Below are 115,343 nucleotides of genomic sequence, written 5' to 3' on the forward strand. Positions count from 1 at the left end.
AGAATGGCGCCCGGTGATCACGGCGACTTCAAAACCGCTGTTAATCAGGGCTTTGATACCAAATCCGTCTTTGGTGTTAAATGCTTTGAGTTCTTCACCTTGGTTTCCAAGGTAAATACGGCCATCAGAAAATACACCATCAATATCACAAATTAATAGCTTTACTTTTTTTGCGCGCGCCTTTGCATCATCACTTAGCGGTTGATAGAGATCTTCAAATTGCATTTATAGCACTCCCGCTTTAAGTAAGTCTTGCATATTTAGTGCGCCAATCGGTTGATTATGCTCATTAATTACAATTAAGCCATTAATACGTTTTTGTTCCATAATATTTAACGCTTCAGCCGCGAGCATCTCTTGGGTGGCTGTAGTACACGACTTGGTCATCACAACATTAATTTCAGTGCTATGAATGTCAATACGTTGCTCTAAAATACGGCGTAAATCGCCATCGGTAAACAGGCCTGATAATTGCTGGTCACTATCAACAATAGCGGTCATGCCGAGTCCTTTGGCCGACATTTCAATCAAGGCATCTTTAATCGTTTGCGTCTCGTTTATGATAGGCGTATCAGCACCACTGTGCATAACATCTTTAAGAGTTAAGAGTAATCGCTTGCCTAAGCTACCACCAGGGTGCGATAGTGCAAAATCATCAGCAGTAAAGCCGCGTGCTTCTAATAATGCCACCGCCATGGCATCACCCATAGCGAGTGTGGCAGTGGTACTTGCAGTAGGTGCTAAGCCCAATGAGCAGGCTTCTTGTTCAACTTTAATACACACATGCACATTTGCCAATGTTGCCATGGTTGAGCCTTGGTTGCCTGTCATGGCAATCATTTTGGCACCAATGCGCTTTAATACTGGAATAATATTAAGTACTTCGCTGGTTTCACCAGAGTTTGAAATGAGGATAACCACGTCATTTGCTGTGATCATTCCTAAATCACCATGGCTTGCTTCACCCGGGTGAACAAAAAATGCGGGGCTGCCGGTACTGGCAAGAGTGGCGGCTATTTTGTTACCAATATGGCCTGATTTACCCATGCCAATAACAATAATACGACCTGAGCAGTCATACATTAATTGACAGGCTTGGTTAAAGCTTTCATTAACGTATTGTGTAATATCGCTGAGTGCTTGGCGTTCAATCTCTAGAACACGTAACCCTTGTTGAATAAAGTTTAGCGTTGCCATGGGCTATCCTACTTGACTAAAAATATAACCTTGGTAAATCATAAATGCGACGATGAGCAAGCCACCTTCTATTCTATTGATACGTCTTTGACCTCTAAAGTTCAATGACATAGCAATTAGCGCCAAGGTTGCGCCAATCATAATAATAACATCACGGTTAGCAACCGAAGTATCGATAACCGATGGATTAATTAATCCTGCCAGCGGTAATACCGCTAAAATATTAAAAATATTCGAACCAACTATGTTACCCAGCGCTAAGTCATCTTCATTTTTAAGTACACCTGCAATTGAAGCTGCAAGTTCAGGTAAGCTGGTGCCTATAGCAATAATGGTCAAACCAATCACTAAGTCACTTAAGCCAAAATATTTTGCGATATCAACGGCTGAGCCAACTAAAAAGTGTGAACTAACCGGCAGTAAAATCATACCCACTACCAGCCAAAAAACAGCTTTTTTGGTTGGTACGTTGTCAGGTACTTCGTCACAGGCTTCGCTCACAAACGGATCGTCTTGGTTTTTAGCTCGCAGTGAGACAAAAATAAGTCCGCCAATAAAAACAACAAAGCCAGATAATAAGGCTGCACCTTCAAAAAATGAAAAATAGTTATCTGAAAAAATATACCAAGTTGCAATGGAGACCAGCAGTACCAGTGGAATTTCACGTTTTAACGTACTTGAAGATACTGATAAGGGTCTTAAAAGGGCGGTAATACCTAAAACTAATAAGATGTTAGTGATGTTTGAACCAACTGCATTACCCACGGCAGTATCGGTTTTATTTGCCAAAGCTGCTGAAGCCGATACCATCATTTCAGGCGCTGAAGAGCCCATAGCTACCACGGTTAAACCTACAATTAGCGTTGGCACGCCAAAGTTTTTAGCCAGTGCTGCTGCACCATAAACAAACCTGTCTGCACTCCATACGAGAGCCGCAAAACCAAGAATTAAAATGACAAACGAGGTAACCATTGTGATAAGCCAATTAATGTAAATTCAGATAGCGCGAATAGTAACAAAAGCCACCATAAAAGTATAAATAAAAGAATAAGGTGTAATACATTAGGCGGTTATTTTAAGTATTCTTTGGCGCTTTTTATATGAAATTTTAAGCCAAAGTTAAGGCTGCTTGAATCAATCTTATAACTGTTTTTGCGACACTATTACAAAATCTTACGAATTGTTTTTTCCATATTGGTTAAAAAACCCTTAAAATAGAAATATGAGAGAGTATTGTTATGGAGAGCGACTTGTCGCAATCAATAGTAGAAGTCAAGGATGTTACCTTTTCTAGAGGCGATAGGGTCATATATAAAAATATGAGCTTTGACGTACCTGAGGGTAAAATTACTGCCATTATGGGGCCAAGCGGAATTGGCAAAACCACGATGCTACGCCTAATAGGTGGCCAGCTTAAACCAGACTCCGGTGATATTTTATTTAAAAACGACAGCATTGTCGCTATGTCGCGCAAAGAACTCTACGCGGCACGTAAACGCATGAGTATGTTATTTCAAAGCGGTGCCTTATTTACTGATATGTCGGTGTTCGATAACATTGCATTCCCCATTCGAGAGCACACGCAACTCAGTGAAGATTTAATCCGTTTAGTGGTATTAATGAAATTACAAGCTGTTGGCTTACGTGGTGCTAAAGATTTAATGCCTTCAGAGTTATCTGGCGGTATGGCACGTCGTGCAGCTTTGGCTCGCTCTATAGCGCTTGATCCTGAACTTATTATGTATGATGAGCCTTTTGCAGGACAAGACCCTATTTCAATGGGGGTTTTAGTTAAGCTGATCAAATCTTTAAACGAAGTACTTGGCTTATCTTCTTTAATTGTCACGCACGATGTGACTGAAGTAATGAGTATTGCCGACCACGTTATTATTATTGCTGATCAAGGCGTTATTGGCAGTGGTACACCAGAGCAGATGCGAGAGCACGAATCACCACTTGTTCAACAGTTTTTAAAAGGGTTATCAGATGGTCCAGTGCCATTTCATTATCCAGCACAAACCTATGCAGATGAACTGTTAGGAGAGCAGCAGTAATGTTGGATTTACTACAAAAAATAGGCCACAAAACGCTGGGCCGATTTGCTGCACTGGGGCGTTCAACCCAAATGCTGGCAAGTGCGTTATGGCATGTACCCAATTTTAAAAAAGGCACACCTTTACTCGTGCGCCAACTTTACATGGTTGGTTCACAATCGCTGTTGATTATTGTTGTGTCGGGATTATTTATCGGCATGGTTCTAGCGCTGCAAGGTTATACCGTTTTAGTTGATTATGGCGCTGAAGACAGCCTAGGCCCTTTAGTGGCACTTAGCTTGTTACGTGAGCTTGGACCGGTAGTTACTGCGTTATTATTTGCAGGCAGGGCTGGTAGTGCGTTGACTGCTGAAATCGGCTTAATGAAAGCCACCGAGCAATTATCGTCGCTTGAGATGATGGCCATTGACCCGCTTAGACGAATTATAGCGCCGCGGTTTTGGGCTGGTTTGATTAGTATGCCAATGTTGGCACTTATTTTTTCTGCTGTAGCTATTATTGGTGCTCATTTAGTGGGGGTTGATTGGCTAGGCGTTGATACGGGAAGTTTCTGGTCAATTATGCAATCTCAGGTGTCGTTTGAAAAAGACATACTAAACGGTTTAATTAAAAGTATCGTATTTGCGATTGTTGTTACCTGGATTGCGCTTTACAAAGGGTATGACTGTGTTCCCACATCAGAGGGGATCAGCAAGGCAACAACAGAGACAGTGGTGCACTCATCACTAGCGGTATTAGGTTTTGACTTTATTTTGACAGCGGTAATGTTTACCAGCTAATAGGGTATTAAATAATGAATTCACGGAAATTAGAAATTTTAGTTGGTTTTTTTGTAGCATTGGGCATTTTGGCATTTTCAATGCTGGCGCTCAAAGTGGCTAATTCGGGTATTAGCGGCTCAGGTGAAACCTACACATTGAACGCCAAGTTTGAAAATATAGGATCATTAAAAACACGTGCACCCATTAAGGTGGGCGGCGTTGTTATTGGTCGTGTAGAGTCAATTTATGTGCATCCACAAGAGTTTTTACCAGTAGTAAATATGAGCATTGATGCGCAGTATTTGTGTCGTTTTTCAGACACTAGTTCTATCTCAATTTTAACCTCGGGTATTTTAGGTGAACAATATTTAGGAATTAACCCCGTTATCGCATCAGATTCAGCTAAACAGCGATGTTTAGGCGAAGATGTAGCGAACAGCGAACAAGATCAAGCCATTGACGATTTATTTGGTGTTCAAAGTAAAGCATTAGCCAACGGCGATTCTATTACAGATACCAAGTCAGCATTGGTACTAGAAGAATTAATAGGCCAGTTTTTATTCAACCAAGGTAGTGAGTAATTATTATGTTGAAAACATTTTTAGCAAGTATCGCATTAGTAACTGTCACGCTAGTACAAAGTGTACATGCCGGTGAAGTGAAATTGACTGATCCTAATAAAATGGTACGTCAGGTTGCTGATAATACCTTTGAGCGTATTACCAAAGACCAGCCGTTAATAACCACTAACAAAGAGCATTTACGGGTCATCGTTGAAGAAGAACTGATGCCCTACATTGACTACAAATATGCTGCACTGAGAGTGTTAGGTAGCGAAGTATCTAAGGTACGCGCCATTACCAACAAAGCAGAAAAAGCAAAAGCAATTGAAGATATTCAGCGTTTTATTGGCGCGTTTAGAGAGTACCTTGTTGCCACTTATGCTGGCGTTTTTACCCAGTATACTAATCAACAAGTTGAATTTGCTGCCGAGCAGCCTTTTAAAGGCAAAGATGTGGTGGTGGTAAAAACCAAAATTGTAGAAGCCGGTAAGCCTGATATTAAAATTGATTTTAAAGTACGTGAAGATAGAAGTGGCGAATGGCGCGCTTACGATATGATTGCTGAAGGCATTAGCTTACTTGATGCAAAACAAAGTGAGCTTCAGGGCATTTTACGCCAACAAGGTATTGACCACGTTAGCGACCTGTTAGAGCAAAAAAGTAAGTTACCGGTTCAGTTTAGAGGCAGTGACACAAATGACTAAATTGGCAATCAGCCAAGTCGATGAACAGCATCTACGAGTCAGTGGTGAATTGACTCATAATTCAATTGGCAATGAACGGCTTCTGAACACTAAGCGACAAACTGGGCATAAAACCCTTTATTTTGACCTAAGTGAGGTGACAAGGGTTGACACAGCCGGCTTAGCTTGGTTAATTCACTCTTTTACAGAATTTAAGCAACAAGGCATTCGCCTTGAATTGCAAAACCCACCTGAACAACTGCAAAACCTTATGCAGTTAGGCCAGGTTACAACCCTATTTGAGTGAGAGTTATGGAAACGAGTCAAGTCGAAACATTATTACGCGACGAACTTCAGTTAGCTGAAGTACATGTAAAAGCCAATGGCAGTCATTATGAAGTAATCGCTGTCGGTGAATGCTTTGACGGATTAAGTCGTGTTAAAAAGCAACAGCTAGTATATGGGCCATTAATGAACACTATTTCAGACGGTACCATTCATGCTGTTTCTATCCGCGCTTTTACTCCGACAGAGTGGAAACGTGAGCAAAAATTCATTTTACCGCAATAAATAAGGCCCCTTAGATGGATCAATTTGTAATTCAAGGTGGCACTTCACTGGCTGGTGAAGTAACTATTTCTGGCGCTAAAAACGCAGCTCTTCCGATTCTATTTGCAGCTTTATTAGCTGATGGCAAAAGTACTTTTACTAACGTACCACATCTTCGCGATATCATTACAACCGAAGCCTTATTAAAAACGTTAGGCGCTGATGTTCAGTGGCAGGGCGATTCACTCATTATTGATGGTGCAACGGTAAATAGCACGTTAGCGCCTTATGACTTAGTAAAGCAAATGCGTGCGTCAGTGCTTGCACTTGGCCCTTTAGTCGCTCGATTTGGTGAGGCACAAGTATCCTTACCTGGTGGCTGTGCTATTGGTGCGCGCCCGGTTGATATTCATATTCAAGGCTTAGAGCGTATGGGCGCTCAAATAACCGTTGAAAACGGTTATATTAATGCCAAAGTAGATGGTCGCTTAAAAGGCGCTGAAGTTTTCATGGAAATGATCAGCGTAGGTGCCACTGAAAACTTACTCATGGCGGCAACGCTCGCCGAGGGTAAAACAGTATTAGAAAATGCTGCGCGCGAGCCAGAAATTATCGATTTAGCCAATTGCTTAATTGCTATGGGTGCTAAAATCACTGGTGCGGGCTCAAGCCGTATTGAGATTGAAGGGGTTGAGCGTTTATCAGGTTGTGAACACCGCATATTACCGGATCGCATTGAAACGGGTACCTTTTTAGTGGCTGCAGCGATGGCTGGCGGTGAAGTTCTGTGTAAAATGACCGACTTCCATTCGTTAGAGCCAGTAATAGAAAAACTACGTGCAACCAATGCATTATTAGAAGTGCACGATGACAGTATTTACCTAGACATGCGAGGCCGAGAGCTTAAAGCGGTGAATATTAAAACTATGCCTCATCCTGGTTTTCCGACCGATATGCAAGCGCAGTTTACCGCATTAAATGTGGTGGCTAATGGTAGTGCGACGATTACCGAAACTATTTTTGAAAATCGTTTTATGCATGTGCCTGAGCTTCAACGTATGGGCGCTAATATTCGCTTAGAAGGCAATACGGCCTTTTGTGGTGAAACAAAAAGCTTATCGGGTGCGCAGGTTATGGCAACCGATTTACGCGCATCGGCAAGTCTTATTCTAACGGGGATTGTGGCTCAAGGCGAAACGGTTGTTGATCGTATTTATCATGTAGATAGAGGCTATCAGCGTATTGAAGATAAACTCAGTGCGCTAGGTGCTAACATCAAACGCAAAAGCAATTAGTTATACTAATACGTAACCTGAACTCTGGATAATAAATCTATCTCAAGCAGCTATTTTCAGCGCTAACTGCGTTGAATTTACTTGCAATAGGCTAGCTATTGACGCGTAATTTCGCCTTGTTTTCACTGGAAATCTCTGGCTAGAGAAAAATAAACATAAATATCATTTTTTGATTCAATACGTTAGTAAATCTCTTAACCAGAGTTCAGGTTACATAAAAAACGCGATGATCTATCGCGTTTTTTATGTCTAATGCCAAAGTATAAATAAGCGCTTTATAGCTTGGTTTCGAGCTCTGCTACTTTCACCATTATTTTTTGTATTTCACCGTTACGGTAAAGCTCAAATTCAATTTCTTTCCCCGGTTCGGTACTGCCTATTTTTTTCAATACATTTTGTGGATTAGCCACTGAAAGCCCAGCAATTTTAATCACAATATCTTGCTCTTCTATACCCGCCTGCCATGCAGGACCTAAAGGGTCTAGGTTGGTAATACGCATGCCTGCAACAGGCGTTAAGCTATCATTGACCTCTTTGCCTGTACTGTCTACCGCTGTGCCTTCAAAGCCCAAATAGCCGCGTACAACACGACCATGGCGTATAAGCTTACCCATTACCTCTTTTGCCAAGGTGTAAGGCACCGCAAAAAAGATCCCTTGTATATTTAAGTTTTCACGGGTTTTAAACTGGGCAGAGGTGATCCCTACTAAATCGCCATTAGAATTTACCAGTGCACCACCAGAGTTACCTACGTTAATAGCAGCGTCCATTTGCAGTAAGTTATTGTAAGGACTGTCGGTAATTTTTTGCTTACCGGTGGCGCTAATGATCCCCTGAGTAATGGTTTGCCCTAAGTTAAGTGGGTTTCCGATGGCTAATACTAAATCGCCTACACTCGAACTGTAGTTATCGTTAACGGGTATAACAGGCAGGTGATTGGCATTTATTTTTAATAATGCTAAGTCGGTAATAGTATCAAAGCCAATGAGTTGCACATCAAAAAAACGTCTGCCGTCAGTAAGAATAACTAGTATTTGATCGGCATTATTGATCACATGGTAATTAGTCAAAATATAACCGTCAGGTGACATGATCACCCCAGAACCAAGCTCTTGCACCGTATTTTGGCGTTTATAGCGTGGCTCTTTAGAAATGCTTTCTGAAAAAATGGTGACAACCGATGGCGCTGCGCGCTTAACTGCGTCAGAAAAGCTCAAATGACTTGCAGTCATTGCACTGGGTAGCGGTACGTTAGGTAGCAATGCAGTGCGCATGTTAGGGCTAAAAAAAACCACTAAAAAAGCAATGCCTAAACCGGCAAATAGAGGAGGAAGTACAAATTTTAGAAGTTTTAGCACGGTATTCTTATTGTTAGTGAGCAATCCCTTTATGATGGCACAAAAAAAATAACAGCGGCAAGTGCCGCTGTTACTTTTATTGTATTATTACTGAATTAATACAAAAATAGATTCACGTCCGCGTTTCACACCTAACACAATATTACCTTGAATATCTTCGATAATTTTGTTCATGTCGCGAATGCTTTCTACTCGTTGACGGTTTACTTGCACAATAACATCGCCTTCTTCAAGGCCAACCCGTGCTGATGGCGAACGAGGGTCTACAGAGGTCACCTCAATCCCTTTCATTTTGTTCTTCTTCACGTTTTCAAGCGTTGCACCTTGGAATGCTGGGTGTAACTCTTCGCCCGCAGCGGTAATGCCTGATGCACCATCTAGGGTTACTTCCACATTTTTAACTTTACCGTCACGGTAAATCCCCAACTGTACTTCACGACCCTCACCTAAGGTGGCAATTTTACTGCGTAGTTCATGGAAGCCACTAATTTCACTACCATTAATACTAATAATCACATCGCCTGCTTTAATACCGGCTTTGCTGGCTGCGGTGTCATCCATTACCTGCATAACATAAGCCCCTTGTTTAACATCAAGCTGCTGTGCTTTAGCAAGGCCTGCATCAAGAGGGCGGCCTGAAATACCTAACGAACCACGGCGTACTTCACCATGCTCTACAATTTGATCAATTAGGTTTTTCATCATATTTGACGGAATAGCAAAGCCAATCCCCACATTTCCGCCTGATGCACCTAAAATAGCGGTATTAATACCAATCAGCTCACCGTTTAAATTAACTAAAGCCCCACCTGAGTTACCTTGGTTTATCGCGGCATCGGTTTGAATGAAATCTTCGTAACCCTCAATATTTAAGCCACTGCGGCCTAATGCGCTAACAATACCTGAGGTAACCGTGTGGCTTAAACCAAAAGGGTTACCAATTGCGACGGCAAAATCACCGACACGTAAGTCATCTGAGTTAGCTAGCTTTACTGCGGTTAATTCATCTGCGTCTATTTGTAGTAGCGCAATATCAGACTCTTTATCGCTACCAATTTTTGTTGCTTCATATTCGCGGCCATCTTCAAGGGTGACCACCATTTTTTCAGCGTCTTGCACTACATGGTTGTTAGTAACGACATAACCTTTGTCAGCATCAATAATAACTCCTGAGCCTAAACCACTAAACTGGCGCTTTTGGCTACGTGGCTGCGGGTTGCCAAAAAAGAAATCGAGCGGGTCACCGCGTCGGCGAACCTCTTTAGAGCCTGAAACCTGAATACTCACTACACCTGGGGTAATTTGCTCAAGCATAGGGGCAAGTGTTGGTAATTGTTGACCATTAACGGCAACCGGCAATTTAGCAAACGAAGCGGCTGGACTTAGTAATAAGCTAGTAGATAAAATAGCAGCACTGATAAGTGATAATTTCATTTTCATAGTCAGGGTTTACTCCACTTAAAAAGCAAAAGGCTGCAATAAGCAGCCTCAAAAAAGTATATCAATAAGATAAAACAACAAAGCTGTTATATCTAAAGACTATGGGGTCAAAAAAAAGTTCATCAAGATGCTTTAGAAGTATTCACATCACCAGCAAATAATCCTGATTTACCCGACACATAATCAGCTGGTTGAGCATCGGCGTTTGAGCGATCCGAACTACGCTCTTTTAATGACGCTTGTAATTGCTCTGTGGTTTCTTTAGAGAAAAACGGTTCAGCAGGGGCTTTATTTCTGTCTTCAAGTAATAGTTGATTGGTTTCTTCAACATGGCTTAATAACTGGTCGTAGTTTTCTTTCATTTTGTTTACTAACTTACCAGTGTTCGCTAAATGGTCGGCAACATCTTGACGATACTGCTCAAGCGAATGCTTAGCTTGCTCTGCTTGTTGCTCTAACTCATCTTGTTTAAATTGTTTTTTAGTGACAAAGGCACCAACGAAAAATGCAGCAATAGCAACCACTATCACTAAACCTACCCATGTAAATGTACCCATAAATTCACCTCTATGCGAAAATAACTAAAAAAATTTAGTTCAATAATAATTCATACTAAGTCTAATATACCCTGAGTATTGATGCGTGTTAATATGCTTTACAAATTAAACTGTGTTTTAACTGTAAATAGATATGACTCCTTGGCAAACATACCAGCAAGACCTTCAACGCGATGACTTTGTACATGACGCAGCACAAGAAAATGCAGTTCGTCATTTACAGCGTTTATACGACGATTTAACACAAGCAAAACCACAATCTAAAGGCTTTTTTGCAAAGCTTTTTAATAAAGCTGAACCCGCACCTATAAAAGGATTGTACTTTTGGGGTGGCGTAGGCCGAGGTAAAACTTACCTAGTTGATACTTTTTACGAAGCTTTGCCGGGCGATAGAAAAATGCGAGTGCATTTTCACCGTTTTATGCACCGAGTACACGACGAGCTTAAAAAGTTAAACAACACAGCAAACCCATTAGAAACAGTTGCCGATATTTTTAAAGCAGAAACAGACATAATTTGTTTTGATGAGTTTTTTGTACAAGACATTACCGATGCCATGCTGCTCGGTGGTTTAATGGAAGCGCTATTTGCACGTGGTATTGTGTTAGTTGCAACCTCTAATATTATACCTGATGATTTATACCGTAATGGCTTACAACGCGCTCGTTTTTTACCGGCTATTGCCTTAGTGAATAAGCATACTGAAATAGTTAATGTAGATTCCGGTGTTGATTACCGGTTACGTACACTGGAACAAGCAGAAATTTTTCACAGCCCGCTTGATGATCAAGCTGATAAAAACCTATTTGAATACTTTGATAAGCTCTCCCCTGAGGCCGGTAAAGTAGACACCCCAATTGAAATAGAAGGGCGGATGATCAAAACCCGCAAGGTGTCTGATTGCATCGTTATGTTTGAATTTAGCGAACTGTGTGAAACCGCGCGTAGCCAAGTGGATTACATGGAAATAAGCCGATTATATAACACGGTGATTTTATCAAACGTAAAACAGCTTGGACAAAATAATGATGATGCAGCAAGGCGTTTTATTGCGTTGGTAGATGAGTTTTATGAGCGTAACGTTACCTTAATTATCTCTGCAGAAAAACCCATTACTGAGCTGTACACACAAGGCAATTTAAACTTTGAATTTAAACGCTGTATTAGTCGCCTGCAAGAAATGCAATCGTTAGAATATTTAGCCCGAGAGCATTTAGCTTAAAATACGAAGGTTAGCGGGCGACGGGCTACGAGCAACGGGCTACGGGCTACGAGTTGAAATTACCTAGCAGCGGGTTTACCCCGCGTAAAGTTGGTCATTTAAAATAAAAAAACCTTGCGATGTTAACCGCAAGGTTTTTTTATTTTCTCGAACCTCGAGCTTATCTCATGGTAACAAACTCTTCCGAACCCGTCGGGTGAAGTGCTACAACCGCATCAAAATCGGCTTTAGTCGCGCCCATTTTCATGGCGACAGCAAAGCCCTGAATCATTTCATCAACGGTGAAACCGATACCGTGTAAGCCCACAACTTTTTCATCATCGCCTGCACACACAAGCATCATGTTACATGCTTGGCGATGCTGAGTAACTGCGGTGTACATAGCCGCAAAGCTTGATTTATATACTTTTACATTTTCTTCGCCGTACTGAGAAATCGCCTCTTGTTCAGTTAAGCCAATGGTGCCGATAGGTGGATGGCTAAATACCACGGTTGGTACTAGGCTGTAGTCCATTTTTAAATCGTTCGGCAATTCTTTATTAAATAAACGCTCCGATAGAGTACGACCCGCTTTTACAGCAACTGGTGTAAGCTCAATGCCGCCTTCGATAATATCACCCACAGCGTATACATTCTTAGCCGTGGTATTTTGGTATTCATCTACTTTTACATAGCCGCTTTCGTTTACTTCAACGCCTGCTGCAGCAAGGTTAATTTTATCGGTTGTAGGTGTACGACCAATCGCCCAAATAACCTGATCAACATTTTCGCTGTAACCGTTTTCAAAATGAATAGTTAAGCTGCCATCAGCCTCTTTTACCACCTCTTTTGGCGAACACTCAGTGTGCAGAGTAGGGCCTTCTTTTGCCATAATATCAACCAGTGTGTCGATAATGTATGGGTCAAAGGTGCGCAGCGGCTTGCTCTTACGAACAAATAAATGGGTTTGTGTCCCTAGGCTGTGCAGCACACCTGCAATTTCTACGGCAATGTAACCGGCACCAACAACGGCAACACGCTTAGGTTGTTCGTTCAGCTCAAAAAAGCCGTTTGAATCAATACCGTGTTCAGCACCTGGAATGTTAGGAATAGTAGGGCGTCCGCCTACGGCAACTAAAATGTGATCAGCAGTGTAATGCTCACCATTTACTTCAACGGTTTTACTATCCACAAATTTTGCAAAGCCTTTGATCACAGTTACGCCATTTTTAGCTAAACCATTATCATAGCCTTTGTGAATGCGGCCAATATAGGCTTCACGGCTTTCTACTAGCTTTGACCAGTCAAAGCCATTAACTTCAACATCAAAACCGTAATCAGGAGCATAAAGATTAATTGCTTCAGCAACTTGAGCGCCATGCCACATTACTTTTTTAGGAACACACCCTACATTTACGCAGGTGCCACCCATGTGTTTAGCTTCAATTAATGCTACTTTTGCGCCACGCATTGCTGCACGGTTAGCTGATGCAATACCACCACTACCGCCACCAATTGCAATGTAATCAAAATGCTGAGCCATGTTTAATCCTCTAAATATTAATTTAACTTTTCTGTGCCGATGATAGCATATGCGATGAGCAAGTCACTTGTTCGGGGCTGCTAAAATCTATCAAACATCTTTCATCAAACGAAAGATATGCTATTTCAGATCAAGCTGCTAGGTGATCATTTACAGATACACACTCGTTAACTAGTAAAGCAGGTTTGCCCTTGTATTTACGTATTTTGCCCCAACTTAAATTTTTATATTTTGCATAAACCGAGAATCACTATGACCAATGCACATACTAATCCCCTAATCGGGCTTGAAGGTTTACCGCCTTTTTCAAAAATAAAGCCAGAGCATGTTGTCCCGGCACTAAAAAAAGGTATTGAGCACTGTCGCAGTGCAATTAATGATGTATTAGCAAAGCAATCATACACATGGGAAGATTTAGTATTACCCCTTGAAGAAGCTGACGATAAACTATCGCGATTGTTTTCACCGGTATCGCATTTGAACTCAGTAATGAACAATGATGAACTTCGCGAAGCCTACGAGCAATGTTTACCGCTTATTTCTGAATACTCTACTTTTGTTGGTCAGCACCAAGGTTTGTATGAGGCTTACAACGCACTTTATAACAGTGACGAATTTAAAACACTCACTACTGCCCAGCAAAAAACCATTACTAACGCATTACGTGACTTTAAGCTTTCAGGTATTGCGTTAAATCCTGAGCAACAAAAACGCTACGGTGAAATTAGTGCGCGTTTATCAGAGCTTGCCTCAAAATTTGGTAATAATGTGATGGATGCCACGCTTGCATGGCATAAGCATATTACCGATGAAAGCCAATTGGCTGGTTTACCAGAATCAGCGCTTGCATTAGCGGCCGATACGGCAAAAAGTAAAGACTTAGACGGCTGGGTATTTACCCTAGATTTCCCTTCATATTTGCCGATTATGACCTATGCAGATAATCGTGAACTTCGCAAAGAAACATACACCGCGTTTTCTACCCGTGCATCCGATCAAGGCCCTAATGCGGGAGAGTTTGATAACTCTGCGATCATGAGTGAAGAGATGGCACTGCGTCATGAGTTAGCACAATTACTTGGCTTTAATAACTACGCTGAAAAATCGTTGGCTACAAAAATGGCAGAATCACCCGCGCAGGTATTCTCATTTTTAGAAGACTTAGCCGCTAAGTCTAAACCACAAGCAGAGCAAGAACTTAAAGAGCTGCAACAATATGCAGAGCAAAAGCATGGTATTAGTGAAATGCAGGCGTGGGATTTTGGTTATTACAGTGAAAAACTAAAGCAAGAAAAGTACGCGATTTCAGATGAAGTTCTTCGCCCGTACTTCCCAGCAAATAAAGTGCTCAGTGGCTTATTTGAAACGGTTAATCGCCTATTTGGTATTACTGTAAAAGAAGTCGCTGATTTTGATAGCTACCATAAAGATGTACGCTTTTTTGAAATTTACGATAGCAATAACACTTTACGTGGTCGTTTTTACTTAGATTTGTATGCGCGCGATCACAAGCGTGGTGGTGCGTGGATGGATGACTGTATGGGTCGTAAAGTGCGCGCAAATGGCGAGCTACAAACACCGGTTGCTTACCTAGTCTGTAACTTTAATAAAGCGATTGGCGATAAGCCGGCGTTATTTACCCATAATGAAGTAACCACACTGTTTCATGAGTTTGGTCACGGTATTCATCATATGCTTACCCAAGTAGATGCAGCCCCCGTTGCTGGTATTAATGGGGTAGCGTGGGATGCTGTTGAGTTGCCAAGCCAGTTTTTAGAAAACTGGTGTTACGAGGAAGAAGCGCTTAGCTTTATCTCAGGTCACTTCGAAACCGGTGAGCCACTACCAAAAGAGTTGCTTGATAAACTACTTGCGGCTAAAAATTATAACTCAGGTATGCAAATGTTAAGACAACTTGAGTTCTCGTTATTTGATTTTAAAATCCACCACGATTACGTGGCAGACAAACCATGTAACATTCAAGCTGTGCTTGATGATGTACGCAGTCGTACCTCAGTCATTAAGCCGCCAGCGTTTAATCGTTTTCAGCATGGCTTTAGTCATATTTTTGCGGGCGGTTATAGTGCAGGTTATTACTCGTACAAATGGGCTGAAGTACTTTCGGCAGATGCCTATTCTAAATTTGAAGAAGAGGGGATTTTTAATCCACAAACAGGCCAAGCGTTTATGCAGCACATTCTTGAAAAAGGCGGCAGCGAAGAGCCGATGACATTGTTTAAAAACTTCCGTGGTCGTGAGCCAAGTGTAGACGCACTACTACGCCACAGTGGCATTGCCGCTTAGGGTCTATTGACCTTTGCGGATTAAAATATAATTACAAAAGCGCCCCAATGGCGCTTTTTTATTGCCTAAAACACAGTGTTGTTAAAGAATATTTTGAATAAATTTTAGTAGTTTCAACATAGCGTACTATGCTTTGAACAAAGTACTAAAAGGGACTAACGCATGGCAAAGTTAATACTGGCAATTGATGACGATAAATTAATGCACCATATTATTGAAGAGTCTTTAGCTGGGTTTTGTAAAGTGCTCCATGCCAAAAATGGTGAAGATGGCATAAGACAAGCAAATAAATACAACCCTGATATTATTTTGCTTGATGTTGAAATGCCGGGTATGTCTGGTTATGAGGTCTGCCAAAGTATTAAACAAAATAAAGCCACAACAGACATTCCGGTAATGTTTTTATCATCCAAAGTGGGGCAGGCCGAACGTATTAAAGGGTTTAGTGTTGGCGGGGCTGACTACATTTTAAAGCCTTTTAACGCACAGGAGCTGATGGCACGCATTAAAATTCTTTACCAGTACCGCAAGCAATGCGCAGCACTGCAGTATGATATAGCAAAGGCCAATAAAACAGCTGAAATGGCGATGATTGAAACCGGTGACATGGGACGCATTATGCGCTTTGTTTGTCAAAGCTACCATGCTGATAATTTAGAACTATTAAGTGAATACTTTTTAGGCTTTTTTACGCCATTACATCTCAATGTCGTGGTTGTTTTTTGGCAAAATAACCAGGGAGTGTTTTATAGCCAAGAGACGGGCGTATGCCCATTAGAGCAAGAGCTACTCATGCAGCATAAAAATGCAGAGCGCTTTGTTGATATTGGTCATAGTACTATTATTAATTACCCTAATATTTCACTGTTAATTAAAAATATGCCAATAGATACGCCATCACTGTATGGTCGCTATAAAGATTTATTTCCGCATATTTTAGAAGTAACTAACGAAAAAGTAGTTACTATACAGCAGCACCAATATCGACTAATGCGCGACAATGAGCTCACCCTTGCTTTTAAAGATATTGTTGCCCAGCTTAAAAATCAAAACGCCATGCAAACGAATGCGATTAGCCAGCTTACAGAGCAGCTCGAGCAACTCCAATCGTTAATGCAAACACAAAATGACTTACCAGCTTCGCAGCTCAATGAGCAAATAACTCAGCTTAGCCATACATCACAGCAGCTGGTTGCAATCACGAATGATTTAGCGTTTATTAAGCACCAACTAAAAACAACTACTCAACAGCGTGATGACTTAATTACTCAAACACAACTAAGTAAACAACAAGCGCAGCCAGAATCTGAGAGTGAAAATAACGATATTGAGTTGTTTTAAACTATACACCTTGCGAACTTCGTATATTGCTGCTGTTTGGGTATAATAGCGGTGAAATTTATCATCGGAGTGTGAAGTGGTTATACAGTGTGCGTTTAAAGAGTGTCGACCTTATTTAAATGAGTTAGAAGCACGCTTTGGGCTTGCTCAATGGGCGGAGCAAAGCAGTGGCTTTAGTTTGCATTACGATGATAAAGGGCTAAGCCTATATAAAACTGATGAGCCTAAACTAGGTGCAATCAACGTAGACTTTGTAACTGGTGCCGTTGCACATAGGCGTAAATTTGGTGGTGGTAAAGGGCAATCAATTGCTAAAGCAGTTGGTCTTAATAAGGGCGCAACGCCAGTGGTACTCGATGCAACCGCAGGGCTTGGACGTGATGGTTTTGTTTTAGCTTCGCTAGGCTGTAAAGTGATTTTGCATGAGCGCCACCCCGTGGTTGCCGCACTGTTATATGACGGTTTACAACGTGCTTATAACGATAGTGAAATTGGCCTATGGATGCAGCAAAATATGAGCTTAATATTTGGCTCAAGCCACACCTTACTTACTCAATGTGACAGCATGCCAGATGTGGTGTATTTAGATCCAATGTTTCCGCACCGTGAAAAATCAGCATTGGTTAAAAAAGAAATGCGCGTATTCCAAGAATTAGTAGGTGGCGATACCGACGCCGATGATTTACTCGAGTTTGCCTACCCCCTTGCCAGCAAACGTGTTGTAGTTAAACGCCCCGATTATGCGCCATTTTTAAATGATAAAACTCCAAGCATGCAAATCAAAACTAAAAAGAACCGCTTTGATGTATATGTAAAAGCCGCGATGGTTTAGGTCAAAGGTTAAAGTGTCGCTGCAACCATAGTTTGACATAATTAAAGCTCAAGTAGAGCTACTCATCATTAATGAGTTTCAGGAGTTAATAGAGTTTAAAAGCGTACAAGAACGACAACAAATTGCAAATGGGTTAAAGTTTATTAGTGAAGAAGCCAAAGTGCCAATAGTACTGGTTGGTATGCCTTGGGCTGCAAAAATAGCTGAAGAACCTCAATGGGCTTCTCGCTTAGTTAGAAAAAGAAAACTTGAATACTTTAGCCTAAAAAATGACAGCAAGTACTTTCGCCAATATTTGATGGGGTTAGCTAAGAAAATGCCATTTGATGTACCTCCTAAGCTTGAAAGTAAAAATACCACAATAGCGTTGTTTGCTGCATGTCGAGGTGAGAATCGAGCTCTTAAACATCTACTGTTGGAGGCTTTAAAATTAGCACTAAGTTGTAATGAGTATCTTGAAAATAAACATTTTATTACTGCTTATGACAAGTTTGATTTTTTTAATGATAAGGAAAAACTAAAATCAAAAAATCCTTTTAAACAAGACATTAAAGATATTGAAATTTATGGGGTAATCAAAAGCTCATCATACAACCCAAATGCATTAGATCCTGAACATATGCTCACAGGTCGAAAGTTCGAAATAGTAAAATAAACTGTATAACCTAAGTTCTGGTTAGGTGGAATAAAAGAGCAAGTCTTAATTTACACTATCTACGGTAAATAGGGATCCTACAAAATATATTAGTCCGTCGTCTGATCATCTCTACTTTCCTATGGACCCTATTTAATTAATGCAAGTAAGGACTCAACTAGCGCCAATTAAGTCTTAGACACCAAATTGGGGAGCTGTATGATCGCCTTACTTCTTAGTAATAAATTAGGTTTAAGTATGAAAAGTAAATTGTTAGAAAATCAAAAGTTAGGTTTTGGAACTGCTCCTTTAGGCAATATGTTTAGAAATATACCGGAGGAAGAGGCATTAGCCACTATAACAGAAGCTTGGAATCAGGGTATCCGTTATTTCGATACAGCACCATTTTATGGCGCTGGTTTAGCAGAAATAAGATTGGGACAAGTGCTTAAAAACTATAATCGTGATGAATATACATTAAGTTCAAAGGTTGGTCGTATTATCCTCGATGAGGAGGTTGAGTCTCAAGAGTTCGGTGAAAAAGGCGCTTTATTTGAGCATGGAAGGAAGAATAGAGTTGTTAATGATTATACTGCTAGTGCAACTTTAAGATCTATTGAAGATAGCTTAAAACGATTAGACACAGATAGCTTAGATATTGTCTATGTACATGATATTGCACAAGACTTTTATGGCGACAATTGGTTAGCTAAATTTGAAGAGGCCAGAAATGGGGCATTTAAAGTATTAGCTGATTTAAAAAAAGAAGGTGTTATTAAATCTTGGGGTTTAGGTGTAAATAAAGTTGAACCAATTGAACTTGCTTTAAATCTTGAAGAAGATAAACCTGATGCATTTTTACTAGCAGGAAGGTATACACTGTTAGATCATGAATTGGCACTACAACGTCTGATGCCTAAAGCCGCAGCACAAAAAGTTGATATTATTGTCGGAGGTCCATATAGCTCCGGCATTTTAGCAGGGGGGTCTAATTTCGAATATCAAAAAGCTCCTACTCATATTGTTAACAAAGTAGCTAAAATAAAAGCAGTTTGCGAGAAATTTTCGGTCAGTATTAAAGCTGTAGCACTCCAGTTTGTATTAGCCAATGATGCGGTTAGCTCAGTTATTCCTGGTGCAAGTAAACCTTCTAGAATTGCTGAAGATATCTCAGCCTTAGAAGAAAAAGTGCCTCATGAACTATGGCTTGAATTAAAGCGTGAGGGTGTTATTTCTGAACTCGCTCCAACACCAACTAAGTAGGGAAAACGACATGCTAAAAGCTCAAGCTCAAACTGTAATAATAGCTCCCTCTAACGATGTATGGGAGCTAATTGGTGGATTTAATAGCCTGCCAGATTGGTTACCGTTCATTCGGGAAAGTAAGCTTTCTGAAGGTGGTAGAGTTCGAACATTGCAAAGCCATAAAGGTGATAAAATCATTGAAAGGTTAGAAGGCTTTAGCGAAGATAAAACGTTTTACAGCTATTCAATTATTAACGCGCCATTTCCAGTGAGTAGCTACCTTTCAACTATAAGTGTAAAAGCTATAGATGATAAAAGCTGCCAAGTAACGTGGTTTGGTTCATTCATGGCTGACGACAGCGTAAAAGATTCTGATGTGATTGAACTGTTTACTACTATATATTCAGACGGTCTAAAGGAGTTAAGCAATAATTTCGTCTAAGAAATCACTAACCCCAGTACATTCATCTTGTATTGGGGTTTTTAATGTTTCAATAGTTGAAGGCTAAGGTTGTACGGTATAGCTAACTCATTAGTTGCTCTCTAAATTCTCTTACTATCGGTCTCAGTATTTCAGCATGCCAAGCGACCCATAGAGTAATAGAGAAATTTAGTGCATTGAGTTTAATAGTTACTACATTCTTTGGTAGTTGTTGTTTCAAGCTCTCCTGAATCATTGTAATCCCATTGCCAGCAGCAACCAAGCCAAGGGCACTGACAGGATCATCTACTTCGATCAAGATATTAGGAGAAAACCCTTTCTTAGCGCACTCATTGATAAAGCCTTTTTTGTACGGACCTTTTACTGTCAGCCAAAGCTCCTCGCTTAGATCTACCTCGGTAATAGTTTCTTTTTTGGTAAAATGATGGTCGTCAGCAACAACAAGTACCATTGGATCTTCATAAATTTTTGAAAATTTAATAGTGGTATGTTTTTCTAACAGCTCATCTACAATTGCAATATCAAGACTTCTTTGAATCAACCCTTCGAATTGCTTGTCACTTTTCAAGTGGTATAAAGCTGTATGAATTTTCGGTTTCGTTTTTCTTAACTCTCGAAGCTTAGACGGCAATATATTTGAGAACATTGCGCTATTAACGTACCCGATACATAGTCCACCCTCTTCACCTTTTCCCAACCGTTTTCCTAGTGACTCTAAACGAGTAGCATGTGTTAAAAGAGCTTTTGCCTCTTTAAGGAAAGTATGTCCGTCTGTTGTCAGAATTATTCGCTTTGCTTTTCTTTCGAATAATATTAAGCCAAGTCTATCTTCTAATTGAGATATTTGTCTGCTTAATGGGGACTGAGATATGAACAGCACTTCTGCGGCTTTGCCGACATGTTCTAATTCTGCCACAGTTATAAAATAATGAAGTTGCTTTAGATCTAGCATTGTAATGGCACCGTTTAATATAGAATTTAGCTTTTATAGCTACTGGTACGCTAGCACGTATACTTTTAACTACATATCTCAAATTTAAGATAGAGATTCCTTAAAGAAAATAATTGTCATTGTTTTTAATCTAGCCATAGTTAGCAATTGATGACATACATTTTAGGGTTAAAAGTTTAATGAATGGAAGCTATAGCTAGCCATCTAGGTTAAAGTAAATATAAAAAATATTAATAAACAGCCACATCAATAGATGTGGCTGTTTATTTAGCTTCGGTAAAATCATAGTATCTAAATAGAATATGTGTCCTTATCGAGCTTAGCTCGATAAGCCATTATCTTTCACTACGAGTGTACCTTTAAGCCTATAAAACTCATTATTAGCCGTTGAGAAAAAAGTCATTGATGTACCCTTTTTAAAGTCATCTAAATGAACCACTGTGGCTCCCGAATCTTCTTGCCACGAGATTAAATATACGCCTTCAGATACCTCGTTCCACTCACATGAAGATTTTCCCTTTGAGCCCTTACCTGGTCCTTCAATAATCTCATATTCAACTTGAGAGGCATCAGTATTATATTTATTTGTAGCAACTAAACCGTCATATGAGACAGTAACGAACTTTTCTGCAAAGAATTTTGACATATATTTCACCTTATAGCGATTGGGTTTATATTAACTTGGGTCGATCCTTTATATAGAGGATGACCAAGTACGAATAAAAATTCGAAAATACCGTCTTTTAGTAGCTCTCTTGTATCTATCAATTCAAGGTTATAAATCCCTTTCTTAGCTAACATGAACTGATTGACAGGAAATTCTAGCCCCTTAGGGTTAGGGTAAACCTCAGAAGCCCAAGTATCACCACCAAACGCTACAATCTTCTTATTAGCTAGCCAAGCAGCTGCTTCCATATCGATACCAGGCTCAGTCTCTAAAAATTTTTTATTATCTTTGCCAATAAGGTTTAACCATCCGGTATTAAATAAAACAACATCGCCTTCATTGATAGTTATCTTCTGCTTGGCTAGTACCGCTTTAATATCTTTAACTGTAATGACAGTACCTCCATCAACCACCGGGGTATTAAAGTGAGATGTCATATCTAAAACGACTCCTCGCGTTACTATAGGTGGTACTTTTTCTATACCTAATTTAGTTACACCTTCAACAGTGACAAAATCTTCAGCTTTATTACCATTATAGTAAACATTATCAATACCTATATGGCCAATACCGTTTAGCTGAGTCCCAATTCCAGTCCATCCATTTACAAGCTCATCATTAAATGTAAATTTATTTACACCCAATGTTTTACCTGCTTGACCTTCAGGTTGTACATTGTAAAGATTGAAAGATCTATGTCTAAAAGCGGGTAAATCTTTACTAACGGGAACAGCTAAAGAGTAAACTTTACCAGTGCTAACGAGATCTACCGCTTGCTTTACTAAACTTGAAGTTAATAAATTAGCAGCTCCAATTTCATCGTTCTGGCCAAATTCTGAGGAAGTCCAATCATTAGCCAAAGCATTAAAACTGACTAAAATTGATAATGAAAGAGTTTTAATTTTTTGCATCTTATATATCCCACTCTGGTGCTAGCCCTTCTGGGTTAACTAGTCGGCCATCTCTTTCCAAGTTATCAATGAGCTGAACCGTTTTCTCATCCAAAACAATTTTCAGCGCCTGCAAGTTACTCGCTAAATTCTCTCGTTTTGTGGAAGATGGAATAACGGCATAACCCTTATGTAATGCCCAAGCTAATGTAAGCTGAGCGGGGGTGATTTGTAACTCTGATGCTAAGTCATTAATAGTAGAGTCATTTAATACACTGCCATATGCCAGTGTCATGTATGAAGTAACCTTTATACCTAAAGTTTTCATATGATCTACGAGCTTATTATTCTGTAAGTAAGGGCTTAGTTCTATTTGGTTTGTAGCAATATTTTCTGCGCCCAAAATATCAACAGCTTTATCGATAAGTTCAATAGTAAAATTTGATACGCCAATTTCTTTTGTTAATCCTAAACGTTTAGCTTCAGCTAAGGCTAAGAGGTACTCTTCAATTGCAACGTTGCTTGTAGGTGCTGGCCAATGAATAAGAACAAGATCCAGATATTCAACCCCGAGTTTTGTAATGCTCTCTTTGACACTTTGAATCAGCTTATCTCTTTCGTAATTGTCTACCCACACTTTAGTAGTTATATATAAGTCACTCCTATTTATATCTGCACGTTTTAGTGCTTTACCAATATCACTTTCATTCTGATATATTTGGGCGGTGTCAATAGCCCTGTAGCCAAGCTCTATCGCATTGCTTACTGATTCAATAACAACATCACCTGTTAACCTAAATGTACCCACTCCGAAAGATGGTACTGCCATAATCATTACCTCGTATAGTTATTTAGTATAAATAAGACATACATATTAGCTGGTAATTTTATTTACATTAAGGCACAGTAAGTAAAATTATATTTGAATTATTATCAACAATGAAAGCTACTTTAGACGAATTAAATACCTTTGTTGCGGTAATTGATTGTGGAACCATTAGTCACGCCGCTGATAAGTTAGACTTAACAGTTTCTGCAGTAAGCCGGAGTTTATCTAGGCTTGAAGAAAAGTTAGGTACAACATTGATAAGTAGAACAACACGCAAAATGGAGCTAACGATTGAAGGACAAGCCTATCTAGAAAAAGTTAGAAAAATCCTCGATGATATCAATGAGGCTGAAGAAATGTTGGCTTTAAAAAAAGGGATGCCTTCAGGTAGGTTACGTGTAGATGCAGCAACACCATTTATGCTAAATGTTATCGCACCTCTAATTAAAGAGTTCGTTCACAAATATCCCCACATACAATTAGAGCTCAACAATAATGATCAAGTAATAGATCTTTTAGAAAAGCGCACTGATGTCGCAATTCGTATTGGTGAGTTACAAGATTCGACACTGCACGCTGCGCTTATAGCCAAAAGTCAAATACGCATTTTAGCAAGCCCAAATTACCTTAGCCGGCATGGTGTACCAACCTCAATCCAGGATTTAAAAAACCATTCTCTAATTGGTTTCAGCAATCTAGAAAAATTAAACTACTGGCCTATATTAGATTCCGAAAAAAAGCTATTTCATGTGAACACTAATATAAAAGCCTCAAGCGGAGAAACAGTAAAAAAACTTGCACTAGATGGAGTTGGTATTGCTTGTTTGTCAGATTTTATGACAGCAACAGAAAGACAAAACTCAGAATTAGTTCAACTTTTTGCTGATGTGACAATTGAGTCTATGCAATCAATTAACGCTGTATATTACAAGAATTCCGTAGTGTCTAGTCGTGTTAGCTCTTTCATTAACTTTCTTAAAGAGAGGCTTAATACTCAGTTGTTTTTGTAAAGCAGCTTTAAACTTAATAGAAAGCATGGTTGATATGATTTACAGCGTACGCGACGAAATGAACGCCGGCGATGAGCTAGGTATTGATATTGAAGAAAAAGGCTTTTACGACGCCCTAAAAATGTTAGCGGTTAAGTACGACTTTGACTACCCCGAAGATAAGCTCATTGAGCTTGCCCAAGCGGTAAAAGTAATTGTAGACGACAAGGTAAAATTTGTAGATTGGAACCACCGCGACGATATTAAATCAGCTTTAAAAGTAGAGCTGATTTTAATACTCGCTAAATTTAAATACCCACCAATGAGCCGCGATGAAGTGTACAAAGAAATATTTGAGCAAGCGCAAAATGTGAAAGCGAATAAAAAAGTTTAAATTACTAGGCTTAGTTTGGATGTGATTTATGGAGTTCGCGATTTAAAGCGAGCTCCATAAACAAGCGTTATAACGCACTTTGGCTAACTACGGTTTTAGCGTTTGATTGTTCACTAAAAATAAGTGCCTCATTAAGTTTTTCAAATGGAAATACTTTCGGTGTATCAGTGATTAGGCCTTGGTTATCTAACTGGTTTATTAATGCCTCACCCTCTTTTATGAGTTCAGCCCAGTCTTGCTCATCGCCATAGTTGTGCAACGCGCCAAGAGCAACTTCATGATAAGAGATTGAGTTGGTAAATGCAGGAAACAGCGGTTCCTCAATTCTATCCTGAATACAGACTAAGTGGCCGTTAGCTTTAAGGTAGCATGCAAGTTTAGTAGCACTTTGTTGGCCTTTAGCATCAAATACGGCGTGGTATTGTTGCTGGCATTGGCTTTGCTCCCTTAGTACTTTATTTACACCAAGTGATAAGGCCTCTGTTTTATTCGCACTTGGGCTGAGTAAATCGATTTTAACGCCATTTTTATGAAGCAGCTGTATAAGGATTTTGGTGACTGCACCAAAACCAGAGACCAACACCTTTTTATTTTGCATGCTTGGCAATTTATTAAATGCCTGTATTGCAGTGAGCATGGGGCACGGTAAGCTTGCAGCTTTAGATAAAGAAAAGCTTTGCGGGAGTCTCATTACTCGTTGAAATTTTAACACTGTGTATGTTGCAAAACTGCCAGGTAAAAGCAGCGATTGATGATAACAAACCGAGCTGCCTATAAACTCTTTAGGTACGCTTGCGCCTGTTTCAATAACAATTCCAGCGCCATCCACACCGGGTGTAAAACCGGGCGGCCAAGCTAGTGGATTGGCTTTTATAAATTTCCAATCAACAGGGTTTATACCCATTGCTTTATTTAAAACAACAATTTCATTTTCGTTTATGTTTAAAGGTGGCGCAATTGAAGATAGAAGCAGGGGTGAGCCTGCCTCTTCAAACTGCCACGCTAAATCGCAGCTGTTCATTTTAGTTATCCCACTGTGGAGAAAAGTCAGGTGATGCTTGGCGATCGTTTTTATTTAATTGATCAATTGCGGTTATTTCTTTAGCACTAAGTGTTAAATCAGGGCCAGCTAAATTTGTAATCAGATTACTTCTTTTAGTTGATGAAGGAATCGTTGTTAATCCATTCGCAAGTGCCCACGCAATAACAACCTCAGAAGGCGCCTTATTATGACTATTGGCAATCTCAATAATGGTTTTATCTTTGAGAACTTTACCAACAGCAAATGGCATATAACCTGTCACATGAATGTTATTTTCACTGCAAAATCCGCGTAATGACTCGTTTGTTAAGTAAGGGTGTACTTCTACTTGGTTAGTAAAAATTTCACCGTTAGGCAAAATAGTCATAGCCTGTTTAAGCAAATCAATAGTGAAATTTGATACGCCAATATTTTTAGCAAGGCCTAGCTCTTTAGCTTTAACTAGCTCACCTAAATATTCTTCCATCGGTTCATCGTTCTCTGGAGATGGCCAGTGTATCAATAACAAATCTACATAATCAGTTTGCAGTTTACTTAGGCTTTCTTTAACACTATCAATGAATGATGCTTTGTTTAAGTTAGCATTCCATACTTTTGTAGTAATAAAAATATCGGCTCTAGGTATGCCGCTGTCGCTAATAGCTTGGCCTACTTGCGCTTCGTTGCCATAAATTTGTGCAGTATCTATATGCTTATACCCAACTTCTAACGCCATTTTTACAGAGTTGTAAGCCACTTCGTCTTCTAAGCGAAAAGTACCCATACCTAATTTTGGCATAGTGTTTAAATTTATGTTCATTAGTTATCCTTTATTTATGAAAAACGGGTAAGACATTTTTTGCTATGTCTTCCATGCTTTGTTCGATATTTATTTCATTGCGTCTAAAATGAAGGCCAATATGATCTACGCCAGCAGCCTTCATGCTGTTTAGCTCTTTTATTAAGCCATTGACTCCGGTTCTAACCCCAAAGTGGTGTCTCTCAATGGGTGCGTCTGGGTTGTCTACAAAATCTAAATGAATAAAGCTTACATAAGGTTTGTCACCTGCAACGCTTCGCCATAGAGCTACACGTTTTACATGATCGTCAGGTGTACCTGGATACGCTAACCATCCATCGAGGTTTTCACCTATAAATTGCGGCGATTGTTGTGCAAGGCCTGCGGCGTAAATAGGGTATTGCGCTACTTGAGGGTATATTTTTTGCCCTGGTTGTAATTTAGAGTCAGACTCATCCCTTAACACCTCAATAGCTTCTCTAAAAAGCTGGCCACGAGCGGCGTAATCAACATTAAATAAAGGATATTCTGAGGGTCTATCACCACTTGCTACACCTAAAATTAAGCGGTTGTTGCTTAGCTCAGCCATTGTGTTCGCTGATTTTTTCACAAGCCAAGGCTGTCTTAATGGCAGAACAATAGCCGCAGTACCTAGTAAAATATTGTTTGTAATACCCGCTAGGTAGCCTAAGTATGTAAACGCTTCAAATACTTGTGCAGCATCGCCAAAGTTAGGGTCGTACAGTGGCACGTCTCTTACCCATGCAGTACTAAAGCCAAGCTCATCGGCTAATATAATGCGCTCTTTATGCTGTGACATATCAGGCACACCAAAAGGCTTGCCTTCTTTAATTCGTTTTTGTTGGCCATCTCTTGACCAGTCATTGTCTAGTGGCAGTTCAACACCAATTGAAAAGCCCAAGTTTTTTAATTTATCAATAGTCATAATCAGCCTCTTTCGAAGAAAAAATTCGGGATTAAATTTAAATAGCTTTCACTTGTTCGCGTGAATCTAGAAAACCCGATAGTCGTGTTAATACAATGGCAAATATAACAATTGATGCGCCCACCCAAGGGGTGTCCATTAACTCCATGTCTTCTACAACAACACCGCCAATGATTGAGCCAATTGCAATACCGACATTAAAGGCCGCTATATTTAAACCTGATGCAACATCTACAGCATTAGGCGTATGTTTTTGTGCTAGCTGCACAACATAGACTTGCAGACCTGGTACGTTACCAAAAGCGAAGGCGCCCCAGATAAGTAGTGTTAAAACAGCGCCAATTTGATTACCAGCTGTAAATGTAAATACAAAAAGAATGATAGCGAGTGCGCTAAAAATACCTGTTAACGCTTTTACTGGCCCCATGCTGTCAGCTAGTTTTCCACCCCAAATATTGCCTATTGCTACTGAAACTCCATAAACAAGCATAATTAAGCCAATTGAACTGGATTCGAAACCAGAAACCTGCTCTAAAATTGGGGCTAAATAGGTAAAGGCCACAAACGTGCCGCCATAGCCGACAGCTGTAATGGCGTACACTAAAAGTAATCTAGGCTGTGTTAGTACTTTTAGTTGCTCTGAAATTTTTGCGGGTACCGCTTTTTTTAAGTTTGATGGTACAAGTATTGCGCTACCAATGAGTGCGATTAAGCCCAATATAGAAACGATTAAAAATGTTGCTCTCCAGCCCAGCTCTTGCCCAATCCACGTACCTAAAGGTACACCTGTCACTAAGGCTACGGTTAAGCCCGTAAACATGATTGCGATTGCGCTGGCTTCTTTTTCTTTAGCAACTAAGCTCGTTGCAATGGTTGAACCAATAGAGAAAAACACGCCATGAGCCAACCCTGTTAGGATCCGGGCCACGATCAAGGTTTCATAACTTGGGGCTTGCCAAGCAAGTAGGTTTCCTGCGACAAATAAAGCCATTAAAACCAATAAAACAGATTTACGATTCCAACGACCGGTTAATGCTGTTAGCACTGGCGCACCAATAGCTACACCGAGTGCGTATAAGCTGACTAATAAGCCTGCTGATGGTAGTGAAACACCCAAGTCTGCTGCAATAGTTGGTACTAAGCCAACAATTACAAACTCAGTTGTTCCTATAGCGAATGCGCTGAGTGTAAGCGCCAATAATGCTAAAGGCATTTGTAGTTCCTCAATAATTAATGTGGGGTAATTTTCATCTAATTTAAGGAGAAGAAACACAGCGTATTTCTCAAAACAATTTTGTTAAAAATGCAAAAGTAAAAATGTTGGCTTGTTATTTTCAATAAAATAAGGGGCCCAGTAGTAGGTTTAATAAAGCTGTTAAAACGGCAGGTTTTATGCGGGTTCAGAGTATGGGGTATTGGCTAGTATAAATGGGGGAGGGAAGCCACAAAAAAACGGCAAACAGGGTGCGGTTGCATCTCGTTTGCCGTTAAAAAACTATGTCTAAATGGGTGTTACAAAATAGCGACAGGGTTAATTTGCACCTGAGTAGAGCCTTCGTATAGAGGGTGGCCAAGTACGAACATAAATTCCCAGGCTTGATCTTTTGCTAGGTCGTCACACAAAATGTTTTCAAGCACGTGTACGCCGTAATTAGTGGCCATCATTTGGTTTACAGGAAATGAAAGACTAGGATCTTCATGCGGAACGGCTTCAGATGACCAGTTATCGGCACCTACTGCAATAACGCCTTTTTCGGCAAGGTACTTACCACCTTCAACGCCAATACCTGGGCCGCCCGCAAGGTAACGTTCGTTATCTTTACCCATTAAGTCAGACCAACCGGTACAAAATAAAACAACATCGCCTTTTTGAATATCTACGCCTTGTTGTTTGGCTACTGCGTCAATTTCTTTTTTATTAAAGGTGGTGCCCTCGCTCACTATATCTTGGTTAAAATAAGGACGCATGTCTAATAATACACCACGAGAAACCATTGGTGGGACTTTCTCTAGACCGAGTTTTTTAACGCCTGTTACAGTCATAAAATCAGATACTTTATGGCCGTTATAATGAACGTTGTCGCGGCCATAGTGCGCTAGGCCATTAATTTGAGAGCCTACACCAGTCCAGCCAATAATTTGGTCATCGACATAAGTAAATTTATTTGTACCAAATGTTTTAGGTTCAGGCTGCGACGTATGAACTTCAAAGTAACGGTGACGAAACGCTGGGGTATCTTTATTTACCGCCATGCCTAAACCGTACACTTTACCTTGTTTTATTAATTTTGATGCTGTTAATACAGAGCTTGGAGTAATGTAATTCATTGCGCCAATTTCATCATCGGCCCCCCACTTTGAAGTAGGTACTTGATCGGCCGCGTTAACACCAGCAGAAAGTGTAAGTACTGCACTTAGAGCAGTGGCTATTTTTAATTTTTTATGTGCTTTCATATTGCTATTTCCTTGTATTTAATTTTAGAGGTGCAAAGCATATTTGCTATGACGTGGCCTACTATATTTAAAACAACGTGAATAATTGATAGTTGAAAACACAAAACTCTTTTTCACTTTTTGCAATTAACGAGCATATTAAATAATAGTGAATACACCTAATTAAAGCTTATGTAATCACTGTAAATAAGAATTAGTTTAATTTTATTATTTCATTTTTAACAAAATAGATTTAACAACAATAGCGTTTTTAACATTTGGAAACCCTTACATAATCTCCTTGCTTTAAAAAAGAGGGCTCACTATAGAGCTTTCTAAATAATTAATTTAGGAGATACACAATGAAAATGAAAAAACACGTACTTGCTATTGCTGCAATCGTTTCAGCCTCACTCAGCTCTGCATCTGTAATGGCAGCAGATTTTGTTCTGCACAACTAAATCAGGACACCTTTTTTAAGGAACTTTGCTCATACTCTACTGGCGATAGATCACCATGAGCAGTATGAAGTCGCTCTAAGTTGTAATAGCGCATATACGCTGCCACATCATTTCTCATATGCTCACGAGTTGGTTGCGGAACTTTCAACAGCCAATCATGTTTTAAGCTGCCGAAGAATCGTTCAACAACCGCATTATCCCAACACGCACCGACATCGCCCATACTGGCTCTGACGCCATAACTCCATAGTAATTGTCGATATTGTTTACTGGTGTACTGTGAACCTCTATCACTGTGAAACACCAAGCTTTTTGGTGGCTGCCGTAAGTTATAAGCTTTCATCATCGCCTTGCTAACAAAGTCAGTCGTCATGCGTTTATCAATATGCCAACCAACAATACGACGTGAATATAAGTCCATGACGATAGCCAGATACATCCAACCTTCGCCAGTTCTTAGATAAGTCACATCACCAGCCCACACCTGATTTGGCGCAACAGGATTAAAGTTCTGATTCAAAAGATTATCAGCAACGGCATCACTGTGTTTACGCTTGGTTGTTACCTTGTATGCCACTCGTTGAGTAACGACTAAACCAAGTGTTGCCATTAATTTCTGAACGCCATAATCACTGACGCTAAAGCCCTCACTGCGTAACTTCTTTCTAAGCTCTCGGTAGCCTAAGCTATTTCTGCTTTTCTTGAAGAAATACTTGGCCTTTCGATATAAATTAAGCTGCTCTACAGTAATTACTTTTGCTGGCCGCTTAAGCCAAGCATAATAAGCACTGCGGCTTACTTTCATCACTTTGCAGAGCTTAACCACGGGAAACACCGAGGATAACTGCTTAATCGTTTTAAACGTTACTTGGTTTCTTTTAGCAGGAGGGCGCTGGCCTTTTTTAAAATTTCTTTTTCCATCCTTAGCTCTTTATTTTCCTTGCGAAGCCTTAACAGCTCAGCCCGCTCATCAGCATTCAAACTGGCACCAGATTGTTCTGCTTCAACTTTAGCTTTCCAGTTATAAAGTAATTTATCTGTGATACCTAAAGACGCTGCTGCCTTGGGTACGCTGTAACCTTGCTCGGTTACCAATGCCACAGCTTCTTGTTTAAATTCTGCTGTGTAACTTCTGTTTGTTCGTTTTGTCATTTAACACCTCAATAATTGGATTATATTCCATTATTAAAGTGTCCTGTTTGATTAAAGCAGATCAGGGTTAGGTGATGAATAAATAAATGACGAATTGCTTTTTAATTAATCCCAAACACAATCCTGCCGAACCCCGAACCCCGAACCCCGAACCCCGAACCCCGAACCCCGAACCCCGAACCCCGAACCCCGAACCCCGAACCCCGAACCCCGAACCCCGAACCCCGAACCCCGAACCCCGAACCCCGAACCCCGAACTGATCTTTTAGATCTCGACTATTGAATATAGGATCTCAGCGCGTTTTCATGCTAGAATTTGCGCAATTTTTTTGTACTCGATAAGTAGCACTGTAATGATCTTAGATGATATTCGCATCGTTTTAGTAAACACATCACACTCTGGTAACATTGGTTCAGCGGCGCGCGCCATGAAAACCATGGGATTATCAAAGTTATACCTTGTTGATCCAGCCTGTGAAATAGACAGTCATGCAAGTGCGCTTGCTGCAGGTGCGACTGATGTACTAGGTAATGCTGTTATTGTTGATAGCGTTGCAGATGCGATTGCTGATTGTGCATTAACGATTGGTACTAGCGCCCGCTCGCGTACATTGTCGTGGCCTATGGTAGAGCCGAGAGAATGTGGTGAAAAGCTTGTTGGCGAAGCCGTAAACGGCCCTGTAGCGCTTGTGTTTGGCCGTGAAAACAGTGGCTTAACTAATGAAGAATTACAACTGTGTAATTACCATGTGTGTATTCCTGCTAACCCAGAATACAGCTCACTTAATTTAGCCATGGCTGTGCAAACCTTATGTTATGAAACGCGTATGGCGTTTTTAAATCAGCAACCTAAGGCTGTTCAAGAAGAAGACGACACCCTATATCCATCGTCTAAACAAACAGAATTGTTTTACGAACATCTTGAAGACACTTTGTTTAAAACAGGCTTCATTATTAAGCAGCACCCAGGCATGGTAATGACTAAGCTACGTCGTTTGTTTAATCGTGCTCGCCCTGAAGATGCAGAAATGAACATATTACGAGGTATTCTTACCTCAATTAATAAGTCTATAAAATAGCAATTAGTTATAAATAGCGCCCTTTATTGCTCTACTAATACTTGACTAAATTACTCAGGTAATTACAATAGACCCAATACTTGACCAAAACAGTCGGGTATTGCAAGTTTATCGGCTGGCATCCGAGGCTAGCCAATCAGGATAATACTTGACTAATCTACTCTGGTAATTAAAATTTGCACTCTTTTGTGCGGGGGGCGTTATGAAGTTAACATCAAAAGGCAGATACGCCGTTACAGCCATGCTGGATGTTGCACTACATGCAAATATAGGCCCTGTAGCGCTTGCAGATATTTCGCAGCGCCAAGAAATTTCTTTGTCTTATCTTGAGCAATTATTTGCCCGTTTACGTAAAAATGGGCTAGTGAGTTCTGTTCGAGGTCCTGGTGGGGGCTATTTACTAGGACGTGAGGCTGACGTAATTTCAGTTGGCGATGTTATCAATGCGGTAGATGAATCTGTTGACGCTACACGGTGTCAGCGAAGCAATACTGGTTGTCAAAGTGGTATGCGTTGTTTAACCCATACATTGTGGTCAGACTTAAGCGCACGAATTGAAGAATTTTTAAATAATATTACCTTAGCTGAACTGGTTGAAAAGTCGGACGTTAAAGCGGTCGCTCTTCGCCAAGAAAACAGCGTTAATGATGCAATTAAGCAGTTGGAAAATATTCAAGTAAGCTGTCAACTTTAAGGTTGACCTGCAGCGGAGAGAGAAATGAAGTTACCGATTTATTTAGATTACGCAGCAACTACGCCTGTTGACGAACGAGTTGCCAAAGAAATGATGCAGTGCCTGACTATGGACGGTAATTTTGGTAATCCAGCATCGCGTTCACACCGTTTTGGTTGGCAAGCTGAAGAAGTCGTTGACCAAGCACGTACTGACATTGCTGATTTAATTAATGCAGACCCACGTGAAATTGTATTCACATCGGGTGCAACAGAATCAAATAACCTTGCTATTAAAGGTGCAGCTCAGTTTTACAAGAAAAAAGGTAAGCATGTTATTACCGCTAAAACTGAACACAAAGCGGTTATCGACACATGTCGTGAACTTGAGCGTCAAGGGTTTGAAGTAACCTACATGGACGTTGAAGAAAACGGCCTACTTGATCTGCAAAAATTAGCAGACACCATGCGTGACGACACCGTGCTTGTAAGTATCATGCATGTAAATAACGAGCTAGGTGTAATCCAAGACATCAATACTATTGGTGAAATGTGTCGCGAACGTAAAATTATGTTCCACGTAGATGCGGCACAAAGCGCGGGTAAAGTTTTAATCGATGTGCAACAAACCAAAGTAGATTTTATGTCATTCTCGGCGCACAAAGTATACGGCCCTAAAGGCGTAGGTGCTTTGTATGTTCGTCGTAAACCACGTGCACGTTTAGAAGCACAAATGCACGGTGGCGGCCATGAGCGTGGCATGCGTTCTGGTACATTAGCAACTCATCAATTAGTGGGTATGGGTGCAGCATTTAGAATTGCAAAACAAGATTTTGAAAAAGATCACGCACACATCAGTGCGTTGCGTAAACGCCTAATCGACGGCATTTTAACGGATATGGACGAAGTGTACTTTAACGGCACGCAAGACCAATCAGTACCTGGTATTGTCAACATTAGCTTTAACTTTGTTGAAGGTGAGTCGTTATTAATGGCTGTTAAAGATATTGCGGTATCGTCAGGTTCAGCCTGTACATCTGCAAGTTTAGAGCCTTCTTACGTATTACGTGCATTAGGTCGCAACGACGAGCTAGCGCACAGCTCGATTCGTTTTAGTATTGGCCGTTTTACCACCGAAGAAGAGATTGATTACACCGTTGAGTTAATGAAAAACTCGATTGGCCGTTTACGTGAAATGTCTCCTCTTTGGGAAATGCACCAAGAAGGTGTTGATTTAGATTCAGTTGAATGGGCGCACCACTAATTAGTGGAGCCCATACCTAGCAGGTAGTGAGGATAGAATTATGGCTTACAGTGATAAAGTAATCGACCACGTAGAAAACCCACGTAACGTAGGTGCTCTAGACAAAAATGATCCGTCAGTGGCAACGGGTATGGTAGGCGCACCAGCATGTGGTGACGTAATGAAATTGCAAATTAAAGTATCGGCGGAAGGCGTTATTGAAGATGCAAAATTCAAAACGTACGGCTGTGGTAGCGCAATTGCTTCATCTTCGCTGGTAACAGAGTGGGTTAAAGGCAAAACATTAGACGAAGCTGCGACTATCAAAAATACCGATATCAGCGCAGAGCTAGAATTACCACCAGTGAAAATTCACTGCTCAATTTTAGCCGAAGATGCAATTCAAGCAGCAATTGCAGATTACAAAAGCAAACATACAAACTAAGAGATATTCATGGCAGTGACATTGACAGATGCGGCAGCAAACCGTGTACAATCATTTTTAGCAAACCGTGGTAAAGGCATTGGCCTGCGAGTTGGCATTAAAACGACGGGCTGTTCAGGTCTTGCTTATGTTCTAGAGTTTGTTGATGAGCTAAACGATGACGATGAAACATTTGCGGCCAAAGGCGTTACCTTAATTGTTGACGCTAAAAGCTTAGTTTATATCGACGGCACCGAGCTCGACTACACTAAAGAAGGTTTAAATGAAGGGTTTAAATTTAATAACCCTAACCAAGCTGATGAGTGTGGCTGTGGCGAAAGCTTTACAGTTTAAGCTCAAACTTGTTTTAAGATATAAATAAGCCCTGCCAGTTAATGTAGGGCTTTGTCATTTGTGAGAAGTTATGCGTTATTTTGAGTTATTTGCAATACCGGTTGACTACAATATTGACTTAGCAATGATCAACAAGCACTACTTAGAACTTCAACGTGCTGTACACCCTGATCGTCATGCTAATGCCAGCAGTCGTGATAAATTAATGGCCGTACAAAGTACCGCTGAAATTAACGACGCATTACAAACACTTAAGCATCCGGTTAAACGTGCTGAATATATGTTGAGTGAGCTGGGCGTTGATATTCGCGCTGAGCAGCAAACACTGCAAGATCCCATGTTCTTGATGCAACAAATGGAACTGCGCGAAGAGCTTGAAGAACTTCCCTCTGCAAGTGATCCAGATATCGCTATTGCTAATTTTGAGTCGCAAATAAAGCAATTAAAAGCCCAGTATAGCAACGAATTGGCTGAGCAACTTGCAAGCAACGATGAGCAACAATATCAACACGCTGCTGACAACATTCGCAAATTAAAATTTGTATATAAGTTACAAGACGAACTTGAACGCATTGAAGACAGTTTATTTGACGATTAATTACTTGCTGCAAAGCGAGCAACACGAGTTTAAAGAGCATTATGGCATTATTGCAAATTGCTGAGCCGGGGCAGAGCGCGGCACCACATGAACACAAATTAGCCATTGGAATTGATTTAGGCACTACAAATTCATTAGTGGCAACCGTACAAAGCGGCGAAGCACGCACTATTACTGATGAGTCAGGCGAAGCGATGTTACCCTCAGTGGTTCGTTATCAAGCTGGCGGCATTACCGTGGGTAATGATGCAATGCAAGCAGCTACACTCGATCCGGTTAATACGCTTATTTCAGTGAAGCGCTTTTTAGGTAAAACGCAAACCGAAATAGAACAAAGCTATGGCCAACTGCCTTATCAGTTTTGCGATGATGATGGTGCATTGGCTATCGAAACGGCTGCGGGAAAAATCAGCCCAGTTAAAGCCTCAAGTCATATTTTAAATGCTTTAAAAGTACGCGCTGAGCAAAGCTTTGGTAATCAAGATATTTTAGGGGCAGTGATTACGGTACCAGCTTATTTTGATGATGCACAGCGTCAAAGCACCAAAGATGCGGCTGAGCTTGCCGGTATTAATGTACTGCGCTTACTAAACGAGCCTACTGCCGCTGCCGTTGCTTACGGTTTAGATTCAGGGCAAGAAGGTATTATCGCCGTTTATGATTTAGGGGGCGGTACTTTTGATATCTCTATTCTGCGTCTTAATAAAGGCGTGTTTGAAGTGCTGGCCACCGGTGGCGATTCTAGCCTAGGCGGCGACGACTTTGACTCATTATTAGTTGATTACCTAAAACAAGAAACCGGCGTGACAGGCTTATCTCCTTCGGTATTACGCTTATTCATTAATAAAGCCAAAGCCTGTAAAGAAGCACTCAGCCAATACGAAAAAGTGAATGTCGGCCTTGAGTTTGACGATGAAAAATACATGGTTGAAGTAACGCGAGAAAAATTTAATGAGCTCGCTATGCCACTGGTCAAAAAAACGCTCCGCTCATGTCGTCGTGCAGTAAAAGATGCCGGTATTGAAAACCAAGAAGTATTACAAGTTGTAATGGTTGGTGGTTCAACCCGTATGCCATTAGTGCGTACTCAAGTCGGTGAATTTTTTGATAAACAGCCGCTGACTTCAATTGACCCTGATCGCGTTGTTGCACTGGGTGCAGCATTACAAGCTGACGTATTAATTGGTAACAAGCCAGATTCAGACATGTTATTACTTGATGTGTTACCGTTGTCGTTAGGCCTTGAAACAATGGGTGGCTTGGTTGAAAAAATCATTCCACGCAATACCACTATTCCGGTTGCGCGTGCGCAAGAATTTACTACGTTTAAAGATGGTCAAACGGCCATGTCGTTGCATGTATTACAAGGTGAACGTGAACTGGTTGACGATTGTCGATCGCTGGCAAAGTTCAGCTTAAAAGGTATTCCTCCTATGGCGGCGGGGGCGGCGCATATTCGCGTTACCTTTAAAGTAGACGCTGATGGTTTACTAAGCGTATCAGCCATGGAAAAATCAACGGGAGTTCAAGCAGAAATACAAGTAAAACCGTCGTTTGGTTTGTCTGACGACCAAGTTGCTAATATGCTTAAAGAGTCGATGAGTAACGCTAAAGGCGATATGCAAGCGCGTATGCTTAAAGAGCAACAAGTTGAAGCGCTTCGTGTAATAGAAGCGATGGAAGCCTCATTAGCTGCTGATGGCGATTTACTTGAGCCTGAGCAATTAGCGACGCTAAAAGTGGAAATAAGCGAACTTGCGAAAGTACGCGAGAGTGCGCAAGAGCCAAGCGAAATTAAAGCGGCCATTGAAAAAATGGATAATGCGAGCAGTGATTTTGCCGCGCGCAGAATGGACGCGTCAATTAAAAAAGCCTTAACGGGTCAGTCAGTAGACAATATATAAGAGAGATTAGAATGCCACAAATTGTTTTTCTTCCCCATCCGGAGTTGTGTCCTGACGGTGCAGCAATAGAAGCGCCCGCTGGCGAAACGGTACTTGATATCGCGCTTAAAAATGGCATTAGCATTCCTCATGCCTGTGAAAAATCATGTGCATGTACAACGTGTCATTTAGTGATCCGTGAAGGTTTTGACTCATTAGATGAAAGTGATGATCTAGAAGATGACATGCTAGATAAAGCATGGGGTTTAGAGCCTGAATCTCGCTTAGGTTGCCAAGCAATTATTAGAGATGAAGACTTAGTGGTTGAAATACCTAAGTACAATCTCAATATCGTTAATGAAGAACACTAGTTTTTAATTAATGACTATCATATTAAAAGCCGCTGTTTGATACAGCGGCTTTTTTGTTTGTATTTGGTAGCAGCGGGTTTACCCCGCGTCTTTTTAAAGGTTAAAGGTTAAAGGCGAAAGGCAAAAGGTTACGAGCGGCGGGCTGCGAGACGCGGGTAAATTAAAATAGCCTGTAGGCGGGGCTTTACGCCGCGCAAATGTGGTTAAAGGTAATAAAATTATGCACAAAGAGGTTAAGAGACGCTGCGCTTTTAGAGGAAGTGACAAAACAATTAATCACTCAGGCTAATGGTTAGTGCTTTCTCATTTTCTTCTCATTCACTTCTCTTTGTGCATATGCTTTTTAAAGCGGTTTTATTCCGCGTTTGTTAGTAATTTTATTTACCACAGAGATTACAGAGTGCGCAGAGGAAGTGAATAAATACAAAGCTTGAAGGTAAAGGGTTACGGGCGGCGGGTAAATTAAAATTAAAAAGTCTTGTAGCGTTAACCACAAGGCTTTTTTAATTTATCGAAGCCCGAAGCCCGAAGCCCGAAGCCCGAAGCCCAAAACCCGAAGCCCAAAACCCATTTTGGAGGTATATTTTGAGTGATCTTATTTTTTCAGACTCGTTTATTAACGGTGAATTTTATCAAACTAGCTCACGCTTTAGCGTTGATGATCCGGCCACCGAACAAAGTATTGTTGATGTAAGTGATATTGATGAGCAAGGCGTAAAAAATGCCATAACAGCAGCGCAAGGCGCTTTTGTAAAATTAAAAGCCACCAATGCGACCGAGCGAAGTGACACCTTGATGCGTTGGTATGATCTAGTGATCAAGCACAAACAAACCCTTGCTACACTTATGACTAAAGAGCAGGGAAAACCGCTTAAAGAATCTCTTGGTGAAATAGATTATGGCGCCGGTTTTATTAAATGGTTTGCAGAGGAAGCTAAACGCAGCTACGGCGATGTGATCCCCGCCACCGATAACAGTCATCGTTTAACTAGCTTCAAGCAACCTATTGGCGTGGTAGCAGGTATTACGCCTTGGAACTTTCCTGTTGCTATGGTGACTCGAAAAGTCGCGCCGGCTTATGCTGCGGGCTGTAGTTTTATACTCAAGCCTTCTGAGCACACACCATTATGTGCTATCGCTTTAGCTTATTTAGCTGATCAGGCTGGCTTTGTTAAAGGTGCATTTAATGTGCTTGTGTCACAAGATGCCAAAAAGGTTGGCAAAATGCTGACAGACTCAGAGGTGGTGCGTAAGTTTACTTTTACTGGTTCTACTGGTGTAGGTAAGCAGTTACTCTCTCAATGTGCGTCTACAATAAAGCGTACTTCAATGGAATTGGGGGGAAATGCCCCGTTTATAATATTTGATAATGCTGATATTGACGATGCGATTGATGGATTGATGGCGGCCAAATTTAGAAACTCAGGACAAGCTTGTGTTGCAGCAAATCGTATTTTTATTCAGCGTAATATATTAAATGACGTGCTTGAAAAAATTACACCCAAAGTCGCTGCGCTCAAAGTTGCGAACGGTTTTGATGAAAATGCCGACATAGGGCCGCTTATTTACCCCAAAGCAAAAGAGAAAGTGCAACAACTGATTAAAGACGCTCTTGATAAAGGCGCTACGCTAATTGGAGATAACAGCAATTTAGGTGGCAGTTTTCAAAACCCATTAATAGTCACCAATGTCACTACACAAATGGATATTTATCACGAAGAAGTGTTTGGTCCTGTATTAACGGTGATCCCATTTGATGAAGAAAGCGAAGTACTTGCGCTTGCTAATGACGTCCCTTATGGGTTAGCTGCGTACTTTTATAGCCAAAACATTAAACAAATCTATCGTATAAGCGAAGGGCTAGAGTTTGGCATGGTAGGTGTAAATGAGGGCGTTATATCAAACCCAGTTGCGCCGTTTGGTGGTGTAAAGCAATCAGGTCTTGGTCGTGAAGGCGGGCATCAGGGTTTAGATGAGTACTTAGAAGAAAAATACGTATGTATTAAGGTGTAATGATTAAGACTGTTCCGATGAGTTAATGGTTGTAAGATAAAACCCGGTTAAATGTTGCTAGATAATGGGCTAAATGTTACCTTTTTAATATATATTTTTCGTAACAAAATAGTAAAAAAATTTCTATAAGTAGAAATACCCCCGTGTGTAAATGCCACCATTTGGTGGCATTTTTTTTAGCCACTTTTGTGGCGAACCTTATCGCTTCGGTCTAAAATTACTCTATAAGCAGTGATTGGTGTTTAAACTTTGTATATAAGCTTAAAATAAAGTAATAACTATTCTCGTTTGTTTTTGTGAGTTTTTGTAACCTTATGTTTTTAAATGTATATTTTTACTAAGCTGAGGTGTAATATGAAGTTTCAGGCTCTTTTGAACTGTTAGAATATAGTAATAATGTATAATTGTGTTTTATACATTTATAAATTAACATCCCGCAAATTCACCCATTAAAAAATAATGAAGCACCCACTATGAGTAGAAGAAATCAAGCAACGGTAGACCAGGAAGTTTCGTTTGGCATTGACGAAGAATTAGTTTCTACAACAGATTTACGAGGGGTTATCACCTATGCAAATGATAGCTTTTGTAAAGTTTCAGGGTATACCATCAATGAGTTAAAAGGGAAAAATCATAATATGGTTCGTCACCCAGATATGCCACCTGCGGCATTTGGTGATATGTGGTCTAATTTAAAAAGCGATACCGCATGGCGAGGAGCTGTAAAAAATAGATGTAAAGATGGGCGTTATTACTGGGTTGATGCATTTGTTACCCCTATTTACGAAAACGGTAAAAAAGTAGGTTATCAATCAGTTCGTCAACAACTCCTTCCAGAATATAAACACCGCGCAGAAAAGCTTTACCAACGTTTAAACAACGGCCAATCAATTACGCCTTTAAGTGAAAAATTAGCTGCATTTAAATTGCCTCTATTTATTGGGTGTGCCGCTTTAATTGCTTGGTTAACAAGTTACATGTTCTGGTTATGTTTGCTGTTTGTTCCTCTGCCTTTTGTTATTTTTTATGAAGAGTTAATTCGCTCGCAAAGCAAAATCAAAAAAACCAAGGCAGGCCCAGATAGCGTATCTCGGCATATTTATTCTGGTAGCGATAGCCTCAGCTATAGTGATTTTCGGATTAAATTACTTGAGGGTAAAGTAACGACCATTGTTGGGCGTATTATTGATGGCACTTTAAGCCTTAGCAAAGGAGCTGATTCGCTTAAAGTTTGTGCTGAAGCTGCGCAGGCTGGCGTTGAAAAAGAAGCATCTGAATTACATCAGGTATCGTCTGCGGTCGAAGAAATGGTGCATTCAATTGACGAGGTAGCAAAAAACACCTTAGTCACTAATCAACGAGTGCAACAAGCTCACCAAGATTGTGAGTCAGCAACGCAAGCCATGTCTGGGACAATGCGAGAGGTGTCGTTACTTGCAACTGAAGTTGATAACTCAGCAAGCTCTGCGAGTGAGTTAGCAACAGAGGCTGAAAAAATTGGTGGTATAATGCAAGAGATACAAGGGATTGCCGATCAAACAAATTTACTTGCACTCAATGCCGCTATTGAGGCTGCGCGTGCTGGTGAACATGGCCGAGGCTTCTCGGTTGTTGCTGATGAGGTACGTGCACTCTCAAGCAGAACGCATACCGCCACAGAGCAAATTCAAGTCTCAATATCTGAAATGCAATCTACGCTACTCAACTGGTCCAAAACAATGGAAGCGGGTAAACACGCTGCTGAAACATGTGTTAAAGAAACCCGTAATAGCCAAGATATCGTCTCAAAAGTCTATGCGGCAATTACAGATATTTCCGATTTAGCAACGCAAATATCAACCGCTGCGGAAGAGCAAAGTATGGTATCGCAAGAAATTAGCCGCAATATTTCCAATATTAGTAGTGCGTCTTCAGAAAATTTAGCCCAAGCGCATTGTGTAGGGGCAGAGTCTGATGCGATTGAAAAGCACTCTAAAGCATTAGCGTCATTAGGTCTTTCTTTCAAAGTAGGTTAGTAAAGTGAGCAAGGATAGCAAGCAGTTAGATATAGGTGCAGCCTATGATGTATCGTATTCTCAATGTGCAAATTTAAGTGCACAATTGAGAGTACTGCAGCACGAAATTAAAGCCGATTACTTATTTATTGCCTCTGTAAATGAAGATAAATTAGCAACTACGCAGTTGGTTTTACATAACGCAGAGGTCGTTGATAACTTTTCTTATTCGCTAGAAGGCTCGCCTTGTGAACAGCTGCCTTCAAAAAGTGCGTGTTTTATAACGGATGAATTACAACAACACTATCCTGAAAATAAGCTACTAAAAACTATAAATGCGCAAGCTTACATTGGCGTCTCTATAAGCAATGATGAAGGCCAATTAAGCGGCGTACTGGTTGGTCTTTATTTAAATAGTGATCCAACAATTAAGCACCACCTACCAAGGCTAATTAGCTTTGCGAGTTATACAGCAGTGTTCTTGCAAAAGTGTTTTTTAGAAGATAAATCAAGCTCACAGCAATCACTATTTAGTGCTGTTGAAGCTATGTCGAAGGTAGGCACGTGGGAATACACAATTTCAACCGGCGAGCTAAATTATTCACCCGAGGTTTATAATATTTATGGCCTTGATAAGCACAAACCGCTCACGACCACACAAGCGATTGCGCATTATGCTGGTGAAAAAGAGCAAGCGCGTATTCGTGATTTTTTTAATCGTTTGCAAACACATGGTCTTCCTTATTGTGAAGACTTTGAGTTTGTAGATGCTCATGGCAATAAAAAGTGGGTACGGACGAGTGGTCACCCTGTTTTTAATGATGATCATCAGGTTATTAAAGTGCATGGTGCTTTTGAAGATGTCACTTTAGAGTATGAATTAAAGGCCAAGGTTGATGATAAAAATAATCGCCTTGAAGCTATTTTAAATAACTTAAATGATGCAGTGATCACTATTAATCAGCAAGGCGTTATTGTTCACTGTAACTCAACCGCATTAACTATGTTTGGCTATAAGCAAAATGAAATGCTTGGCTTGTCGATTAACAACTTAATGCCTGAGCCTTATGCATCTAAGCATCACTCGTATATGCGAAATTATGAGCAAACAGGTGAGGCTAAAATTATTGGTGTTGGTAGGCAACTACCTGCAAGAAAAAAAGACGGCACTATTTTTCAAATAGAATTGTCACTTACCAAAGCCGTTAATGAGCAAAGCGTTGAATATATTGGTGTAGTTAGAGATATTAGTGAAAAACTCAAAGCGCAAGATACCATTTATAATTTAGCTTATTCAGATCCCATAACAGGATTAAAAAATAAGCGGTGGTTTGAGCGCGAATGCAGAAGTTTACTTCAAAGTGCCAGCATTAATAATGGCTATATATATGCTGCATTATTAGATATGGATAAGTTAGCGCAATTTAACTTTAAGTATGGTATTGAGGCGGGCAACGAAGCACTCATTTTAACGGCTAAAAAACTATCAAATGCGGTACAGGGCGAGTACAAGCTATACAAAAGCGGAGTCGATTCTTTTTTAATTATAAGCGCCAATATAAGTAATGACTTATCCTACCTAGAGCAACAACAACCAAGTATAGACTCTAAAATATTAGCGCTAGATAACTTCTCACATAAGATCAGTGATCTTGATGTGGTACTAAGCGCCTCGTTGGGCAGTACAATTATTAATGCGAGTAGAGACTCCTATAGCTCTATGTTTGATAAGTTGGAATACGCACTAAAACAAGCCAAAAAGTTGTCTCCTTTTGGTTATTACTTTGCAGATTTAGATGCATTAAAACGTTACGAACGTACCAATAAAATTCGTTACTTACTAATAAATGTTGATAAAAGTGATGAATTAACACTGGTACTACAGCCACAATTTATTAATGAAAATACCTTTAATTCAGCCGAAGCATTATTACGTTGGGATTCTGAGGAATTAGGCGTAATAAGCCCTGGGGAATTTATACCCCTAGCAGAAGAGAGTGAAGCCATTATTAAAATTGGCGATTGGGTGGTTGATCAAGTATGTAAGTTGCTGCATGAAGTCAGCCGAGCAGGAAAAAACACCTGTATTGCCGTTAACATTAGCGCTAAACAAATTGTAGCCCCCGATTTTAAGGAAAAATTGCTCGCCAGTGTTCATAAGTGGCAAGTGTCACCACGTAACTTAGTGATAGAGCTGACCGAAACGACTTTAGTGTCAGACATCGAACTAGTAAAAGAGACTATGCTTGAACTTAATAAAAAGGGCTTTAGGTTTTCAATTGATGACTTTGGAACGGGTTATTCAAGCCTGAGTTATTTGAAAGAGTTGCCAATTTCTGAGCTTAAAATAGATAAATACTTTGTCGATGGCATTATGGATACTGACGATAATTCAAGTAAAACTATTGTGAATATGATCATCGACATGGCCAGTGCTTTAGGCGTAAACAGCGTTGCTGAAGGCGTTGAGGAACCTGCGCAATTTAATTATTTAAAGCAGCGCGGTTGCAACTTATTTCAAGGCTATTTATTTTCAAAGCCACTGCCTATTGCACAGTGGAAAGAACGCCTTAAATAATATGTAGCAGCGACTTTATTTTGCGTTTATTAAGTTTACATGTTCAAAGCTTCAAATGCGGGCATCGGTCTTCGAGACGCAGGGTAAATCCACTGCTACGTGTGTAGTTTTTAAATCTATGGTAGCAGCGACGTTATGTCGCGTCAGGTTTAAGATCTAATAAATGCGTAAGGTAAACTCATGCCTACAGACAAGTTGGCGCAGTTTCTTTGTTTCTGACTTGGCTTTGTATCGGGTAAATATAATTTAGAGATTAACTTTAGATATTACTGAGGAGACTTAGAAAATAGTGGGGCGATTGACGGGGCTCGAACCCGCGACAACCGGAATCACAATCCGGGGCTCTACCAACTGAGCTACAACCGCCACTACATACACCTTGTTTGGTGTGGCGCGCATAATACATAATATCCCCATGCTTGTGAAGCAAAAAATCAAAAAAAATTAAACTTATTACCAACGTATAAAAATTGCTCTATAATATGACGCTTATTTTTCGTGGTTGCCGTTAAACCTTGTAGCTTTAACCCTTAATAAGGTCGTTGCAAACACCTATTAAAGATTTACAATACAATACAATAAACAACACCGCTAAACTGCTTAATAACACTATCAGGAGTTAATATGGATTCAATACTCAATTGGCTGAATGAAAATTCAGGCTTAATCTTACACTACGGTATTCAAGCAGTCATAGCGCTTGTTATATTTTTACTGGGTGGACGAATTGCTAAATTTTGTGCAAAGTTAACCGAAAAAGCATTCGACAAGAAAAAAGTAGATAAAGCGGTTTCATCGTTTGTCTCTAGTATTGTATATGCCATTGTATTTGCAGCCACTATTTTAATGGCGCTGTCACAAATTGGTATCGAAACTACGTCATTTATTGCTATTTTAGGTGCGGCAGGTTTAGCCGTTGGCTTAGCACTGCAAGGGTCGTTATCTAACTTTGCGTCAGGCGTATTAATTATTCTACTTCGCCCATTTAAATCAGGTGACTATGTTGAAGCGGGCGGTAAAGCCGGTACGATTAAAAAAATCGAAATATTCTCAACTGAAATGCGCACACCCGATAACAAAGTTATTGTAATGCCTAATTCAAAAATCATGTCAGATGCAATTATTAACTACTCGCGCGAATCAACACGCCGCGTTGACCTTGTGATTGGTGTTGGCTACGACGCCGACTTACGAAAAGCAAAAGAAGTACTTAAATCAGTGCTTGATAACGAATCGCGTATTTTAAAAGATCCTGCATACAATGTATCAGTTTCTGAACTTGCCGATTCAAGCGTTAACTTTATAGTGCGCCCGTGGGTTAACTCAGAAGATTACTGGCCAACATACTGGTCGTTAATGGAAAACATTAAAATAGCGTTAGACGACGCAGACATTACCATTCCATTCCCGCAAATGGATGTACATTTACACAAGCAAGACTAATTTTTTAAAATACTTATTTATTAAGGCTGCGCTCAAATTCGATTTATTAATATGCGCGCTGCCTTTTTAATAGGTATTAATACATTTTTTACAGGGTTATTTTTTAATGAAACTTAAGCTTTTATCAATATTAGTAGCAGCCTCAGCTACAACCAATGCATTTGCATCAGAAGATGAGCAAAAAACCTGGGAAGTTACCAGCGAAGTAGGCGCTATTATTACCAGCGGTAATACCGAAACAACGACCTTAAAAGGCGGTATTAAAGTATTACATAACTTAGAAAGCTGGAATAACGAGTATAAGTTAGACGGCATCTACAAAGAAGATGAAGTAGAGAACGAAAATGGCATAAAAGAAAAACAGCGTACTAACGAAAAGTACTCTATTTCAGCACAAGGTAATTACAAGTTAAATGAAAAGCACGCCCACTTATTTATTTATGGGTCACACGTATCTGACTACTTTGGTGCATACCGAAGTGAGTCGGTTATTTCAGCAGGTTATGGTTTACGTTTACTAAACGAGTCAAACATGAAACTAAATGCTGAAATTGGTCCAGGTTATAAGTACTTTAAATACCCAGATGTAAGCGAAGAGGTTGATGAAAACGGCAACTCACTAGCGGGTGAATACGAAGGCGAAGTAATTGCTTTAGGTAAATTAGACTTTAGCTGGAAAATTTCAGACAACGCGCGTTTTACCCAGTTAGTATCGGTAGAATATGGTGATACCAATACCAAAACTCGCTCAGAAACTGCGCTACTTACTAAAATTAATGGCTCGCTACAAATGAAAGTAGCCTACAATATCACCAATAACTCAGATGTGGCTGATGACAAAGAAGCAACCGACACTGAGACCTCATTAACATTGGTTTACAGCTTTTAACATCAAGTAGTAAATTAATTGTAATAAAACTATGAAAGGGGCTAAAGTCCCTTTTTTATTTGCTCATAAATAATGTATGATACCCAACAATTTTGGTTGTAGACCTAGGGAAATACCTACTCGTGAACGTTATTAAACATTTATTAAGTGCTTTTGTACTTATATGTAGCTTTAGCACATTAGCATTTGCGCCAACAGCCGCTCAACTTGAGCAGTTTCAAAAGTTGCCTAAGTCTCAACAGCAGGCACTTGCAAAGCAATATGGCGTAGATATTTCAAGCCTTGGAGGTGCAGGCAATGCCAGTGGCAAAAATAACGAACAAGATAAACCCACAGTAGGTGAGCGTAATACCGCCGACGAACAAGCTTTTACAGATGAAGAACGCTTTAAGCCCGAAGATAACACGGTAAAACCATTTGGTTACGACTTATTTGCCGGCGAACCCACCACATTTATGCCCAACGAAAACGCCGCAGTACCCGATACGTATTTAGTGGGGCGTGGCGATCAGCTATTAATCAACTTTTACGGTAAAGAAAGCGCAAGCTACGAAGTCATCGTTGATAGGGAAGGACGTATTAACATTCCCGACTTAAGTCCTGTTCAGGTAGCTGGCTTAACCTTTGCTGAAGTTAAAGAGTTAATAAAAGTAAAAGTTGAACAAGAGATTATAGGTGTTAAAGCGTTTGTATCGCTTGGTAAACTTCGCAGTATTCGTATTTTGGTTTTAGGTGAGGCCTACAAGCCAGGTAGTTATAGTGTGTCGTCATTGACTACAGTGTCGCATGCATTATTTGTAAGTGGTGGCGTGTCGGATATAGCCTCACTGCGTAATATTCAAGTAAAGCGCGGTGGTAAGGTTGTTACTAACTTTGATTTATACGATTTACTTATTCGCGGTGATAGCAGTAACGATATTATTTTAAAGCCGGGTGACGTGGTATTTATACCTTCGGTTGGCGAGCAAGTAACCGTTGATGGTTTAGTAAAACGCCCTGCTATTTTTGAGCTTAAAAAAGGCGAAACGGCAGAACAATTATTAAAAATGGCGGGCGGCATCAAGCCAAATGCTTACGCTAAAAGTGTGATAGTTGAACGTTTTAATAACCAACATAAAGAAGTGCTTTCGGTAGATTTTAGCAAAGAGCAAGTTAACTACATTCCACAAGATGGCGATCGTATTCGTTTTAGCGCGATTGGTGAGCAATACCAAACTTCAATTAGTTTAATTGGTGCTGTAGTACGCCCAGGTAATTACCAGTGGTACAAGGGTAAGCGTATTTCAGACATATTAGGCTCAGTACGTGGTGACTTACTACCACAGGCCGATTTAGATTATGCATTAGTAGTGCGCGAAACCAACGTAAATGGTGATATTGAAATTCATCAGTTTGATTTAGCAAAAGCCATTACAAAAAATACTGAGAACAACTTACAACTTAACCCTAACGATAAAATTATTGTATTCAGTCGTTTTGAAGAAAAAACTTTAGAAGATATAGCGCTTGCAAATTTAGCGTTAACTAAAGAGCAGCAAGATCAACAGCGCAAAGCAGAGCTTTGGCATGAATACCAACAAAAAGAGTTTGAAAAATACGTTGGTGTGGCGGTTAAAAAGTCAGAGTTTGAAGAGGTAAATCCAAATTTAAGCATGGCGGAAATGCTTGAGAAAAAGCTTAAAGAGCAAGAAGAAAATGCGCAAAGTTATGCGTTGTTTAGCCGCCATAATTTACTTAAACCCGTAATTGCTAAGTTAGAGCAGCAGGCCGGTGTAATGCAGGCGATGCAAATAGTGGAAATTAGCGGCAGTGTAATGTACCCAGGCATTTACCCGTTAATGGAAGGCGGTGAAGTAAAAGACCTAATTACTGCGGCGGGCGGCCTGTTAGAATCGGCTTACACACAACAAGCTGAAGTAACAAGAATTGCCAATAACGATGTATCAAACATTGAGCATATTAAGTTTGATTTAAAAAGTGCTATGCAAGGTAAAGCGGCATCTAATATTTCATTACAAAGTAAAGACAGCGTAAATATATTTGCTATACCAAATTGGCAAGAAAACTTAAAAGTAGAGCTAAAGGGTGAACTTAAATTTCCGGGCACCTATACTATTCGCCGCGGTGAAACTTTAAGTAACTTACTAGAACGCGCAGGTGGTTTTTCACAGTTTGCAGCAACTAATGCCGCTGTATTTACTCGCAAGTCAATTAAAGAGCAAGAGCAACAACAGCTAGCGCGTTTATCTACCGAGCTTCGCCGTGATATAGCATCAAAAAGCTTTCAAAGTTCAGTAAGTAGCAACACACTTACTTACGATGAAATGAATAAGCTTTTGAAGGACCTGGCTAACGTTGATGCCGTAGGCCGTTTAGTTATAGATTTACCGCTTATTGTTAACAATGAGCAAAACCTAGTACTGCAAGATGGCGATGTACTTTATGTGCCTAGTGAACGTGACTCAATCAGTGTAATAGGTGAGGTTAATTACTCTACATCGCACCTATATAAAGCAGGTATCAGCGTAGACGAATATATAGACCTAAGCGGTGGCTTAAAAGAGCGCGCTGCTGATGACCGTATTTACATTATAAAAGCCAACGGCTCAGTAAAAATACCAAATACCGGCAACTGGTTTGCAGTTAATAACTCAAACCAACTTGAACCTGGCGATACCATTGTTGTCCCACTAGATGCAGGCCATATGGATAAGTTAACGCTTTGGAGCACCGCAACACAGATTCTATATCAACTAGGTGTAGCAGTAGCAGCCATAAGCGGTATTTAATATAATGTAGCGCGGGTTTATCCCGCGCTTATGTAGCAGCGACTTTATGTCGCGTCTGTTAGTGATTTTATTCACCACAGAGGGTAAAGAGAACACAGAGGAAGAGATCAAAGTTAAAGGCTTTTATCAATATAAGCTTTTCTTCTCTGTGTAGCGCGCAGCGCCTCGGTGTACTCTGTGGTTCAAAATGGTTTTGTAAACGGGGCTTTATGCCGCGCAAATGTAGTAGCAGGTTTGGTGTTACGAGGGACGAGCTAAAGTTCCTAAAACCTAAAACAATAACTTGACCTAATGTTCTAGTTATTCAATTTTTGATAGCTGATAGCTGATAGCTGATAGCTGATAGCTGATAGCTGATAGCTGATAGCTGATAGCTGATAGCTGATAGCTGATAGCTGATAGCTGATAGCTGATAGCTGATAGCTGATAGCTGATAGCTGATAGCTGAACTTATGAGATTTAAATGGAAAACAACTCAAACAACCTAAATCAAGCAAATACACCAGTGCAAAACAACATTGCCGATGACGAAATAGACCTACGCGAACTATTTACCGCTATTTGGCAAGGGAAATGGATAATAGTAATTATTACAGCCTTGTTTGCTTCTGCGTCAGTCTACTATGCAGTAAATCTGCCTAATATTTATAAATCTGAAGCGTTATTAGCGCCTGCAGAGCAAGATAAGACAAGTGGCTTGGTAGGTCAGTTTGGTGGCTTGGCCAGCTTAGCAGGAGTGAACTTAGGAGCAAATGGTAATGTTGATAAAACGCAGTTAGCAATTGAAATCCTAAGATCACGTAAATTTAGTCGTGAATTTATAAATAAATATGACATATTACCTGATTTAATGGCGGCTAAAACGTGGAATAGTGAAACAAATACAGTTCTTTATGACGAAAAGTTTTATGATGTAGAGCAAAATAAATGGGTGCGAGAAGTAAAAGCTCCTTATAAACCTGAACCTTCAATGCAAGAGGCTTATAAAAAGTTTATAAAAATTATAAGTGCAAATAAGAACGAAGAAACTGGAATGGTCACTATATCAGTTGAACATGTTTCGCCTGTAGTTGCTCAGCAATGGGTTAATTGGCTAATAGATGATATAAACCAAACAATGAAGGCAAGAGACGTTATTGAAGCTAACGAGAGTACCGATTTCCTGACTCAGCAGTTAGAGCAAACTAAGATTGCTGATATTAGAGCTGTTCTTTATAAGTTAGTTGAAGAGCAGGCAAAGACCATAATGTTTGCAAATGTACGCGATGAGTATGTATTTAAAATAATAGATCCGGCAATTATTCCTGAGCAGAAAGCAAAGCCCGCAAGAGCACTTATCTGCGTTTTAGGTACCTTTTTAGGTGGAATGATCAGTTTCATTATCATTCTTTTTAGATACTTTTTAAAAAAATAATTCGTTGCGATTTTTATTTCATAACCTGCAAATTTAGGAGTGCTTTATATGCTCAACAAGAAAGTACTAGTGGTATTTGGTACACGGCCAGAGGCTATAAAAATGGCTCCTGTTGTACGTGCTCTTTCTAATGATAACCGTTTTGAATCTAAAGTATGTGTTACTGCACAGCATAGAGAAATGTTAGATCAAGTCTTAGATTTATTTGAAATAACTCCTGACTATGATTTAAATTTAATGAAAGCAGGTCAAACATTGCCGGAAGTCACAAGTGGAATTTTATTAGAATTAACTCCTGTACTTAAAGACTTTAAACCTGATGTAGTGCTTGTTCATGGAGATACTGCGACTACATTTTCCGCAAGTTTGGCGGCTTATTATGAGCAAATAGCTGTTGGACATGTTGAAGCTGGCTTACGTACTGGAAATATATATTCACCGTGGCCTGAAGAAGGAAACCGCAAATTAACTGGGGCACTTACAAAGTATCACTTTGCGCCAACGGATACTTCTAAAGCGAACTTACTAAAAGAAGATTATGCAGAAAAAAGTATTTTCATAACTGGTAATACAGTGATAGACGCCTTGTTAATGGTTAAGCAGCAAATAGAAGACAACACCGAATTAAGTAGCACCTTGGCTGAGCAGTTCTCAATGCTTGATGAAAGTAAAAAGCTTATTTTAGTAACAGGGCATCGTCGTGAAAGTTTTGGTGGTGGTTTTGAGCGAATATGCGAAGCATTAGCGCAAACAGCTAAAAATCATCCAGATTGTCAAATACTCTATCCTGTTCACTTAAACCCTAATGTTCAAGAACCAGTCAATCGTATTTTAAAGAGTATAAATAATATACATCTAGTCGAGCCTCAACAGTATTTGCCTTTTGTTTACTTAATGAATCGTGCGAACATTATTTTAACTGATTCTGGTGGCATTCAAGAGGAGGCACCTAGCCTAGGTAAGCCTGTACTTGTTATGCGCGATACTACGGAGCGCCCAGAGGCTGTAGATGCAGGTACAGTAAAATTAGTTGGTACTGATGTGGTTAAAATAACTACAGCATTGAATGAACTATTAGAAAATGACATAGCATATAAGGAAATGAGCCGTGCCCATAATCCTTATGGAGATGGTAAAGCGTGCCAACGCATTTGCGATATTTTAGCAAAAGATTAATTGGTAGTATTGATTTTATATCGCGTCACAATATTAAAAAGAATATATTCACAAGCTATAAAACATATAAACAATGCTTGTATCAAAAAATTTAAAATTAGAATTTTGTAGAACCTAGAACCTAGAACCTAGAACCTAGAACCTAGAACCTAGAACCTAGAACCTAGAACCTACATACACAAGGATTATCATGTCATTTAATACTATTTCAGTTGTTGGTTTGGGCTATATTGGCTTGCCAACTGCAGCCATGTTTGCATCACGTAAAAAAATCGTAATTGGTGTTGATGTAAATCAACATGCGGTAGATACTATAAATCGTGGTGAGATCCATATAGTAGAACCCGATCTAGATATGATAGTTCATGCCGCTGTTACTGAAGGGTATTTAAAAGCGGTAACAAAACCTGAGCCAGCAGATGCATTTTTAATTGCAGTGCCAACCCCGTTCAAAAATAACGATTCAGCAATACCTGAGCCTGATTTAAGTTATATCAAAGAAGCTAGTGAGGCTATTGCACCGGTTCTTAAGAAAGGGGACTTAGTAATATTGGAGTCAACATCTCCTGTTGGGGCGACTGAACAAATGGCTGATTGGTTAGCTGCTGCCCGCCCAGATTTAACATTCCCTAGTGCTGAAAGTAGCTATACAGATGCAAATATAGATGTGAATTTAGCACACTGCCCTGAACGTGTACTACCTGGGCATGTAGTTCGCGAACTGGTGGAAAATGACCGCGTAATAGGTGGTATGACTTCAAAGTGTTCAGAGCTTGCCGTAGAGCTCTATAAAACCTTCGTAAAAGGCGAATGCGTAATTACTAATGCTCGTACTGCTGAAATGGCTAAATTGACAGAAAACTCATGTAGAGATGTACAAATTGCGTTTGCTAATGAGTTATCAATAATCTGTGACAAGCTAAACATAGACGTTTGGGAGTTAATATCACTTGCCAATCGTCATCCTCGAATCAACATTCTACAACCAGGTCCAGGTGTTGGCGGACATTGTATTGCTGTAGATCCATGGTTTATTGTTAGTAAAACACCAGAACAGGCGAAAATAATACATACAGCGCGTAAGGTTAATGATGCAAAGCCACAGTGGGTAATTAATAAAGTAAAACTAGCTATAGCTGATTTTTTACAAGAAAACCCTAATAAAACTGCCAAAGATGTGACTATTGCTTGTTATGGTCTAGCTTTTAAGCCTGATATTGACGATTTACGAGAAAGCCCTGCATTAAATATAACTAAACAAGTTGTAAATATACACTCAGGAAACGTTATTGCAGTTGAGCCTAATATTAAATCCTTACCAAATAATATGACGGCCATTGAGTTATGCACTTTAGAGTATGCAATTGAAAATGCAGATATTCATTTATTGTTAGTTGATCACATACAATTTAGAGAAAAGAAAGTATCAAGTAACTTTTTGATTGATACAAAAGGAATTTGGTAATGAATTTTGAAAACATAAATATTGGTATTATCGGTCTTGGATATGTGGGACTGCCTTTAGCGGTCGAGTTTGGTAAAAAATACTCTGTATTGGGGTTTGATATTAATCAAAGTCGAATAGAGCAATTACAAAAAGGGTATGACTCTACACTAGAAGTTTCTGATAATGAGCTTAAAGAGTCGATTTATTTGAAATACTCAAGTGCAGTGACTGAGCTAAAGAATTGTAATGTTTATATTGTTACAGTTCCAACACCCATTGATGAGCATAAACAACCTGACTTAACCCCTTTAGTGAAAGCTAGTGAAATGCTTGGTAAGGTTGTTAAAAAAAACGATATAATTATTTATGAGTCAACAGTATACCCAGGCGCAACAGAAGAAGCTTGCTTACCTGTAGTTGAGAGAATTTCTGGGCTTAAGTTCAATGAGGATTTCTACGCAGGTTACTCTCCTGAGAGAATAAATCCCGGTGACAAAGAGCACCGTGTTACAAATATTTTAAAGGTAACCTCAGGCTCAACACCTGAGATTGCTGAAATAGTTGATCAACTTTATAAATCAATAATTACAGCGGGAACGCATAAAGCAAGTTCTATTAAAGTTGCTGAAGCGGCAAAAGTGATTGAAAACACACAGCGTGACGTAAATATTGCTTTGATCAATGAGCTGTCTATTATTTTTAACAAACTTAATATTGATACTCTAGAAGTTTTGGAGGCTGCAGGCACAAAATGGAATTTTTTACCATTTCGACCAGGCTTAGTGGGAGGGCATTGTATAGGTGTTGATCCATATTATTTAACTCATAAAGCTCAAAGCGTAGGTTATCACCCAGAAATGATTCTAGCGGGACGAAGATTAAACGATGGTATGGGCAAGCATGTAGTTTCTGAACTTGTAAAAAAAATGCTTAAAAAGCGTATTCAGATAAATGGCGCAAATATACTGCTAATGGGATTAACATTTAAAGAAAACTGTCCTGATTTACGTAATACTAAAGTTGTCGATATCGTTAGTGAGCTCAAAGAATACAATATTAATGTGGATATAGTGGACCCTTGGTGTTCAAACGATGAAGCTCAACATGAATATGGTTTGAATCTAACTACAGAGTATAAAGAGAATAACTATGATGCAATTATACTTGCAGTCGGACATAACGAATTTAAAGAAATGGGTGCTGATAAAATTCGTGGGCTAGGCAAAGTTGATCATGTACTTTACGACTTAAAATACGTACTACCGAAACAAAGTGTAGATATGAGGCTGTAAACAATTTTGATTAAAGGGTAAAGGCAAAAGATTCAAGTTTTTATTTACCCTTTGTTTTGTTAAATCTAGATTTTATTATTAAAAGCTCGAAGCTCGAAGCTCGAAGCTCGAAGCTCGAATCAAGGAATACCATGACTCGTTACGAACAAATTAAAGCTGAATTATTGGCCTCCCCTAAAACTTGGTTAGTAACAGGTGTCGCTGGCTTTATAGGCTCAAATCTTTTAGAGCACTTGTTAAAATTAAATCAAGTTGTTGTCGGACTAGACAATTTTGCAACTGGTCATCAGTATAATTTAGATGAAGTGAAAGGCTTGGTTTCAAGTGAACAATGGAGTCGTTTTACATTTATCAAAGGTGATATTTGTAATTATCAAGATTGCGAAGTAGCCATAAATAACAAAATAGATTATGTATTACATCAAGCAGCATTAGGCTCTGTACCACGTTCAATTGCTGATCCGATTACAACTAATGCAGCTAACATTACTGGTTTTTTAAATATGTTACAAGCAGCAAAAGAGGCTAACGTTAAAAGCTTTACTTATGCTGCAAGTAGCTCTACTTATGGTGACCACCCTGCATTACCAAAGGTTGAAGAAAATATTGGTAACCCGCTTTCTCCTTACGCGGTAACTAAATATGTTAATGAATTATATGCAGGTGTTTATGCAAAAACATATGGCTTTAAAACAATCGGTTTACGTTACTTTAATGTTTTTGGACAGCGACAGGATCCAAATGGAGCATACGCTGCAGTAATTCCAAAATGGACCGCTGATATGATAAAAGGCGAAAAGGTTTTTATAAACGGTGATGGCGAAACCAGCAGAGACTTTTGCTTTATTGAAAATACAGTTCAGATGAATATTTTAGCAGCTACAGCTTCAGATGATGTCAAAGATAATGTTTATAATGTAGCAGTAGGCGATCGAACTACATTAAATGATTTATACAAAGCTATTCAAGCAGCCCTGAGTGAGAGCTCAATTTTTGTTAAAAAAGATCCTACTTACAGAGATTTTAGAGCTGGTGATGTACGCCATTCTCAAGCAGATGTGAGTAAGGCTAAGAACAATTTAGGCTACGAGCCAGAATTCAAAATATCGCAAGGTATAAGTAAAGCAATGCCTTGGTATAAAGAGTTTTTAGGTAAAAAATAATATGAAAATACTTGTAACTGGTGGTGCAGGATTTATTGGTTCTGCTGTTATCCGTCATATCATTGAGAATACAAGTGATCTGGTTATCAACCTAGATAAGCTTACTTATGCCGGTAATTTAGAATCACTCAGGCCTATAGATAACAATCCTCGTTATACATTTGAGCAGGCTGACATTTGTAACCGTGAAGAATTAGATCGTATTTTAAAAAAGTATCAGCCTGACGCCGTTATGCACTTAGCTGCTGAGAGTCATGTCGACCGCTCAATTACTGGACCTGCGGAATTTATTCAAACCAATATTGTAGGCACGTATAATTTATTAGAAGCCGCTCGCGAATATTGGAATACATTAACTGATACAGCTAAAAATGTATTTAGGTTCCACCATATATCTACCGATGAAGTATATGGTGATTTACCGCATCCTGATGAACAAGAAAATAATGCGCAGAGTAAAACGCTACCTTTGTTTACCGAAAAAACAGCTTACGCACCGAGTAGCCCATATTCCGCGAGCAAAGCGTCAAGCGATCATTTAGTGCGTGCTTGGCTGCGTACTTATGGTTTACCTACCATAATTACAAATTGCTCAAATAATTATGGCCCTTACCATTTCCCTGAAAAACTAATTCCTCTGGTTATTCTTAATGCACTTGAGGGGAAAGAGCTGCCAATTTATGGTAAAGGCGACCAAATTCGTGATTGGCTTTATGTAGAAGATCATGCACGTGCACTATATAAAGTAGTAACTGAAGGTAAAGTTGGCGAAACATATAATATTGGCGGACATAACGAAAAGCAAAATATTGAAGTAGTAAAAACCATTTGCAGTATTCTAGATGAGTTGGTGCCAAAAAAGTCGAGTTATGCCGAACAAATAACATTTGTTAATGATAGGCCAGGGCACGATCGCCGATACGCTATAGATGCATCAAAGATGAGTGAAGAGCTTAACTGGCAGCCTGTTGAAACTTTCGAAACAGGGCTTCGCAAAACGGTTCAGTGGTATTTAGATAACCAAACATGGTGTAAAAATGTGCAAGATGGTTCATACAAGCGCGAGCGCTTAGGTGAACTAAACACACGTGTAGAAGGAGAGTAGTATGAAAGGGATTATCCTCGCGGGCGGCTCGGGCACTCGTCTTTACCCTATTACAATGGGGGTATCAAAGCAGTTATTACCAATTTATGATAAGCCAATGATTTATTATCCACTGTCGGTATTAATGCTAGCTGGAATTAGAGAAGTGCTTATTATTACTACTCCAGAAGATAGCGACTCATTTAAGCGTTTACTGGGTGATGGTTCACAATTTGGTATTGAGCTTAGCTATACAATACAGCCAAGCCCCGATGGCTTAGCGCAGGCTTTTATTTTAGGCGAAGACTTTATTGGAAATGACGATGTATGTTTAGTATTGGGTGATAATATTTTTTATGGCCAAGGTTTTACACCTAAATTAAAACAGGCTGTAGAGAATGCTAAAAGTGGAAAAGATGCAACAGTATTTGGTTACCAAGTTAAAGATCCTGAGCGATTTGGTGTAGTCGAATTTAATGAGCAACAAAAAGCAATTTCAATTGAAGAGAAGCCAGTTAAGCCAAAGTCACACTTTGCAGTAACAGGCCTTTATTTTTATGATAATTCCGTAGTTGAACTAGCGAAACAAGTTGAGCCTTCAGCGCGTGGTGAGCTTGAAATTACCTGCCTTAACGAAATTTATTTAGAGCAAGGTAAACTAAATGTTGAGATACTTGGTCGTGGGTTTGCTTGGTTAGATACAGGCACGCACGAAAGCTTGCTTGAAGCCGCACAATTTGTAGAAACTATAGAAAAACGCCAAGGCTATAAAATCGCATGCTTGGAAGAAATTGCATTTAATTATGGCTGGTTAAGTAAGCAAGAGCTTGAAGTACTAGCAAAACCATTTTTAAAAAATAGTTATGGCCAATACCTAATGCAATTGATAAAAGATTAAATAATGATAGCACTTAATAAACCACTAACCCCAGACTTAACTAAGTTGACTGCTTATTTAGCGCAAGTCAATGAGAGTGGCTGGTACACTAATTTTGGTCCATTACATGAGCAACTCACGAAGCGTCTAGAGGCGTATCTAGGTGTTGAAAACTTATTGCTAGTCTCTAATGGTACTATCGCAATTCAAGTCGCTTGTAAAGCATTAAATATTAATTCAGCTATTACAACTCCTTTTACTTTTGTAGCAACGACTAGCTCATTATTGTGGCAAGGCATTGACACAGCATTCAGTGATATTGATATGCACAGCTATAACTTATGCCCAATAGCACTTGATAAAGCGCTCGCAAAAGATAATAACTACGATGGCGTAGTTGCAACTCATGTCTATGGTAACCCATGTAATGTTCACGATATAGCTGACGTCGCCAATAAGTATAATAAAAAAGTAATTTACGATGCGGCACATGCTTTTGATGTGAAAATAGCTGGGCAATCAGTGCTTAATTATGGTGATGCAAGCACGTTAAGTTTTCATGCTACTAAGGTTTTCCATACGGTTGAAGGTGGCGCTATTATTTTCAAATGTAAGGCTGATTTTGATAAAGCTAAGCAACTGATCAATTTTGGTATACAAGCTGATGGAACACTTGGCGCGGCAGGTATCAATGCCAAACTTAACGAATACCAATGTGCTGTAGGTTTAACATTACTTGATGATATTGAAAGTGTTATAAAGCATCGAACAGCACTATTTGATAACTACACAAATCAGTTGAAAAATGTGGTTGAATTACCACAATGGCATTCGCAAGCAAGCCTCAATGGTGCTTATATGCCTATATACATCGCGGATGCACAAAAGCAGAAAGATGTAATGCAAGCTCTGGCTAAAAATGATATTCAATGCCGTCGCTATTTTACACCCTCACTTGATCTAGCCTATAGCAAACAAAAAAGCTTTGGTTGCGGCAACAGTCAAAAGGTAGCAGGCGGGATCATTTGTTTACCATTGCATAACTCTATGAGCGCTGAAGATGTGTTAACCGTCACTAACGTTATTAAGGAAATACTATGAGCTTTGCTGTAATGCAGCCTTATTTATTCCCTTATTTAGGTTATTATCAATTGGTCAATGCTGTAGATAAATTTGTTTTTTATGACGATGTAACCTTTATAAAAGGAGGCTATATAAATCGGAATAACATTCTATCAAATGGTAAAGCTCAGCGTTTTACTATCCCGGTGCCTGGCATGTCATCAAATACATTAATTAATGAACTAAGCTTTGATAAAAATATAAAAAAAATACTTAAAACAATTGAACAAAGTTATAAAAAAGCCCCTTACTTTGAGCATGTTTTTCCACTTATTAAATCCGTATTGAATAATGAAAACAGACGTGTGGATCATCTTTGTGCGAAGAGTATTTCAGTCGTGTTTGATTATTTAGGTATTAGTAAAGACTTTTATTATTCAAGTGAACTCGAGTATAACCGTGATTTATCTGCTGCCGATAAGTTGATAGCTATGGCTGGTATTTTAAAATCAAATGATTACATAAATAGCCCTGGTGGAAAATCGCTTTATGATAAAGAGTATTTTCTTGAAAAAGAAATATGTTTATCGTTTATCGAAACTGAAAAATATGAATACTCACAGAATAATGACGAATTTATTCCTCATTTATCGATTATAGATGTATTGATGTGGAATAACAAAATACAAGTCGTTGAGCTATTAGATAAATTTAAGTTGGTCTAACTGATGGCTATTGGTGGGTATAATCAATTACCATTAATCAGTTTAGATACACAATTAGGGGCTGATGCCTATCAATTTCAATCAGCTCGAGCAGCTTTATACGCGTACTTAAATGCCGCGAAAATTAAAACGCTGTATGTACCAAATTATATTTGCGATAGCATTTTTCCAGCACTTAAGTCATTAACTATTGAGGTTAAGTTTTATTCGGTTAATGAGCAGTTACTTCCTGAAAGTTGTCCAAAGCAAATAAATAAAAGCAACAGTAGAATACTTTTAGTGAATTATTTTGGTTTGTTGAATGAGCAAATCAAAACGTTAACTGCAGTATCTCCTGAGTTATTTATTGTTGATAATTCACAAGCTTTGTTTAGTGAGCACATAGAAGGTACAACAAGTATTTACTCGCCTCGTAAATTTTTAGGCATCCCCGATGGTGGGCTGCTGAGAACAGAGATAAAAATTAATATGCCAGAAGCTCTATATGATGCTAGCGAAAATGTTGGGCATTTGTTACTCCGTGCTGCAGGTGATGTGCAAGCAGGGTACGTGCGGTTTTTAGCCGCGGAGCAGGCGCTTGAATGCTTTATACCAAAAAAGATATCAGTAATATCGGCTCACCTAATTAAATGCGCAGACATAAACGCAATTAAAGAGAAACGACGACGTAACTATAAAATTTTATATAATGAATTTAAATCAATAAATCAGTTAAATCTTCCTGTAGATGAGCATGTACCACTTTGTTACCCACTAAAAATTAGTTTCAATGTTGCTAGTATTTGTAAAGAACTTGTTAGTAGTGCTGTTTATTTACCTAGATACTGGTGTAGTTATCATAGCGGTAGTGTAGGGAAAGATATGTTTGAAAACACTTTATTTTTACCTGTTGACGAACGTATTAGCACAACTAAATTACTGCAGCTGGTTAAATTAATTAGAAACAAGCTATAAGTTTAAAATGCTTATTAAAAGAGATATATGATGAAAGAGATTTTTTTAAGAGAATTATCTATAGCAGATATAGAAATTTTAAATGAATGGCGAAATACAAAAAAAACTGTTGATTACTTAGGTGCAAATTTTCGCTATGTGGATATGGCTATAGATAAAAAGTGGTTTGAAAATTATCAGAATAATAGGGCAAATAACGTTCGGTTAGCTATCTGCTGCCAAGAAACTAATCAGTTATTAGGTGCTGTTTATTTGCTTAATATAGATTGGCTTAACCGTAATACGGAGTTTGCAATTTGGTTAGGTGATGAAAGTATTAGAGGACAAGGGGTTGGAGAGCGTGCTACGACACTTGCTTTAGAGCATGCATTTTTAGATTTAAATTTACATAGGGTATATCTAACTGTATTAGAAAAAAATCTAGCAGCAATAGGGTTATATAATAAGATAGGCTTCAAAAAAGAAGGCACTTTAGTGGACGCAGTTTACAAAAATGGGAAATATATCAACATGACGTCAATGGCTATAATTAAGAAAAGTAATTAAGCGATACTATGTCATTGAAGAAAAATATAATAGCAAATTATGTCAGTCAAATATATGTAACTGCTATAGGAATATTAATACTACCTTACTATATAGAGTACATGGGAGCGGAGGCCTATGGATTAGTTGGCTTTTTTGTACTGTTGCAAGCTTGGTTTAACTTGCTTGACTTAGGTTTAACACCCACAATTAGCAGAGAAACAGCTCGTTTTAAATCAGGAGCTACAACACCTTTAGGATTTCGTCAAATATATAGAGCGTTGAATGTTATATTTTTTATTATTGCGCTAGTTGGGGGGCTTTCTTTATATTTGTTATCAGAAGTAGTTGCCAGAAGGTGGTTGAATTTCGATAGCCTAGACATGAATAATGTAATTTTCTCCGTAAAGATAATGGCACTTACAGTAGCATTTAGGTGGCTTTGTGGTCTTTACAGAGGGGTGATAACTGGGAGTGAGAGCCTTGTATGGCTTAGCTACTTTAATATAGTTATGGCTACATTAAGATCTTTAGGTGTATTTGTTGTAATGTTTGAATTTGGATTTACAATTTTTACCTTTTTTGTCTATCAGTTAATAATAGCGTTTGTAGAAACCTCAGTGCTTTTTAACAAGTCGCGTACGTTATTACCCCCTATAAACTCTAACCTAGAAGCAATTGGCTGGTCTTTAAAGCCACTATTACCTGTATTAAAATTTTCAATGACTATCGCTTTTACTGCTTCTATCTGGGTATTGGTTACTCAAACAGATAAGTTGGTGCTTTCAAATGTATTGCCATTAGCTGAGTATGGTTATTTCACTTTAGCGGTTTTGGTTGCTGGCGGCATTATGATAATAAGCGGTCCAATTAGTAATGCTGTATTACCTAGAATGACATCATTATTTGCTCAGAACAAAAATATTGAAATGCTAAACGTGTATCACAGCGCAACTCAATTGGTTGCAATCATTGGTGGTGCCGCAGCAATCACTATCTTCTTTAGTGCTGAAAGCTTGCTATTTGCATGGACTGGAGATAAACATTTGTCTGAAGCAGTAGCTCCTATATTACGTCTGTATGTTATAGGGAACAGCTTTTTAATAATTACTTCGTTTCCTTATTATCTTCAATATGCAAAGGGTAATTTGAAATATCATTTATATGGTAACTTTATATTTGCGGGTATTTTACTTCCAGCTATAGTACTAGCCGCTAAGTATTATGGGGCAGTGGGGGCAGGCTATACTTGGGTTATTATAAACCTTTTATTTTTAACGTTTTGGGTGGGATTTATTCATTATAAAATTGAACCTGGTTTACATCTCAAGTGGCTATTTAATAATGTTATACTTGTGTGTATTCCAGCAGTATGTGTAGGTTATATTACTCATCATATAGTATTTGAACCTGTGACTAGATTAGATAACTTTTATGTAGTTATAAGTACTGGTATGCCTGTTTTTTTAACTTCTTTATTCTTTTCTCCTATAGCAAGAAAGATTTTAGGTGAAAAATATTTCAATAAGGTAATGTCTTGACCCAAAATCGTAAAATAAAAGTTTCTGTTTGTGTTGTCACTTATAACCAAGAAAAATATATCCGTGATTGCCTAGAAAGCATAGTGAATCAAAGTACTAATTTTAATTTTGAAGTAATTGTCAGTGATGACTGTTCTACTGATCGTACGGCTGAAATCATTCAAGAGTATGCTGATAAATATGCGTTTGTTAGACCTGTTTTACGAAGAGTAAATGTAGGGGCGGGCGCCAACTACTTTGATGCACATAATTTAGCTATTGGTGAATATGTTAGTCATTGTGATGGTGATGATCTGTTTTTGCCAGGCAAACTCCAAAAACAAGCTGATCTACTTGATGAAAAACCCTTTATTTCGATGACAACTCATGCTGTTAAAGTTATAGATAGTCAAGAAGTGATTGGGGCAGATCCCAAGTTACCTATAATAGCGAGCGTTGAGCAATTAGTATCTCTTGGGACATACTTTGTGCATAGTAGTGTTATGTATCGATACAAATGTAGAAAAAAATACCCTGAAGGATTTGAGGCTGTAGATTTCTATGTTTATATTGATACAGCAATTAATGGTCCTATTTATTTAGATAAATCAGTGCTTGGTTGTTATCGTAAACATGGTGGTGGTGTATCATCAAATCCTGTTTATAGATCAGCGATAGAAGACTTTTATCTTGATGCCTATAATTTAGCCCTTAGCTTGGGGGTAAATAAAGCAATAGTAAAAAAAGCGCAAGTACACAAAAAGCTAACTACATCTCTAAATTGTTGTTTTATTGGTGAATATTTCGGTTTCAAAAAGTGGATTGAACTTTCGGCTGAAGAATATAAATATGCAACTTGGTCACACAAATTCTTGCATTTTACGAGGCATTTTCCTTTAATTTTTTGTGTTTTATATTTAATAAAAAAAATAAAAAAATAATTTAGTAGAGACTTTTACATGTGTGGTTTTGCCGGTTTTATAAGTATAAAGAAGACTATAGATTTTGGAGCGGAATCTGTAGTTAGGGATATGTTAAGTAAAATTAATCATCGTGGTCCAGATGACTCTGGTACTTGGATTGAGGATGGCGTTGTTTTTGGGCATCAACGTTTGTCTATTCATGATCTATCTCCGCTAGGTCATCAGCCTATGCACTCCTATTCGAATCGGTTTGTTGTTGTATTTAATGGCGAGATTTATAATTTCTTAGAGCTTAAAGAAGAGCTTGTAGCATTGGGAAGTGTGTTTAAAAGTGAATCTGATACGGAAGTATTACTAGCATGTATTGAAAAGTGGGGAGTAGAAGCCTCTCTTAAGAAGTTTACAGGCATGTTTGCTTTTGCTTTATGGGATAAAGAAAATAAACAATTATATTTAGCTCGCGATCGCATGGGTGAAAAGCCTCTTTATTATTCGATTCTACCGAGTGGTATTGTTTTTGGTTCGCAATTAGGCAGCTTAACCCAGCACCCTCTTTTTGATAAAGAACTAGATAGGAATGCCATTGGGTTATATTTAAGACATGGTTATATTCCTGCACCATTTAGTGTTTATAAAAATACTAAAAAATTAATGCCAGGTAACTTTTTAGTTATTGATATTAGAGGTAATGAAGTAATAACTAGTCCAACAGCCGCATATTGGTCATTTAAAAACGTGTGTGAAACATATAAAAATAAAGACAGAATAAATGATCCAAAATTAGCATTAAGTGAACTAGATGTATTAATCAATAAAAGTATAAAACAACAATCTCAAGCAGATGTGCCTTTAGGGGCGTTTTTATCTGGCGGAATCGACTCGTCTTTAATTACTTCTTATATGCAAGCTCAGTCCTCTAAACCAATTAATACTTTCACAATAGGTTTCAAAGATCCTAAGTATAATGAAGCTAAATTTGCTAAAGAAATAGCAAACCATTTAGGTACAAATCATACAGAGCATTATATAGACCAGTCTGATTTGTTATCAGTAGTTCCCAAACTCCCACTTGTTTATGATGAACCCTTCGCAGATTCATCGCAGTTACCTACATATATAGTAGGAGCTTTAGCAAAACAAAAAGTAACAGTGGCGTTATCTGGTGATGGTGGTGATGAATTATTTTGTGGTTATAGCCGCTATGAAAGAACTTACCAGCGCTGGAATAAGGTTAGCAAAATTCCAGAGCCAGTCCGTGGCTTAATAAATAGTACAAGTAAACATATTAATGTTTTAAATAATGTTCATAACTTTAAAGCTATGGGTAAAAGCACCCATGAATTAATAAGAAGTTTGGACTATTTAGGTTGTGCTGATTTTAATTCTTTCTATAAGCGCTCTGTATCCACTCTTATGAATGTAGAATCTCTTGTAAAAGGTGCTTCACCTATTTTATCTGCCTATGATGAGCAAGCTGGGTATGATTTATATAATCACATGATGAATGCTGATTCTATGCAATATTTACCAGATGATATTTTAGTAAAAGTTGATCGAGCTTTTATGGGCTCAAGCCTAGAAGGACGCATTCCTTTACTTGATCATAATATTGTTGAATTTTCAAAAAAAATCCCTGTAGATATTCATAGGTTTGATGGAAAGGGTAAATACTTATTGAGAGAACTTCTCTACAAAAAAGTACCTAAAAAATTGATTGAGCGTCCTAAAATGGGGTTTGCTATTCCGCTTGATGATTGGCTAAGAGGTAGTTTGAATGACTGGGCTAACAATTTACTTTGCCCATCAAGATTAAAGCGAGATGATATTTTTGATGTCAATTTTGTTACTAAAATGTGGGAACAGCATCAAAGTAAAGTCAATAACTGGGGAACGTTACTTTGGTCAATTTTAATGTTTAATGCTTGGTTAGATGAACAATGAAACTACCAAAGCTAACAATTAAAACATCTCAAGAAGGCTTTTTGTTTCGGTCTTTATTGCTAGTTTTAACATTTTCCTATTTATTTCAATTAAAGTTTTTAAAATTTGAGTGGATGCCAGCTACACGTTTCGTTTTTTTACTATGTACTTTAGCTATTGGCATAAAATTACTTTATTTTTTTAAAAAAGATATTGAAAAAAATATAATTTTTTATTTTTTTCAATTCTCAGTTTTCTTGTATGTTATTTTTCAAGCTATTCTTTTACCTACAGATTTTGGGATGTTGAGTAAAATAATAGTGTTTTTAGTTTTTACTCTTTATATGGCAGCCGCAGCATCATTTTTTTTTAATGATGTACGGCACTTCTTAAAAGTAATTATGATTTGCTGTTGTATACAATCGGTAATGATATTTATTTCTTTTATATTTCCTGCATACAGAGATTGGCTTTCAACTATTATGGTTGAGGGCGGCAACATCCCCTTCACTGATCCATTTAGGGTGCCAGGTTTTTCTACAGGATCTGGTGCAAGTTTAGCGTTAACCATATCAGCGGGCGTTTTTGCTTCTATGGCACTTTATTGGCGTTCAACAATGTTAAGGCGAAAAATATTATACTTGTTTGTATCTTTAATTATGAGTGCATCTTGCATTTTGGTAGGTAAATTAGGTTTATTTCTTAGTTTTTTTTATATTTTTATTTTCTTTATAATATCTTCGAGTAATTTCAAACACACACTCTTTATAGTCTTTATATTTTTAATTAGTTTATTTACTTTATATCTTGGCTCAGAGGTTGATTGGGAGGCGATAGCATATCCATTAGAGCGTTCTTTTTCGATCTTCTTAAAGGGTGAAGATGCAACCGCTGGGGCATTAGCTAAAATGCCTATTCCTGCTCTTGAAATAAAAACCATTATAGGCACAGGTTTGGCAGCTAAAGCTAATGGCCTAAATGCCTCTGGCAGTGATATAGGCTATGTTCAAACTTATTATGGTTTTGGGTTAGTCATTTCTATATTATTTTACGGTAGTTTCTTTTTTTACTTAGTACGTAATATTTTAAAGTTAGATAACTCTGGCAACAAACTGTTGTGTATCGTTTTTTTTATGCCCTTATTTATAATCGAGTTCAAAGAACCATTTATCACTAAAATTATTTATCCAATAATGTTACTAATTTTAATCTTCTTATCACAAAAAGAAATGGGAATGAAAAATGCTCAAAGATGACTTGCGACGTACTTATGAGTTAGTTCAAGGCGGTCGATTGAAGAAAATAATAGGCTGCTATAGGACTCCTGGTTGTCACGCAATCGTAACGTATCGATATGGACAATGGGTTGCTAAGCAAAATATATTAATTCGTATCTTTTTAGAGCCATGGTATTTTTTTCAGTATCATCGTATGCGCAGTAAGTGGGGAATTGAGATACCTCGGGTTGCAAATATAGATACAGGCCTTTATATCGGGCATCATGGAGGGATTGTCGTTTCTAGCCAAACAAAGATAGGTAAAAATGTTAATCTATCGCAAGGTGTTACAATCGGAATTTCTGGGAAAGGAGATAGACGAGGAGTTCCAGTCATTGGAAATAATGTTTATATTGCCCCAGGAGCAAAAGTGTTTGGGAAGATAACGATAGGAAATAATGTGTCTATTGGCGCTAACGCTGTCGTTAATCAAGATATTCCAGATAATTCTATTGTAGTTCTATCGCCAGGTTGTGTTGTTTTAGATAAAAAATAAGTTTAATAATGAAAAAAAGTATTCCTATTCTCTTGGTTATCGACCATTTTGGCTCCGGCGGTGCACAAAGGCAAATTGTTAATATTGCTAACGGATTGATTGCAGCAGGTGAAGATGTTCATATATTTATATACTATCCTGAGTTTACACATCACAGAGCTAACTTAGATAATCGAGTCATGGTTCATGAGGCAGTCAAATCCAATAAATTTGGTTTTTCTGTGGTATTTAAATTGATTGGTTTATTATATAAATACAATTATAAAAGTGCTCTTGTTTTTTTAAACACGCCTGCATTTTATTTGGAGCTAGCGAGTTTATTTTATGTGAAAAAAATTACACTTACTTATTCCGAAAGAACCTCTCTTGAGCTAATGCCAACAAGTTTTTTAAGTAAAATAAGATACAAATTTCATGGCGTATGTAAAAACATCACTTCAAATTCAATTGTTCAATCTGAGAAATTAAAGTTAGTTCATGTTAACAAAAATGTTGTTTATATCCCCAATGCTATACCAGAGCCTTTTTTTGACATTGAAATCAATCCTAAAGCCATTGAGGAGCGGATATTCACTGTTGTAGCGCATACTACGCCATTTAAAAATTTTAGATATGTTGCAGAAGCACTTGTTTTATACAAAACAAATTTTTCGTCTCCAGTGCCAAAAATATACTGGTATGGTCGAATTATAAAATCGAATGAATTTGACTTAGTTGAAAGGTTATTACATGAGCATGACTTAACTGATAATTTGGTTTTCTTCGGTTCTGCGGAGAATATTCCTCATGTATTAGAGAATTCATTCATGCTGATTCATCCTTCTAAATTTGAATCGTCGTCTAACTCAGTTGCAGAAGCTCTAGCAACAGGAACTCCAACGATACTTGGTAATATTTCTGATCATGAAATTATTTTAAAAGACTCCTCAGCCGGTTTTTTAGTTGATTTAGAAAAGCCTATTGAGTTATCACATTGCTTAGAAACCGTTTCGAAAATCACTTCTGTTGAATATCAAAAGTTATGTCTAAATGCCAAAAGCTATGCAGTTAAAAATTTCAAATCGGATTCAGTGCTTGAAAAATATTCGGAACTGCTCTCTAAATAATGTCATTAATTTTAATGTAAGTACCTTTAATAAACTGTTTTAAATGCGGGAGTTAATAAATAAAATGAGAGTTTCTACGGGTGGTTTTTTTTATAAACTATTAGGGGTGATTAGATTTCTTTTGATATATCTTTTTTATATCTCTAAAAAAATAGCTCCGATCGGAATTATTGGTCGAGGTAACTTGCTATATTTTAAAGGTGATATTCGCATTGGTAGAAGATTGATAACGGGAAAAAATGTAGACCTGATTAGCGAAGGTATATTAGATATTGGAGAAAATGTTTCGATTGGTGACTATTCAAGGGTTGTTTCTAAAGACCGTATAAAAATAGGGTCTAATGTCATGCTTGCGCGTTTTGTAAGTATTCTAGATCATGACCACGATTATACAGTAATAAATAAAGAAATTAAGTTTGATGGATATACTACAAATTCAATTGAGATTGGGGATAATGTTTGGATTGGTGACAAAGTAACAATATTAAAAGGAATTAAAATTGGCAGTAATGTAATTATTGCTGCTAACTCTGTTGTAACAAAATCAATACCGGATAACTGTATCGTCGCGGGCATTCCAGCCGTAATAAAGAGATCTATTTAACAATGAAAAAAGAAATTATTCTATTTGGTCCTCAACTATACTTTAAAAATGCCAGTTATGGTGGTGGTAGCGGTGGTTATACTCGAAATATGGAAACTTATCTTGAGGAGTTTACTTCAGATGAATTTACACTATCACCTTGCTTCCATACTGTACGTTCTACAATGAAATCAGTTTCTAATATTTTTTTCATTAGATTATTAATTGATATGAAAAGATTTTTGTTTTCTATTTTCAAAAATAAAAAAAAATTAGCTGCAGTACATATTTTAGCTCAGTATAGAAATGCCACTCCAAGGGAATTCATTATTAGTTTAATGTGCGTGGTTTTTAACATTCCTTACTTGTATGAAGTTAAAGCGGGACAGTTTGATACTTGGTACCATGATACAAATAAAATTAATAAATTGATGATTAAGTTTATCATTTCTAAATCTAGCTTAGTACTATGTGAAGGTAAAAGGTACATACCGTTTATAGAGCTATTCTTTAATAAACAATCTTTCTATTGGCCTAACTTTGTACCGAGTAAAGAAATCCCTATTGAATTCAATTCAACTTCTTATATCTTAAATGAACCACTCAAAATTTGTTTTATAGGCTATTGCTATGAAGGAAAAGGGGTTTTTGATTTAGTATCAAGCGCAGATAAGTTTCAAAGAGAGAATAATGTTGTAGTTGAGTTAAACATTGTTGGTCATGAAAGTGATGAGTTTAAAGCATTTATCGAAAGTTCAAATTTGATAATTAATTTGATTCGACATGGTAAGCAAGAGCACAGTCAAGTGTTAAATATCCTTAAGTCTTCTCATTTATTCTGTCTTCCAACAAGGCACTTGGGGGAAGGGCATAATAATTCTGTTAATGAAGCAATGATGTGCCACAAACCTATAGTTTGTACTAAAAATGGTTTTTTACCTGATATTTTAGCTCCTGGAAAAGCTATTTTTATAGAAGATCATGGTAATATTGAAAAAGCTTTAAAATACTTCATATCGGAGCCTGATAATATTAATAAGATGACTAATGATGCTCATAATTTCTTCTTGGAGCAACTGCATAGTGAAAAAGTGATACCTGTTTTATGCGATTACTATAAAGGAATGACTGAAAAATGAAGCAAATTTTGCAAGATATGGCAAAAGGCGGCTCAACTATAGTTGAAGCTCCTGCTCCTCAGGCAACAAAAAATAATGTAGTGATAAACACTACAACTACGCTCATATCTGCAGGTACTGAGAGAATGCTCGTTGATTTTGGTAAAGCTAACCTAATTGATAAAGCACGTGCCCAGCCTGATAAAGTTAAGATGGTGCTTGAAAAAGTACAAACGGATGGTTTGATGACTACAGTTGATGCTGTGAAGTCAAAGCTTGCTCAGCCATTACCGTTGGGTTACTGCAATGTAGGTGTAGTTGAAAGCGCAGGAAAAGGTGTTGAGAGTTTTAAAGTTGGTGACCGAGTGGTATCTAATGGCCCACATGCTGATGTGGTGCGTGTTGCTAAAAATCTAGTTGCGAAAATACCTTATAACGTTAGTGATGAAGAAGCTGCATTTACAGTTGTTGCCAGTATAGGCTTGCAAGGTATCCGGTTAGCTAACCCAACAATGGGTGAGTGTTTTGTTGTTACAGGTGTTGGCCTAATTGGTTTATTAACTGTACAAATGCTACGTGCCCAAGGTTGCCGCGTACTAGCAATCGACTTTGACCAATCAAAGCTTGATTTAGCTAAGCAGTTTGGCGCAGAAATTTGCAACCCCGGTAAAGGTGAAGACCCCGTCGCTGCAGGGATGGCATTTAGTCGCGGGGTTGGCGTAGATGGTGTAATTATTACAGCCTCAACTAAATCAAACGACCCCGTAACTCAAGCAGCTAGAATGAGTCGTAAACGTGGCCGTATTATTTTAGTGGGGGTAATTGGCCTTGAACTAAGTCGTGCTGACTTTTATGAAAAAGAGCTGACTTTTCAGGTTTCATGTTCTTATGGCCCTGGCCGCTATGACCCTAGTTACGAAGAGCAAGGTAATGATTACCCACTAGCATTTGTGCGCTGGACCGAGCAACGTAACTTTGAAGCAATACTTGATATGATGTCGGGTGGCCAAATTGATGTAAAACCACTAATTACGCATCGATTTAAATTTGAGAATTCAAGTGATGCTTATGACTTACTAACAACAGATAAAAGTGCTTTAGGTATTTTATTGCAGTTTCAATCTGATTCAGCAAGTCGTCATGAAAGAATCATAAATTTAAAAGCAGCACCTGAGTATCAACCCGATGATGCTATAGTCGGCTTTATTGGTGCTGGCAACTATGCATCACGTATGTTGATCCCAGCCTTTAAAAAAGCGGGTGCGCAATTTCATAGTATTTCTACTTCTGGTGGCATTAATGGTGTAATTCATGGTGAGAAAGCAGGCTTTACCGAGGCAACCACTGATACACAGACTATGATCGAAAACCCGAGTATTAATACTATTGCTATTGTTACTCAGCATAATAGCCATGCATATTTTGTTCAACAAGCGCTTAAGGCAGGCAAAAACGTATTTGTAGAAAAACCGTTAGCAATAAGTCATGAAGAGTTAGCCGAAGTTAAGATTGCTTATGATGAGGCTATCAAAGCCGAAAAAGCACCTAAGCTGATGGTTGGTTTTAATCGCCGCTTTGCTCCTCAAATACAAAAAATGAAGGAACTGTTAGCACCGATTAAAGAGCCTAAATCATTCATTATGACCATGAATGCTGGGAGTATTCCAGCCGATCATTGGACACAAAAAAATAATGTAGGTGGCGGACGTATCATTGGAGAAGCTTGTCATTTTATCGATTTAATGCGTTATTTAGCTGATAGTGAAATTGTAAGTGTTCAAGCTCGTAGAATGGGTGACACCAACGCAGTTGATATAACAGAAGATAAAGCGGCAATTATTCTTGGCTTTGCTGATGGATCATTTGGAACTATTCATTATTTAGCAAATGGTGCTGCTAGCTTTCCAAAAGAAAGAATCGAAGTGTTTGCAGCGGGTGGAACATTGCAGTTGGATAACTTTATAAAACTTAAAGGTTTTGGCTGGAAAGGGTTTAAGAAGCTTAATTTATGGAAACAAGATAAAGGCCAAACAGCTTGCTCGGCAGCCTTCATTGATTCTATAAAGAAAGGCATCACAGCACCAATAGCGGCAGATGAGTTATTTGAAGTTGCTAAGATAACCATTGATGTTGCAGAGCAGTTGCGCATACAAAAATGAATTTAATCAAAGTTAAAACAGCACTCGGATTAGGTTTACCAAACCTAGCTCGGGTGTTTGTGTATCAGTTAGGTATAAAAACTGGGGTTAATAAAGTAAAAAGTATCACCAGCAAAATTAAGCCTGGAGTTTTTTTTACCCCTTACACCGGTTCAATATCAAAAAAACAATTTAATACCCAGTGGAGCGATAAACATGCTTACTTTGGAGTTGAAAAAGCTGATTCAGCGATCCCTAATTGGCATAAAAGTTGTTTAACTAGTAAGTTATCGCCTTCTGATAAGCCTTGGTATTTAATAGGTGATTTTAGTCACCAATTAGGTGATATCAAAGGCGTTTGGGAAGCATCACGTTTTGATTGGGTTGTTTGCTTTGCTCAACAAGTAGCGACTGGAGATGAAAGTGCTTTTAGAAAAATAAATTCATGGTTAATTGACTGGATAAAAAGTAATCCTACCTATAACGGGGTTAATTGGAAATGTGGTCAAGAGGCATCAATAAGAGTGATGCATTTAGCGTTGGCTTCATTGTTATTAAAACAAACTAAAGATACGACCCCCGCATTATTAAGCTTGATAAAGGCGCATTTAAAAAGAATATCACCGACAATTATGTATGCGATTGCGCAAGATAATAATCATGGTACTTCTGAAGCTGCAGCGCTTTATATTGGTGGATCATGGCTTGTTCTAAATGGTGATGATGAAGGTATTAAATGGCAGAAACAAGGTCTAAAGTGGCTTGAAAATAGGGCAGATAAGTTAATAGAAGACGATGGCAGTTTTAGTCAGTACTCAGTGACTTACCATCGAGTCATGCTCGATACTTATTGTTTGGTTGAAGTATGGCGCCAAAAGCATAGCTTACCTCCCTTTAGTGCTGGTTTATATGCAAAGTTAAAAGCAGCTACTGATTGGCTTTTTTATTTTACAATTGTTGAAAGTGGTGATTCACCAAACTTAGGAGCTAATGATGGTGCGCGTTTAATTCCTTTGTCAAACAGTGACTATAGAGATTTTAGACCAAGCGTTCAGCTTGCTAGCGCCTTGTTTAAAAAGCAGAAAGCTTATAAAAATAATGGAAGCTATAACCTCCCTTTGTACTGGCTTGAGTTAGTCGTACCAACTTCACTTGTTTCTTCAAAAAAACATAAAGATTTTAGTAATGGCGGTTATGCTTATTTAGCATTTGAGCAAGCTGAACTGTTTTTTAACTACCCTAAATTTAAGTTTAGGCCAAGCCAATGTGACGCTTTACACGTCGACTTTTGGTTAAATGGGCAAAATATATTTCGAGACGGTGGAACATTTAGTTATAATGCTGGGCAGAAATATATTGATTATTATGGTGGAGTAAAGAGCCATAATACAATTGAGTTTGATAATCATGAACAAATGCCTCGGATAAGTCGTTTTTTATTGGGCGATTGGTTAAAAACATCAATAAAGAAAGACTTAGTAGCTTCAACTGATAAACAAGAAATTACTGCTGGTTACAAAGACCGCTTTGGTTGTACGCATTCACGAACTATTGAATTAAAGCCATCTACACTAACGATTCGGGATAGTGTTAGTGGTTTTAGGGAAAAAGCAGTGCTTAGATTTAGGCTTATACCTGCAGAATGGCAGCTTGTGGGTAATGTTCTAAAAAGTAAGCTTTGCACAATTAGTTTTTCAGCAGACATAGACTTTAAGCGTATTGATTTAACTGTTGGCTTTGAGTCCCGCTATTACTATCAAGAATCTGAAATTCCAGTGCTAGAAATTGAAATCAATGAACCTGGAATCATCATTACGGAAGTAAATTTTTAATTATGAATGTTTTATATTTTCATCAACACTTCTCCACACCGAATGGATCGACAGGTATTCGTTCTTATGAAATGGCACAGCGATTATTAAAACAAGGTAATCAGGTAACTATGGTGTGTGGTAGTTATGGTGGTGGTGAAACGGGTTTAATCTCAGATTTTATAAAAGGTCGTAGGGAAGGTATTGTTGATGGGATTCATATTGTTGAGTTTGATTTAGCTTATTCTAATACTGATGGGTTAGTAAAGCGCGCAGGTACATTTTTAAAGTTTGCAATTAAAAGTATTAGTATTGCGCTAACTTATAAGTACGATGTAGTTTTTGCAACAACTACTCCTTTAACTGCAGGAATACCTGGTATATTTGCACGTTGGCTTAGAGGCAAGCCCTTCGTCTTTGAGGTACGAGATTTATGGCCAGAATTACCAAAAGAGATGGGAGTAATTAAAAATCCATTAGTGTTAACTGCTATGTCTATACTTGAATGGTGTTCTTATCGCTCTGCTCATCGTTGTATAGGTTTATCGCCAGGTATAGTTGAGGGAATAAAAAAGCGTGGTGTAAAAGCCAGTAAAGTTGCAATAGTCCCAAATGGATGTGATTTCACAATTTTTGCAGACGATGTTGCTCCTTGGCGACCTGATGGTGTTGAAGATACTGATTTAATGGCTGTATTTACCGGTACTCACGGTTTAGCTAATGGTTTAGATGCTGCATTGAATGCAGCCAAAGAGCTAAAAATGCGCGGGCGTAATGACATTAAACTCGTTCTTGTAGGTCAAGGCAAGTTAAAAGAGGATTTGCAGGCAAGAGCTAAACGGGCAGACTTGGATAATGTCATATTTCACTCTCCAGTTAATAAAAGTAAACTTGCCGAACTTTTGAAAGGAGCTGATATTGGTTTGCAATTATTAGCTAATATCCCGGCATTTTATTATGGTACATCGCCAAATAAATTTTTTGATTACATTTCAGCTGGCTTACCTGTGCTTAATAATTATCCAGGTTGGTTAGCTGGTATGATTAAAGATAATAATTGTGGTTACGCAATTGAGCCTGATAATGCACTGGCTTTTGCTGATGCTTTAGAAAATGCGGCTGATAATAAGGAGTCTCTACCCGCAATGGGTGAAAGAGCACAAGCTTTAGCTAAGCGCGATTTTAATCGACATAACTTAGCTGATAAATGGGTAACTTGGGTAACTGGGGCTGTAAAATGAAGCGTCTCTTTGATTTTATAGTTGCTCTTTGCGCATTACTTACTTTATTACCAGTAATAATCGTTGTTGCTACACTTATCCGTTTTAAATTAGGTTCGCCTATATTATTCACTCAAAATCGCCCTGGTTTAAATGGCGATATTTTTAAAATGATGAAGTTTAGAACCATGTTAGATGCTAAAGATAAACAGGGAAATTTATTACCTGATGATCAGCGTATGACTAAGTTTGGCTCATTTTTACGCTCAACTAGCTTAGATGAATTACCAGGGCTATTTAATGTATTGAAGGGGGATATGAGTTTGGTAGGGCCAAGGCCTTTGCTTGTACAATACTTGCCTTTATACAACAAAGAACAAGCTCGTAGGCATAATGTGCGCCCAGGCATTACTGGTTGGGCCCAAGTTAATGGTCGAAATGCTATTAGCTGGGAACAAAAATTTGAGCTTGATGTTTGGTATGTGAATAATCAAAGCATGTGGTTAGATTTAAAAATTTTGTTGTTAACAGTAAAAAAGGTATTTATTCGCGATGGCATTAATGCTGATGGACATGTCACAATAGAGCCATTTAAGGGCTCTAATAATGATTAAAAAGCTCGCTATAGTAGGTGCAAGCGGTCATGGTAAGGTTGTTGCTGATATTGCTGAACAACTTGGTTTTACTGTTAGCTTTTACGATGATGCTTATCCTAAAAAAAAGCATATTGAGCATTGGCCAATTAAGGGAACTTGCGCTGACTTAATAGCCCTTAATAATTCAACTGTAACGCCTAGTAATGACGTTTTAGTTGCTATTGGTAATAACGATATTCGCCAACAAAAAATAAAGTTATTACAACAAAATGGCTTTAACTTGGCTACCTTAACTCACCCAACAGCGGTTATAAGTCAATATTCTAAGATAGCGCCGGGCACAGTGATTTTTGCAGGCGCTATTATTAACGCTTTTGCGAACATTGGTGTTGGGTGTATTATAAATACAGCTGCAGTTATTGAACATGATTGCAGTATTGGTGATTTTAGCCATATTTGCCCTAATGTAGTTTTAGCCGGTGGTGTATCTGTTGGTACAAAAAGCTGGGTTGGTATAGGTAGCCAAGTAAAACAATTAATAACGATTGGCGATAATTGTTTAATAGGCGCAGGTAGTACAGTTGTAAAAAATATGCCTAGCAACATAACAGCATTTGGCTCTCCCGCTGTCGTAATAAAAAGTCACTAAAAATACTTTGTATGATTTTTTCTATACAGAATAAATAGGAATACCATGTTAAATACCCCATTTTCTCCTTGGCCTAGCTTCACCCAACAAGAGGCCGATGCCGTAAGCCGTGTTGTTCTTTCAAATAAAGTTAATTACTGGACGGGTACTGAAGGCCGCGAGTTTGAAAAAGAATTTGCTACTTGGGCTGATAGTGAATATGCAGTTGCCCTAGGTAACGGTACATTAGCGCTCGACATAGCCCTAAAAGCGCTCGGTGTAGGCGCTGGCGATGAAGTAATAACCACACCTCGTACTTTTTTAGCGTCGGCATCAAGTATTGTAACTGCTGGAGCAGCGCCTGTATTTGCAGATGTTGACTTAAATAGTCAAGCTATCACGGCAGAGTCAATAAAAGCGGTATTAACACCTAAAACTAAAGCGGTTATTGTGGTGCATTTGGCGGGAATGCCTGCGGAAATGGACGACATAATGGCATTGAGTAAAGAGCATGGCTTTTATGTAATTGAAGACTGTGCACAAGCGCATGGTGCAAAGTATAAGGGTCGCTCGGTAGGTAGCATAGGCCATATTGGTGCGTGGAGCTTTTGCCAAGATAAAATTATGACTACAGGTGGTGAGGGTGGCATGGTTACGACTAACTCTAAAGAGTTGTGGTCATCTATGTGGAGTTATAAAGATCATGGCAAGAGTTTTGATGCTATTTACAATCGTGAGCATCCACCTGGCTTTAGATGGTTACATGAAAGTTTTGGCACAAACTGGCGCATGACTGAAATGCAAGCTGTTATAGGCAGAATACAGTTAACACGAATGGATGATTGGAGTGCAAAACGCCAAGCTTATGGAGCATTATTAGATCAGGCAGCAAAAGGTTTCAGCTGTATTCGCTTAGTTGAAGTACCTGACTATACTAAACATGCTGAATATAAACATTACATGTTTGTTAAACCTCAGCAATTAGCTGATGGTTGGAGCCGCGATCGCATAGTTAATGAAATTGTTGAACGTGGCGTTCCTTGTTTTCAGGGGAGTTGCTCTGAGGTTTATCTTGAAAAAGCGTTTGATAATACAGCATGGCGACCAAGTAAGCGTTTACCTAATGCGGTTGAGCTGGGTGAAACATCAATTATGTTTTTAGTTCACCCCACACTGACCGAAACCGAAATGGCTAAAACGGCACAAGTAATAAAAGAAGTATTTGAGCTTGCATCTAAATAGCAATAACAGTTTCAGGTGTAGTTTTTTGTACTTATGATATTAAATAAATTTTGTATAGCTCTAGAGCCTAGAGTCTTGTATTAAAGGAACTTGTTTTGGATAGTATTATCCGTTCTATTATTAACGCCTCACGTGCAAAGAAACGAATAATTACGTTATGTATTGATTCGCTTTTTATTATGTTAGCTTTTTGGTTGGCGCTTATTGTAAGGCTCGACAGCTTAGAGCCTCTTAAAAGTATAAATAATTGGTTGTTACTAGCATTACTTATCCCCACAAGTTTGAGTGCATTTATTAAGTTAGGTTTATACCGCGCTGTACTCAGGTATATGAATTCACAGGCTTTATGGGCAATTATACTTGGTACATTAATTACTACAGTAAGCTTAGTGTTATTAGCATTTTTTACTGGCATAAATATACCGCGTACTATGCCATTTATATTTGCTTGGTTATGTTTGCTTACAGTAGGTGGTTCACGCATTTTAGTGAGGGCCATTATTGGTAAAATAATGACGAATAATAAAGAGTCGGTCATTATCTATGGAGCAGGATCGGCAGGCCGGCAGCTTGCAACAGGCTTAAATGCAGGCCCTGAGTATTTTGTAAGTGCTTTTATAGATGATGATACTGCCAAGCATGGCTCTATTGTACAAGGTATACCTGTAATTGCTTTTAAAGATGTTCAGGAACTAATTGAAAAGCGCAATGCCACTAAAGTGCTTTTGGCTATGCCTAGTGTATCTAGAGCAAGGCGAAAAGAGGTTTTAGCTCAATTAGAGCCGCTTTCAATTAAGGTGTTGTCTGTACCTGGTATGGCCGATGTTATTGAGGGTAAAGCGCAGCTTTCTGAATTTAGAGAGGTTGAAATTGAGGATTTATTAGGCCGAGACCCTGTAACTCCTAAAACCGATTTAATGGCGGCTAATATTACTAATAAAGTGGTTATGGTTACAGGCGCAGGTGGTTCTATAGGCTCTGAGTTGTGCAGACAAATTATTAAACAAAATCCCGTAAAAATAATTTTATTTGAACGCAGTGAAATTGCTCTATATTCAATAGAAAAAGAACTGTGTGAATATGTTACTCATAATCAACTTTCAATAGAATTAATACCTATTATGGGTTCCGTGCAGCGTATTAACCGACTTGAAACTGTGATGCTGGCTTTTGGTGTTCACACGGTTTATCACGCCGCTGCTTACAAGCATGTACCACTTGTTGAGCACAACGTAGTTGAAGGGGTGCGTAATAATGTATTTGGTACTTATTATGCGGCAAAGGCAGCGGTAAATGCTAAAGTAGAAACCTTTGTACTTATATCGACCGACAAAGCAGTTCGCCCTACCAATGTTATGGGAGCAACCAAGCGAATGGCTGAGCTTGTTTTACAGGGGTTAGCTCAAGAGCAAGGCGCTAAGCATAATACACGCTTTTGCATGGTGCGCTTTGGTAACGTACTAGGCTCAAGTGGCTCTGTTGTACCTTTATTTAGACGTCAAATAAAAGAGGGTGGTCCAATAACATTAACTCACCCAGACATAACTCGCTTTTTTATGACCATACCTGAAGCCGCACAGCTTGTTATACAAGCAGGTGCTATGGGCAAAGGGGGCGATGTATTTGTTCTCGATATGGGCGATTCAGTTAAAATTAAAGATTTAGCCACTAAAATGGTCAGGCTATCTGGCTTTGAAATTAAAAGTGAATCTAACCCGCATGGCGATATCGAAATACTTTGTACAGGGTTACGCCCAGGTGAAAAACTCTTCGAAGAGCTATTAATAGGGGATAACGTAGGGCAAACAACTCATGAACGAATTATGACTGCTAATGAAGTGATGTTACCGCTTAGTGAGCTTAATGTGTTTATAGACGCGCTAGATACAGCCTGTCATAACTTTGATCATGAAAAGATTCGCCAATTACTTCTCGATGCGCCAACTAGCTTTAATCCGACTGATGGGATTTGTGATTTAGTATGGAATGCTAGACATGAAAATTTCAAAGAGCATAACAGTGGCTGCAATGTAGTTAACTTACCTAAAACTGGTAAAGGCGCTATGCTTTAATAATTTATCAGTTAGTTATATCAAAACACCGAGTTAGCAACTCGGTGTTTTACTTTGTGTAATATTATGCACCTATAATTTATTCTTACCTTTAGCTGATTCAGGCTGTATATATTTAGCTATGCTACTTTTGTAAGCAAATATACTCACTTATATTAAAGGACTATTTGTGAAAGCTGTAATTCCTGTTGCCGGTTTAGGCACCCGTATGTTGCCAATGACTAAGGCAATCCCTAAAGAAATGCTCCCCTTGGTTGATAAACCGCTTATTCAATACATAGTAAATGAATGTGTGGCGGCGGGTATTAAAGAAATTGTGCTCGTGACACATAGCTCTAAAAATGCCATTGAAAATCATTTTGATACCAGTTTTGAGTTAGAAGCCACGTTAGAAAAACGCGTAAAACGTACCCTACTTGAAGAAGTACGCTCTATTTGCCCACCTGATGTAACCATTATGCACGTTCGCCAAGGTGAAGCTAAAGGCTTAGGGCACGCTATTTTATGTGCCAAGCCAATAGTTGGTGATAGTGACTTTGTTGTGGTTTTACCCGATGTAATTTTAGATGCTTATACGGCAGATCAAAAAACTGAAAACTTAGCGGCGATGATCGCACGTTTTAAGCAAACCCATGCCAGCCAAATTATGTTAGAGCCCGTTGCTATTGAAGATGTAAGTAAGTACGGCATTGCTGATATTAATGGTGTAGAGCTTGCTGCTGGTGAAAGTGCAGCAATTAAAAAAATGGTTGAAAAACCAGCCGCAGAGGTTGCACCTTCAAACTTAGCCGTTGTTGGTCGTTATGTTTTAAGTAAAAATATTTGGCCATTACTCGCTAAAACTCATGTAGGCGCAGGCGGTGAAATACAGCTTACAGACGCGATTGATGCATTATTGGCTATTGATACGGTAGAAGCGTTTCATATGAGTGGTCGCTCACATGACTGTGGCGATAAACTCGGTTATTTAAAAGCGATTGTAGAATACAGTATGCGCCATGAAACGTTAGGTGGTGAGTTTACTGAATATATGAAAGAGTTGGTTAAAGGGTAACGGGCGACGGGCATCGGGTAACGAGCTACGAGCTACGAGCGACGGGGTATGGGCATCGAGCAACGGGTTACGAGCGACGAGCTTCGGGCCTCGAGCCTCGAACCTAAATCCTAATACCGACGCGGGGTGAACCCGCTGCTACAGGTATAAAAAAACACCGCGTTTGATGCAAATGCGGTGTTTTTATGTTTTTCTGATGCCTTGAACCTTGAACCTTGAACCTTGAACCTTGAACCTTGAACCTTGAACCTTGAACCTCGAACCTCGAACCTCGAACCTTGAAGCTAGCACCCTTTTAAGCCCGACCTCGCAGCGCAGAAATACAACTTGCCAGCATGACAAACCCTAATGACATTTTAAATGCCAATGAAATGGTGCTCATTAGTGCGTGGCTATTTTGCGCTGAGAAGGTGCTGTCACCAAGGTAATAATGCACAATTAAGTTGATTAAGCTCATGCCAAATAAATTACCAATAGTGCGTGATAAGTTCATTGAGGAAGACGCCACACCTAGCTCACTTTTATCCACCGCTCCCATAATGGCATTGTTGTTGGGGGTCGAAAATAAGCCAAACCCAATCCCTAATAATAACAGTGAGCCACTAATGTAAGCGGTGCTTGAACTAACCGATAACTGGGATAACAGGAAAAATCCAACCAGAACAATTACACAGCCTAGCGTGGCTAGTAAGCGTGGTTGTATTTTATCGGCAAGTTTACCTGCTAGGGGCGCCATGATAGCCATTGAAACCGCTTGTAGTAATACTATTTGTCCTGCATGTGCGGGGCTTGATCCTTTTATATATTGCAGGTACAAACTTAACAAAAAGGCCAGTGAAAAGTTACTGGCATACATGAGAAACGAAGTAGTCAACGATAGGCTGAACACACGACTTTCTAAAAACATTTGTACTCTAATTAAGGGGCGCCGACTGCGACTTTGGTGAACAATAAATAGCATTAAACAAATGATTGAAAGTGTGGTTAATAGCCAGCCAGCTACATTTGGTAAATCACTTAATCCTAATACTAAGCACAGTGCAAAGAGCGAGAAAATAACCATGCCCCACCAGTCAAACGGCGATTTTTTATCGTTTTTCCATTCGCCATTTAAAAACAGTTTAATGGCAATAAGCAGCATAAGTACCAGGGGAATTTGCGAGTAAAACACGGCGCGCCATCCCCATATTTCAGTGAGCCAGCCACCAACCGCAGGCGCTGCACTGAGCCCTATGTACACACACGCCGCAGAGATGCCCAGTGCCATTCCGCGTTTATTATCAGGTGTTACAGAGGTGATAATGGCAACGCCTATACCAAAAATCATGGCGCCTGCAGCCCCTTGTATAAAGCGCCAAAAAAGCACCCACTCAATAGAGTTTGCTAACGCACACATTAGCGAGGCCAGTGCATTTAAGCCTAAACCAAATGCATACACGCGTTTGCGACCATAGTTGTCTGCTATTTTACCGCACGGCAGCATAAAGATAACGCTACTGAGTAAATACAAGGTGGGCATCCACGCAATCATTTTTGCGCTTGCGTGTAAATCTTCAGCAAGGTCGGGAATAGCGATATTAACGCCTGCCATGCCAAGCGGTCCAATAATAGAGCCGCTACAAACGATAATAAGTGCAATTGTAGTGGGGGGGAGATTAAACAAGAGGTATCCTTTTATTTATTAGCCTTAAAATGATACGTGAATATACTTGCTTGTACAGGATTTAAAGGGCAGCGGGTTGCGGGCGACGAGCGGTGGGCAACGGGGAGCGAGCTACGAGCCTAGAGCTTAACACCGAACCTCGAACCTATCCCTTGCCAATTTCTACCGTCACCTCATCTCCCAATATTTCTCTGTATTTTGCTGCGAGTGCATTTTTAGCGTCATCATCGCCGTGAACTATTTTTATATGGCTGGGCTTTTTGCGCATACCGGTTACAAATTTGATGAGACCTGCTTGATCAGCATGAGCACTATAACCGCTTATAGTGTGTATTTTGGCGTTAATATTCACCCTAGTATTATTTATCAACACATAGCCATTTTGTGGGCCATAGGTTTGTATATCGCGACCCAGCGTGCCGCGCCCTTGGTAACCTACAAAGAGTACATCGGTGGTTTTGTCGGTTAAAAAGCGCTCTAAGTAATTAACTATACGCCCGCCGGTGCACATACCGCTTGCAGCTAGAATAATTGCAGGTGTTTGGCGGCTGGCTAAGTAATTTATTAACGCTAAGTGCTCGCTATGGGTGTTTATTGTAGTGAGGTTTTCAAAGTCGAGTGGATGACGACCTTTGGCTACTTTTTTTTTGGCTTCTTCATCCCATAAATATTTAAATTTTCGGTATTGCTGAGTAAAGTTAGCTGCCATGGGGGAGTCAAGTATTACTTGTATTGTGCGCCAAGGTGAGTTTTTAGCAGAAGCATGAACAAGTTGTTCAAGTTCGTATAACAGCTCTTGCGTGCGGCCAATACTAAAGGCAGGCACAAGAACGATGCCGTTGTCGGCAACAGCGCGTTCAATCACGTTTTTTAAGGTTTGCGTACGTTGTTTACGACCTTGGTGGTTTTTATCACCATAAGTTGACTCTATCACTAAGGTATCGGCTTTATAGGGCGCTTTAGGTGAGGGGAGTAAAGGCGTGTAGGGCGCCCCTAAATCACCAGAAAAAACCACTCTATGATTATTGCTCGCTTTATAAGGAGGCGTGCTTATGTCTATTTCTACATAAGCGGAGCCTAAAATATGCCCTGCTCGTTGTAGTCGGGCTTTCGCTGTGTGTTCACCTTTGCAAGGAAGCTCAAACCAAGCTTTAAAGTCTACAGCTACAACTTGTTGTTTAAGTAGCCTTAAGCAGGTATCTATTATTTTTTGATCTCGCGTAACGCCCACTTTTAATGCATCTTCAATGACTAAAGGCAATAAGCTTGCTGATGCAACAGAGGTAAATATAGGGCCTTTAAAGCCAGCCATCAGTAAATAGGGAATTCGGCCAACATGATCAATATGGCAATGGGTAACTATTAATGCGCGAACAGTGTCTATATTAAATTCAATATTAAGATCATCAACTGAGTCTTCGCCCTGAAATAGTCCGCAGTCAATTAGAAAAGAGCTTTGGTCGTTTATTATCAGCTGGTGGCATGAGCCTGTTACGCCATTAACTGCTCCGTGGTGAAGTATGTGCATTTTATGTCCTTATGTTTGGCTGCGGGCCACGGGTTACGGGTTACGGCTCGAAGCCCGAGCCTAGCACTTAGAGCCTAACGCCTTTATTTTATCGATAAATATAGCAGGTATTTTAATGTTGGTGGGACTTCATACCGTAACGGGCGGGCAGCGTGCCACGAGCGACGAGCCTAGCAACTAACATCTTGAGCCTAATACTGACGCGGGGTAAACTCCCGCCTACAGGTATAAAAAAACCTTGCGATATTAACCGCAAGGTTTTTAAATTTCTCGAACCTCGAACCTCGAACCTCGAACCTCGAACCTCGAACCTCGAACCTAGCTCTTAAAAGCGTCTTGTAGTGGTGGTACTACTTGCTTTTTACGGCTCAATACGCCGTCTAGCCATACTTTACCGTCTTCTGGTTTTTCACCATAAGCTTGCTCAACAAGGCTGGCATCGTCTGATGCAATCAGCATTTGTGAGCCTTCTTTCATAATGTCAGTTAGTAGTAAAAATACTGAATGACGACCGCCTTCTTCTTTAAGCTTGGCGATGTCGGCTTCAAGATCGGCTTTAATCTCGTCAAATACTGCAAGGTCAATAACTTCTAACTGACCAATACCAACAAGGTTACCGTTCATGTTAAAGTCTTTAAAGTCACGCATTACTAAATCACGTACAGGCGTATCTTCAACGGCTGATTTAACGCGGAACATGTCCATGCCTAGTTCTTTAAAGTCTTCAATGCCTGCAATTTCAGCAAGGGCTTCAACACATTTAATGTCGGCAGTGGTACAGGTTGGCGATTTAAAAATAACCGTGTCACTTAAAATAGCGCAAAGCATAATGCCAGCAATATCTTTAGGGATCTCAACGTTGTAGAAGTCATACATCATCTTAATGATGGTGTTTGAACAACCAACAGGGCGGATCCAGCATTCAAGCGGAGTTGATGAGGTTAGGTCACCTAATTTATGGTGATCTACCACGCCAACAACGCGAGCTTGGTCGATATCATCAGGTGCTTGGGTTTTTTCTGTGTGGTCTACAATATAAACGTCTTCGCCAGCGTAGCTAAGTTTTAGCTCAGGGGCTTCAAAACCGAATTTATCTAAAATAAATTGTGTTTCAGGTGACACTTCACCTAGGCGAGTTGGGATTGCTGGCTCATCAATTTGGTTTTTTAAATACGCCAGTGCAATTGCACCACATATTGAATCTGAATCTGGGATTTTATGGCCCACTACATACATTGACATGACTAAACTCCTTAAAATTTGCCGATATTCTAGCAAAGTATCCAGCTTTTAACATATAGACAGTGCAATTAAGTTTTAGCTAAACTTGAAAACCTTATATAAATTAGGAACTGCATATGCGATTAAGCCGCAAAGGTTGGAACAATGTTATCATTTTTTCTATGTTGATCATGATCTTCTTTTTAAATGGTCTTCATAAAAAGATTGGATCCGATGAAACGCAGGCGCAACTGCAGCCATTACTTCCTGTGCAAAGCTTTGTGTTAACACTTGAATTTAGCGACCAAAAAATTGAGCGTATTGGTACAAGCTGGCGTACTACTGCTTTAATCAAAGAGGTACCGCTTAGTTGGCAAGGTTCAGAGCAGCAACTTAGTGAGCTTGTTTATTTATGGCAAAATACAGCGTTAATGACGACAGCCACACCTGATGCGCTTGATATCAATAAGCCGTTATCGGCAGCAACGTTTGAACTCGCGGGTGAGCCCCTACCTTGGGTATACTTATTATATGAAGCAAATGGTCAGTATTATCTACTCGAGAAAACCAGTCAGCGACTATTGTTGCTTGATTTAATCACTGCAAAGCAATTATTTCCTAGTTTTACCTTTTCATAAGTGAGTTTTATAAATGCCTGAATTACCAGAAGTAGAAGTTAGCCGCATGGGCATTACCCCCCATGTGCTAAACCAAGTAGTTACTAAGGTAAATATTCATAATGCCAGTATGCGCTGGCCTGTGCCAGATGAGGTATACCAACTTGAGGGGCTGGTGGTTAGCAGTATTGAACGCCGCGCAAAATACTTACTGTTAGAATGTGAGCTTGGGGCGGCTATATTGCACTTAGGGATGTCGGGGAACTTGCGCGTTGTAAATAAAACCGAACCACTTAAAAAACACGACCATGTTGAGTTTATTTTAGCCAACGACAAAGCACTGCGCTTAAACGATCCACGCCGCTTTGGTTGTTGTTTATGGCAAGCCCCCAATGAAGAGCATAAGTTACTTGCTAAATTAGGCCCTGAACCACTCACTGATGACTTTTTTGCTAAACGTGTTTATGAGCAATCACGTAATAAAAAAGTGCCTGTTAAACAGTTTATTATGAATAACGCCGTGGTGGTGGGGGTTGGTAATATTTACGCTAACGAATCATTATTTAAAGCAGGTATCGATCCGCGAAAAGAAGCAGGTAAGGTAAGCCTTAAACGCTACCAAGCGTTAATCCCAATTATAAAAGACACCCTAGCCGCAGCAATTACTCAAGGCGGCACAACGCTGAAAGACTTTGCCCAAAGTGACGGTAAGCCAGGCTACTTTGCGCAGCAGCTATTAGTGTATGGCCGAAAAGGCCAACCTTGTGTAAATTGCGAGAGCGAACTAACTGAAATTCGTCTAGGGCAACGCAGTACCGTTTTTTGTGAGGTGTGTCAGAAGTAGAGAATAGCTGTCAGCTGTAAGTTTTCAGCTGTCAGTAAGAATGGTTACTCACTTGTTTTTATTTTTGCTATCAAACTTGTTAGCATTTTTGACAGCTGGACTATTTCATTTAGCCAAGACTTACCTATGTCGGTATCAATATAGTTAATATCGATGCCAATATATATTTGGGTTCTTGCCTCAGCAAGCGAAGAGCGAGCGATATCTAAAAAGCGTGTTTTTTCTTTATCACTCTCTCTTGTCATGCCCTCAGCTATATTACTAGGAACAGATAAACCAGAGCGTGTTAATTGATCTCTAAAGCTAAAGTCTTTAATTAGTTGTGTATTTCTGTAAATATCAGCGCTAAGGCGAGCTGAGCGCTTCCATACATCTAAGTTTTCAAAGTTCATAATACAAAATCCTTATGCTCAGTTTTTATCCTAGTTGATATTTTATTAACTACAAATATCTATTTTCAGCAAGGAAGTATTTTCTGTTGACTCTAAAGTTATAATTAGCTTTTCTGACCGCTGACCGCTGACCGCTGACCGCTGACCGCTGACCGCTGACCGCTGACCGCTGACCGCTGACCGCTGACCGCTGACCGCTGACCGCTGACCGCTGACCGCTGACCGCTGACCGCTGACCGCTGACCGCTGACCGCTGACCGCTGAGTAATAACTTTTCTTGAGGAAAAAACAACCGGCCGGTAGCAATGTGATTTAAGTGCTGGTATACTCCCGCGTCTGCCACGTTGCGTTCTATGTCCTCATATAGTTTAGCCACTTGTGAGCGGCGCAAAAGTCTAAAACTCGAAGGGGTTGTAGCAAACTTAGAGCGGTAGTTAAACATAACTACCTGTGGTTTTAATTGAAAAACATTGGATTTTTATAAATGAAAACGTTTGTTGCTAAACCAGAAACAGTAAAACGTGACTGGTACGTAGTTGACGCTGAAGGTAAAACTTTAGGTCGCATCGCTACTGAAATCGCTCATCGCCTACGCGGTAAGCATAAAGCTGAGTACACACCGCACGTAGATACTGGTGATTACATCATCGTTATTAACGCTGAGAAAGTTACTGTTACTGGTAATAAATTCAAAGACAAAGTGTACTATGCTCACTCTGGTTTCCCAGGTGGTCTTAAGTCTACTACTTTTGATAAACTTCAAGCTGCAAAGCCTGAAATGATCATCGAAAAAGCTGTTAAAGGCATGTTGCCACGTGGTCCTTTAGGCCGCGCTATGTACCGTAAACTTAAAGTTTACGCGGGTACTGAGCACAATCATGCTGCACAACAGCCTCAGGTTCTAGACATTTAAGGAGCACTATCATGGCAAATCAATACTACGGTACAGGTCGTCGTAAAAGTTCAAGTGCTCGCGTATTCTTACGCCCAGGCACTGGTAACATCGTAATCAACAAGCGCTCTTTAGAAGAGTACTTTGGTCGCGAAACAGCACGCATGGTTGTTCGTCAAGCTCTTGAGCTTGTTGACATGACTGAAAAGTTTGACTTACACATCACCGTTGCTGGTGGTGGTACTACTGGTCAAGCTGGTGCTATCCGTCACGGTATCACTCGTGCACTTATGGAGTTTGACGAGTCATTACGTCCACAACTTCGTAAAGCAGGTTTCGTTACTCGTGATGCACGTAAAGTTGAACGTAAGAAAGTGGGTCTTAAGAAAGCGCGTAAGCGTCCACAGTTCTCAAAACGTTAATTTTTACGTTATCAAGAATTCAAAAACCCAGCTTATGCTGGGTTTTTTGTTTTTAGATAATGAGTTTCGAGTAACGGGCTACGAGAACCGAGCTGCGAAAGAGATTAAGTTCCGTGCGTTAAATTATATGTTTACTATAATTTATGATGAATGCGGGATTAAGGCTAAGGAGTGGTTGTGAGGTATGAAAGTTTAGATGTATGGAAAAAGTCTTTCTCATTAAGTTTGTTTGTATACCAAACCTTTGCTGCTTTGAGGGATTTCGGCTTAAAAGATCAAATGTGTCGAAGCGCAGTTTCAGTGCCTAGCAATATTGCAGAGGGTTATGAGCGTTACTCTGATAAAGAAAGAGCTTATTTTCTTTCTGTGGCTAAAAGGTCTGTCGGTGAATTAAAAACTCAGCTAATGATTGCTTTTGAGTTAGGTCATATTAATTATGAACAAACAGAATACGCTTTAAATGAGTGTGAGAGTATTGGGAAAATGCTTGGTAAATTGATTTCTATGATTAAAAATGCATGATAACCCCGAACCCCGAACCCCGAACCCCGAACCCCGAACCCCGAACCCCGAACCCCGAACCCCGAACCCCGAACCCCGAACCCCGAACCCCGAACCCCGAACCCCGAACCCCGAACCCCGAACCCCGAACCTTTTCCCTTTAAGACTAATGTCGACATTAGCTTGATCAAAATAGGCCAAGTATGCGTATTTATTGAACGAAAGCTTAAAAATGACCGACTAACGCAAAAAAAGTTAAATAATTATCGCAATTAGTTTAAATCCATCAGTTAATTGGTGAATTTTTTTGCTACAATTGGCGGGCAAATAAAGTGAATGAGTTTAATGTCGCCAAATTCAGTGGTTACTGTACTTAGTTGGTGAGATTGTACTTGTTTACAAATTGTTTTTACGGAAGCGATACTATAGTCATTTGGTTTCATACTCGAGCTTACTTAATCAACTATTTGAGCAAGTCAGGATTATTCGAGCAGGAGGCTGTGAATAACCTTGTTTTAAACAAGGGTTTTAATTATGATCGTTTCTCTTTTAAAATTCGAAAAATTAACCTGCTGTAACTGATGTTCTCAATATAGCAAGTGTTGAGAATCATAGTGGAGATAAGTGGATGAGCAATGCGCCTGTAGACAATGGCCGACGTCGCTTTTTAACCATAGCTACCTCTGTTGTTGGTGGTGTTGGTGCGGCTGGGGCTGCTGTTCCTTTTATTGCGTCTTGGAATCCAAGTGAGCGAGCTAAATCTGCGGGTGCGCCTGTAGAAGTAGATATCAGCAAACTTGAGCCAGGACAATTAATACGTGTCGAGTGGCGTGGTAAACCTGTATGGGTTGTATCACGGACCCCAAAAATGCTTGAGCAGATGAAAGAACATGAAGGTCAACTTCGTGATCCGCAATCGCAAGAGCCACAACAATTAGAATCATCAACCAATGATTTCCGTTCATTACGCCCAGAGATTTTTGTCGCTGTAGGTATTTGTACGCATTTGGGTTGTTCACCTAGCTTTTTACAAGGTGGCTTTGGTGAGAAAGTGGAAGGGACTGATGACGGTTTTTACTGTCCATGTCACGGTTCTAAGTTTGATATGGCCGGCCGTGTATTTCAATCGGTACCTGCACCATTAAATTTAGAAGTTCCACCATATACTTTTCTTGATGAGACCACTATTTTAGTGGGCGAAGAACAAGGGGTGGCCTAATGTTTGGAAAAATTGTTGAGTGGATAGACGACCGTATCCCAATGACACGTGTTTGGAACATGCACATTGCACAGTATCCAGCACCAAAAAACTTTAACTTCTGGTACTTCTTTGGCTCACTCGCTATGTTAGTACTAGTTAACCAAATCCTTACCGGTATTTGGTTAACGATGAACTATGTACCATCTGCTGAAGGTGCGTTTGCATCAGTAGAATACATCATGCGTGATGTAGAGTACGGTTGGTTATTACGTTATTTGCATTCAACGGGTGCATCTGCGTTCTTCATCGTTGTTTACATGCATATGTTCCGTGGCATGATCTACGGTTCTTACCAAAAACCACGTGAATTACTGTGGTTATTCGGTATGTTTATTTTCCTAGCCCTAATGGCTGAAGCGTTCATGGGTTACTTATTACCATGGGGTCAAATGTCGTTTTGGGGTGCACAGGTAATCATTTCACTGTTCGGCGCTATTCCGGTAATTGGTGATGATTTAACACTGTGGATTCGTGGTGACTACGTTATTTCGGGTGCAACGCTTAACCGCTTCTTTGCATTACACGTAATAGCATTACCACTGGTTATTGTTATCTTAGTATTTTTACACATTGTTGCACTACACGAAGTGGGTTCTAACAACCCTGACGGTATTGATAACAAACGTAAAAAAGGAACCGTGGCTGAAGAAGACAAGCCTAAATTTAAGTTCCATGAATACTACACAGATAAAAAAGACATTATTGATGCGATACCGTTCCACCCTTATTACACAGTAAAAGATATTGTGGGTGTGGTTGGCTTCTTAATCTTGTTCTGTTGGGTGGTGTTCTTTATGCCTGCAATGGGTGGTTTCTTCCTAGAAGCGCCAAACTTTGAACCGGCAAACCCACTTAAAACACCAGCGCATATTTTCCCTGTTTGGTACTTTACGCCGTTTTATGCAATCTTACGTGCGATTCCAGACAAGCTAATGGGTGTTGCAGCAATGGGTGCATCTATTGTCGTGCTAGCATTATTGCCTTGGATTGACCGTGGTTCGGTTCGTTCAGTTCGTTACCGTTGTGGTTTCCACAAATGGAACATTGCAGGCTTTGTAGTTACTTTCGTTCTTTTAGGTTGGGTTGGTGCTACACCTCAAACTGACTTTAAAACGCTTGTTTCGCAAATCTGTACTGTGACTTACTTTATGTTCTTCGTACTGTTATTTGTTTACAGTAAGAATGAAAAAACTAAGCCATTGCCTGAGAGGTTAACGAAATGATGAAAAAGCTACTTATTGGTTTATTCGCTTTATCAGTAAACGTATTACCAGCAATGGCGGCAGGCCCGTCAGTTCCTCTAATGGAAGCGGGTAACGATATATCTGATCAACCTTCTTTGCAACGTGGCGCAAAGTTGTTCATGAACTACTGTCTTGGTTGTCACCAAATGCAGTATCAACGTTATGAACGTACTTTCCGCGATATTGGTATTCCAACAGAGATTGGTCAAGAGCAACTTATTTTTGATGGTTCAAAAGTAGGTAGTCATATCAATAATGCAATGAAGAAAGAAGATGCTGCAAAATGGTTTGGTGCGGCTCCGCCGGATCTAACAAATGTTGCGCGTGTGCGTGGCAGTGATTGGATTTATACCTATTTAAAATCGTTTTACAAAGATGAATCTCGTCCGTTTGGCGTAAATAATACGTTATTCCCATCGGTGGGTATGCCACATGTTCTTCAAGAGTTGCAAGGTGTTCCTACTGCAATTACTGAAGAAGTAACAGTAAATGGTAAAACAACCACTCATATTACTGGTACAGAAACAGATGGTACGGGCGAATTAAGTGTAGATGAATATGACCAAGCAGTTCGTGATTTAACGAATTTCCTAGAGTATGTAGGTGAACCTACACGTCTCGAATCGGAAGCGCTAGGTATTAAGGTACTTGGATTCTTAGTGATTCTATTTATCTTGGCATTTATGCTGAAGAAAGAATACTGGAGAGATGTTCATTAAGTTTGAACATATTTAAAGGTAATTTTGCAATAGGGGCTTAAGCCCCTATTGCTGTTTTAGTTATTTAATGGAGGTAGGCATGGCCGTAGCTGCCAATAAGCGCCCTGTAATGACCCTTTTTTCTGGTGCTAACTGTATGTATAGCCACCAAGTACGCATTGTACTTGCTGAAAAAGGTGTAAGTGTAGATATTCATATGGCTGAAAAGGATAATCTGCCAGAAGCACTTCACGAAATTAACCCTTACGGCACAGTGCCAACACTGATTGACCGTGAGCTTGGTTTATATCAGGCAAACATCATCATGGAATACCTTGATGAACGTTTTCCTCATCCTCCACTAATGCCTGTATACCCGGTCATGCGTGGTCGTAGTCGTTTAATGATGCACCGTATTGATACTGATTGGTACAGCCTAGCTGAAAAGATCATTAACAACACGTCTGAAGCAGCGCAAGCGCGTAAAGAGCTGACAGAAGCATTACTTGCAATAGCACCCATCTTTAGTGAAGCGCCTTACTTTATGAGTGAAGAGTTTAGCTTAGTTGATTGTTACTTAGCTCCACTATTATGGCGTTTACCTGAGTTTGGTATTGAGCTAAATGGTGCAGGCTCTAAAGAACTTAAAGAGTATATGATCCGTTTATTTGAACGTGAATCATTCCAAGCTTCTTTAACTGAAGCAGAGCGTGAGATCCGTTTATAATGACCTCTAATCGTCCTTATTTACTACGCGCTTTTTTTGATTGGATTGTTGATAACGAATGCACACCACACTTAGTGGTTAATGCTGATTTTCCTGCAGTGCAAGTGCCAACACAGTTTGTCCAAGACGGCCAAATTGTATTGAACATAAGCCCTTCAGCGGTTACGCAGTTTTCGTTAGATAATTCTCAGCTTAGCTTTAACGCACGCTTTGGCGGTCAGCCAATGCAAGTGTACGTGCCTTTAGGGGCTGTACTTGCAATATATGCACGCGAAAATGGCGAAGGCACAGTCTTTACTGCAGATGAGTTTTTAGAGGACGAAGACGATTTTGCTCCAGAGCTTGAAAGTGTCGATTCATCACCTGAACTAGTTGATGAAACACCTGATCCTAAGCCTGAAAAGAAAAAAGGCTCACATTTACGCGTTATAAAATAACCCTTAAATGTTAGAAAAAAAACCGCTTAATAAGCGGTTTTTTTATGCCTGTATGAAAATATTAGGTTAAAGGTTAGAAAGGCTCACGAGCGACGAGCAGCGAGAAGCGGGTTAAGCTTGGATGATGTAGCAGCGGATTGATTCTGCGTCTATTAGTGATAATGCGCGAGGTAAACTCCCGCCTACAGATATAAAAAAACCTTGCGATGTTAACCGCAAGGTTTTTAAATTTCTCGAACCTCGAACCTCGAACCTCGAACCTCGAACCTCGAACCTCGAACCTCGAACCTCGAACCTTATTCTTTACAAATACTCAAACACTTTAATAACGCGCTCTACGCCAGAGATATTACGGGCAATATTAACGGCTTGGTTTGCTTCAGCGTCAGATACTAGCCCCATTAAGTACACTTCGGCATTTTCAGTCACTACTTTTATATTATTACTGCTGATGTTTTCAGCCGCTAAAAGCTGCGCTTTTACTTTTGAGGTTAACCATGAGTCGTGAGTTTGCGTGGTAATACCAATATTTGAGCCAATGCGTAGTTGGTTGTGAATTTTACGAATGCCAGATAGGTTCTCAATGGTTTTAAACGCTTGGTTTTTCATTTCTTGGTTAGGAACTTGCCCTACCATTAAAACCACGCCATTAACGCTTATAACGCTGATATGAGCAAACTTATTAAGACGTTCATCTTCACTAATAGCAATGCTGGCTTTTATTTCAATGTTGTTGTCGTCTATTTGCGAGCCAATGGTTCGTCTATCGTTTGCTGCAGTAACAGCACTGGCTGTGCCGGCCACTACAGCAGCAGCACAACCTTGTAATAACACAACGGTGCCTAAAATAATCAGGGAGCGTTTAAACATAATTTTCATCCTGCGGGAAAAGAGTTAAATCTACCAATTCACTTAAACAGTGAAGGTTAACTAAATGCGATTCAATAATGCGACTAGGGCGTTTAGACGGTGTACGTATTTCTACATCGTTGTGCCCAAGTAAGCCAACGAGTTCGCCGCCATCATCACCTACCATTACTATGACCTTCATATCTTTGGTTAGTGCCGCTTCTACTGCAGAAATTATATGTTTTTCATTGCCATTAATTGCTAATGCAAGGAGCAAATCACCTTGCTGAGCAAAGGCACGTACTTGGCGTGCAAAGGTATCGTGGTCATCTATTTGATGGCCTTGACCTAGGTTAATATTTTCTTGCGAAAGGGCAATTGCAGGTAAGCAAGGGCGCTCTGTTTCGTAAAAGTTTACTAATACGCCAGCCATGTGTTGTGCCAACATGTGGCAGTTTGCTGTGCCGCAACATATCAGTTTATTACCATTGATCAGGCTTTGTGCAATGGTGAATGCCGCTGACTCCAATGCGCTAGGAAGTACTTCACCTGCTGCAATTTGAACTTGAATACTTTCTTTAAAAATTTCTTTTATTGTGTCTTGCATGGATTACCAACAATTAATATCTAATTCTGTGTGAGCTCACACCCGCTTTATTAAGGATGATGATTTTTAGAAGCAGCTTGTTAATTTTTAACTACGCATTAATGCATTTAGCTGTTGTAATAATTGCTCACTCATTTGTATGTGCTCGGTATTAAAATACGTTTTTTAGCCAGTTTATGTGTAGTGATGGCTCGCCTGTTATAGCAACATAATCAATACGTAATGGCTGATTCTTTAAGTTTTTAGCCGCGAGGTAATGATAAATAGTTCGTCTTAATTTTGCTTGCTTTTGCGGGCTTAAAGCATAATTAGCGCCGCCTTTTATATTATTTTTACGAAACTTAACCTCAACAAACACTAAGGTGTCACCGTCTTTCATAATGACATCAAGTTCGCCATAGGGGCAGTAGTAATTACGCTCAATCGCTTTTAAGCCTTGTGCTTCTAAATACTTTTGCGCTTGGCGCTCATAATACTGGCCTTTTTCACGACTATTTTGCCACAGCTGTTTAAACCACGACATGTCGACCCCTTAGTTAATTATGGTTATGCCATCGTTAGCTGATTGCATAAATAGCGGTACAGGGCGTTGTGTTTTTAACTCCACCGGTTTTATTCGGCGGTTGCTGTACTGAGCCCATTGCAGTGAACGTTCAATATCACCGGCACTATTAATCGACAATTTACCGCTCAACCCTGAAAAGTATTTATCGGGTGTAACACTCAATTGTCTAATATCGTTAAGCATGGTGACGGAATCATAAGCCATCGCAAATAAACGTTGGCTTATATCGGCTTGTTCAGGCCATAAATCATTGTATTGCTGACGCAGATTATGTTGCTTAATTTGTGAGTCTAACATCCAAGGCAGTTCAGTAAAGTAGAGTCCGTCTAAATCACCTTTGTCAGTGGTATCTATTTGCTTACTGTGGCTTTTAGAGCTGGCGTAAATAGGAATTCTATCGGCAAAGGTACTCACATTAACATCAAGGTAAGGCTTAATTAATCGGGTTTCAATGGCGTCGCCGAGTATGTAGATGGCATCAATATCTCCACGTGAGCGTGTTTCGCTTTCAACTTCTTTATTAAAAAGTGCTTTAACAGATTTAATACGTTCTTTTGACTTATCAACTTCTAACAAGCTAGTAATCGTATTGGGCATATCTTTGTTATCGTTATAAAAACCAACTTGCGTGGTTGTTTCACTATAGCGTTGCCACTGCAGATTAAAGTAGTCAACTAAGCGCTGGCCATTGGTATTATTTGGCGCTAGCAACATCGGCTTTTGATAACCCTGTGCTAAAAAGTGCTCTAGCGTTTGCTGTACTTCATGTTCAGGATTAAGCGCAAAAAAGTAATGTTGCAGCGAGGTTCTTTCGCCATCAAAGGTATTTAAATGTAAGGTGGGTATATCGAGTAATGTATTGGTATTAGCGAGCTTATCTATATTGGCTTTTAATAGTGGACCAATAACAAAGTCAGGCTGTAACTGAGAAATTTGTGCGCTCAACGCTTCTGTTTCAGTGTTTTCATCTATAAACAGTGTTTCGTTGATCTCTTTTTTATCAAGCGCTGCCAATATACCGGCTTTTAAGGCATCCCCAAGGCGCTTATTAGCACCTGACTGAGGCAGTAAAACAACCAAACGCTCAATATTAATTGGCGCTAATTCATTAGCATACGTTTCTTGTTTTGGCAGTACATTGTTACCAGGATGCCCAAGGTAACGGCGGCGCCAATTATTAATGGCTTGGTCTAAATCAACCGAGCTGTTAGCGTAAACTTGATGATACAAAGCTAAGTTAACCCAACCTTGTTGGATCACAGAACCACGGTTAAATCGTTCTAATGCGTAAGATGAGAGTTGCTTTAAATTTTTCCAAAGTGCATCACTAAGCTGAGGAATTGAAATAGTGTTTTTAGTTGCAGATTCTGACGCCGCAAAAAAATAGGGTGCAGCACGTTTTGGCAAGTTTTGAGAAGCAAAAATGCTGGCAGTTAAAAATTGGTGCCAGGCAAAATGTTCGGGTTGCTTGAGTTGTCCCTCAAGTGAGTTTAATACTTCAAGTGCTTGCTGGTTTTTATTCTGCTCTTTTTGTGCAAAGGCAATATATAAACGGTTTTGAATTTGATCAACACTGGCAGTAAGTGCAAGTTCGCTACATATTGTTTCGAGTAGCGGCCAGTTTTCTTCAGTAATGGCGCTATCACGGGCACTATAAAGCAGTTGAATTTTATCTGCACCAAAACGGTTTTGCGCTAATTGATAAATCGATTGCGCGTTCAGTGCTTCATTTTTCAGCGTATTGGCACTGCTATTTAAGTTATCGCTGGTTTTAGTTGGTTTTTCGGTTGTGCTACACGCCGATAACCCTGACAATATAATTAATAGACTAACTAGTTTAAGTCGCACAATGATTTCCCATACGTTAACGCGATTTGCTTATATTACTGACTGACGCAGGAGACCTCAATGTTAAATGAGGAGAATTCACAGAAAATTGGCACTCTTTACGTTGTTGCCACCCCAATCGGCAATTATGACGACTTAAGTCAGCGTGCAATCGCGACATTATCGCAGGTTGACTTAATCGCTGCTGAAGACACTCGCCATACTGGCAAGCTACTCAGCCACTTTGGTATTAAGGCTAAAACCTTTGCGTTACATGACCATAATGAAAAGCAAAAAGCGCAGCAAATTATCGACCAACTTAATCAAGGGTTAAATATTGCATTAGTATCCGATGCCGGCACGCCACTTATAAGCGACCCTGGTTATGCCGTTGTTAATTTATGCCGTGAGCAGGGCGCACTTGTCACACCTGTACCAGGTGCATGCGCTGCTATTACGGCGGTATGTTGTTCAGGGCTGCCAACCGACCGTTTTCAGTTTGTTGGCTTTACGCCCGCTAAAAGTAAAGCACGCCAAGATTTTTTTATTGATGCGGTTAACTCAAGTATTACCAGTATTATGTATGAAAGTACCCACCGTATTATGGCAAGCTTAGACGATTTAGAAGCAGCGCTAGGTGGTGAGCAGCAAGTGGTATTTGCCAAAGAGCTCACTAAAACATTTGAAACCTTTTTTAATGGCACAGTGACTGAGTTAAAGCAGTTTTTAACTGACGATCCTACTAAACAGCGCGGTGAAATAGTACTCATGCTGCCGGGTAAACCTAAGGTAGTTGACGATATTCCGCCAGAGGCACGCAAAATGTTAGCGCTACTTGAAAACGAAATGCCAATGAAAAAAGCCTGTGGCGTGGTGGCCGATTATTTTGGTATGAAGAAAAACGCGCTGTATAAAACAATTATTGAAGAAAAACAGTAAATGTTTACTGCGTAGTGTGGTGCTCTCATGTATACTGCGCGCCGAGTTAGCCAAGATAATCGCTGCCTGCAACGAAAATGCGCAGGGGGAGGAAAGTCCGGGCTCCACAGGGCAGAGTGCCAGTTAACGGCTGGGGGGCGTGAGCCCACGACAAGTGCAGCAGAGAGAAGACCGCCAATCTTCGGATTGGTAAGGGTGAAAGGGTGCGGTAAGAGCGCACCGGGCCGCTAGTAATAGTCGGTTGCAAGGTAAACTCCACTCGGAGCAAGACCAAATAGGGTTCCTTATGGCGTGGCCCACGTTGGAACCGGGTAGGTTGCTTGAGCCATAGAGCGATTTATGGCCTAGACGAATGATTATCACTTTCTTCGGAAAGGACAGAACCCGGCTTACCGGCTGACTCACTCATTCAATAAAAAAGCCCGCAGTTAACGCTGCGGGCTTTTTTGTGTTTGGAATAAGCTGTCAGGTTGCGGGCGGCGAGCTTCGGGTTGCGTGCTTAAAACCTAACAACTAACCCCGGCGCGAGGTAAACTTCCGCCAATAGGAACAAAAAAACCTTTCAATGTTAACCGCATATTTTTAGATTCCTGAACCTCGAACCTCCCTATATAATATTTTTACCTTGCTCTGGGTCGCGTGATTCATCGGCTTGCTCGCGAATATCATCCGTATCACTACTTACATCATCAATACTGTGTTCATGCTCTGTGGTTTTATGTTTTTGAATATGTGATTGCTCGTTAATTTCTTCTGTTGTCTCTGTTTTAGCTTCGCTTGCTATGGGATAAATATCTTCACCTTGGCTATTGAGCAATATACGCTCTCTGGCATTGTCAGGCATGCTTATATTATGTTGCGTAAAACTATTGATTAACTCTCGCATAAGCTGTGAGGCTACTTTTACCGTGCTGTATTGTTCGCCGTTGACCCAAAAGTAAACGGTAAAGTTAATAGTGGCGGAGCCTAAGTTATCAATCAATACTTGGGGAGGTGGATCGCTAAGCACAGAGGTTTGCTGCGATATTATACTAATTGCCAAACTTTGTGCGTCGCGAATGTCATTATCGTAGCCAATACCGATTGAAAAATGACCGCGCATTTTTGGATTAGCGGTTAAGTTTTTAATGGTATTTTTATACACAGTCGCATTGGGTATTTGAATATGATTGCCATCGTAGTCAACTAAAGTGGTTGCCCGTGCAGTTACTTTTTTAACAATACCAATTCTGCCATCAACTTCTATTACATCATCTATTTTAAATGGACGCTGTACACTTAAAAGTAAACTGGCAATAAAGTTCTCAGCAATATCCCGAAAGGCAAAGCCTAAAATAAGCCCAATTAATCCGGTGCCACTCATAATTGCGACCGCGAATTCGGTGAGTCCTGCCAAGCGTAAAAATAGATAAAACCCGAGTAAAATAATTAAGGTGCTAATACCTCGCCTAGCAACTAGATGTACTAATTTACTCTTGGTCATGTAAGTAACAGGCTTTATTAACAAGCGTGATAATGGTGTGGCAATTAAATAACTAATCACCAAAATAACAATCCCTAATAATAAAGTGGGCAGTAATTGCATGAATGTGTGTAGTAATTGCACGCTTTGATCTTTTAAAAAGCTCCAAGAAATTGAGTTTGGCTTAACGGTGTCGATTGCTGGAATTGATGTGTTATTAGCGAGTGTTGCAATTAAAGCACTGAGCATAGAGGTCATCCGTGTTAGGTCGAAGTAATTAGGGTCTGTGTTAAACAATAGCAGCAAGTTTAATACCAAGCAGTATTTGTTTGGCAAACATTTTGCTACTTAATTAGGAAAAGGGAGTTAACTATGAGTGACTTTAAGCGTGGCCAAAGAGCCAAGCAGCCTAACCATATCCCTCTGCGTGGCTGGTGGGATATTATAAGGCGAATAGTAAAACAAATGAGCCGTGATAATTTATCTTTAGTGGCGGCTGGCGTGGCATTTTATGCGTTACTGGCTATTTTTCCCGCCATTGCGGCATTGGTGTCTGTGTATGCTTATTTTGCATCACCGAATGATATTAGTGTGTATTTAAGTCAGTTTATGGCGTTATTACCACAAAGCACTCAAGAAATTATTTTATCTCAAGTTTCAAGTCTTGCGCAAAAGTCACAAACTAGTTTAAGCCTTAGTGCGCTGGGTACTTTACTGTTAACTATCTGGAGTAGCTCTAAGGGCAGCCAAGCGTTGATCACAGCATGTAATATTAGTTATCACGAATACGAAAAACGCTCATTTTTAAAGGCGCAACTTGTGCGTTTGTTATTTTCAGTGGGTGCAATTGTGGTGGCTGTAATAGCACTGGTAATTATAGGTATATTACCGCTAGCGCTTAATTTACTCGGAATTAAAGAGAGTATTGATTTTTTAATCATGATTATATCATGGCCGTTGCTGGCATTGACCTTTAACTTTGCATTATTAATTTTATACCGTTATGCGCCTCACAGAAAAGCAGCTAAATGGCGCTGGGTTACCGTGGGCTCATTCACCGCCACCGTATTATGGATTGTGGCATCTTTTGGCTTTTCATTTTATGTATCTCATTTTGCTAGTTACAACGAAACATATGGCTCTTTAGGTGGAGTGGTTATTATGCTTATGTGGCTATTTATTAGCGCTTATATCATTATTTTGGGAGCCACAATCAATGCTGCGTTAGAGCAGCAAACCGCTCAAGACAGCACCATTGGACCAGATAAAAAAAGAGGGCAGCGAGGTGCGTATGTAGCAGACCACCTCGACGCAAAATAACCAGTATTAGGGCTAAATGACTTTTATTTTAAACTAATTACTTGATTTGTTGTTATCAGCTGCATAAACGAGGCTTTGTGCAGCGGCTTTGAAAACAAATAGCCCTGGCCAGAATCACAACCGGCCTCAAGTAATAAATCCATTTGTAATTTTGTTTCTATGCCTTCGGCAATCACTTTTAAACCAAGCTGATGAGCCATCATGATAATTGCTTCACACAAAGCCAGCTCTTGACTGCCTTTTTGAATATTATCAACAAAGCGTTTATCTATTTTTAGGTAGTCGGTATCCATTTCTTGCAAGTAAGCAAGCGATGAATAACCGGTGCCAAAGTCATCAAGGGCCAATTGCATCCCTGACTTAACCAAGGCTTTCAAACGACTTTGGGTAAGTTCTTCAGGGTTAACCATTAAGCCTTCAGTAATTTCGGCCACAATCGCTGAGGCTGGTATATTTGCCGTTGCTAGCATATCGTACCATTCGTCTATGCCGCTATCGACGGTTGCCAATTGCACTGGTGAAACGTTAATGCTTATTTGAAATTCATCTTGAATGTGTTTTTTAATATCATTAAGTGTTTGTAGTGCCTCAGCAAATACAAATTGACCCAGCGCATTTATTTGTCTGGTTTCTTCAGCAAGAGGAATAAAGTCAGCAGGGCTGATCAGGCCTTTTTCTGGGTGTTGCCAACGAATAAGTCCCTCAGCTTTATGAACGTGTAAATCATCAAGCGATACGATAGGTTGGTAATACAATTCAAATTGTTCTAGCTCTATAGCTGAGCGAAGCTCTTTGAGTAGTTGCATTCTTGCGTTTGCATCTTCACGCATATCATGTGAGAAAAATTCAAAGCCATTGCGACCGCTATTTTTTGCTTTATACATAGCTTGGTCAGCGGCTTTAAGTAATTGCTCTGGATTTTGGCCATCATCTGGCGCGCAGGCAATACCAATACTGGCACTGATATACACTTTTTCATCTTCAATAAAAATAGTGGAGGCAAGGCTAAGTAAAAGTGATTTTGCCATTTGCTTTATATTATCGCTGCCATGTAAATCACTAAATACAACAACAAACTCGTCTCCGCCAATTCGTGCTACAAAGTCAGCCTCTTTGGCCGTTTGCACAATTCGCTCAGATACTAACTTAAGTAATCTATCGCCGTAATGGTGGCCCAATGTGTCGTTAATATCTTTAAAATGATCAATATCTAATAGCATAATGACCAGTTTTTGATCTGCATTGGTAAGGTTTGCGAATCGTTGGTTTAAGCGCTCTTTTAGTTCTAATCGATTAGGCAAGTCGGTTAAATGATCAAAGTGCGCTTGTCGCCAAATTAATTCATCTGCTTGTTTTTTCTCGGTTAGGTCGGTAAAAATAGCAATACGACTAGTCGGGGCTTTATTTTTATCGTAAATAGTATCGATGGTTAACCATTCAACATACAGCTCGCCATTTTTACGACGATTGGTTATTTCACCTTGCCAACGCCCTGTTTTATTGAGCGATTGCCACATGTAATTATAAAACTGCTTATCGTGTTTACCCGATGATAAAATACCCACCGTTTTATTGAGTACTTCTTTTCGAGAATACAAAGTTGTTTCACAAAACGCAGGGTTCACATCATAAATAACCCCATTTTCATCCGTGATTGCCATGCCTTCACTGCTGTTGTTGTAAACTAATGACGCTAAATGCAACGATTCTTGATTTTGCTTTCGTTGAGTGATGTTACTAATAACGATAATAAACTCATCGGCTTTTTTCATTGGGCTAATTTTAGCTTCATAAAACTGATTGTCTTGTTTTTGTTCAAGCTCAACAGTGACAGGGGCGTTCAGGGGTATTAAGTACCCTTGCACTTGTTTTAAATTAGCATCAGAGAATAAACACGATAATTTTTTAGGGGGTGTTGAATGGCTATAATTTAACGATTTAATACGTCCACCGGTATCAAGAATATTGCCATTGACATCTACGCGTAAAAAAGCATCGGGTAATGCATTAAGCAGGCTATTGAGCTCGTCATGCTTATGTTTAAGGCATGCTTCAGCCGTTAAGCGAGTTTCGGCCATGTATTTAAAACGATGGTAAAGTCTATTTAGCTCAGGACTATTGGGCTGCTCATCGTCATGAGGCATATTACCGGCCGCTAAGCGGTTAACCGCCTGCGTTAGACTTTTAATCGGATTTAAAATGCTTTTATTGACCAGTCGTCTAGCTAATACAGCTAAAAGAAGAATGGTCATTAAAAATCCTAAAACCATTTTTACAAAGTTAATATCTATCCGCTCAAGTGTTTTATCTATTGGTTGAGTAATATAAATAGAGAGCTTATTGTCATTGCCATCTCGATAGAGAGTCGTTTGATGAAAAACTCTACGGATACCATCTTTTCCTTTAAAAATGACACCTGCTTGTAAATTATGTTCTAAATCAAACTCTTCCAATTTATAACCTAATCTATCGGCTGAAAAAGGGGAGTTGGCTAAAATAAGATTATTAGAGTCAGTGATGGCGACTCGAACTTCTGTCGGTAAATTCAAGCTATTAAGTGCCGAGCTCCACCAGTCTAAAGCAATTACAGTTACTATCACGCCTTCAATATCATTGTTTTCATTAAGAATAGGGGAAGCAAAGTTAATGCTCTGGGCTTCAAGGCTGCGATCGTGCTGGAAATGGCCAATACTAAACTCTTTACTGGCGAGTGCGTTTTTAAAGTAGGGACGATCACTAACGTTGATATTAGGGGCACCATTATTTGAGGAACAAATTAAATCGCCGTCTTTGTTTACTAAACCAATATTCGCGATATTGCCATTGAGTGCCTTAACATCTAAAAAATACGAAGGGCAGCGAGAAGATAAAGACTTAATGTCTTTCTGCTTTTTTGCTAAAAACTCAGTAATATGCTCTACATCATTAATCATGCTTTGCTGCTTGATAATTAGGTGCTCAGTGATAGAGCGCACTTTTTTCTCGTGCTCTTTAATAGCCGCGTCACGACTAAACCACAAGGTTACTAAAATGACAGCAGCTACAGGCATGCAAATTAGCATAAGTAGTCGATAAAGCTGATGTTTTAATGATGCAGTAAAAATAATCGTATCCAAATAAATATAGGGTAAAACTCTGACCAATAATTCTACTATAAATAACCTTTAATGTACTAAGGTTATATCGCAAATATTAAATTTACTTTTATTGTATATAACTGAAATTTATTAATTAATTTTCGGGTAGAGTCATAATAATAAATTAATATTTTATACTTTTACTTAACCTATTTTAGGCAAAAAAAATGAAAATAACCAAAGTACTAACTGCTTATGCTACCCAAGATGGGGATGGTGTTAATATTCGTCGTATTCCAGGATTTGATGGTAAATATTTAGATCCATTTTTAATGATAGATGAGCTTAAATCTGACGATGAAAGTGATTATATTGGTGGCTTTCCTCCTCATCCTCATAGGGGGATCGAAACCTTTACCTATATTTTAAAAGGCGGGTTTGAACATCAAGACCAAATGGGTAACAAAAAGGCGATTCGTGCGGGTGACGTACAATGGATGAGTACCGGTAGCGGTGTTATGCACAGTGAAATGCCTCTTGCCGATGCTGAACAAGGCTTACATGGTTTTCAAATTTGGCTCAATATGCCAAGTGCTCAAAAAATGCGTGAGCCTCAATACCAAGATACCACAGAGCATCCAGCACCGAGTTTTACTAATCAACAAGGTGTTTCACTTAAAGCCTTAGCAGGGACATGGCAATTTGAATCACACCAATTGGCTGCAAGCTTACAAAATTTAGCTGCTAATGGCGCTATAGCCGATGTAGCTTTGCCTGCGGGTGAAGGGCTTAATTTACCGGCTTTAAAACAGCAAAAAGTGATGATTTATATTCATACAGGCTCATTAATATCTCAGACCGGTGACGTGTTTAATGCGGGTAAGTTACTTATATTAGAACCATTGAGTGACATTGCATTACAGGCAAAGAAAGCGGCGGGGGTTCTTATTTTCGCAGGCGATCCACTTAACCAGCCAATTGCGCACATGGGACCTTTTGTAATGACCACCGAGGCTGAAATTCGCCAGGCTGTTAGCGATTATCAAAATGGTTTTTTTGGCTCATTGTCGTGATGAATCGATGCGCGAATGACTTTTAAGCAAGTAGCTTTAATAACCAAGTGTATTTTTTTATCGTGTTAGCATCACCTTTAGCAGACTCAACTACAGCGCCAGCTGCAAACGCACTGGCGAGCCCCACTTTTGTTGCTGCAAAGCGTTTGGCTCTGTATTTTATAGCTGCAAGATGCTGACGTTTTAGCTCTGATCGCATAACAACTTCTTTATCTAGCTGTTGCACGCGAGCGTTCGGTGAGTTGATCAAATAATTGATTAACATAATAGTGTGTGCCTTATAATTTAAGCAGCTGCCTTAGGCTATTTAGCGTTTTAGTAAAGCCAATTTTTTTGCTTAGATAAACGGCGTTTCGCCACAGCCAAACTAAGCATAAAATTTGTAGGCTGATCACCACTGCAATGCTCAGCCAGATAGAGCTAAATAGATCAAAGGTGGCAAAGCCTACAATACCTAAAAACCCCACCCACAGTAACACCAAGCCACTGGCAAAACATCCTAGTAGAATGGTGATCAGTGCTAAGGATCTTAGCGACAGCTTCCACTCAGCTGTAGCCAGCTGATGCGTTAACTTTCCTTGTTGGTGATAATCATCCTTGAGCTGCGCTGCATAATCAGCAAGCTTAGCAACATGATCTTGCCAGTCATCGGCGTGTTTTGCCGATGACGGCGAATCTGTCCCTTGTGATTCACTTGGTGTTGAGTGTTGGTTTTGCATTAGTATTACTTACGACGAAACAGTGCTGTAACTAACATACCAGCAGCAAACGCCAGACCCGCCGTTGCTAATGGGTTTTCTGATGCGAGTTGACGCGTTTTAGACGAACACTCTGCTAGTTTCTCACGAGCGGCTAACTGCTTTTCATTAAGCGTTTCAGCTGAGCTGCTTGCGCCTTTACGAACACCATTTTCAGCTACCGCCGCTTTACTTGATAATGCATCAACTGCGTCATGCGCTGCTGATGTCGCTTTATCTGTTAGCGGTGCTTCAATCTCTTGTTTTGCATCAATAGGAGTTTTGCTCTTTGTTGCCGTAGCCATAATCAATCCTTAATAGTTTTTTAAAAGTAATTATTTAGATGCAATGATTAAACCAGTCTTTAACCTGTTGTTTTATATGAATTGTATTTTATTTACGAATTTTGAGTGGGTTTATAGCTGTAACTATTGCGACAACAGTTTGTAATTTTTACAAACTAGGACGTGTTGATCATTCGAGATTGATTTTTTTCTTTGTCCACTCAGTTACAAACCTCGCGACGCGATTAAACTGCATCTAGTTTGACCAAACTCTAATTCACAAAGGTCAGCAGGGCTCAAATAAATTGTAATTATTCACTGTTTATTCATTAAGCAAATAATGCCAACGAGCTAATAAAAAGCACGATAAAAAATTTTTTACTGGCTGATCAGATTTTTTATTAAACAATTCAATCGCTTTAATCGAAGCCTTATTTTTTCAGGCTTCACGGGGTGCTAAAGCTGGGTGACTTACTTGACAAAAAGGCTTGTCAAGCCCTAAACTGGAGCACTGTGGTAAAAAGTGGTGTTTAGTGGATCAAACTGGATCGGGTTAATCAAAAAGTTGATTAAAATAATTTTACAATAGGCTTTTTATGTTTCGTGGCGCAAGTTCACTGAGTTTGGATGATAAAGGACGTTTTGCGGTACCGACTAAGTACCGAGATACGCTATTGTCTGAAGATCAGGGAACGGTAATTTGCACAGTTGCACTCAATGAGCCTTGCCTTTGGTTATACCCTCTTGCTGAATGGCTAGAAATAGAAAGCCGTTTAGCAAAAATATCTAATATGAATCCTAGAGCACGACGGATGCAACGTATGTTGTTAGGTAATGCGACAGAATATCAGCTTGATAAAAACGGTCGAATTTTGTTGGCGCCTTCATTGCGCTCACATGCAGAACTTGGCAAAAAAATTATGCTGGTGGGTTTAATGAATAAATTTGAAATTTGGGATGAAGCACGTTGGCACGAGCAAATGCGCCAAGACACTGAGCTTGAAAGGCTCGGTGATTTTGAACCGAATGACGATTTAGATAACTTCACCCTCTAGCAGCAAAATAAAAGGCAAATAACAGCTAATGACAGCGCAATTTGAACACGTATCCGTATTAATGGACGAAACCATAGATGCACTTGCAATTAAGCCAGACGGCATATACATGGATGGTACCTTTGGACGTGGCGGGCATTCAGGGCAAATATTAGCGCGCTTAGGTGGAAGCGGTCGTTTGCAGGCCATTGACCAAGATCCACAAGCGATAAAGTCTGCTGAAAAATTTGCTGATGATCCACGTTTTTCAATTGCTCATTCTCGTTTTTCAAAGTTATACGAGGTAGCTGAGCAAAACGATCTTATTGGTCAGGTTGATGGCATTTTACTTGATATTGGTGTGTCGTCGCCGCAGCTAGATGACGCAGCGCGTGGCTTTAGCTTTATGAAAGATGGTCCGCTCGATATGAGAATGGATCCAAGTACAGGTCGCAGCGCAGCGCAGTGGTTAGCTGAGGCTGAATTAGATGACATTACTCATGTGATCAAAAAGCTAGGTGAAGAAAAATTTGGTAAGCGCATTGCGCACAAAATTTTAGAAGTGCGTGAACACACGCCAATCACTACCACTAAGCAGCTCGCTGATTTAGTCGATGAAGCCGTACCGGTGAAAGATAAGTTTAAACACCCTGCAACGCGGACTTTTCAGGCTATTCGTATTTATATCAATAGCGAATTAGAGGAAATTCAAACGGCATTACAAGCGGCGATTAAAGTTCTTAAGCCGGGTGGTCGCTTAGTGGTTATTTCGTTTCATTCTTTAGAAGATCGCATTGTTAAACAATTTATTAAAAAACAGAGTAAGGGAGAAGCGATACCCAGAGGTCTGCCTTTAACCGACGCACAAATAAATAAAAATCTGACGTTAAAAGCAGTGGGTAAAGCTATTAAACCAAGTGCTGATGAAGTGGCGCGTAATCCACGCTCTCGCAGCTCAGTGCTAAGGATCGCACAGAGGTTGGGATGAGTAAAAAAGCGAGCTATCGCCAACCCAATTTATTTCTTGAAATAATTAAAGGCCTAGGTGCGAACAAGATCACCTTGGCCTTGTTGGTTGTGATATTCGCATCAAGCTTGAGTGTGGTGCAAGTAACTCATCTCTCTCGAGCGCAATTAATTGAGCAAGATTCGTTGCTCCAAGAGCGTGACGAATTGGATTTAGAATGGCGTTATTTTTTAGTGGAAGAAGAGTTTTATTCACAACATGCGCGCATTGAAGAAGTGGCAACGTCACAACTCGAAATGAAGCGGCCAACCAGCCAAGATGAGCAGGTAATTATATTACAATGAGAATGCGAGGCAAAAAACCAGTCAATAACCTAATAGCATGGCGCTTTATTTTAGTGTGCGCGGTGATTTTTTTAGTGTTTGTGACCTTGGTATCGCGTGCTGCGTACTTGCAAGTAATTGAACCTGATAAAGCGCGCTCTGAAAGCGATAAACGTACGGTACGGATTGAAAAACTGCATGTGCAACGCGGGATGATTTTCGATCGTAACGGTAAAGAGCTTGCCGTTAGTGTGCCTGTGGTAAGCGTGTATGCGGATCCTAAAGCCCTGCATAAATCACTGGTTAGTAAAGTACTTAGGCAAGCACGCAAAAACGGTGAAGATCAGCAAACGCTTCGTGAAAATGTTGCTGAGTTAAATAAGCGTACCGCCCTGTATTATAAAAATGATTTACGCTGGCGTGAATTGGCTGATGTGTTGCGCATTGAGCCTAGTAAAATTAACACGCGATTACTTGATGATCCTACTCGTCGCTTTGTGTATTTAAAACGCCAAGTGACTCCCGCTGTGGCTAATTACATCGGTGATTTACGCCTACCTGGTATTCATTTATTGGATGAATCAAAACGTTATTACCCTGCTGGTGAAGTAAGCGCACATGTTATTGGGTTTACCAATATTGATGGTAAAGGCATTGAGGGCATAGAAAAGCTTTATGAAAATGCGTTAACCGGTGAAGAAGGTCGCCGTACCATTCGAAAAGATGCGCAAGGGCGTGAAGTTGAAGTACTTGATGAACGCGAGCGAGTAGAGCCTGAAAGCATTCAGCTAAGTATTGATCAGCGAATTCAAGCCATTGCCTATAAAGCAGTTAAATCAGCGGTATTAACTTATAAAGCGACTTCAGGTTCTGCCATGGTAGTAGATGTTAAAACCGGTGAAGTCTTGGCCATGGTCAATAGCCCATCATTTAATCCTAACAACTTAAGCGGGGCGGCTCCTCATAAACGTCGTAACCGCGCTATTACCGATTTGTTTGAACCCGGCTCAACTGTTAAGCCTCTAGCCATTTTAGCTGGATTAGACTACGGCACAATCCAACCGGATGACAAAGTTGATACCTACCCAGGCTGGATGCGCTTAGGGGGCAGCTTAGTACAAGATACCCGTAATCATGGCGAAATGACGCTGCGCGAAATTTTAAAATACTCCAGTAATATGGGAGTAACCAAAATAAGCCAAACAGTACCCAAAGAGTACTTTGTGGGCCTGTATCAAAAAGTGGGGTTTGGCAGTGATAGTGGTACTGGCATGGTAGGCGAAAGTAGTGGCTTATTTTACCCTAATCGCCGTTGGTCAGATCACGAAATTGCAGCGCTCTCGTTTGGTTACAATATTGCCGTGAGTACCGCGCAAATGGCACGTTTTTACGCCATGTTAGGGGCAGGCGGGGTTAATCGTCCGCTTACTGTACTAAAGCAAGATTCTATACCTGAAGGTGAGCGTGTCTTTCAACAAGAAGATGTTGAAGCCGTTGTCCATATGATGGAAAGCGTATTTGAAGAAGGCGGTACCGCACGCCGCGTTAAAGTGGATGGTTACCGCGCTGCTGGTAAAACAGGCACCTCTAAAAAAGCCGCCGCAGGGGGCTATGGTGACGAATATGTAGGTTATTTTGCGGGCATTGCCCCTGCGAGTAACCCGCGATTAGCCGTTGTGGTATTAATCAACGAGCCCGGTGGAGATGTTTATTATGGCGGCGCAACAGCAGGTCCAGCGTTTGCAGAAATAATCTCTAATTCATTAAGAATTTTAAACGTTGCCCCAGACAAAGACTCGGTGGCATACGTGAAGGGCAAAGATGATGGTGCGTGATTTACACTCAATTTTAAAACATTTAGAAATAGATGCAGCACGTTTAATGGTAAACGAGCTGCGTTTAGATAGCCGCGATGTAAAACCAGGTGATGTGTTTGTGGCGATAAAAGGGCACCAGTTAGATGGTGGGCACTTTATTAGTAAAGCAATTGAAAATGGTGCCAGTGCAATTATTGCCGACAGACTGTGTGAATTTGAAAGTGATTTTGAGCCGCTTTATTTAGTCTCAGAGTTGAATAAGAAACTGCCTGTATTGGCGAGTCAATTTTACCAACAACCGAGCAAGCACTTAGATTTAGTTGGCGTAACGGGCACCAATGGTAAATCGACTACCACAGCAATGATTGTTCATTTAGCGCAATTTTGTCATACCCAAGCCGCTATTATTGGCACCTTAGGTTACGGCCATCCAGATAACTTAACACCACTGCAAAATACTACGCCTTCAGCAGTCGATTTACAGCGTATTTTAAGCGACTTAAAAAATGAGCAACACCAATTGGTTGCTATGGAAGTGTCATCGCATGGTTTGGTACAGCACCGTGTTGATCAATGCTATTTTAAAGCTGCAGTGTTTACTAACTTGTCGCGCGATCACTTAGATTACCATGGCGATATGCAAAGCTATGGTGATGCTAAATTAATGCTGTTTCGTGATTTTGATGCTGACCATGTCATTCTTAATCAGGATGACGGACAAGCAGAGCAATGGATTGAAAAATACAGCTTTAATAGTCTTATTTGTTATGGCCGTAAAAACTTAGCCCCTAAAAATGCACAGTTTGTGTATTTTTCAGATGTTCAGTATTCAGCAACCGGTATTTCGGCGCAATTAACTACTAGCTGGGGTGATGTTGCCATAAAATCACCGCTGTTTGGTGAATTTAATCTTTATAATTTAACGGCTGCGTTAGCAACGCTATTAGCGCTAGGCTATCCATTAACACAGTTAGTAGCAGGATGTGAGTATTTACAGCCGGTAGCCGGCAGGATGCAAGCATTTACAGCGCCAAGTATGCCTACTTGCGTTGTTGATTATGCGCATACGCCAGATGCGTTGGCTTTAGCGTTACAAGCGCTGCAGCAACATGTACCAGGTGGCGTGAGTTGTGTGTTTGGTTGTGGCGGCGACAGAGATAAAGGAAAGCGTGTACTAATGGCACAAGCTGCAGAGCAGTTTGCAGACAAAGTGATCATTACCAGTGATAACCCACGCTCTGAAGACCCTAATGACATTATTAATGATGTAGCTGCGGGATTAGAGCATCCAGAAAACGCTCATTTAGAGGCCGATCGCGGTGCCGCGATACAATTTGCTATAGATAACGCAAAAGCCGGTGAGGTTATTTTAATTGCCGGTAAAGGGCATGAAGACTATCAAATTATAGGCGATAAACGCATCGATTTTTGCGACCGCCAATTTGTACAACAACAATTAAAAAAAGCAGTAAGAGGGTCTCAAGCATGATCCCAATGGATTTTGATTGGCTAGCTAATGTGCTAGCAACCGATTATCAAGGTGATAATCGCAAGGTGATAAATATAAACACCGATACCCGTACTTTGTGTGATGGTGAAGTGTTTTTGGCGCTTAAGGGCCCAAATTTTGATGGCCATAAATTTATTGAACAAGCAAAACAAAAAGGCGCTATAGGCGTGATTGTCGATCACGCTGTTGATACCGATATTGCTCAATTTGTAGTTGCCGATACCCGTATTGCATTAGGCACAATTGGTACAGCAGTGATGGCGCAAGTTGCACCTAAAACTATCGCTATTACTGGCAGTGTAGGTAAAACAACAGTTAAAGAAATGTGTGCCGCTATTTTATCAAGTAAAGGGGATGTATTAGCCACTAAAGGTAATTTTAACAACGACATTGGCGTACCGTTAACTTTACTCAGATTAGAGCCACAACATCGCTTTGCGGTTATTGAATTAGGCGCTAACCACATAGGTGAAATTGCGTACACCACCGCGATGACCAAACCGGATGTAGCTGTGGTATGTAATGTTGCTGCTGCCCACTTGGAAGGCTTTGGTAGCCTGCAAGGTGTGGCACAAGCAAAAGGTGAAATTTACGACGGATTAAAAGAGGATGGCATCGCCATCGTCAATTGTGATAGTGACTTTAGTCAATATTGGCTTGATAAGTTAGCAACGCGCAATATTAAATGTTTTTCGAGTAGTGAAAAGCTCGATATTTGGGCTGAAGACATCAGCCTAGATGCACAAGCTCGCGCAAGCTTTACTTTGTGCACCAAGCAACACAGTGTGCCGGTTAAGTTAGCACTGCCAGGTAAACACAATATTAGTAACGCGCTTATTGCTGCGGCGTTAACAAGTGAGTTTGACGTGTCACTTGAGGACATTGCCAGCGCGTTAGCGACAATGGGTGAAGTTAAAGGACGGGTTAACCTAATTGAAGCCAGTGATTCACTCACCATTATCGATGATACATACAATGCCAACGTAAAGTCGGTGAAAGCTGCGATTGATTTACTTAGTGATATTCAAGGTCATCGTATTTTGGCACTCGGTGATATGGGTGAACTTGGCGAAGATGCCCGTAAATATCATCAAGAAGTCGGTGAATACGCATTAGCGCAAGGCATTGATGAGTTATTTACACTCGGAGTATTAAGTAAATGTGCCAGTGATGTATTTGGGCTGCCAAATCGCCATTTCTCTAATCGTGAGCAAATGCTGCAGCAAATTCAAAACAGCATTAGCAAAGTAGATAAAAAAATTACCCTTGTCGTGAAAGGATCACGCAGTTCTCGCATGGAGCTTTTAGTAACCGATTTAGTTAATGGCCAGCAACAAGCCATCAATGGAGTATCATCATGTTAGTTTGGCTGGCTGAGTATTTAACTCAATATTATAGTGGCTTTAATGTTTTTTCGTATTTAACCCTGCGTGCCATTTTAGGTATTTTAACCGCATTGATGATGTCGTTGTATTTTGGTCCTAAGTTAATTCGTGCGTTGCAACGCATGCAAATAGGGCAAACAGTACGTGATGATGGTCCGCAATCGCACCTATCTAAATCGGGTACACCGACCATGGGTGGCTTACTTATTTTAGGAGCTATTTTTACCAGCACATTATTATGGGCAGACTTGTCTAATAAATACGTATGGGCCACTTTATTTGTAATTGGCTCATTAGGTATTGTGGGCTTTATTGATGATTACCGTAAGGTGATCCGCAAAGATCCAAAAGGACTTATTGCAAAGTGGAAATACTTTTGGCAATCGGTAATTGCACTGGTTGTAGCCACTGCGCTTTACATGAGCAGCACACAAGCGACAGAAACATCTCTTGTTGTGCCATTTTTTAAAGATGTACTGCCACAGCTGGGGCTGTTTTATATCGTGATCACCTACTTTGCGTTGGTGGGCACGTCCAACGCGGTTAATTTAACCGACGGTCTAGACGGTTTAGCCATTGTACCTACTATTTTAGTGGCTGCAGCACTGGCCATTATTGCTTACTTAACGGGTAATATTAATTTTTCGGCTTATTTGCATATTCCGCATTTACCACTGGCGAGTGAGTTGGTTGTGGTATGTACCGCTATTGTAGGGGCTGGGTTAGGTTTTTTATGGTTTAACACGTATCCGGCGCAAGTATTTATGGGCGATGTAGGCTCATTAGCACTGGGTGGTGCATTGGGGATTATTGCCGTACTTGTTCGCCAAGAGCTGTTACTGATTATTATGGGGGGCGTGTTTGTAATGGAAGCGCTATCGGTAATTTTACAAGTTGGCTCTTACAAATTACGTGGGCAACGCATTTTTAGAATGGCGCCTATTCATCACCATTACGAACTTAAAGGTTGGCCGGAGCCACGCGTTATTGTGCGCTTTTGGATAATTTCTATTGTGCTGGTACTCGCTGGCCTTGCGACATTAAAGATCCGATAAATGCAGTATTTAAACGAGATAAAAAATAAACACATAACAGTGCTCGGACTCGGTGTAACCGGTCTGGGCATTGTGCGTTTTTTATTATCTCAATCAATACAGCCTTATGTGGTCGATAGCAGAGAGAATCCGCCAGGTGTTGATTGGCTCAATCAGCACGCACCTCAATTAAAAACTCACTTTGGTGACCTAGAAAATGCGGCGCTCAGTGCTTGCGATATGATTATTATTAGTCCTGGGCTGAGCTTAAAAACACCAGCAATTGTTAAGGCAATTAACGCAGGCGTTGAAGTGATTGGTGATGTTGAGTTATTTGCGCGCATTAATAGCAAACCAGTCGTTGCTGTAACCGGCTCTAATGGTAAATCAACCGTAGTAACACTTGCCTACGAAGTATTAAAAACCGCAGGTTATAAGGTGGCACTCGGTGGCAACATTGGCACAGCGGTACTGGATTTGCTTGACGGTGACTTTGATGTATTTGTATTAGAGCTATCGAGTTTTCAGCTTGATACCACACGCAGCCTAAAAACCACCAGTGCAACCGTGCTTAATATTTCAGAAGATCATCTCGATCGTTATGATAGTTACCAATCCTATATAGATTCAAAACTAAGTATTTATAATGGTGCTGAACACATAGTGATTAATGCTGACGATAAGCAAACACACCCTGTGAGTCGCACGTTAGCACCACAACTGAGCTTTGGTGAAACACAAGGCAATTACCACTTAGCACAGCACAATAACGAAGCGTACTTTATGGTAAAGGACGAAGCT

Annotated in this window: 108 protein-coding genes, 1 tRNA gene, 1 other RNA gene and 2 pseudogenes (2 of these 112 only partly in view); 79 read left to right on the forward strand and 33 right to left on the reverse strand. The window is 39.6% G+C overall.

Going from position 1 to position 115,343, the window contains the following annotated elements:
• The 3 genes in view from kdsC to ABZP26_RS02205 are tightly spaced (at most 3 nt apart) and all read right to left on the reverse strand, a layout consistent with a single transcriptional unit that may run on beyond the window.
• A protein-coding gene (gene kdsC / locus ABZP26_RS02195; protein WP_013463985.1) for a 3-deoxy-manno-octulosonate-8-phosphatase KdsC crosses the window boundary here: on the reverse strand, window positions 1-225 show its 5' portion. Its footprint begins 327 nt before the window's first position; only the first 225 of its 552 coding nucleotides appear in the window; its start codon is at window positions 223-225; its stop codon lies beyond the left edge, outside the window.
• Window positions 226-1,197, reverse strand: a complete 972-nt coding sequence (locus tag ABZP26_RS02200; RefSeq protein ID WP_016900276.1) for a KpsF/GutQ family sugar-phosphate isomerase — start codon at window positions 1,195-1,197, stop codon at window positions 226-228.
• Window positions 1,198-1,200: 3 nt separating this feature from the next.
• On the reverse strand, window positions 1,201-2,169 hold the full coding sequence (locus ABZP26_RS02205) for a calcium/sodium antiporter (RefSeq protein ID WP_013463987.1): 969 nt from the start codon (window positions 2,167-2,169) through the stop codon (window positions 1,201-1,203).
• Window positions 2,170-2,435: 266 nt separating this feature from the next.
• Between ABZP26_RS02205 and ABZP26_RS02210 the strand changes: the two genes are divergently transcribed.
• The 7 genes from ABZP26_RS02210 to murA are packed head-to-tail and all read left to right on the forward strand — an operon-like array spanning window position 2,436 to window position 7,102.
• Entirely contained in the window at window positions 2,436-3,251 is an 816-nt protein-coding gene (locus ABZP26_RS02210; RefSeq protein ID WP_013463988.1) for an ATP-binding cassette domain-containing protein, read from the forward strand.
• The gene (mlaE, locus tag ABZP26_RS02215) at window positions 3,251-4,030 is read left to right on the forward strand and encodes a lipid asymmetry maintenance ABC transporter permease subunit MlaE (protein ID WP_013463989.1); all 780 of its coding nucleotides are present in this window, start codon (window positions 3,251-3,253) and stop codon (window positions 4,028-4,030) included. The genes ABZP26_RS02210 and mlaE overlap by 1 nt, the downstream gene beginning before the upstream one ends.
• 14 nt (window positions 4,031-4,044) lie before the next feature.
• Window positions 4,045-4,593 (forward strand): outer membrane lipid asymmetry maintenance protein MlaD, encoded by a 549-nt coding sequence (gene mlaD / locus ABZP26_RS02220; protein ID WP_013463990.1) that lies wholly within the window; start codon window positions 4,045-4,047, stop codon window positions 4,591-4,593.
• A 5-nt stretch (window positions 4,594-4,598) separates the two neighbouring features.
• Window positions 4,599-5,279: a phospholipid-binding protein MlaC gene (locus tag ABZP26_RS02225; protein ID WP_013463991.1), complete on the forward strand. Its 681-nt coding sequence runs from the start codon at window positions 4,599-4,601 to the stop codon at window positions 5,277-5,279.
• Window positions 5,272-5,565 (forward strand): lipid asymmetry maintenance protein MlaB, encoded by a 294-nt coding sequence (locus tag ABZP26_RS02230; protein WP_368485320.1) that lies wholly within the window; start codon window positions 5,272-5,274, stop codon window positions 5,563-5,565. The genes ABZP26_RS02225 and ABZP26_RS02230 overlap by 8 nt, the downstream gene beginning before the upstream one ends.
• A gap of 5 nt (window positions 5,566-5,570) precedes the next feature.
• On the forward strand, window positions 5,571-5,828 hold the full coding sequence (locus tag ABZP26_RS02235; RefSeq protein WP_007378312.1) for a BolA family protein: 258 nt from the start codon (window positions 5,571-5,573) through the stop codon (window positions 5,826-5,828).
• Between the two features lie 14 nt (window positions 5,829-5,842).
• Complete coding sequence (murA, locus tag ABZP26_RS02240) at window positions 5,843-7,102, forward strand: UDP-N-acetylglucosamine 1-carboxyvinyltransferase (RefSeq protein WP_036955851.1); 1,260 nt, start codon at window positions 5,843-5,845, stop codon at window positions 7,100-7,102.
• A gap of 275 nt (window positions 7,103-7,377) precedes the next feature.
• Here murA and ABZP26_RS02245 read toward each other — a convergent pair whose 3' ends face one another.
• From ABZP26_RS02245 to ABZP26_RS02255, 3 genes are all read right to left on the reverse strand, one after another.
• On the reverse strand, window positions 7,378-8,460 hold the full coding sequence (locus ABZP26_RS02245) for a trypsin-like peptidase domain-containing protein (protein ID WP_013463993.1): 1,083 nt from the start codon (window positions 8,458-8,460) through the stop codon (window positions 7,378-7,380).
• Window positions 8,461-8,547: 87 nt separating this feature from the next.
• A complete protein-coding gene (locus ABZP26_RS02250; protein WP_058154121.1) occupies window positions 8,548-9,900 on the reverse strand; it encodes a Do family serine endopeptidase in 1,353 nt (450 codons plus the stop codon).
• A 122-nt stretch (window positions 9,901-10,022) separates the two neighbouring features.
• Window positions 10,023-10,457 (reverse strand): YhcB family protein, encoded by a 435-nt coding sequence (locus ABZP26_RS02255; RefSeq protein WP_008115546.1) that lies wholly within the window; start codon window positions 10,455-10,457, stop codon window positions 10,023-10,025.
• A gap of 133 nt (window positions 10,458-10,590) precedes the next feature.
• Between ABZP26_RS02255 and zapE the strand changes: the two genes are divergently transcribed.
• Window positions 10,591-11,679: a cell division protein ZapE gene (gene zapE / locus ABZP26_RS02260; protein ID WP_013463994.1), complete on the forward strand. Its 1,089-nt coding sequence runs from the start codon at window positions 10,591-10,593 to the stop codon at window positions 11,677-11,679.
• 160 nt (window positions 11,680-11,839) lie between these two features.
• Here zapE and gorA read toward each other — a convergent pair whose 3' ends face one another.
• The gene (gene gorA / locus ABZP26_RS02265; RefSeq protein WP_016900274.1) at window positions 11,840-13,201 is read right to left on the reverse strand and encodes a glutathione-disulfide reductase; all 1,362 of its coding nucleotides are present in this window, start codon (window positions 13,199-13,201) and stop codon (window positions 11,840-11,842) included.
• A 252-nt stretch (window positions 13,202-13,453) separates the two neighbouring features.
• Between gorA and prlC the strand changes: the two genes are divergently transcribed.
• From prlC to ABZP26_RS02295, 6 genes are all read left to right on the forward strand, one after another.
• Window positions 13,454-15,505: an oligopeptidase A gene (gene prlC / locus ABZP26_RS02270; protein ID WP_368485321.1), complete on the forward strand. Its 2,052-nt coding sequence runs from the start codon at window positions 13,454-13,456 to the stop codon at window positions 15,503-15,505.
• A gap of 162 nt (window positions 15,506-15,667) precedes the next feature.
• Window positions 15,668-16,846, forward strand: coding sequence for a response regulator (locus tag ABZP26_RS02275; RefSeq protein WP_368485322.1), 1,179 nt, complete (start codon window positions 15,668-15,670; stop codon window positions 16,844-16,846).
• Between the two features lie 76 nt (window positions 16,847-16,922).
• Entirely contained in the window at window positions 16,923-17,678 is a 756-nt protein-coding gene (locus ABZP26_RS02280; protein WP_016900271.1) for a class I SAM-dependent methyltransferase, read from the forward strand.
• 40 nt (window positions 17,679-17,718) lie between these two features.
• Window positions 17,719-18,333 (forward strand): TniB family NTP-binding protein, encoded by a 615-nt coding sequence (locus tag ABZP26_RS02285; RefSeq protein ID WP_273180574.1) that lies wholly within the window; start codon window positions 17,719-17,721, stop codon window positions 18,331-18,333.
• Window positions 18,334-18,531: 198 nt separating this feature from the next.
• Complete coding sequence (locus tag ABZP26_RS02290; RefSeq protein WP_016900269.1) at window positions 18,532-19,575, forward strand: aldo/keto reductase; 1,044 nt, start codon at window positions 18,532-18,534, stop codon at window positions 19,573-19,575.
• Window positions 19,576-19,585: 10 nt separating this feature from the next.
• Window positions 19,586-19,999 (forward strand): SRPBCC family protein, encoded by a 414-nt coding sequence (locus tag ABZP26_RS02295; RefSeq protein WP_058154126.1) that lies wholly within the window; start codon window positions 19,586-19,588, stop codon window positions 19,997-19,999.
• 82 nt (window positions 20,000-20,081) lie between these two features.
• Here ABZP26_RS02295 and ABZP26_RS02300 read toward each other — a convergent pair whose 3' ends face one another.
• The 4 genes from ABZP26_RS02300 to dkgB (ABZP26_RS02315) all read right to left on the reverse strand — a co-directional run bounded on the left by ABZP26_RS02300 (window position 20,082) and on the right by dkgB (ABZP26_RS02315) (window position 23,337).
• The gene (locus ABZP26_RS02300; RefSeq protein WP_016899538.1) at window positions 20,082-20,951 is read right to left on the reverse strand and encodes a LysR family transcriptional regulator; all 870 of its coding nucleotides are present in this window, start codon (window positions 20,949-20,951) and stop codon (window positions 20,082-20,084) included.
• A gap of 319 nt (window positions 20,952-21,270) precedes the next feature.
• Window positions 21,271-21,597 carry a hypothetical protein gene (locus tag ABZP26_RS02305; RefSeq protein WP_016899539.1) on the reverse strand — a complete coding sequence of 109 codons (327 nt, stop codon included), beginning with the start codon at window positions 21,595-21,597 and terminating at the stop codon, window positions 21,271-21,273.
• A 5-nt stretch (window positions 21,598-21,602) separates the two neighbouring features.
• Entirely contained in the window at window positions 21,603-22,529 is a 927-nt protein-coding gene (locus ABZP26_RS02310; protein ID WP_016899540.1) for a cyclase family protein, read from the reverse strand.
• Window position 22,530: 1 nt separating this feature from the next.
• Window positions 22,531-23,337 (reverse strand): 2,5-didehydrogluconate reductase DkgB, encoded by an 807-nt coding sequence (gene dkgB / locus ABZP26_RS02315; protein WP_029609932.1) that lies wholly within the window; start codon window positions 23,335-23,337, stop codon window positions 22,531-22,533.
• 110 nt (window positions 23,338-23,447) lie between these two features.
• Between dkgB (ABZP26_RS02315) and ABZP26_RS02320 the strand changes: the two genes are divergently transcribed.
• On the forward strand, window positions 23,448-24,347 hold the full coding sequence (locus ABZP26_RS02320; RefSeq protein WP_016899542.1) for a LysR family transcriptional regulator: 900 nt from the start codon (window positions 23,448-23,450) through the stop codon (window positions 24,345-24,347).
• Window positions 24,289-24,720 carry a DUF3387 domain-containing protein gene (locus ABZP26_RS02325; RefSeq protein ID WP_257720498.1) on the forward strand — a complete coding sequence of 144 codons (432 nt, stop codon included), beginning with the start codon at window positions 24,289-24,291 and terminating at the stop codon, window positions 24,718-24,720. The genes ABZP26_RS02320 and ABZP26_RS02325 overlap by 59 nt, the downstream gene beginning before the upstream one ends.
• 67 nt (window positions 24,721-24,787) lie before the next feature.
• Here ABZP26_RS02325 and ABZP26_RS02330 read toward each other — a convergent pair whose 3' ends face one another.
• From ABZP26_RS02330 to ABZP26_RS02355, 6 genes are all read right to left on the reverse strand, one after another.
• Window positions 24,788-25,741 (reverse strand): alcohol dehydrogenase catalytic domain-containing protein, encoded by a 954-nt coding sequence (locus tag ABZP26_RS02330; RefSeq protein WP_016899544.1) that lies wholly within the window; start codon window positions 25,739-25,741, stop codon window positions 24,788-24,790.
• Window position 25,742: 1 nt separating this feature from the next.
• Entirely contained in the window at window positions 25,743-26,561 is an 819-nt protein-coding gene (gene dkgB / locus ABZP26_RS02335; RefSeq protein ID WP_016899545.1) for a 2,5-didehydrogluconate reductase DkgB, read from the reverse strand.
• Window positions 26,562-26,571: 10 nt separating this feature from the next.
• The gene (locus ABZP26_RS02340; protein ID WP_016899546.1) at window positions 26,572-27,486 is read right to left on the reverse strand and encodes a TIGR03571 family LLM class oxidoreductase; all 915 of its coding nucleotides are present in this window, start codon (window positions 27,484-27,486) and stop codon (window positions 26,572-26,574) included.
• A gap of 37 nt (window positions 27,487-27,523) precedes the next feature.
• A complete protein-coding gene (locus ABZP26_RS02345; RefSeq protein WP_029609933.1) occupies window positions 27,524-28,699 on the reverse strand; it encodes an MFS transporter in 1,176 nt (391 codons plus the stop codon).
• Between the two features lie 299 nt (window positions 28,700-28,998).
• On the reverse strand, window positions 28,999-29,940 hold the full coding sequence (locus ABZP26_RS02350) for a cyclase family protein (RefSeq protein ID WP_016899548.1): 942 nt from the start codon (window positions 29,938-29,940) through the stop codon (window positions 28,999-29,001).
• Window positions 29,941-30,381: 441 nt separating this feature from the next.
• Window positions 30,382-31,532 (reverse strand): IS3 family transposase gene (locus ABZP26_RS02355; RefSeq protein ID WP_086008873.1). Its coding sequence is split into 2 segments (ribosomal slippage): window positions 30,382-31,262 and window positions 31,262-31,532, totalling 1,152 coding nucleotides; the frame shifts between segments, so codons are not numbered across the junction.
• 353 nt (window positions 31,533-31,885) lie between these two features.
• Here ABZP26_RS02355 and trmJ point away from each other — a divergent pair.
• From trmJ to ABZP26_RS02410, 11 genes are all read left to right on the forward strand, one after another.
• Window positions 31,886-32,611, forward strand: coding sequence for a tRNA (cytosine(32)/uridine(32)-2'-O)-methyltransferase TrmJ (gene trmJ, locus ABZP26_RS02360; protein WP_013463999.1), 726 nt, complete (start codon window positions 31,886-31,888; stop codon window positions 32,609-32,611).
• A gap of 202 nt (window positions 32,612-32,813) precedes the next feature.
• A complete protein-coding gene (gene iscR / locus ABZP26_RS02365; protein ID WP_008113921.1) occupies window positions 32,814-33,305 on the forward strand; it encodes a Fe-S cluster assembly transcriptional regulator IscR in 492 nt (163 codons plus the stop codon).
• Window positions 33,306-33,329: 24 nt separating this feature from the next.
• Complete coding sequence (locus ABZP26_RS02370; RefSeq protein ID WP_008113922.1) at window positions 33,330-34,547, forward strand: IscS subfamily cysteine desulfurase; 1,218 nt, start codon at window positions 33,330-33,332, stop codon at window positions 34,545-34,547.
• 40 nt (window positions 34,548-34,587) lie between these two features.
• Entirely contained in the window at window positions 34,588-34,971 is a 384-nt protein-coding gene (iscU, locus tag ABZP26_RS02375; RefSeq protein ID WP_008113923.1) for a Fe-S cluster assembly scaffold IscU, read from the forward strand.
• 9 nt (window positions 34,972-34,980) lie between these two features.
• The gene (gene iscA / locus ABZP26_RS02380) at window positions 34,981-35,304 is read left to right on the forward strand and encodes an iron-sulfur cluster assembly protein IscA (RefSeq protein ID WP_008113924.1); all 324 of its coding nucleotides are present in this window, start codon (window positions 34,981-34,983) and stop codon (window positions 35,302-35,304) included.
• A 70-nt stretch (window positions 35,305-35,374) separates the two neighbouring features.
• Window positions 35,375-35,902, forward strand: a complete 528-nt coding sequence (gene hscB, locus ABZP26_RS02385; RefSeq protein WP_008113925.1) for a co-chaperone HscB — start codon at window positions 35,375-35,377, stop codon at window positions 35,900-35,902.
• Between the two features lie 41 nt (window positions 35,903-35,943).
• Window positions 35,944-37,806 (forward strand): Fe-S protein assembly chaperone HscA, encoded by a 1,863-nt coding sequence (gene hscA, locus ABZP26_RS02390; protein WP_024602640.1) that lies wholly within the window; start codon window positions 35,944-35,946, stop codon window positions 37,804-37,806.
• 11 nt (window positions 37,807-37,817) lie between these two features.
• Window positions 37,818-38,156, forward strand: coding sequence for an ISC system 2Fe-2S type ferredoxin (gene fdx, locus ABZP26_RS02395; RefSeq protein ID WP_008113929.1), 339 nt, complete (start codon window positions 37,818-37,820; stop codon window positions 38,154-38,156).
• Window positions 38,157-38,741: 585 nt separating this feature from the next.
• Complete coding sequence (locus tag ABZP26_RS02400) at window positions 38,742-40,169, forward strand: NAD-dependent succinate-semialdehyde dehydrogenase (RefSeq protein WP_368485323.1); 1,428 nt, start codon at window positions 38,742-38,744, stop codon at window positions 40,167-40,169.
• A 473-nt stretch (window positions 40,170-40,642) separates the two neighbouring features.
• Window positions 40,643-42,184, forward strand: coding sequence for a PAS domain-containing methyl-accepting chemotaxis protein (locus ABZP26_RS02405; protein WP_058154133.1), 1,542 nt, complete (start codon window positions 40,643-40,645; stop codon window positions 42,182-42,184).
• Window positions 42,185-42,188: 4 nt separating this feature from the next.
• Window positions 42,189-44,741, forward strand: a complete 2,553-nt coding sequence (locus tag ABZP26_RS02410) for an EAL domain-containing protein (RefSeq protein ID WP_368485324.1) — start codon at window positions 42,189-42,191, stop codon at window positions 44,739-44,741.
• Window positions 44,742-45,031: 290 nt separating this feature from the next.
• On the opposite strand, the gene ABZP26_RS02415 is transcribed toward ABZP26_RS02410, so the two are convergent.
• Window positions 45,032-45,107, reverse strand: a tRNA-His gene (locus tag ABZP26_RS02415).
• Between the two features lie 258 nt (window positions 45,108-45,365).
• Here ABZP26_RS02415 and ABZP26_RS02420 point away from each other — a divergent pair.
• The 30 genes from ABZP26_RS02420 to galU all read left to right on the forward strand — a co-directional run bounded on the left by ABZP26_RS02420 (window position 45,366) and on the right by galU (window position 81,285).
• Entirely contained in the window at window positions 45,366-46,184 is an 819-nt protein-coding gene (locus ABZP26_RS02420) for a mechanosensitive ion channel family protein (RefSeq protein WP_013464003.1), read from the forward strand.
• Window positions 46,185-46,290: 106 nt separating this feature from the next.
• Window positions 46,291-47,073, forward strand: a complete 783-nt coding sequence (locus tag ABZP26_RS02425; RefSeq protein WP_013464005.1) for a YdiY family protein — start codon at window positions 46,291-46,293, stop codon at window positions 47,071-47,073.
• A 122-nt stretch (window positions 47,074-47,195) separates the two neighbouring features.
• Window positions 47,196-49,862, forward strand: coding sequence for an SLBB domain-containing protein (locus ABZP26_RS02430; RefSeq protein ID WP_368485325.1), 2,667 nt, complete (start codon window positions 47,196-47,198; stop codon window positions 49,860-49,862).
• A 463-nt stretch (window positions 49,863-50,325) separates the two neighbouring features.
• A complete protein-coding gene (locus tag ABZP26_RS02435) occupies window positions 50,326-51,276 on the forward strand; it encodes a Wzz/FepE/Etk N-terminal domain-containing protein (protein WP_090494784.1) in 951 nt (316 codons plus the stop codon).
• Between the two features lie 48 nt (window positions 51,277-51,324).
• On the forward strand, window positions 51,325-52,452 hold the full coding sequence (wecB, locus tag ABZP26_RS02440) for a non-hydrolyzing UDP-N-acetylglucosamine 2-epimerase (RefSeq protein WP_090494783.1): 1,128 nt from the start codon (window positions 51,325-51,327) through the stop codon (window positions 52,450-52,452).
• A gap of 190 nt (window positions 52,453-52,642) precedes the next feature.
• The gene (gene wecC / locus ABZP26_RS02445; RefSeq protein WP_090494781.1) at window positions 52,643-53,917 is read left to right on the forward strand and encodes a UDP-N-acetyl-D-mannosamine dehydrogenase; all 1,275 of its coding nucleotides are present in this window, start codon (window positions 52,643-52,645) and stop codon (window positions 53,915-53,917) included.
• Complete coding sequence (gene tviB, locus ABZP26_RS02450; protein ID WP_090494779.1) at window positions 53,917-55,191, forward strand: Vi polysaccharide biosynthesis UDP-N-acetylglucosamine C-6 dehydrogenase TviB; 1,275 nt, start codon at window positions 53,917-53,919, stop codon at window positions 55,189-55,191. Before wecC ends, tviB begins: the two co-directional genes overlap by 1 nt.
• 131 nt (window positions 55,192-55,322) lie before the next feature.
• Entirely contained in the window at window positions 55,323-56,354 is a 1,032-nt protein-coding gene (locus ABZP26_RS02455) for an NAD-dependent epimerase/dehydratase family protein (RefSeq protein WP_290219207.1), read from the forward strand.
• 1 nt (window position 56,355) lies between these two features.
• Window positions 56,356-57,459 carry a dTDP-glucose 4,6-dehydratase gene (gene rfbB, locus ABZP26_RS02460; RefSeq protein ID WP_090494775.1) on the forward strand — a complete coding sequence of 368 codons (1,104 nt, stop codon included), beginning with the start codon at window positions 56,356-56,358 and terminating at the stop codon, window positions 57,457-57,459.
• Window position 57,460: 1 nt separating this feature from the next.
• A complete protein-coding gene (rfbA, locus tag ABZP26_RS02465; RefSeq protein WP_368485326.1) occupies window positions 57,461-58,336 on the forward strand; it encodes a glucose-1-phosphate thymidylyltransferase RfbA in 876 nt (291 codons plus the stop codon).
• Between the two features lie 3 nt (window positions 58,337-58,339).
• Complete coding sequence (locus ABZP26_RS02470) at window positions 58,340-59,416, forward strand: DegT/DnrJ/EryC1/StrS aminotransferase family protein (RefSeq protein ID WP_090494770.1); 1,077 nt, start codon at window positions 58,340-58,342, stop codon at window positions 59,414-59,416.
• On the forward strand, window positions 59,413-60,102 hold the full coding sequence (locus ABZP26_RS02475) for a WbqC family protein (RefSeq protein ID WP_090494769.1): 690 nt from the start codon (window positions 59,413-59,415) through the stop codon (window positions 60,100-60,102). Before ABZP26_RS02470 ends, ABZP26_RS02475 begins: the two co-directional genes overlap by 4 nt.
• 3 nt (window positions 60,103-60,105) lie before the next feature.
• Window positions 60,106-61,056 carry a hypothetical protein gene (locus tag ABZP26_RS02480; protein WP_090494767.1) on the forward strand — a complete coding sequence of 317 codons (951 nt, stop codon included), beginning with the start codon at window positions 60,106-60,108 and terminating at the stop codon, window positions 61,054-61,056.
• 27 nt (window positions 61,057-61,083) lie between these two features.
• Window positions 61,084-61,602 carry a GNAT family N-acetyltransferase gene (locus tag ABZP26_RS02485; protein ID WP_254772070.1) on the forward strand — a complete coding sequence of 173 codons (519 nt, stop codon included), beginning with the start codon at window positions 61,084-61,086 and terminating at the stop codon, window positions 61,600-61,602.
• A gap of 8 nt (window positions 61,603-61,610) precedes the next feature.
• Complete coding sequence (locus ABZP26_RS02490; RefSeq protein ID WP_290187568.1) at window positions 61,611-63,122, forward strand: oligosaccharide flippase family protein; 1,512 nt, start codon at window positions 61,611-61,613, stop codon at window positions 63,120-63,122.
• Window positions 63,119-64,042 (forward strand): glycosyltransferase, encoded by a 924-nt coding sequence (locus tag ABZP26_RS02495; RefSeq protein ID WP_290187567.1) that lies wholly within the window; start codon window positions 63,119-63,121, stop codon window positions 64,040-64,042. Before ABZP26_RS02490 ends, ABZP26_RS02495 begins: the two co-directional genes overlap by 4 nt.
• Window positions 64,043-64,060: 18 nt before the next feature.
• On the forward strand, window positions 64,061-65,965 hold the full coding sequence (gene asnB / locus ABZP26_RS02500; protein WP_290187566.1) for an asparagine synthase (glutamine-hydrolyzing): 1,905 nt from the start codon (window positions 64,061-64,063) through the stop codon (window positions 65,963-65,965).
• Window positions 65,962-67,200, forward strand: a complete 1,239-nt coding sequence (locus tag ABZP26_RS02505; protein ID WP_290219211.1) for a hypothetical protein — start codon at window positions 65,962-65,964, stop codon at window positions 67,198-67,200. Before asnB ends, ABZP26_RS02505 begins: the two co-directional genes overlap by 4 nt.
• Window positions 67,187-67,717: a serine O-acetyltransferase gene (locus tag ABZP26_RS02510; RefSeq protein WP_290187564.1), complete on the forward strand. Its 531-nt coding sequence runs from the start codon at window positions 67,187-67,189 to the stop codon at window positions 67,715-67,717. The genes ABZP26_RS02505 and ABZP26_RS02510 overlap by 14 nt, the downstream gene beginning before the upstream one ends.
• Window positions 67,718-67,725: 8 nt before the next feature.
• Window positions 67,726-68,823: a glycosyltransferase gene (locus ABZP26_RS02515; RefSeq protein ID WP_290219213.1), complete on the forward strand. Its 1,098-nt coding sequence runs from the start codon at window positions 67,726-67,728 to the stop codon at window positions 68,821-68,823.
• A gap of 64 nt (window positions 68,824-68,887) precedes the next feature.
• Window positions 68,888-69,427 (forward strand): acyltransferase, encoded by a 540-nt coding sequence (locus ABZP26_RS02520; RefSeq protein WP_290191840.1) that lies wholly within the window; start codon window positions 68,888-68,890, stop codon window positions 69,425-69,427.
• Between the two features lie 2 nt (window positions 69,428-69,429).
• On the forward strand, window positions 69,430-70,545 hold the full coding sequence (locus tag ABZP26_RS02525) for a glycosyltransferase family 4 protein (RefSeq protein WP_290191841.1): 1,116 nt from the start codon (window positions 69,430-69,432) through the stop codon (window positions 70,543-70,545).
• Window positions 70,542-72,683, forward strand: a complete 2,142-nt coding sequence (locus ABZP26_RS02530; RefSeq protein ID WP_290187539.1) for a bi-domain-containing oxidoreductase — start codon at window positions 70,542-70,544, stop codon at window positions 72,681-72,683. Before ABZP26_RS02525 ends, ABZP26_RS02530 begins: the two co-directional genes overlap by 4 nt.
• The gene (locus ABZP26_RS02535; RefSeq protein ID WP_290219216.1) at window positions 72,680-74,494 is read left to right on the forward strand and encodes an alginate lyase family protein; all 1,815 of its coding nucleotides are present in this window, start codon (window positions 72,680-72,682) and stop codon (window positions 74,492-74,494) included. Before ABZP26_RS02530 ends, ABZP26_RS02535 begins: the two co-directional genes overlap by 4 nt.
• Before the next feature lie 2 nt (window positions 74,495-74,496).
• The gene (locus ABZP26_RS02540) at window positions 74,497-75,714 is read left to right on the forward strand and encodes a glycosyltransferase family 4 protein (RefSeq protein WP_090494748.1); all 1,218 of its coding nucleotides are present in this window, start codon (window positions 74,497-74,499) and stop codon (window positions 75,712-75,714) included.
• The gene (locus ABZP26_RS02545) at window positions 75,711-76,307 is read left to right on the forward strand and encodes a sugar transferase (RefSeq protein WP_090494810.1); all 597 of its coding nucleotides are present in this window, start codon (window positions 75,711-75,713) and stop codon (window positions 76,305-76,307) included. Before ABZP26_RS02540 ends, ABZP26_RS02545 begins: the two co-directional genes overlap by 4 nt.
• Window positions 76,300-76,938: an acetyltransferase gene (locus ABZP26_RS02550; RefSeq protein WP_290187541.1), complete on the forward strand. Its 639-nt coding sequence runs from the start codon at window positions 76,300-76,302 to the stop codon at window positions 76,936-76,938. The genes ABZP26_RS02545 and ABZP26_RS02550 overlap by 8 nt, the downstream gene beginning before the upstream one ends.
• A 45-nt stretch (window positions 76,939-76,983) precedes the next feature.
• On the forward strand, window positions 76,984-78,159 hold the full coding sequence (locus ABZP26_RS02555) for a DegT/DnrJ/EryC1/StrS aminotransferase family protein (RefSeq protein ID WP_290187542.1): 1,176 nt from the start codon (window positions 76,984-76,986) through the stop codon (window positions 78,157-78,159).
• A 95-nt stretch (window positions 78,160-78,254) separates the two neighbouring features.
• Window positions 78,255-80,231: a polysaccharide biosynthesis protein gene (locus ABZP26_RS02560; protein ID WP_368485327.1), complete on the forward strand. Its 1,977-nt coding sequence runs from the start codon at window positions 78,255-78,257 to the stop codon at window positions 80,229-80,231.
• A gap of 169 nt (window positions 80,232-80,400) precedes the next feature.
• Window positions 80,401-81,285, forward strand: coding sequence for a UTP--glucose-1-phosphate uridylyltransferase GalU (gene galU / locus ABZP26_RS02565; RefSeq protein ID WP_368485328.1), 885 nt, complete (start codon window positions 80,401-80,403; stop codon window positions 81,283-81,285).
• 295 nt (window positions 81,286-81,580) lie between these two features.
• Here galU and ABZP26_RS02570 read toward each other — a convergent pair whose 3' ends face one another.
• The 3 genes from ABZP26_RS02570 to ABZP26_RS02580 all read right to left on the reverse strand — a co-directional run bounded on the left by ABZP26_RS02570 (window position 81,581) and on the right by ABZP26_RS02580 (window position 85,718).
• Window positions 81,581-82,948, reverse strand: coding sequence for an MFS transporter (locus ABZP26_RS02570; protein WP_368485329.1), 1,368 nt, complete (start codon window positions 82,946-82,948; stop codon window positions 81,581-81,583).
• Between the two features lie 145 nt (window positions 82,949-83,093).
• Window positions 83,094-84,476, reverse strand: coding sequence for an MBL fold metallo-hydrolase RNA specificity domain-containing protein (locus tag ABZP26_RS02575; RefSeq protein WP_368485330.1), 1,383 nt, complete (start codon window positions 84,474-84,476; stop codon window positions 83,094-83,096).
• A 318-nt stretch (window positions 84,477-84,794) separates the two neighbouring features.
• Window positions 84,795-85,718 (reverse strand): manganese-dependent inorganic pyrophosphatase, encoded by a 924-nt coding sequence (locus ABZP26_RS02580; RefSeq protein WP_013464036.1) that lies wholly within the window; start codon window positions 85,716-85,718, stop codon window positions 84,795-84,797.
• Between the two features lie 116 nt (window positions 85,719-85,834).
• Here ABZP26_RS02580 and ABZP26_RS02585 point away from each other — a divergent pair, with 116 nt between their 5' ends.
• Both ABZP26_RS02585 and mutM read left to right on the forward strand, forming a co-directional pair.
• On the forward strand, window positions 85,835-86,335 hold the full coding sequence (locus ABZP26_RS02585) for a hypothetical protein (RefSeq protein ID WP_368485331.1): 501 nt from the start codon (window positions 85,835-85,837) through the stop codon (window positions 86,333-86,335).
• A gap of 13 nt (window positions 86,336-86,348) precedes the next feature.
• Entirely contained in the window at window positions 86,349-87,158 is an 810-nt protein-coding gene (gene mutM, locus ABZP26_RS02590) for a bifunctional DNA-formamidopyrimidine glycosylase/DNA-(apurinic or apyrimidinic site) lyase (RefSeq protein WP_090494734.1), read from the forward strand.
• A gap of 44 nt (window positions 87,159-87,202) precedes the next feature.
• Here mutM and ABZP26_RS02595 read toward each other — a convergent pair whose 3' ends face one another.
• The 3 genes and pseudogenes from ABZP26_RS02595 to ABZP26_RS02605 all read right to left on the reverse strand — a co-directional run.
• Window positions 87,203-87,550, reverse strand: a complete 348-nt coding sequence (locus ABZP26_RS02595; RefSeq protein WP_368485332.1) for a four helix bundle protein — start codon at window positions 87,548-87,550, stop codon at window positions 87,203-87,205.
• Window positions 87,551-87,595: 45 nt separating this feature from the next.
• Window positions 87,596-87,799: pseudogene (locus ABZP26_RS02600) on the reverse strand (hypothetical protein); the annotation flags it as partial.
• Window positions 87,726-87,992, reverse strand: a pseudogene (locus tag ABZP26_RS02605) (hypothetical protein); the annotation flags it as partial. The pseudogenes ABZP26_RS02605 and ABZP26_RS02600, both read right to left, overlap by 74 nt.
• 42 nt (window positions 87,993-88,034) lie before the next feature.
• Here ABZP26_RS02605 and rplM point away from each other — a divergent pair.
• The 8 genes from rplM (at window position 88,035) to ABZP26_RS02645 (ending at window position 93,732) form a co-directional block, all read left to right on the forward strand.
• Window positions 88,035-88,463 (forward strand): 50S ribosomal protein L13, encoded by a 429-nt coding sequence (gene rplM, locus ABZP26_RS02610; protein ID WP_002957960.1) that lies wholly within the window; start codon window positions 88,035-88,037, stop codon window positions 88,461-88,463.
• 8 nt (window positions 88,464-88,471) lie between these two features.
• Window positions 88,472-88,864, forward strand: coding sequence for a 30S ribosomal protein S9 (rpsI, locus tag ABZP26_RS02615; protein ID WP_024600778.1), 393 nt, complete (start codon window positions 88,472-88,474; stop codon window positions 88,862-88,864).
• 177 nt (window positions 88,865-89,041) lie between these two features.
• Window positions 89,042-89,386, forward strand: a complete 345-nt coding sequence (locus tag ABZP26_RS02620; protein ID WP_368485333.1) for a four helix bundle protein — start codon at window positions 89,042-89,044, stop codon at window positions 89,384-89,386.
• A 607-nt stretch (window positions 89,387-89,993) separates the two neighbouring features.
• The gene (gene petA, locus ABZP26_RS02625; RefSeq protein WP_008110867.1) at window positions 89,994-90,584 is read left to right on the forward strand and encodes a ubiquinol-cytochrome c reductase iron-sulfur subunit; all 591 of its coding nucleotides are present in this window, start codon (window positions 89,994-89,996) and stop codon (window positions 90,582-90,584) included.
• Window positions 90,584-91,849 carry a cytochrome b N-terminal domain-containing protein gene (locus ABZP26_RS02630; RefSeq protein ID WP_008110864.1) on the forward strand — a complete coding sequence of 422 codons (1,266 nt, stop codon included), beginning with the start codon at window positions 90,584-90,586 and terminating at the stop codon, window positions 91,847-91,849. Before petA ends, ABZP26_RS02630 begins: the two co-directional genes overlap by 1 nt.
• Complete coding sequence (locus tag ABZP26_RS02635) at window positions 91,846-92,589, forward strand: cytochrome c1 (RefSeq protein ID WP_008110862.1); 744 nt, start codon at window positions 91,846-91,848, stop codon at window positions 92,587-92,589. Before ABZP26_RS02630 ends, ABZP26_RS02635 begins: the two co-directional genes overlap by 4 nt.
• A 79-nt stretch (window positions 92,590-92,668) precedes the next feature.
• A complete protein-coding gene (sspA, locus tag ABZP26_RS02640; protein ID WP_013464041.1) occupies window positions 92,669-93,295 on the forward strand; it encodes a stringent starvation protein SspA in 627 nt (208 codons plus the stop codon).
• Window positions 93,295-93,732 (forward strand): ClpXP protease specificity-enhancing factor, encoded by a 438-nt coding sequence (locus tag ABZP26_RS02645; RefSeq protein WP_028834446.1) that lies wholly within the window; start codon window positions 93,295-93,297, stop codon window positions 93,730-93,732. The genes sspA and ABZP26_RS02645 overlap by 1 nt, the downstream gene beginning before the upstream one ends.
• Window positions 93,733-94,035: 303 nt before the next feature.
• Here the strand turns inward: ABZP26_RS02645 and dolP are convergent, their stop codons facing one another.
• The 4 genes from dolP to ABZP26_RS02665 form a co-directional block, all read right to left on the reverse strand.
• A complete protein-coding gene (gene dolP, locus ABZP26_RS02650) occupies window positions 94,036-94,602 on the reverse strand; it encodes a division/outer membrane stress-associated lipid-binding lipoprotein (protein WP_013464043.1) in 567 nt (188 codons plus the stop codon).
• Window positions 94,595-95,188 carry an SIS domain-containing protein gene (locus tag ABZP26_RS02655; protein ID WP_013464044.1) on the reverse strand — a complete coding sequence of 198 codons (594 nt, stop codon included), beginning with the start codon at window positions 95,186-95,188 and terminating at the stop codon, window positions 94,595-94,597. The genes dolP and ABZP26_RS02655 overlap by 8 nt, the downstream gene beginning before the upstream one ends.
• 151 nt (window positions 95,189-95,339) lie before the next feature.
• Window positions 95,340-95,711 (reverse strand): YraN family protein, encoded by a 372-nt coding sequence (locus ABZP26_RS02660; RefSeq protein WP_016899512.1) that lies wholly within the window; start codon window positions 95,709-95,711, stop codon window positions 95,340-95,342.
• 9 nt (window positions 95,712-95,720) lie between these two features.
• Window positions 95,721-97,601: a penicillin-binding protein activator gene (locus ABZP26_RS02665; RefSeq protein ID WP_013464046.1), complete on the reverse strand. Its 1,881-nt coding sequence runs from the start codon at window positions 97,599-97,601 to the stop codon at window positions 95,721-95,723.
• Window positions 97,602-97,661: 60 nt separating this feature from the next.
• Here ABZP26_RS02665 and rsmI point away from each other — a divergent pair, with 60 nt between their 5' ends.
• Both rsmI and rnpB read left to right on the forward strand, forming a co-directional pair.
• Window positions 97,662-98,519, forward strand: a complete 858-nt coding sequence (rsmI, locus tag ABZP26_RS02670) for a 16S rRNA (cytidine(1402)-2'-O)-methyltransferase (RefSeq protein ID WP_008468384.1) — start codon at window positions 97,662-97,664, stop codon at window positions 98,517-98,519.
• 42 nt (window positions 98,520-98,561) lie between these two features.
• An RNA gene (rnpB, locus tag ABZP26_RS02675) (RNase P RNA component class A) lies at window positions 98,562-98,927 on the forward strand.
• Between the two features lie 199 nt (window positions 98,928-99,126).
• Here rnpB and ABZP26_RS02680 read toward each other — a convergent pair.
• Window positions 99,127-100,230: a mechanosensitive ion channel family protein gene (locus ABZP26_RS02680; protein WP_058154144.1), complete on the reverse strand. Its 1,104-nt coding sequence runs from the start codon at window positions 100,228-100,230 to the stop codon at window positions 99,127-99,129.
• Window positions 100,231-100,353: 123 nt separating this feature from the next.
• On the opposite strand from ABZP26_RS02680, the gene ABZP26_RS02685 reads away from it, so the two are divergent.
• Window positions 100,354-101,301: a YihY/virulence factor BrkB family protein gene (locus ABZP26_RS02685; protein ID WP_138764656.1), complete on the forward strand. Its 948-nt coding sequence runs from the start codon at window positions 100,354-100,356 to the stop codon at window positions 101,299-101,301.
• Window positions 101,302-101,324: 23 nt separating this feature from the next.
• Here the strand turns inward: ABZP26_RS02685 and ABZP26_RS02690 are convergent, their stop codons facing one another.
• Window positions 101,325-104,351 carry an EAL domain-containing protein gene (locus tag ABZP26_RS02690; protein WP_368485334.1) on the reverse strand — a complete coding sequence of 1,009 codons (3,027 nt, stop codon included), beginning with the start codon at window positions 104,349-104,351 and terminating at the stop codon, window positions 101,325-101,327.
• Window positions 104,352-104,605: 254 nt separating this feature from the next.
• On the opposite strand from ABZP26_RS02690, the gene ABZP26_RS02695 reads away from it, so the two are divergent.
• The gene (locus ABZP26_RS02695; protein ID WP_090494728.1) at window positions 104,606-105,451 is read left to right on the forward strand and encodes a pirin family protein; all 846 of its coding nucleotides are present in this window, start codon (window positions 104,606-104,608) and stop codon (window positions 105,449-105,451) included.
• Window positions 105,452-105,473: 22 nt separating this feature from the next.
• Here the strand turns inward: ABZP26_RS02695 and ABZP26_RS02700 are convergent, their stop codons facing one another.
• Genes ABZP26_RS02700 through ABZP26_RS02710 form a run of 3 tightly spaced genes read right to left on the reverse strand, consistent with a single transcriptional unit; the run spans window position 105,474 to window position 106,493 of the window.
• Window positions 105,474-105,716 carry a hypothetical protein gene (locus tag ABZP26_RS02700; RefSeq protein WP_008110702.1) on the reverse strand — a complete coding sequence of 81 codons (243 nt, stop codon included), beginning with the start codon at window positions 105,714-105,716 and terminating at the stop codon, window positions 105,474-105,476.
• 13 nt (window positions 105,717-105,729) lie between these two features.
• Window positions 105,730-106,170, reverse strand: coding sequence for a hypothetical protein (locus tag ABZP26_RS02705; RefSeq protein WP_028834441.1), 441 nt, complete (start codon window positions 106,168-106,170; stop codon window positions 105,730-105,732).
• 5 nt (window positions 106,171-106,175) lie between these two features.
• The gene (locus ABZP26_RS02710; protein ID WP_013464052.1) at window positions 106,176-106,493 is read right to left on the reverse strand and encodes a hypothetical protein; all 318 of its coding nucleotides are present in this window, start codon (window positions 106,491-106,493) and stop codon (window positions 106,176-106,178) included.
• Between the two features lie 575 nt (window positions 106,494-107,068).
• Here ABZP26_RS02710 and mraZ point away from each other — a divergent pair.
• The 8 genes in view from mraZ to murD are tightly spaced (at most 28 nt apart) and all read left to right on the forward strand, a layout consistent with a single transcriptional unit that may run on beyond the window.
• Window positions 107,069-107,527 carry a division/cell wall cluster transcriptional repressor MraZ gene (mraZ, locus tag ABZP26_RS02715; RefSeq protein ID WP_008110699.1) on the forward strand — a complete coding sequence of 153 codons (459 nt, stop codon included), beginning with the start codon at window positions 107,069-107,071 and terminating at the stop codon, window positions 107,525-107,527.
• 28 nt (window positions 107,528-107,555) lie between these two features.
• Window positions 107,556-108,494 carry a 16S rRNA (cytosine(1402)-N(4))-methyltransferase RsmH gene (gene rsmH, locus ABZP26_RS02720; protein WP_138764655.1) on the forward strand — a complete coding sequence of 313 codons (939 nt, stop codon included), beginning with the start codon at window positions 107,556-107,558 and terminating at the stop codon, window positions 108,492-108,494.
• Window positions 108,491-108,817, forward strand: a complete 327-nt coding sequence (gene ftsL / locus ABZP26_RS02725) for a cell division protein FtsL (protein ID WP_008110697.1) — start codon at window positions 108,491-108,493, stop codon at window positions 108,815-108,817. The genes rsmH and ftsL overlap by 4 nt, the downstream gene beginning before the upstream one ends.
• Window positions 108,814-110,631: a peptidoglycan glycosyltransferase FtsI gene (locus ABZP26_RS02730; protein ID WP_013464053.1), complete on the forward strand. Its 1,818-nt coding sequence runs from the start codon at window positions 108,814-108,816 to the stop codon at window positions 110,629-110,631. The genes ftsL and ABZP26_RS02730 overlap by 4 nt, the downstream gene beginning before the upstream one ends.
• Window positions 110,624-112,102: a UDP-N-acetylmuramoyl-L-alanyl-D-glutamate--2,6-diaminopimelate ligase gene (gene murE, locus ABZP26_RS02735; protein WP_368485608.1), complete on the forward strand. Its 1,479-nt coding sequence runs from the start codon at window positions 110,624-110,626 to the stop codon at window positions 112,100-112,102. The genes ABZP26_RS02730 and murE overlap by 8 nt, the downstream gene beginning before the upstream one ends.
• Window positions 112,099-113,487 carry a UDP-N-acetylmuramoyl-tripeptide--D-alanyl-D-alanine ligase gene (gene murF, locus ABZP26_RS02740; protein ID WP_008110694.1) on the forward strand — a complete coding sequence of 463 codons (1,389 nt, stop codon included), beginning with the start codon at window positions 112,099-112,101 and terminating at the stop codon, window positions 113,485-113,487. Before murE ends, murF begins: the two co-directional genes overlap by 4 nt.
• On the forward strand, window positions 113,481-114,563 hold the full coding sequence (gene mraY, locus ABZP26_RS02745) for a phospho-N-acetylmuramoyl-pentapeptide-transferase (RefSeq protein ID WP_008110692.1): 1,083 nt from the start codon (window positions 113,481-113,483) through the stop codon (window positions 114,561-114,563). The genes murF and mraY overlap by 7 nt, the downstream gene beginning before the upstream one ends.
• Window positions 114,564-115,343, forward strand: the 5' portion of a protein-coding gene (gene murD / locus ABZP26_RS02750) for a UDP-N-acetylmuramoyl-L-alanine--D-glutamate ligase (RefSeq protein ID WP_128583520.1). The gene runs 555 nt beyond the window's last position; 780 of the gene's 1,335 nt are visible here — the first part of the coding sequence; the start codon lies at window positions 114,564-114,566; its stop codon lies beyond the right edge, outside the window.

This window comes from Pseudoalteromonas sp. SD03 (genome assembly GCF_040937955.1).
GTDB classification, from domain to species: Bacteria; Pseudomonadota; Gammaproteobacteria; order Enterobacterales; family Alteromonadaceae; genus Pseudoalteromonas; species Pseudoalteromonas tetraodonis.

Excerpts from the sequence above, each read along its gene's own strand:
- ABZP26_RS02200 (WP_016900276.1), bottom strand. The coding sequence starts at position 1,197 with ATGGCAACGCTAAACTTTATTCAACAAGGGTTACGTGTTCTAGAGATT.
- ABZP26_RS02205 (WP_013463987.1), bottom strand. The coding sequence starts at position 2,169 with ATGGTTACCTCGTTTGTCATTTTAATTCTTGGTTTTGCGGCTCTCGTA.
- ABZP26_RS02210 (WP_013463988.1), top strand. The coding sequence starts at position 2,436 with ATGGAGAGCGACTTGTCGCAATCAATAGTAGAAGTCAAGGATGTTACC.
- mlaE (WP_013463989.1), top strand. The coding sequence starts at position 3,251 with ATGTTGGATTTACTACAAAAAATAGGCCACAAAACGCTGGGCCGATTT.
- mlaD (WP_013463990.1), top strand. The coding sequence starts at position 4,045 with ATGAATTCACGGAAATTAGAAATTTTAGTTGGTTTTTTTGTAGCATTG.
- ABZP26_RS02225 (WP_013463991.1), top strand. The coding sequence starts at position 4,599 with ATGTTGAAAACATTTTTAGCAAGTATCGCATTAGTAACTGTCACGCTA.
- ABZP26_RS02230 (WP_368485320.1), top strand. The coding sequence starts at position 5,272 with ATGACTAAATTGGCAATCAGCCAAGTCGATGAACAGCATCTACGAGTC.
- ABZP26_RS02235 (WP_007378312.1), top strand. The coding sequence starts at position 5,571 with ATGGAAACGAGTCAAGTCGAAACATTATTACGCGACGAACTTCAGTTA.
- murA (WP_036955851.1), top strand. The coding sequence starts at position 5,843 with ATGGATCAATTTGTAATTCAAGGTGGCACTTCACTGGCTGGTGAAGTA.
- ABZP26_RS02250 (WP_058154121.1), bottom strand. The coding sequence starts at position 9,900 with ATGAAAATGAAATTATCACTTATCAGTGCTGCTATTTTATCTACTAGC.
- ABZP26_RS02255 (WP_008115546.1), bottom strand. The coding sequence starts at position 10,457 with ATGGGTACATTTACATGGGTAGGTTTAGTGATAGTGGTTGCTATTGCT.
- zapE (WP_013463994.1), top strand. The coding sequence starts at position 10,591 with ATGACTCCTTGGCAAACATACCAGCAAGACCTTCAACGCGATGACTTT.
- gorA (WP_016900274.1), bottom strand. The coding sequence starts at position 13,201 with ATGGCTCAGCATTTTGATTACATTGCAATTGGTGGCGGTAGTGGTGGT.
- prlC (WP_368485321.1), top strand. The coding sequence starts at position 13,454 with ATGACCAATGCACATACTAATCCCCTAATCGGGCTTGAAGGTTTACCG.
- ABZP26_RS02275 (WP_368485322.1), top strand. The coding sequence starts at position 15,668 with ATGGCAAAGTTAATACTGGCAATTGATGACGATAAATTAATGCACCAT.
- ABZP26_RS02290 (WP_016900269.1), top strand. The coding sequence starts at position 18,532 with ATGATCGCCTTACTTCTTAGTAATAAATTAGGTTTAAGTATGAAAAGT.
- ABZP26_RS02295 (WP_058154126.1), top strand. The coding sequence starts at position 19,586 with ATGCTAAAAGCTCAAGCTCAAACTGTAATAATAGCTCCCTCTAACGAT.
- ABZP26_RS02300 (WP_016899538.1), bottom strand. The coding sequence starts at position 20,951 with ATGCTAGATCTAAAGCAACTTCATTATTTTATAACTGTGGCAGAATTA.
- ABZP26_RS02305 (WP_016899539.1), bottom strand. The coding sequence starts at position 21,597 with ATGTCAAAATTCTTTGCAGAAAAGTTCGTTACTGTCTCATATGACGGT.
- ABZP26_RS02310 (WP_016899540.1), bottom strand. The coding sequence starts at position 22,529 with ATGCAAAAAATTAAAACTCTTTCATTATCAATTTTAGTCAGTTTTAAT.
- dkgB (WP_029609932.1), bottom strand. The coding sequence starts at position 23,337 with ATGGCAGTACCATCTTTCGGAGTGGGTACATTTAGGTTAACAGGTGAT.
- ABZP26_RS02320 (WP_016899542.1), top strand. The coding sequence starts at position 23,448 with ATGAAAGCTACTTTAGACGAATTAAATACCTTTGTTGCGGTAATTGAT.
- ABZP26_RS02330 (WP_016899544.1), bottom strand. The coding sequence starts at position 25,741 with ATGAACAGCTGCGATTTAGCGTGGCAGTTTGAAGAGGCAGGCTCACCC.
- dkgB (WP_016899545.1), bottom strand. The coding sequence starts at position 26,561 with ATGAACATAAATTTAAACACTATGCCAAAATTAGGTATGGGTACTTTT.
- ABZP26_RS02340 (WP_016899546.1), bottom strand. The coding sequence starts at position 27,486 with ATGACTATTGATAAATTAAAAAACTTGGGCTTTTCAATTGGTGTTGAA.
- ABZP26_RS02345 (WP_029609933.1), bottom strand. The coding sequence starts at position 28,699 with ATGCCTTTAGCATTATTGGCGCTTACACTCAGCGCATTCGCTATAGGA.
- ABZP26_RS02350 (WP_016899548.1), bottom strand. The coding sequence starts at position 29,940 with ATGAAAGCACATAAAAAATTAAAAATAGCCACTGCTCTAAGTGCAGTA.
- trmJ (WP_013463999.1), top strand. The coding sequence starts at position 31,886 with ATGATCTTAGATGATATTCGCATCGTTTTAGTAAACACATCACACTCT.
- iscR (WP_008113921.1), top strand. The coding sequence starts at position 32,814 with ATGAAGTTAACATCAAAAGGCAGATACGCCGTTACAGCCATGCTGGAT.
- ABZP26_RS02370 (WP_008113922.1), top strand. The coding sequence starts at position 33,330 with ATGAAGTTACCGATTTATTTAGATTACGCAGCAACTACGCCTGTTGAC.
- iscU (WP_008113923.1), top strand. The coding sequence starts at position 34,588 with ATGGCTTACAGTGATAAAGTAATCGACCACGTAGAAAACCCACGTAAC.
- iscA (WP_008113924.1), top strand. The coding sequence starts at position 34,981 with ATGGCAGTGACATTGACAGATGCGGCAGCAAACCGTGTACAATCATTT.
- hscB (WP_008113925.1), top strand. The coding sequence starts at position 35,375 with ATGCGTTATTTTGAGTTATTTGCAATACCGGTTGACTACAATATTGAC.
- hscA (WP_024602640.1), top strand. The coding sequence starts at position 35,944 with ATGGCATTATTGCAAATTGCTGAGCCGGGGCAGAGCGCGGCACCACAT.
- fdx (WP_008113929.1), top strand. The coding sequence starts at position 37,818 with ATGCCACAAATTGTTTTTCTTCCCCATCCGGAGTTGTGTCCTGACGGT.
- ABZP26_RS02405 (WP_058154133.1), top strand. The coding sequence starts at position 40,643 with ATGAGTAGAAGAAATCAAGCAACGGTAGACCAGGAAGTTTCGTTTGGC.
- ABZP26_RS02420 (WP_013464003.1), top strand. The coding sequence starts at position 45,366 with ATGGATTCAATACTCAATTGGCTGAATGAAAATTCAGGCTTAATCTTA.
- ABZP26_RS02425 (WP_013464005.1), top strand. The coding sequence starts at position 46,291 with ATGAAACTTAAGCTTTTATCAATATTAGTAGCAGCCTCAGCTACAACC.
- ABZP26_RS02435 (WP_090494784.1), top strand. The coding sequence starts at position 50,326 with ATGGAAAACAACTCAAACAACCTAAATCAAGCAAATACACCAGTGCAA.
- wecB (WP_090494783.1), top strand. The coding sequence starts at position 51,325 with ATGCTCAACAAGAAAGTACTAGTGGTATTTGGTACACGGCCAGAGGCT.
- wecC (WP_090494781.1), top strand. The coding sequence starts at position 52,643 with ATGTCATTTAATACTATTTCAGTTGTTGGTTTGGGCTATATTGGCTTG.
- tviB (WP_090494779.1), top strand. The coding sequence starts at position 53,917 with ATGAATTTTGAAAACATAAATATTGGTATTATCGGTCTTGGATATGTG.
- ABZP26_RS02455 (WP_290219207.1), top strand. The coding sequence starts at position 55,323 with ATGACTCGTTACGAACAAATTAAAGCTGAATTATTGGCCTCCCCTAAA.
- rfbB (WP_090494775.1), top strand. The coding sequence starts at position 56,356 with ATGAAAATACTTGTAACTGGTGGTGCAGGATTTATTGGTTCTGCTGTT.
- rfbA (WP_368485326.1), top strand. The coding sequence starts at position 57,461 with ATGAAAGGGATTATCCTCGCGGGCGGCTCGGGCACTCGTCTTTACCCT.
- ABZP26_RS02470 (WP_090494770.1), top strand. The coding sequence starts at position 58,340 with ATGATAGCACTTAATAAACCACTAACCCCAGACTTAACTAAGTTGACT.
- ABZP26_RS02475 (WP_090494769.1), top strand. The coding sequence starts at position 59,413 with ATGAGCTTTGCTGTAATGCAGCCTTATTTATTCCCTTATTTAGGTTAT.
- ABZP26_RS02480 (WP_090494767.1), top strand. The coding sequence starts at position 60,106 with ATGGCTATTGGTGGGTATAATCAATTACCATTAATCAGTTTAGATACA.
- ABZP26_RS02485 (WP_254772070.1), top strand. The coding sequence starts at position 61,084 with ATGATGAAAGAGATTTTTTTAAGAGAATTATCTATAGCAGATATAGAA.
- ABZP26_RS02490 (WP_290187568.1), top strand. The coding sequence starts at position 61,611 with ATGTCATTGAAGAAAAATATAATAGCAAATTATGTCAGTCAAATATAT.
- asnB (WP_290187566.1), top strand. The coding sequence starts at position 64,061 with ATGTGTGGTTTTGCCGGTTTTATAAGTATAAAGAAGACTATAGATTTT.
- ABZP26_RS02505 (WP_290219211.1), top strand. The coding sequence starts at position 65,962 with ATGAAACTACCAAAGCTAACAATTAAAACATCTCAAGAAGGCTTTTTG.
- ABZP26_RS02510 (WP_290187564.1), top strand. The coding sequence starts at position 67,187 with ATGCTCAAAGATGACTTGCGACGTACTTATGAGTTAGTTCAAGGCGGT.
- ABZP26_RS02515 (WP_290219213.1), top strand. The coding sequence starts at position 67,726 with ATGAAAAAAAGTATTCCTATTCTCTTGGTTATCGACCATTTTGGCTCC.
- ABZP26_RS02520 (WP_290191840.1), top strand. The coding sequence starts at position 68,888 with ATGAGAGTTTCTACGGGTGGTTTTTTTTATAAACTATTAGGGGTGATT.
- ABZP26_RS02525 (WP_290191841.1), top strand. The coding sequence starts at position 69,430 with ATGAAAAAAGAAATTATTCTATTTGGTCCTCAACTATACTTTAAAAAT.
- ABZP26_RS02530 (WP_290187539.1), top strand. The coding sequence starts at position 70,542 with ATGAAGCAAATTTTGCAAGATATGGCAAAAGGCGGCTCAACTATAGTT.
- ABZP26_RS02535 (WP_290219216.1), top strand. The coding sequence starts at position 72,680 with ATGAATTTAATCAAAGTTAAAACAGCACTCGGATTAGGTTTACCAAAC.
- ABZP26_RS02540 (WP_090494748.1), top strand. The coding sequence starts at position 74,497 with ATGAATGTTTTATATTTTCATCAACACTTCTCCACACCGAATGGATCG.
- ABZP26_RS02545 (WP_090494810.1), top strand. The coding sequence starts at position 75,711 with ATGAAGCGTCTCTTTGATTTTATAGTTGCTCTTTGCGCATTACTTACT.
- ABZP26_RS02550 (WP_290187541.1), top strand. The coding sequence starts at position 76,300 with ATGATTAAAAAGCTCGCTATAGTAGGTGCAAGCGGTCATGGTAAGGTT.
- ABZP26_RS02555 (WP_290187542.1), top strand. The coding sequence starts at position 76,984 with ATGTTAAATACCCCATTTTCTCCTTGGCCTAGCTTCACCCAACAAGAG.
- ABZP26_RS02575 (WP_368485330.1), bottom strand. The coding sequence starts at position 84,476 with ATGCACATACTTCACCACGGAGCAGTTAATGGCGTAACAGGCTCATGC.
- ABZP26_RS02580 (WP_013464036.1), bottom strand. The coding sequence starts at position 85,718 with ATGTCAATGTATGTAGTGGGCCATAAAATCCCAGATTCAGATTCAATA.
- ABZP26_RS02585 (WP_368485331.1), top strand. The coding sequence starts at position 85,835 with ATGCGATTAAGCCGCAAAGGTTGGAACAATGTTATCATTTTTTCTATG.
- mutM (WP_090494734.1), top strand. The coding sequence starts at position 86,349 with ATGCCTGAATTACCAGAAGTAGAAGTTAGCCGCATGGGCATTACCCCC.
- ABZP26_RS02595 (WP_368485332.1), bottom strand. The coding sequence starts at position 87,550 with ATGAACTTTGAAAACTTAGATGTATGGAAGCGCTCAGCTCGCCTTAGC.
- rplM (WP_002957960.1), top strand. The coding sequence starts at position 88,035 with ATGAAAACGTTTGTTGCTAAACCAGAAACAGTAAAACGTGACTGGTAC.
- petA (WP_008110867.1), top strand. The coding sequence starts at position 89,994 with ATGAGCAATGCGCCTGTAGACAATGGCCGACGTCGCTTTTTAACCATA.
- ABZP26_RS02630 (WP_008110864.1), top strand. The coding sequence starts at position 90,584 with ATGTTTGGAAAAATTGTTGAGTGGATAGACGACCGTATCCCAATGACA.
- ABZP26_RS02635 (WP_008110862.1), top strand. The coding sequence starts at position 91,846 with ATGATGAAAAAGCTACTTATTGGTTTATTCGCTTTATCAGTAAACGTA.
- sspA (WP_013464041.1), top strand. The coding sequence starts at position 92,669 with ATGGCCGTAGCTGCCAATAAGCGCCCTGTAATGACCCTTTTTTCTGGT.
- ABZP26_RS02645 (WP_028834446.1), top strand. The coding sequence starts at position 93,295 with ATGACCTCTAATCGTCCTTATTTACTACGCGCTTTTTTTGATTGGATT.
- dolP (WP_013464043.1), bottom strand. The coding sequence starts at position 94,602 with ATGTTTAAACGCTCCCTGATTATTTTAGGCACCGTTGTGTTATTACAA.
- ABZP26_RS02655 (WP_013464044.1), bottom strand. The coding sequence starts at position 95,188 with ATGCAAGACACAATAAAAGAAATTTTTAAAGAAAGTATTCAAGTTCAA.
- ABZP26_RS02660 (WP_016899512.1), bottom strand. The coding sequence starts at position 95,711 with ATGTCGTGGTTTAAACAGCTGTGGCAAAATAGTCGTGAAAAAGGCCAG.
- rsmI (WP_008468384.1), top strand. The coding sequence starts at position 97,662 with ATGTTAAATGAGGAGAATTCACAGAAAATTGGCACTCTTTACGTTGTT.
- ABZP26_RS02680 (WP_058154144.1), bottom strand. The coding sequence starts at position 100,230 with ATGCTCAGTGCTTTAATTGCAACACTCGCTAATAACACATCAATTCCA.
- ABZP26_RS02685 (WP_138764656.1), top strand. The coding sequence starts at position 100,354 with ATGAGTGACTTTAAGCGTGGCCAAAGAGCCAAGCAGCCTAACCATATC.
- ABZP26_RS02690 (WP_368485334.1), bottom strand. The coding sequence starts at position 104,351 with ATGCCTGTAGCTGCTGTCATTTTAGTAACCTTGTGGTTTAGTCGTGAC.
- ABZP26_RS02695 (WP_090494728.1), top strand. The coding sequence starts at position 104,606 with ATGAAAATAACCAAAGTACTAACTGCTTATGCTACCCAAGATGGGGAT.
- ABZP26_RS02700 (WP_008110702.1), bottom strand. The coding sequence starts at position 105,716 with ATGTTAATCAATTATTTGATCAACTCACCGAACGCTCGCGTGCAACAG.
- ABZP26_RS02705 (WP_028834441.1), bottom strand. The coding sequence starts at position 106,170 with ATGCAAAACCAACACTCAACACCAAGTGAATCACAAGGGACAGATTCG.
- ABZP26_RS02710 (WP_013464052.1), bottom strand. The coding sequence starts at position 106,493 with ATGGCTACGGCAACAAAGAGCAAAACTCCTATTGATGCAAAACAAGAG.
- mraZ (WP_008110699.1), top strand. The coding sequence starts at position 107,069 with ATGTTTCGTGGCGCAAGTTCACTGAGTTTGGATGATAAAGGACGTTTT.
- rsmH (WP_138764655.1), top strand. The coding sequence starts at position 107,556 with ATGACAGCGCAATTTGAACACGTATCCGTATTAATGGACGAAACCATA.
- ftsL (WP_008110697.1), top strand. The coding sequence starts at position 108,491 with ATGAGTAAAAAAGCGAGCTATCGCCAACCCAATTTATTTCTTGAAATA.
- ABZP26_RS02730 (WP_013464053.1), top strand. The coding sequence starts at position 108,814 with ATGAGAATGCGAGGCAAAAAACCAGTCAATAACCTAATAGCATGGCGC.
- murF (WP_008110694.1), top strand. The coding sequence starts at position 112,099 with ATGATCCCAATGGATTTTGATTGGCTAGCTAATGTGCTAGCAACCGAT.
- mraY (WP_008110692.1), top strand. The coding sequence starts at position 113,481 with ATGTTAGTTTGGCTGGCTGAGTATTTAACTCAATATTATAGTGGCTTT.